This is a genomic window from Erythrobacter sp. SD-21 (genome assembly GCF_000181515.1).
Taxonomy (GTDB): Bacteria; Pseudomonadota; Alphaproteobacteria; order Sphingomonadales; family Sphingomonadaceae; genus Qipengyuania.
In genome coordinates, this window is record NZ_ABCG01000003.1 from 277,625 (window position 1) to 364,893 (window position 87,269).

Consider the following 87,269-nt stretch of genomic DNA (forward strand, 5'->3'; position numbering starts at 1 on the left):
GCACCTTCATGCCGCGTCCTCCGCCGCTTGTTGCAGGACTGCGTGCAGCGTGCGACGCGCCAGCGGAATCTTGAAATCGTTCTCGCCGTAGCCGCGCGCGTCTTCGAGGAGGATGTCGGCGGCCGTGTCGAACAGTTCGCGCGAGGGCGCCTGGCCGACCAGCGCGTCCGCGAGGTGCGGATCGTGCCAGGGCTTATGCGCCAGCCCGCCGAACGCGAGATCCGCGCGGGTGAACTTCCCGTCGGCGATTTCGACAATCGCCGCGATGGAGACCAGCGCGAAGGCATAAGACGAACGCTCGCGGACCTTGCGGTAAAGCTGGGTACCGCCGACCGGCGGGGGGAGGGTGATCCCGGTAATGATCTCGCCCCGCTCGAGGACATTCTCGACCCACGGCGTATCCCCTGGCAGCACATGGAATTCCCGCAAGGGCACGCTGCGGTCCGTACCCGGTCCTGAAACGAGCACGGTTGCATCGAGCGCGCTCAGCGCCACCGCCATGTCGCCCGGATAGGTCGCGATGCACTGGTCGCTGGTGCCGAGGATGGCATGGAGCTTCGCAATCCCGTCGATCGCGCCGCAGCCGCTGCCCGGTTCGCGCTTGTTGCAGGGCTGATCGATATTCGTGAAGTAGAAGCACCGCGTGCGCTGGCACAGATTGCCGCCGTTGGTCGCCTTGTTGCGCAATTGCTGGGTCGCCCCGGCAAGGATCGCGCGGGCGAGCACGGGATAGTCTCTGCGCACCCGGGGATGGACGGCCGTCTCCGTATTGGTGGCAAGCGCGCCCAGCAGCAGGCCGCCATCATCGGTGTCCTCGATTTGCGCGAAGCCGAGCCGGTTGAGGTCGGCCAGCCGGCTCGGCGTTTCCACCTGCAGCTTCATCAGGTCGAGCAAATTGGTGCCGCCGGCGATGGCCATGGAATCGCTTGCTGCGGTGAGGCTGCCCGCTTCTTTAAGGGAAGGCGCGCGGGTGAACTCGAAGGGCCTCATGCCGTCTCTCCTGCGGCAATCTCCTCGATCGCGGCGACGATATTGGCATAGGCGCCACAGCGGCACAGATTGCCGCTCATCCGCTCGCGTATTTCCTCGCTCGTGATCGCAATGGATCCTTCCAGCTTTTCGCTGGCATCGCTCGGCCAATTCTCGGCCAGTTCCTGCAGCAGGGCCGTCGCCGAACAGATCTGGCCGGGCGTGCAATAGCCGCACTGGAACCCGTCGTGTTCGAGAAAGGCGCGTTGCAGCGGGGAGGGCTCGTCGGGCGTCCCGAGGCCTTCGATGGTGGTGACGCTGTCGCCTTCGTGCATCGCGGCAAGGGTGAGGCAGCTGTTGATGCGGATACCGTTCACGATGACGGTGCAGGCGCCGCATTGCCCGTGGTCGCAGCCCTTCTTGGTCCCGGTCAGCCCGAGGTCGTGTCTCAGGAAATCGAGGAGGGTGACGCGCGGGTCGTCGGGAATGGGTTGCGGGGTTCCGTTTACAGTGATGGGTTCGGCCAAGGACGCCTCCTTCACCCTTTCAAACCATCGGGCGGCAAAAGGTGTCCGCAAATTGCCAAAAGCTAGAGGTCCGGCAGGGACTGTTCGGCGAACCCCCAGCCATCGAGCGATTTCGACTGTGCGCGGCGGATCAGGGTCGCGGCGTCGTCGATGGAGAAGGGCCGGGCGTCTTCCATGGTCTTCAGCTTGTTCCACGCGACCGGCACGGCCACCGGTGCGCCGCTGCGGGCGCGGGCGGAATAGGGCAGGACGGCGGTCGACCCGCGCTGGTTGCGCAGCCAGTCGATGAAGATGCGGCCCTTGCGCTTGGCCTTGCTCATGGTCGCGGTGAAGCGGTCGGGTTCGGCCAGGCTCAGCGCTTCGGCGAAGCGGCGGGCGAAGTCCTTGTGCGCGTCCCATTCATGTCCGGGCGCGAGCGGCACCACGACATGCACCCCCTTGCCGCCCGACAGCATGGCAAAACTGACGAGGCCGAGGTCCGCCAGCCGATCGTGGATATCGCGAGCCGCCTGTTTCACCGCATCGAAGCCGAGGCCTTCGTCGGGATCGAGGTCGAAAATCATGCGGTCCGGCGCTTCGACACGGTCCGAACGGGCGCACCAGCCATGGAATTCGATCGTCCCCATCTGGACGCATTGCAGCAGCCCCCGCGGATCGTCGACGAAGAGGTAATCCTCGTGCCCGCCGTCCTTCTCACGGATGGGAACATGATGCACCGCATCCCCGAAACCCCCGCTGTCGTGCTTCTGGAAAAAGCACTTGCGCGCCCGGCCCTGCGGGCAGCGTACGAGGCTGATCGGGCGCCGGGCGGCATGGGGCAGCATAAGCGGGGCCACGGCTTCGTAATAGTCGGCAAGTTTGCCCTTGGTCTGACCGCTGTCGGGAAAGATGACGCGATCCCGGCTGGAAATCGTTACCCGCTCCTCGCCATCGGCTGGGACGGGGGCGGGCGTTTCGGGCTTCACCTCGGCGGACTTCTTGTCGCCCCTCAGGCCAAGGAAGCTGGCGTGGCGCACATTCCCGTCGGCGGTGAATTCGGCAAAGGCGATTTCGGCAACCAGCTTCGGCGTCACCCAGGTGACACCGCGAGAGGAAGATTTGTCGACCTCGGCAGGGGGCGTCTTGCGTTCGAGGCGCTTCATCTTCGCGGCCAGCCCGTCGAGATCGTCTGCCGTAAAACCGGTCCCGACATTGCCCTTGTAGACCAGCTCGCCCTTTTCGTGCTGCGCCAGCAGGAGCGAAGCGAAGGGCCGCGCCTTGGCGCTCGACCGCTTCCAGCCGATGACGACGAACTCCTGACGCCGCGTGCATTTGACTTTCATCCAGGCCTTGCTCGGGCGCGAAGCGTAACGGCCATCCACTGTCTTGGAGATGATGCCCTCCTGCCCGGCCTCGCACATGGTGCGGTAGAGCGTCTCGCCCGCACCCAGCACGTGCTGGGCGACATGGATGGGGGCCTCGGCCACGTCGAGCAGCGCTTCGAGCCGTTCCTTGCGCTCGATATTGGGAAGGTCGGTGAGGTCTTCTCCGGAAAGCTCGAGGAGGTCGAAGGCGTAGAGCGCCAGCGGATCGGACGGCCCTTGCGATCCCTTTCCGCGCTTGAGGACCTTCTGAAGCGTCGAGAAATCGGGATTACCCGACGCATCATGGGCGACGATTTCGCCGTCGATGAGGCAGGAGGGCAGGCCGAGCGCGGCCAGCGCCTCGACGAGGGGCGCGAATTTCTCGGTCCAGTCCTTTCCGTTGCGCGTATAGATGCGAACATCCCTGCCCTTTGCGGCGACCAGCGCGCGATAGCCGTCGAACTTTATTTCGTGCATCCACCGATTGCCCTGGGGTACCACGTCCACCAGCGTAGCGAGCTGCGGCTTGCGGTATGCAGGGAGCGGCGCGTCGCGGACCTCGCGCTTTTTTGCCACACGCGCGTTGCGGCGCGAAGCTTTCTCCATCTGCGCGAGGAAGGCGTCGTCCTTCTTGTCCGCCAGCGGATACTCGCCCTCCCGGTCTGCGGCGATCTGAGCCATCGACCGCCCGGTCAGCACGCTCGTAAGTTCGCGCTGGACGAGCGCGTCGCCCGCCTCCGCATGCTCGTCCTCCAGCTTGCGCAGCAACCAGTTCTCGCGCTTCTCTCCCGGTTTCGGCTTGAGGCGAATGAGCAGCCATTCGCCCTTCATGCGTTCGCCCGAGAGGGTGAAATGAAGATGGCCCTTGTCGAGGTCCTTCGCGCTCTTGCCTTCCACCGGTTCCCAGCTTCCCCGGTCCCAGAGCATCACCGTTCCGCCGCCATATTCACCCTCGGGAATGACACCTTCGAACCCGGCATAGGACATCGGGTGGTCCTCGGTGCGGACCGCCAGCCGCTTGATGTCGGGATCGGGGGAGGGGCCCTTGGTGACCGCCCAACTCTTGAGCACCCCATCCACCTCGAGCCGCAAATCCCAATGCAGCCGGGTCGCGTCGTGTTTCTGCACGATGAAGAGCTTGCCGGTCTCGCTGCTCGCCCGCTTGCCCTCGGGTTCGGGTGTGAGCGCGAAATCGCGCTTGGTGTTGTATTCGGCGAGGGGATCGGTGCGCGTCGCCACGGATCAGGCAGACTTCTTGCGCCCGGTCGTCTTCTTCGGCTTGTCCTTTTCGACCGATTGCTTGAGCGCCGCCATCAGGTCGATGACGTTGGAACCGCTTGCCGCGGCCGGCTCCTCGACATCGCCGATGACCTTCTTGCCACCCTTCGACTTGGCCTTCTTGTCGATCAGCTTGCGCAGGGCGTCCGAATAGCGGTCCTTGAATTCACTGGCGTCGAAGGAAGCGCTTTTCTGTTCGATCAGCGTGTTGGCAAGGTCGAGCAGTTCCTTCTTCGGCTTGGCATCGTCGATCTCCCCGAAGAAGGATTGGCCCGCGCGCACCTCGTCCGCATAGCGCAGCGTTTCGAGCAAAAGCCCCTTTCCGCAAGGCTTGATGGCGACCAGCTTCTCGCTCCCCCGCACCGAGAGCTGCCCGAGCGCGACCTTCTTCGCCTTGCGCAGCGCCTCGCGCAGCACGACGAAGGCTTCCTCGGCTAATTCGTCTTGCGGAGCAACATAATAGGGCTTCTCGAAATAGAGCGGATCGATCTCGCAGGCGTCGACGAACTGGACCAGTTCGAGCGTTCGCTTGCTCTCGATCTTGACCGCCTCGATTTCCTCGTCCTCCAGCAGCACGTAATTGCCCTTGGAAATTTCGTAGCCGCGAATGATCTCGTTGCGATCGACAGGGCCGACCCCGGGCACGACCTTCTCGTAGGAAACGCGCTTCCCGCTCGGTTCGTGGATCTGGTTGAAGCGCAGTTTTGCGCCCGACTTCGTTGCCGAGTAGATTTCGACCGGGATCGAAACGAGGGCAAGCCTGATCTGCCCCTGCCAATATGCGCGTGCCGCCATGATTTTCTCCGTTCAGCCAAGAACGTGCGAAGCGGGCACAATGTTTCGGCGCGGCACGATTGCCCGAAAAAATCGCCAGATGCTTGGAGGTCGTTAACCTTCGCCGCTTACCAGCAGGGGCACGGAGTTACTCCGCGCGGCCCGACAGCGTTCGGACCGCCGCGGGGCGAGCACTCCCGGGGCGGACGACCTAGCCCTGAATTCGTCACGGGAGGGAGCCGGATCGCCAGGGGGCAGTCCGGCTCCATTCCGTTGAACTGTGAAGAAGCCTCAGTGCGTGAGGCGGTTGCGCATCCGGTAGCGCCCGTTTTCGAACTGTTCGAAATACTGGTGCACATCGGGATGCGAGACGGGCCCGGCCAATGAATCGCGCACCAGGTTCTGCTGGCTCACATAGGCGACGTAATCGCTCTCGTCGCTTTCGGCGAGCAGGTGGTAGAACGGCTGGTTGCGATCGGGGCGGATGTCCTCGGGGATCGACTGGTACCAGTCCTCGCTATTGGCGAAGACCGGATCGACGTCGAAGATCACGCCGCGAAAGTCGAACGCCTTGTGTCGGACCACGTCGCCGATGGCAAAGCGCGTGAGGATGCGGCGCGGCGCCTCGAGAGTGCGGCCGGCCTGTGCGGAGAAAAACGATGCCCTGTCCATGAATAGGCAGGATATGGTGCGCCGCGGCAAATCGACAAGGGGGTGCGGCAATCCATCCCCCGTTTGTGCGCGCGAAAGGGGTTGGCAAGGGCGCAAGAGGTGGCTATTGGCCGCGCTCGCTTCGACCGGGGCCCATGGCCCCCCAAGCGCACCCGACATGCGGAGAGGTGGCAGAGTGGTCGAATGCGCTGCACTCGAAATGCAGTATACGGGCAACCGTATCGAGGGTTCGAATCCCTCCCTCTCCGCCACCCATAAGTCATTGACAGAGAACGATTTTCATCCTCGCGGAATGTCCCGCAGTTCTGCGCCATTCGGCGCCGGAAGTGGTCAGCCAGAGACCGCCTCGGACGCCGTACAGCGGCGAAACCCGCCATCATTCTCTGCGCCCTCATTCCGAGGTACCAGTTTCGAACTACTACGGGACTGATGCCCCAACGAAGACGAGCGGCAGTCGCCCGCCACTCGTCAATCGCTCTTCTCGCGAATCTACGCCCCGAGCAGAAGCTCTTCCTGTTCCTTCCACGCCAGCGGCAGGTCGCTAAGACCCAACAACTTTTTAGCATCGAGATCGACGGGCTGTTTTCCGGTAACGATCGCCTCCACAATCTTAGGCGCAAGAAAATGCAGCCGCACAACGCGAGAGGCGTAGGAACTGGTTACCTGCTGCTCGCGCGCGAGCGCCGAGACCGTCAGCTTGCGGTCCAGCATCATCTGCCACCACGTGCGAGCGCGATGGAGCAGCTTCAGTAGATGCTCCTGCGGCTCACCCTCGATCGACTTCGACAAGCCGCCCTGGATCAATCGAACAGCGCGACCGCTGCGCCGAAGGCTCGCCGCGACGGTGAGGGCTGGGTTGGTGGTGACTTGAGAAGTTGGGGCGATCGAGAGTAAGCTGCAAAGGCCCGTCGCAGATAGCTCTATCACCAATTGCGAGGGCCCGATGGTGATTTTCTCGATGCAAATTCGCGCTGCGGCTCGCTCACGCTTTTGCAGCCCGGTCGCCAAGCTCGCTGCGCGACCACCGAGAACTGCAACAGTGTCAGGTGCAAGCTCGACGCCAGCCTTCGCCAACAAGCCGAGCGGCTGTTCGACCTCCGTTGCTACGGCCTCGCACACGACCTTCTCCAGCTCGAGCGCCGGCACACGGAGCGTTCGCTGACCTTCCGCAGCTTTGCCATCGCTGCCCTTCCCGATGTAATAGCGGTTGCGGGTTTTTGCTTTAGTCGCATGGCTAGCGACAAGCGGATTGCCATCGCTGTCGAACGCCTTCCCAGCCAGCAGACTGGGCGAGCTTGCCGTACGCGCCTGCTGCTCGCCTTGGGTATTGGCTTCGAGTTGCGCCTGCACTCGATCCCACGTTTCGCGATCGACTATGGCGTCATGTTGGCCATCGTAGATATCGTCCTTGTGGCAGATTTTGCCCATGTAGATCGGGTTGGAGAGGATCTTGTAGATCTGACCTCGCGTAAACGGCATGCCGCCCAGCTTGCGGCCGGTGCCGGTCACGCGCTTGGGGACATGGATACCGTTGTCCGCCAATTGCGCTGTCAGCAGCCGGACGTTGCGGACCTTTAGATAGCGCTCGAAGATGCTGCGGATCAGCAGAGCGTGCTTCTCATCGGCCGCCAGCGTTCTGCCGTTGGCCTCATAGCCGAGCGGCACCACGCCGCCCATCCACATGCCCTTGGCCTTGGAGGCAGCGATCTTGTCGCGAATGCGCTCGGCGGTTACCTCGCGCTCGAACTGCGCAAAGGAGAGCAGCATGTTGAGGGTAAGTCGTCCCATGCTGGTGGTAGTGTTGAACGACTGCGTGACCGAAACAAAGCTGACCTCTGCCTTGTCCATCGCTTCAACCAGCTTTGCAAAGTCCAGCAGCGATCGCGTCAGCCGGTCGACTTTGTATACCACCACGATGTCAATCATGCCTGCGTCGATATCTCCCAGCAGCCGCTGCAGCGCTGGCCGCTCCAGCGTTCCGCCCGAGATGCCGCCATCATCGTAGATTTCGGGAAGCTGCGACCAGCTTTCCGAGGCCTGGCTGAGGATATAGGCAGCGCAGGCTTCGCGCTGGGCATCGAGCGAGTTGAAGTTCTGCTCAAGCCCCTCCTCGCTCGACTTGCGGGTATAGATCGCGCAGCGGACCTTGTTCATGTAGCCCTCGCCTTCGTCTTCAAGCCGAAGAAGGCCGGACCCGACCAGCGCGTGCCGGTGATCGCGCGGGCCACTTCGCTCAAAGAGCGCCAATGCCGCTCGTTCCAGAAGATCTCGCCAGCCTCGCCGATCGCGATCACGTGGAGCTTGCCGCCGTACTCGCGCGCAAGTCGCATGCCTGGACGGAGGTCCTGCGTAATCGTCTTCCCGCTCGCAGCCTGATCGAGCCGCTGCCGGATCTTGCGCGGCAGGCCGCGGCCGGACTTGGATTGTAGCTCATAGGCCACTGCCAGCCGCAGCATCTGCGCGCTGGCCTTCGGGAAGGACCGACCGGTGAGCTTCGCCCACCGGTTGCCGAGTGCGGGCTTGTCCATCGCTGCCAGAGCAGCCAGGTCGTCTGAAAACTCTGTCACGTTCACGCGCTCTTCGTGATGTGATAGCAGGAGACCTCGCCGCGCGTGTCTCGCTCGATCGTGTGCCCCTTCTTCTTCAGCCCGGTCATCGCTGCGCGGGCCGTATGCGGCAGCCAGCCGGTGGCCTTCACCATGTCGTCGAGCGTCGCGCCCTGCTTGCGTTTGAGCAGCGCGACGACCTTGTTGATCTTGGTCTCGCGCTTGGGGGCGGCGGCTGTGTCGGTCTGCTTCGTCATGGGTGGTTCTCCTGATCTCAAGCGGCACTTTGCCGCCTGCCACCACCCAAGGCCCCGGCTCGCATGCTGCACCGGGGCGGCAGCCCGCCTTCAGGGGCTGCGATTCACTGACAGCACCAATGCTTGCTTTGCTCGCGAAGTCGAATGGAAAGTGGGGGGCTGTCCGCTGTCGGCTTTGCGCCCCCATGTCGGTCGTAGCCATCCGAAATCTTAGTTCCCGAAAACAGACATTCTCCAAGGCCATTCCGGCCAAGGAGAATGACAATGACTTACTCACAATTTGACCCGGCTTCGCAAAACCGAGTTCCTTGGAACTTCGGTGCCAAGATCGGACCCAAGCGTCCATTCAATCAGAAACAGATCTGGGCGATCCGATTCTTCCTTGATCGGGAAAAGCGCGTCCGCGACCGAGCGCTTTTCGATATCGCAATAGATAGCAAGCTGCGAGGCTGTGACCTCGTTGAGCTTAAGATCGGTGACTTGGTCAGCGGCCCAGAAATCAGAACTCGAGCAACGATCACGCAGCGAAAGACTGGTCGGCCCGTTCAATTCGAGATCGCGAAAAAGACTCAAGAGATAGCCTGTTTGCCTGGCTAGAACGTAGAGGTGGAGCCGTTGAGGACTATGTCTTCCCAAGCCGGATTGATGCCGCGCGCCATCTGAGCACCCGCCAATACGCCCGACTCGTTGATGAATGGGTCGCGGCGATTGGGCTGCGGCCTGAGGAGTATGGCACACATTCGCTCAGGAGAACCAAGGCCTCGATGATTTACAAAGCTACGGGCAATATCCGGGCGATCCAGATTCTGTTAGGACACTCGAAAATCGAGAACACCGTTCGATACCTTGGCGTCGATATTGAAGATGCTCTCACTCTCGCAGAGAAGACAGAAATTTGATCGATCGGGGCGCCAGTCTCAGTAAGGCTGGCGTCCATCTGGCGTAGTAATTGGATCTCGTCATATTTCTATCGATCTGGCGGCTTCCAGCCCCATGCCTCCGCCTGTCGAAAGGCTTCGGCGTTTTGGCTGGCGAGCATCTGGAAACGCGGCCGCAAGCTGGGCGGTATTGTCTGCGGGTTCGGAAACCGCTCGATGAACTCGGTGCGGAGCAACTCGCCATGTGCAGAGCCACGTGTCAGCATCGCGTGAACATCGGTCGGGTAATATTCGAGTAGCACTTCTGCGACGGCTATGGCTTCATCATAGCGGCCTTGGCTCATCAACCATTCGGTGACGGTGCTGGCTATGACCGCAATGCTCTCGCGCTTGGTCAACACGCCCAGATAGATGCCACTATCTACCTGCGCCTGTGTGACGCCCATCTGCTCGAAATATTCACTTTCGCGGGCGGGATGGCCTCCGCTCGTCGACTCGATGGCAATGCTGCGGCCATTGGTCGGATTGGTGTAGCGCATGAACACATGAAGCGGCGCGGTCGAGAGCGAAACATTCAGCCCCAGCCTCTCGGCCACGATAAGCTGCAAAATGGGCATCGAGACGCAGTTGCCTCGGCGGGTGTCGAGATAGGTGGTTAGAAGCTTGTTGCGCAGGTCACGGCCATAAGGGTCGTCGTGGTCATAGACGAACGGCCTATTATCATTCCATGCGCCTGCTTCGTAAATGACCTGTCGTGCCGCCTTGAGCTTGTCCACGTCGCTGCCGTTCGCCGCAATGCGTGTCGCAACACTCGCGAGCTGGTCAATCTCGGCGGTCACGGCTGCCTCGTCCAGTTCTGGTGCGATGATGTGGTCAAAGGTCAGTTTTGCCCGCTCGTAGCTCAACTCGCTATCGGGAGCGGCTAGAACGGCGCGGACGGTATCACCGGGGGACTGGGCAAAGCTTTGCGTGTTGCAAAAAGTGAATATTAAAAGCGCAATAAATGCTCTAGTCAAAAAGATTTTATTCATGACCCATCGTTTTTTTTCAAAAATAAGTCTGTCGTTTTTGAAAAAATGAAGCACAATATTAAGTTTATTGACACTACGGTTATTATGGCTGCCAATATTTCTCCAATTGCCTCCAAGCCTATCGCAGAATGCACTAATCCAATCAGTTCTGACAGAATTGAAAGGCAGAAATGATTGGTCAAAAGGCATTGATATTGCGCATGTAATTCGTACGCAATAAATGCGTTCAAGGCTAATACAAAGCCTGCGTTAAGCATGAGCTTCATGGTTGTCACCGAGCTAATATTTAGGCCCAGTCAGGGGAGGGGGCCGTAGCCTTTCGTCTAGCCCCGGACCTACTGTACCATCTGGGTTTCGATTAAGCCCCCGGAGCTGATGATTTAATTGTGATGGCGTGAAAATTGGCCCCCTGATTGAAACTCCTCCAGCTCTTAGAACTGATGCAGCAGCACACGAGCAATTCGTCTCTCGCTCTGTATTGTCTTGAGGTAGAGTATCCCATCGCTCTTTTGACCTTTGGGCAGCAGACTCCCTATCAAGGCCATCATCATTAGGCGCTCTGACAGTTATAACTCTATCGGGTTCCCGCCCCATTGCGGTTACTGCTTCTTCATAAGTAGCAGTAACATTGGGTTGTGAGGGACTTGTGAGTTTGAGGTCAGAGCCTTCTCCCCCAGGCCACTGGTTAACGAGTATTTGCTCAGGTTGACCGTTTTCACTTATTAGCACGTGGCCTACTTCATTCTTATATTCGCCTGTAGGTAGCCAAATGTGAACATCTACATCTCTCTCGCCAGTTGGGTCGACGTTATTAATGGGGTCGTTCCCGACATAGGCATAGAGGTTGATGTCATCCTCATATCCGATGGGGTCGGTCTGTAGGTAACGCGCCTGTGCTGGCGAGGCGGTGACGGCCGCTAGAGCGATAGCAGCTGCTGCGGTTGTGAAAATCGGCTTTTGCAAGACACGCCTCCCCTGATATTGCGAAGAGGTCTAACACATTGGCAAGTAAAAGCCATTGCGAATATTGTTGGGCGTGCCGCCGCCTCCCCTCGCCGTGGATATCTGCCGAACGATTTGCGCATAGACGAAATCTACGGATTTAGTTCCTTGTCGGAATGGCGGCTCCGCTTTGGCGGAAGTTCAAAAGCGGACTGACCGCAATCGGCCCATTTCCGGACGCAGTTGGGCTCTTGGTGACAACGGCTGTTTTAAGGTTCGCACCGAAGCGGCCGGAACGGCGGCAATTGGGTGTATTGTGTTGAAAAAGTCGCCGCTGGCTGCGTTGGTTTAGCGTTCTGGATCGAGGGCGAGCGAGGCCGTTGCCTCTCTCAGGCGGCGGCGAGGCCTGGCATGGGCCGCATCTTGGCCAGTTTCCGGAGGTTCTGGGCGGCGGCGGCGAGGTGGAACTCGTCTTTTGCTCCGTTGGGACCGCGCAGACGCAGGCGGTCCAGCTTCAGGATCCGCTTGAGGTGCGCAAAGAGCATCTCGACCTTCTTTCGCTGGCGGCGTGAGACGAGATAGGCGTCGCTTTTGGAGATATCGCGTGCCAGGTCGCGTGCGCCTTCGTGAACCGAGCGCATGATTTTGCGGGTCGCCGTGCGGGGTGCGCAATGCTGCTTGAGATTGCATGCCTGACAGTCCTTTTGGCTCGCACGGTAGCGGATGAAGCCATCGGCATTGGCCAGCGGCCGCGGTGTCTTGAAGTTGCGGTTGGATGGTCTCAGCCGCTTGCCGCCAGGGCAGCGGTAGCTGTCGTCCTGGGGGTCATAGGCAAAGTCTGACCGCGCGAAGGTGTCGTCGCTACGGGCAGACTTATCGAACACGGGGATGTGGGGCTCGATGCCCTTGTCCTCGACCAGCCATGCAAGGTTCGGCGCCGAGCCATAAGCTGTGTCGGCTACAAGCCGCTCGGGCCGCAGGCCGAAGCGTTCCTGCGTTCGCTCGATCATCCGGCGCTGCGCAGTGACCTCGGCCTGCCGGACCGATGTCGTCGCCTCTACATCGACGATCACCGCGTGATCGAGGTCGATCAGATAGTTGGTGGAGTAGGAGTAGAAAGCCGCCTCGCGCGTTGCCGCAGTCCAGCGCGCAGCTGGATCGGTGAGGTTGATCCGCTTCGGCTCGACAGGCGTGGCTCCGCCGAAGGCAGCATCATCGAGGACCTCAAGATACTCAGCGACCGCACGACCGGCAGCTTCGGTCGGGAGCCCTTCATCTCCCGGTACCGAACGCTGGCGGTGGACATCGGCGCGGATCAGACTCGCATCGACCGCGAAGCCTTCTGCCCCCACCAGTCCTTCTCTCATGCAGCGCTCGACGGTCATCTCGAACAGCTTGCGCAGCAGATCGCTGTCACGGAACCGGCCGTGTCGGTTCTTCGAGAAGGTCGAGTGATCGGGCACCGCGCCGTCGAGATCGAGCCGGCAGAACCAGCGATAGGCGAGATTGAGGTGCACCTCCTCGCACAAGCGGCGCTCCGAGCGTATGCCCATGCAATAGCCAATGATGAGCATCCGGATCATCAGTTCGGGATCAACCGAAGGCCGCCCGGTCGAGCTGTAGAACGGCTTCAGGTGCTCTCGGATATCCGTAAGATCGACGAACCGGTCAACCGAGCGCAGCAGGTGATCCTGCGGCACATGATCCTCAATGCGGAAGCTGTAGAACAGCGGCTCCTGCATCACCGTCCGCTCACCCATCATCAGTCCGTCTCCGCGTGGTTGCAGAAACACTGAATCAATAGTTTAGTCCCGAAGCAAGGGGGAGTTTTTCAACAGAATAGGGTGGATAGCGGACGCCTATCTAATTTGAGCTTTTGGTCATCAAATTCTTACCGCGTCGTTCGATTGCGCGGCGAGCAAAGCCCCACCAGATCGCATTATAGGCTGCGCCTGAATAAAGGGCCACATCATCAGTCAGGAATGGAATGGCCGGTAGCGTTAGAAGTTTGGCGTAGACCGCACAGCCGACCGCAAACCAGATAGCGCCGACTATGGAAACAAGCCGACGATGCCGATCAATAAGACGGATGAATTGATCGATCACTGGATGTCTTCTCGAAGCTTACTTAGTTTGAATAACTTGGCATCATTCCGTTGGGTCGGCAATCGGGTCATTAGCTGCTGGTCCGCTCCTGGCACATCGCTAGCTCGCTAATTCAGACGTAGAAGGGGTGGATTGCGGACGCTTGATCAAGCTTGATAGTGAACTGGGTTTGGACCCCACCAGACCTCACTAGCGGGACCAAGTCTTTTCGTGGAACCGAGGCGGCTCCTGATCGCCATCTATTCGCTTCTTTCGAAAAATGTGATCACTGGCGATTATCTTTTCTCAAACGCGTTGCGATGCGCCTGTTCTATTCGCTCGACGTCGTGCGGAAAATCAAGATTCATTCTAGCACGCTCCAGAGCCAACTCAGCTTGCTTCCTGGCAGCGCCTGATAAGCTCGCTGAAGTGCTTTCTGTGAGTATTGCAAGGGACTTCTGCAACCACACTCCAAACTCGACAGAACTGACTCCGTCCTTGCTGATCGCACCGAAAGCATCTTCCACCAAATCCGCCGGATCCAGCCCACTGACCAGAATTCGCTCGAAGCTTTCTACGGGCTCTGTCTTGGCTTGTTGCGTGTCCCATTCCCGAATAATCCGCGCCATCCTCACCGCTATGTCTATGGCGGTGCCAGGATCGTTGATCCCAGGAGAGAGGGCGCGTGAGCCAATCTCTGACAAAGTGATCAATCCGAATCGGGGATCGGTCGAAAAGGACCTGCAGTCGGCTATCAAGAATGCTTCCCGTGCCTCCACTACATCAGGCATTTTACCTTCTTGCCTTAAATGTATTCTGGCCAGAGGGCGGTTGGGTCCAACAAAGGTTCCGGGATAACTGCAAACTTCTATGAAGGCGTTGTTTTCCTTAGCCCATTCCTCCAGACTCTCCATTTCAATGTGCTGAATGAAACCGACCTCATCAGAAAAGATCGCAAGTGGTTCTTGAAGTGTAGCGGTGATCGGTTTTGCGCCGAGCGGTGCACGGGCTGGCCACTCCCCGAACGCTTCACGCGTGGCCTGTTCGACTTTCGCGACCGTGTTTCCCAAGCGACCGAGCCGGGCGATATTGTCGACCCAGCGAACGAAAGTCAGGACCACCCATGCAAATATAACCAGCGTCGCGAGAAAAAGTGTGAACCGTCCTGCAGTCCCAAAAAATCCGACCTTGAGCGGGATTAGTCCGACTATGCTAAAAATAAACGCGCCTATGAAGCTGGAAAGCGCGGTCTGCGATTGGCCGTCCGCGATCAGCAGTGAGAATGCGCGTGGAGTAGCGTTCGATCCAGCCGATGCATAAGCGGAAACCATAGATGCTACCGCAAACGTCGCCACACCGAGCATACTTGCAGAGAGTACTGTTAGCAGTTTTTCGATTGTATCCGACTGGATGTCTGGCGCTAGGCTGTCGATACCGAGGCCATCCGCGAAATGGGCTATGTAGACAACCGCAAGAGCAATAAGAGCATAGCCCAGAGGCTTGATCCATAACCTCTCTCGTAGGTTTTGGATCATAAATTTCAGGCGGCTTCCGATCATGTACACGGCTCCAAATCCCGCCGAAATCAGCGAAATCCTGCCTTCAGCCGTAATCGAACATCGATCAAGCCCTTCATTCCCAATTTCTGGCCGTAAGGGCTGCACGCAATACGTGTCGCGTATATCGGATTAGCGCGCCCCTCAATCAAAAATGTTGATGCGGGCTATACCCCGGACAGGTCAGGTCGAGAGAGCATCCTCCGGCCCTAAGCTCCTGCGCAGCGTCACAACGGGCTTACTGTCACGATCGGCATAGGCGTGAGCTCGTTTGGGTGATTGTCTGACCAGTTACTTCTCATGGTACAAGAGGCGGCTCTTCGTCCGCAATCGGGTCGTTTGCAACCCGACCGCTCCTGGGTGAAACCGCGCTCGGCAGCTAGGTCATCAATTATGAGTTCAGCAGATGCCTCAGTTATACTGTGGTGCTATTTTCAGCTCCATTCCTTCACCTGAAGCTGTCCACTGGGCATTGGCATTTAGCGAGTTCGCGAGTGAATGGATCACCCTCGTGCCCAATCCGGATTTCGACATGGCCCGCTCGGCATCTATTTCAGTCGCTGTCCCGTTGTCGCGGCAAACAATGGACCACGAACCAGCGTCGCCCTCTATAAGCACCGTGATGGCGCCTTTCGCACCCTTCAAGCCGTGCTTGACGCTGTTGGAGACGAATTCATTCACAACCAGCAGCAGGGCATTCGCCAGCTGAGGTGTCGCTTCGATAGCTTCAACCTCAATCGACAATGTTGCAGCATCCGGGATGAGATATCGCAAGTCGGTCTGTACCCGCTCAAAAAGGGACTTCAGGTCGATACGGCCACCTGCTTCCAACTCGTGCAATTCGGCGTGAAGGGACGACAGCGATCGAATGCGCGTGCTCGCGTCATCCAATTCTAGCCTCAATGCCTCGTTTGATGTTTTGCGGGCTTTCATCGAAAGCAGTGCCCCGATCGAGGCCAATGAGTTCTTTACACGATGATCCACCTCTCTTCGAAGGATCCGCTCTTCTTGCAAGGCGAGCCGAAGATTGAGTTCGCTCATTACGTGTTTCGATAGTACCCTAAGGATGTTACGCTGGCGATCCGTGAGAGTTCGCGGCTTGTGATCAAGAACACACAGGGTACCGAGGGGGAGACCGTTCGTCCCCTTGAGAACCGCTCCGGCGTAAAAACGAAATCCTGGCTCTGACGTGCACAGCGGGTTGTCCGCCATCCGTTCATCTTGAAGCGTATCGGGGATCTCTACGAAGTCCCCCTGAAGTATGACGTGGCCGCACAAGCTTGTCTCTATCGGAGTGGATCGCACGCCGAGGCCGACTTCGGCCTTGAACCACTGACGTCCCGAGTCAACGAAGTTCACGACCGAAACCGGCACCTCGCATATATCCGAGGCGATTTCGACCAGCTCATCAAAATCCCTCTCACGCTCGGTATCTAGAATGCTGTAGCGGCGAAGCTCCCTAAGGCGCTCCTCTTCCTCGGGGTGCAGGCGTGGTTTCATTCGACGGTTTTAGCAGGAACACGAATATTGTGAACTGCGCTAGTTGTCTGCTTTCGGGTCGTTAGCTGCCTGTCCGCTCCTGGCCCATTCCTAGCTCGGCAAAACAGTCGCGAACTGGGGTGGTTAGCGGACGTTCGGTTCATTGCGCCGCCCATGTTCCGACCCACTACTCGATAGCTTACCGAAAACCCAGCTCTCTCAGAGTTAGGCCAACAAGGCCTTCAAATCATCATCGGAAAATGGTTTCGCCAACACCGAGAATTGCTGCGAGCGCAGTTCATCAGGGATCGCGCCGCCTGTAGCCAGGATCAAACGCATATCCGGATGTGTGGTCTTCACGTCTAAGAGAAATTCTGCAGCATTTCCATCCGGGAGACTCAAATCGGAAACAATCGTGTCCAGTTGGCTTGTCTCAAGCAGCTCTCTGGCTTCCTTCAAGCTGCCTGCCTCAATCACGTCGTGCCCTAGCGATTCCAAGCCTTCTGCCGTATTCGTACGTATCAAGGGTTCATCTTCGACAAGAAGTATCTTGCGCTTCTTACCAGAATGCATTTGTTCAGTTGAAAGAACGACGGGAGAATTGGACTCTACCGCTGCAAAGGTCGGAGAATTAGTATGCTTTGCTTTCTCCAGAACTTTCCGAACCTTCTGACTCAGCCTTTCAGCTGAGTAGGGCTTGCTGATCAGGTCAATTCCGTCGTCCAGTTTACCCGCATGGACAATCGCATTTTGCGTGTATCCTGACGTGAACAGCACACCGATATTCGGCAGGTGTTCTTTGGCAATCTGTGCCAACTCCGTCGAACGCAGTTTGCCCGGCATCACGACATCGGTAAAAAGAAGGTCAATAGCAATGCCACACTGCACGATAGCAAGCGCGCTGTCGGCATTCGCAGCCTCGATAACCTTGTAGCCCAGGTTCGAAAGGACTTCGACGGTGGTGGAGCGAACGTCGGGATCGTCTTCGACAACAAGAATGACCTCGTTATTGCCCTGTTCAAGAACGGCGCCGCCTTCAGGGCGCTGAGTGAGCTCAGCCTTGCGGGTTCGGGGCAGATAGAGCCTGACAGTAGTTCCCTCGTCTTCCTCGCTGTATATCGTGATATGCCCAGCGGATTGCTTCACAAAGCCGAAAACCATCGAGAGCCCAAGCCCGGTCCCCTTTCCCGGCGCTTTGGTTGTGAAGAAGGGTTCAAAAACTTTCGAAAGGTTCTCTTCTGGGATTCCGCATCCGGTATCGGTGACGGCGATCATGACATACTGACCAGGGTTGGCGCCCGGATGAAGGTTCGAATAATCTTCGTCCAGTGAAGCGTTTCCGACTTCAAGGGTAAGCTTGCCCTCTCCTTTCATCGCGTCACGTGCATTGATCGCGAGATTGAGAAGCACATTCTCGAGTTGCCTTGGATCAACGAGGCAGTTCCACAGTCCAGCAGCGACAATCGTTTCAATCTCGACCGTCTCGCCGAGCGTTCGCCGAAACATATCATCCATGTCACGCATCACCCGCCCGGCATTGATCGGCTTCGGCTTGAGCGGCTGTTGACGCCCAAAAGCGAGTAGCTGCGCAGCGAGCTTGGCGCCGCGCGCCACCCCGGCAAGCGCATTGTCAAGGCGGGCTATGTTCTGCCCTTCGAGGATAGGGTCTTTCTTTAGAAGCTGCAGATTACTGCCGATGACCTGAAGCAGATTATTGAAATCGTGGGCTACGCCCCCCGTAAGCTGCCCAATTGCTTCCATCTTCTGCGCCTGTACCAGTTGCGCTTCCAGTGCCTTTCGCTCGGCAATAGCCTCGTCAACGCGTTCGCGAAGAGCAGTATTGAAGGAATTGAGCGCCTCCCTGGCCTTTAGCTCATCGTCAATGTTGCGCGCTTCGATCACTGTACCGATCGTCAGCCCGTCTGCATTCTTCATGGGCGAAGCTGTGAACCCGACATTGTAGAATGATCCGTCCTTGTGGACGAACACTTCCTCTCCTTGCGTTTGGCTATTCTTGGGGAACGCCCGGTCAATGGCGCATTCGCTGATCGGAAAAGGGCGACCATCGGGATAGCTGTGGTGAATTACGTCGTGGAGCGGTTTGCCCTGAGTTTCCGCGAAGGTGAAGCCAGTGAGTTCCTCGGCCGCCATGTTCATGAAAGAGCAGTGCTGACGGTCATCCATCATGAACACCGCCATAGTAGTGTTGTTCAGAATGGCATCCAGCCGGCCCGAAACCTGTTCGAGCTCCTGACGGATCTTTCTTGGCTCGGTAATGTCTTGGATGGCAGCATAGAAAACCGGTAGATCGCCGGTCGTAATCAGTTGCAAGCGCACGCTTACATCGTAGGTCGAACCGTCTTTCCTCTCGTGGACGGTCTCGAATTTAAGCTCCTCGAGTTGGCCATTGATGAGAGGGGTCACGTATTCCTTGAATTCAGCCTCACTGTATTCTGGCTTTATGTCCCAGGGATGCAGGCTGGAAAGCTCTTCTTTCGAATAGCCCAGATTGTCGCGCGCGCCCTGGTTGACCAACAGAAAACGGAAATTGTCTTTCCCGAACAGGAAAACTTCCGCAGCGGCTTTTTCGACGATTTCGCCAAGACGCTCGCTCGTCACTTGCTCTGACAATGGCATTAGAGGTGATCCCCAGACCCTTGCGGATTTGCCTTACAACCCGCGCAATGCGCGAACGCATCCGGGCGATACTAGGTTCCTGAAATGAAAAGGTCATTGAACAACGAGTTTGGCGACGGCCCGCACTAGATCGATTATCGGAAAAGCTGCATGAGTTGGGGCATTAGCTGATGGCGCAGTTTCGGGGCGAACTACGGGAACCTGCCTTCCCAAGTTCAAAGCCGAAGGTCCGCTATCGGGTCGTTAGCGGAATGGCTGCTTTTGCGCGAGAATGTACCAAAGCGGACACTCGAATTTCCCGCAGCCGCGCGCGCCCGCGCGTGTTGGTCCACAAACTCCTGTCGATTGCCCTTCCGCATAGATACGCGGCCGCGCGTTTAGCTGGGTCTCTCGAAGACAAGCCGCGATTGGACTGGCAGCACCCGAGGAAGGGGTAGCTGAGTTAGCGGAGACCAACTGCGATTGTGCTCACAGCATAGGCTTGGGCGTTACATTCGTCCGAAACCTGGGCTTATTGGAATCCGCGCTCCTTACGATAACTGTCTGCGCAAATTCCTTTTGCTTTTAGCTTTTGATAACCGACGCATTTCTTTACAAGTGCGTGTATGGATTTCCTCAATCGATCGGTAGGATTGTTTGGCGCGGTCATTCTTGCTGCGTGCTCGTCCGAAAGCAGCGAGGTGAGGGAAGAGGCTGTCCCTGTGGTTGCCGAAGAGGTGCGATTTCTGCCTGACAGGGAGGAGGTGGAAGCGATTGGCACAGCCCGAGCCGTGACTTCAGCCGAGATTTATCCCGAAGGAGCAGGCCGCGTCACCAGCGTCATGTTCTCGGCTGGGGATTTTGTCCGCTCCGGCCAGCCATTGCTCCAGCTGGAGGCGCGGCAGGAGCAACTAGCGGTCGAAGCTGCACGCGTGCAGGTGCTAGAAGCGCAGCAATTGCTTGGTCGCTATCGCCGTATCGAGGATACCGGCGCGATTTCCGAAAGCCAGATAGAAGCGGGGGAAACCGCCCTCGCTTCGGCGCAGGTGATGTTGCGACAGGCGCAGGCCGAACTCGCCGACCGGGTCGTCAGGGCTCCCTTTTCGGGCCATATCGGCCTGACCGAGATCGATCCGGGCGACCGGGTCAGCGATGCTACCCCGATCGCGCAGATTGACCAACGCAGCCGGTTATACATCGATTTCCCGGCGCCTGAGGAGGTGTTCGCAACCTTGCGCAAGGGGGAGGTTGTGCAAGTCTCCGCCTTCTCCGGTCAAAACGATCCAATCAAGGCACGGATCGTGTCGACGGATTCCCGTATTACTAGCGACACCCGCAACTTCACAGTAAGGGCAGCGATCGCCAATTCGGGCGACCGTTTCCGTCCGGGTATGAGCTTCCGCGTAATGTTCGCTCGCAACGACGCTACCCGCGCTGCGGTTGCCGAAGAGGCGATCGTATGGGGCGGTAAAGGCTCGCATTTGTTTGTGGTTCGCGAAGGAAATGCTGCGCGGATACCGGTGACAATCACTTCGCGCCGCAATGGACTTGCTTTGGTCGACGGGGCGCTCAAGGCGGGCGACCGTGTAATTGTCGAAGGCGTGCAAAAAATCCGTGACGGACAGGAAATCCGCTTGGTACGCCCGGTTATCGCGCCCGAAGCCGATGTTGAATTGCGCGAGCCTTCCAAAACCGATGTCGAAAACGATGGCGGATAAGGCTGACCTGCCGATGCTTGCGGTCAAGCGACCGCTTCTGGTTGGAGTAATCAACCTTCTTATCGTTATTGCAGGTCTCGCGGCATTCGCAGGGATCGAAGTGCGCGAACTCCCCAATGTCGATCGACCCATTGTCTCGATCACGGCCTCGCTACCGGGCGCGGCGCCCGAAACGATGGACAGCGAGGTCACACGCGTTCTCGAGGATGCTGTCGCACGCGTTACCGGTGTACGCCAGATCAACTCATCGAGCGAAGAGAATAACACACGCATCCGTGCCGAGTTCAATGCCGGGGTCGATCTAGATACGGCGGCTTCGGATGTGCGCGAGGCCGTCAGCCGCGTGACGCGCGACCTCCCCGATCGGGTCGAACAGGTTAATATCGTGAAGGCCGATGCCGACGCCCAGCCGATAATGGTGCTCGCCGTGTCGAGCGACCGCTATGGCGAGGCCGAACTAACACGCGTGGTTGAGAACGACGTGATCCCCGAACTGCTGACCGCCGAGGGGGTGGCCAGCATCGACCAGTTCGGCACGCGTGCCTTGCAGATGCGCGTGTCGGTCGATCCGGCCCGGCTGAACCGTTTTGGGCTAACCATGAGCGATGTCGCCTCCGCTCTCGAACGCGCGCCATACGATGTGCCCGTCGGATCCTTCCGGTCGGAATCGCAGGAACTGGTTGTGCGTGCCAATGCCAGCGCGACCGAACCCCACCTTATCCGCGAGGTCATAATTGCTGGAACAACTCGGGTCGGCGATGTCGCCGAAGTGACACTCGCCCCGGCGGATGCAACCAACTTCGTGCGGCTCGATGGTCGCCCGATCGTCGGTCTCGGGGTCGTTCGTCAGGCAAGCTCGAACACTATCGAGATTTCGAATGCCATCCGTGCCTCCGTCGATCGGGTAGCGGCGCGATACCAGGACCTCGATGTCAATGTCATTTCGGACGATGCCGACTTCATTGAGATTTCGGTCCGCGAGGTCCTTATCACGCTCGCCTTCACTATCCTCGTGGTGATCGGAACGATGCTTTTGTTCTTCCGCGCTTGGCGCGCGACTCTCATACCCAGCACTACGATCCCGGTCGCACTCATCGGCGTTCTTGCCGGAATCTGGCTGATGGGGTTCTCAATCAATCTGCTGACCTTGCTAGCGCTGGTTCTCGCGACAGGCCTCATCGTCGACGACGCGATCGTCGTTCTCGAGAACACGCAGCGGCTACGGAATAGGGGCCTCGGAAGACGCGCCGCGGCGGTAGTCGGTACGCGGCAGGTGTTCTTCGCCGTGATCGCAACGACGGCGGTACTCGTTTCGGTTTTTCTGCCAATCAGTTTTCTGCCGTCGCAGGCAGGCCGGCTTTTTCGAGAGTTCGGCTTCGTTCTCTCGGTCGCGGTGCTCATTTCATCCTTCGTTGCGCTGTCTCTAGTTCCGGCGCTGGCGGCCAAGTTCGACCTCAGGAGCGGCGATGACGGGGCGGACCGGGTAACGCGCTTCGGCGCGAAACTGCGCAAGCAATACACTGTCTTGCTTGGACGATGCCTGGATCACGGCCGGATCGTGGTCGTCACCGCGATCGCGATGGCGGCCGTCACGGGCTTGCTTTATCTCCAGCTCGACTCCGAATTGGTCCCCGATGAGGATCGTGGGGTGATCGAGATCGATGCAACAGGCCCGGACGGCGTAGGGCTCGACTTCATGGACCGCGAGCTTGATGAGATTGAGGTCATGCTCCAGCCTTATCTCGACAGCGGAGAAATTCAGAGCACCTTCTCCATCGTCGGTCGCTACGATCCGAACCGGGTTCGTGTTACCGCGCAACTTGCCGATTGGAGTGAACGTGAGCGCAGCCAGACCGCTATCGTCGAAGAATTGAACGACCCTCTTCGCGAAATTCCGGGCTCGCGAACCAACGCCCGCGGGCGTGGCACGCTCAGCTTCGGTGGCGGAGGCGGCGGCAATATCGAAGTTGCGCTGACTGGGGGCGAATACGAAAACATCTACCGCTCGGCACTAGCGCTGAGCGAAGCAATCGATACCAGTTCGGAGGTTCTCTCCAATCCCGATATTTCGTACCAGCCTACGCAGCCACAGCTCTCGGTGCAAATCGATCGACGGCGCGCCTCCGATCTCGGGGTCGATCTGGACGATGTCGCCCAGACCCTGCGCGCGATGATTGGTGGCGACGACCTTGTCGATCTCAATGTTTCAGACCAGGCGGTGCCGATCTTTCTCACATCCGAAGCGGTCGCGGTGACCAATCCCTCTGATCTGCGCAACCTATACGTCCGAACCAAAAATGGCGGACTTGTGCCGATGTCGAGCATCACACGGATCGTGGAACAGGGGGTGGCTGCCGAACTGGACCGCACAGAACAGCGCCGCGCGATCGAGCTTGAGGCGAACATTGCTGAAGGTGTGCCGCTGCAGGACGCGGTTGACGAAATCGAACGACTAGCCGCGGAATCCGTTGCTGAAGACATCGATATGCTCCTGCAAGGCGAAGCCGAAAGCCTGGAGGAAACATCGAATGACGTCCTGATGACCTACCTGTTTGCGCTGGTGATCGTCTTCCTTGTGCTGGTTGCGCAGTTCGAAAGTCTGACCAGTGCGCTCGTCGTACTGTGCACCGTACCATTTGCTCTCGCTGCCGCGCTTTTCGCGCTTTTCCTTTCCGGTGTTTCGCTCAACATCTATTCGCAGATTGGCCTGGTCATGCTGATTGGACTGATGGCCAAGAACGGTATCCTGATCGTCGAGTTCGCAGACCAGCTACGCCACCAGGGGCGGAGCGTGCGCGAGGCTGCCGAAGAAGCGGCGGCGATCCGACTGCGACCGATCGGGATGACTTTGATTTCGACCGTGATCGGCGCTGTCCCGCTGATCCTTGCCTCGGGCGCCGGGGCGGAAGCGCGCCAGTCAATCGGATGGGTCATTTTCGGCGGACTCGGCATCGCGGGCTTCTTCACGCTTTTCCTGACCCCGGTGATCTATCTCGGTATTGCTCGCTTCGGGCAACCGCGAAGCGTCGATTTGGCAAAGCTTCAGGCAGAAATCGAGGATGTCGATGAAGACATGACGATGGCGCCGGCATGATACTTGGGAGAATTACGCTCCCCGCCTGCGCACTATGGCTCGCTGGCTGTGCGAGTACCGATTTCGCGGTTCCCGACACCACCGTGGCCGCACCGACGGAATATTTCGCCGACCTGCCGGTCGCGGGACTTAATGAGTTTTGGTGGCGACCCTTTTCCGATCCGGTCCTCGACGGACTGATCGCGCGCGGGTTCGCGGCCAATCTCGATATCGCCGCCGCTGGCGACCGGTTGCGCGCGGCCGAGGCGCTGCTGCGTGCCGATCGAGCCGACCGCTTTCCTACCCTTGACGGTTCGGCGAATATAGGCGTCGAAACCGGTGACGATGGAACGCGGGTCACAGGGAGTGGAGGTATCTTCGGCAGTTTCGATCTCGACCTTTCGGGACGGCTGGGGGCGGAGATTCGTCTTGCCACCGCGCGCTATGCCGAAGCGGGCTACCTGCAAGCAGAACGGCGTCGGCTGGTAGCAGCAGCGATTGCGGCGCAGTATGTCGAATATCGTCGGACCGGCGCCCAGCTCGCCTTGCTCGAAGAATCGACCGAGCTGCAACGGCAGACGCTACGGATCGTCACCTTGCGATTTGAGGCCGGCCTATCGGCTAATCTCGATGTGCGCCGCGCGGCAGCCGACCTCGCGCAAACACAGGCTCGGCTCGGCCTGATCGAGGTCTCCCGTGCGGAGGCGAGACATGCGCTCGCCGTGCTACTTGGTGAAACGCCGGGGACGCTAGACATTCCGGCGTCGACAGGCGAGGATGACGTCATTCCCGACTATAGTGCCGGGCCACCAATCGGAGGGCCTGTCAATCTATTGCGGCGCCGCGGCGATGTGCTCGCCGCCGAGGCCCGGCTTGCTGCCGCCGCCGCGCAGGTCGGCATCGAGCAATCTGATCTGCGCCCCTCGCTCGTCGTGCCCGGCTCGATCTTGATCGGCGACGGTTCGCTCGACGGTCTTTTCGCCGGTTTCCTCGCCACTCTCGGCGCTGCGCTGGATCTGCCACTGTTCGATGGTGGGCGACGGCGCGCCGAGGTCGAGGCCGCTAGCGCCGAGCTTGATGCCAGTCTTGCCGAGTATCGCCAGACTTTCCTGCTTGCGCTGGGCGAAGCAGAGAATGCGCTAGTTGCGATCGGTGCCTACCGCCAGCGTGCGAACGCGCTCGCTGAGGCCATCGAGCAGAGCGAAACGGCACTAGGCCAATCTAACGCGCTCTACCGCGAAGGGCTCGCCTCATTGTTCGATGTGCTCGATGCGCAACGCCAGCTCATCGCCAGTCGTCAATCCTTGCTCGATAATCAGGCCGATTTGGCAGTTGCCTTTATAGAGCTTCATTCCGCCGCCGCGAGCGAGGACGGCAGGGAGATACCTGAACGTCTCACGATGTGAGCGTAAGGTTAGCTTCCGCAATTGTTGCGGTGGACGGCTCTCCGTCCGGTTTCGGAACCGGTGTTGCCGCGAATGACGTCCGCACCGTCCTTGCCGAAAATGCTGCTCACACCGCGGGTCGAGCGGATGACGATACGGTCGTTGCCATCACCGCCGCTGATCGTACCGGTGTAATAGCTTTGTTCCACGAAGAGAGTGTCGTCGCCTTCTTCGCCGTAGATGGCGTCATGGCCGTAAAGCGTATCGTTACCAGCACCGCCGAACATGTCGGCCGTTGGAGTGATCGTAGATCACATCGTCGCCTGCTCCGCCGAACAGATCGTATCCGTAAATACTAGCGGTCGCGTCGATCACATCATTGCCATCGCCGCCATACATGCTGCCGGTATAATAGCCGCCGATCAGCGTGTCGTTGCCATCCATTCCGTAGGTTTGCGCAAACCCGCGGGAGTAGCGACCCATGTGGATCGTGTCGTCGAAGTTGGAGCCTTCGGCCCAGTTAACGGATTCAATTCCGCTGATCGTGCCGCTACCGTTAACAATCATATCCTGGCTTAGGTCGACGGTTATGCCCCCGGTCGCGCCTCGGAAGCTGATGTACAGAGTATCGCCATAATGCCCTTGCGTCCCGCCATAAACGGTATCGTTGTAACGGGCGAAGATCGCATCGTCGCCCGCCCCGCCGTACAGTGTGCCGGCAACTGAATCCCGATCGGCTGGAAACCAGATTTCGCCGCGTTCCCGGCGTAAATGTAATCGTCGCCGTCGCCTAGTGACAATAGCGCAACAGAATTACATTGTTGGAGCAATGCGATTACTTCATGGATCAAGCGGTCAGGGCAGTGCGATGCCGTGAAGAACGAACGAGCCAAAACCGTTCCTTAATCAGAAACCAAAGTCATTCTTTGGCCGTCAGGGTATGAGGGGTCTGCAAGCTTGCTTGCGTAATGCCGCGCCGAACATTGGCGTCGTCCATATCCTACTGCCCTATTTGAGTTATTTCGGAACGGCGCGGATCGACGCGAATGCTTTCATGTAGACTCAGACTCTAGCCAATTCATGTTCGCGTCCGCGCAGCGCAGTCAGGCGGCGTCTTGCGCTAGTTTTGCGCGGTAGGACTTCCAGTCTTCGAACCGCCACAGATCTTCGGGCTGGCGCACGGCGAGCGCTTCGTCGATCTCGACCTCGTCGAATCCCGATTGCAGCGCGTGACGGAACTGGTCGGAGATGACATAGCCCGAAGCTCGTAGCGTTCCCGCAAAGCCCATTTCGCGCAATTCGCGCGCGATGCTGAAACCGCGCCCGTCGCCATAGGTGGGGAAGGGGATGCGGATCAGCGCGATATCGCCGAGGCGCTGAGCCAGCACGACCGGATCGGCGTCGTTCGGTAGGTCGACGGCGAGATCCGTGCCGGCGGGCAAGTCGTCATGGGGCGCATAGCTGCGATTGTCGTCGGGGCGGAAGCCTGCGGGTGTAACGATGGTCATGCTCAGATTCCTGCTCCGGCGATAAATTGGCCTTCGACATAATGGATGCCGCATTCGGTTTTCTCGGTGCCGCGCCAGCGCCCGGCTCGGGCGTCTTCGCCGGCCAGCACGCGGCTGGTGCAGGGGGCGCAGCCGATGCTGGGATAGCCCTGGCTCACCAGCGGGTGGCGCGGCAGGTTGTAGCGATCGAAATAGTCGCGAATATCGGACGGGGTCCAATCGGCGAGGGGGTTCAGTTTGACGCGGCCCGCGCCGTCCTGTTCGACCGGCTGCATCTCGGCGCGCTTGTCGTTCTGGAACTTCTTGCGCCCGGTGATCCAGGCATCGAAGGGCGCGAGCGCGCGGCGCAAGGGTTCGCTCTTGCGCAAACTGCAGCAGGCGTCGCTGTCGTTGCGGTGGAGGAGGCCGTTGGGGTCTTCTTCGGCCAACCGCTGGCGGGTCGGGCGGACGAGCTGGACGTTGGTCAGGCCCAGCAGGGCCGACACCTCGCGCTGGTACTCCAGCGTTTCAGCGAACAGCATGCCGGTTTCATTCAGGAGGATCGGCGTGTTCGGATTGATGCGCGCCACCATGTCGAGCAGCACGATGGATTCCGCGCCGAAGCTGGACACCATCGCGACGCAGCCCGGGTAATCGCGCAGGATCGACTCGGCCAGGAAGGCGAGGGTCTTGCCCTCGCGCTCCGGGGTCAGACGCGCATCGCCGTAGAGATCGCCCTCAAGCAGCACGGGCGCTTTCCTTGGGCGGGTAGAGCGCGTCCTTGAACGGCTGGATGCCCACGCGCTTCACGGCCTTAAGGAAGGTTTCGTCCTTGTCCTGCCTGAGGCCGAGATAGATCTCGACCAGCCGCTCGATCGCGGGGACGACATCCTTGGCATCGAAGCCCGGACCAAGGCGCTGGCCCAGCTGCAGGTCCTGCGTATGATCGCCGCCGAGCGTGATCTGATAGTTCTCCTTGCCGCCCTTATCGAGCCCGAGGATCCCGATGTGGCCGACGTGGTGATGGCCGCAGCTGTTGATGCAACCGGAGATCTTGATCTTCATTTCGCCGATGGTGCGGGCATAGGCGCTGTCGGCGAAATGCTGGGCGATATCCTTGGCAATCGGGATCGAGCGCGCCGTAGCCAGCGCGCAATAGTCGAGGCCGGGGCAAGCGATGATGTCGCCGATCAAATTGATATTGGCGGTGGCGAGGCCTGCGTCCTTCAGCGCGTCGTAGATTGCGGGCAAGTTGCGCTTGGCGACATGCGGCAGGATGAGGTTCTGTTCGTGGCTGACGCGCACCTCGTCGTGCGAATAGAGTTCGGCGAGATTGGCCACGACCTGCATCTGCGCGGTGCTGGCATCGCCCGGCGCCTCGCCCACGGGCTTGAGGCTGATCGAAACGATCGTGTGGCCCGGCTCGCGGTGCTCGGTCAGGTTGACTTCGCACCATTCGGCGAAGGCAGGATCGCTGGCGAGCCGCGCGTCGAGCGCCTCGTCCGAATCGGGCAGAGTCTCGAAGGCGGGAGGCGCGAAGGCCTGTTCGATCCGTTCGACGACGGCGGGATCGGGGATCAGCGAAGGGCCGTGATGGCGTTCGAGGAGGCTGGCGAATTCGTCCTCCACTTGCGCGCGGAAGCTGTCGAGGCCCTCTTCCATGACGAGGATCTTGATCCGCGCCTTGTACTTGTTGTCGCGCCGTCCGTGGAGGTTGTAGACGCGCAGGATCGCCTCGCAATAGGCGAGCAGATGCTCCTTGGGCAGGAAGTCGCGAATGGTCACGCCGACCACCGGCGTACGGCCGAGGCCGCCACCGACGATCACCTTGTAGCCGACCTCGCCCGCCTCGTTCCTGACGATCTGAATGCCGATATCGTGCGCGCGGGTGACGGCGCGGTCTTCCTCGGCCCCCGTCACGGCAATCTTGAACTTGCGCGGCAGGAAGGCAAATTCGGGATGGTCGGTCGACCACTGGCGCAGGAGCTCGGCGGCCGGGCGCGGGTCCTCGATCTCGTCCCTGGCGGCGCCGGCGAAGTGATCGGCGGTGACGTTGCGGATGCAATTGCCCGAGGTCTGGATGGCGTGCATCTCGACATCGGCCAGCGCGTCGAGAATGTCGGGCAGGTCGACCAATTTCGGCCAGTTGTACTGGATGTTCTGGCGCGTGGTGAAGTGGCCGTAGCCCTTGTCCCAGCGCTCGGCGATCATGGCCAGCTGGCGCATCTGGGCGGAGTTGAGCGTGCCATAGGGAATGGCAACGCGCAGCATATAGGCGTGCAGCTGGAGGTAGATACCGTTCTGCAGGCGCAGCGGCTTGAACTCGTCCTCGGTCAGCGCGCCAGAAATGCGCCGCGCGACCTGGTCGCGGAAAGTGGCGACACGGTCCTTCACATAGGTGCGGTCGAATTCGTCATAGCTATACATGGGCGGTGCCTTCGGCTTCGCTGCCGGTCTGAGGGAGAGTGGGATCGGCCTGCCGCCCTAGGTCCGGACGGTTGGTGGGGCCGCGGTCGCGAATGACTTCGCGCAAGGCCACGGGGCGCGGGGCCCCGCCGTCTTCGAGCGTCACCTCGACATGGGCGACATCGACGACCTGGCGCGCCTCGGAGGCCTTGGCGGCCAGCGCGTCGAGCTCGTCCTTGTCGGTCGAAACCGCAGCCTGCTGGCGGCTGGTGGTCCAGACGCCATCGCGTCCGAGATAAAGGACATGGCCTTCGAGCAAGTCGTTCGCGCTGACCAGCTGGGGCTTGGGTGCCTTAGGCATGGGTGGCGGTCCTTTCGTCGATCAGGCCGGAGGCTTGCGCGGTTCGCGGGGCGATGCCGAGATAGAGGATGGCGGGGCCCTTGATGCCGCCCTTGGCCATGGCTTCGGGCAGGTCGGCGAGTTTCGCGGCGACCTGCTTGCGATCAAGCCGCGAGACGTTCTCGATCACGGTCACAGGCGTGGAGGTATGTGCGCCGTGCATTATCAGGCGGCCCTGGATGAAGCGGGCGGCCCGCACGCCCATGTAGATCGCAGCCGTAGCGCCGGGAGCGGCGAGCGAGTTCCAGTCATGCTCGGCAAAGCCATCGATATCGTGGCCGGTGAGGAATCTCAGGCTGGAATTGCGGCCGCGGCGGGTGAGCGACTGGCCGAGTTCGGCGGCGCCCGCGATGGCCGCGGTAATGCCAGGCACGACCTCGAAGGATACGCCGGCGCGTTCGAGTGCGGTCACCTCCTCGTCGAGCCGGCCGTAGATGCCGGGATCGCCTGATTTGAGGCGCACGACCTTCTGGCCCTTCTGCGCCTCGGCCACGATCAGCGCGTCGATGTCTTCCTGCTTCCAGCTTGTGCCGTAAGGCGACTTGCCGACTTCAATGATCTGCGCCTCGCGCCGGGCCAGTTCCATCACCTGCGGCGAAACGAGCCGGTCGTGGATGACCACGTCGGCATCGCCCAGCAGGCGGTGCGCCTTGCGGGTGAGGAGTTCGGGATCGCCGGGGCCTGCGCCGACGAGAGCGACATGGCCTTCGGTTCCGCGTGTTCCGGCTTCGTGCAGCAGGGTTTCGAAGACGTCTTCGGCTGCGGGTGCGCCGCCTTCTTCGAAGGCGCGGCGGCCTTCCTCGCCGAAGAAGCGTGCCCAGAGGCCGCGCCGCTTCGAGCCTGCCGCAACGGCGTCCGCTTCGTGGCGCAGCGTGGCGGCGAGCTTGGCCAGTTCGCCGGTCGACTGGCTGACCAGTCCCTCGATCCGCGCCTTGAGCTGCCGCGCCAGCATCGGAGCGGTGCCTTCGGTGCCGATGGCGATGACGACAGGGTCGCGATCCACGATGGCAGGCGTGATGAAATCGCACAGCGCAGGCGTGTCGACCGCGGAGACTAGCAGGCCTGCGGCGCGGCCCATGGCGACATCGCGCGCCATCGCGTCCTCGCTGTCCTCGCGCGCGATGTAGAGAATGTCTGCACCGGCAAGATCTGCGGGCGAGGGGAAGCGTTCGACATGTTCGACGCGGCCCTCTGCGGCCCAGCGGGTGACCTGATCGGTTGGCGTAGAGCCGAAAACCGTTATCCGGGCTTGCGATTTGACCAGCAGGCGCAGCTTCGCCGTAGCCGCCTCGCCCGCGCCGGAAACGATGATCCGGGAGGCGGAGGTGTCGAGAAAGATGGGAAGATAGCGCATGCAGAATCCATGAGTTCGATTGTGCGTTGCGATATAGGATATTTTCCCGCTACTAACGAGGCTCGGCGCCGCTTTAGGGAATATCTTCCCTTCACAATGCGTAATTCGAAAACATCGTCCACCAATGCGAGGGATTTGGAATGGCTATCAAGATCGACGCGTTGGACCGGAAAATTCTTCGCCTGCTGCAGGAAGATGCCACGCCCGGGCTCGATGAAATTGCGGCGCGCGTCGGTTCGTCCAAAACCCCGGTGTGGAACCGCATCCGCAAGCTGCGCGAAGCCGGCGTGATCGAGCGGCAGGTGGCCATCCTCGATGCCGAAGCGGTGGGCGTGGGCAGCTGCTTCTTCGTCCTCGTGCGCACCTCGCGCCACGATGCTGAATGGCTCGCCGATTTCATGGCCGCCCTCAAGGCGCGGCCCGAGATCATAGAGGCGCACCGGCTGGCAGGCGAGATCGACTATCTGCTCAAGGTGCGCGTCGCCGATGCGGCGGGATACGACCGGTTCTATCGGACGCTGATAGAGGATGTCAGCATTTTCAGCGTGACCGCGCTGCTTTCGATGGAAGAGATGATCGCAAAGACCGCGCTGCCCCTGCCTGCCGAATAGCACGCCGGGCAGCAGCTTCGCGGAAGGCGTTTGCCAAACGCGGGCAAGAGACTACGTTTCTCTCCGAAACCGATTCTGCGCGTTTTGAGGAGAGAGCCATGACCAAGACCTATGCGAACCTGATCAACGGCGAGATGGTGACAACCGCCGCGACGCTTGACGTCGTCAATCCGGCGAACGAAGAGGTCGTCGGCCTGGTCCCTTCCTGTGGCAAGGACGAACTCGACCGCGCCGTGGCCGCCGCGCGCAACGCCTTCAAGAGTTGGCGCAAGACCTCGGCGGAAGAACGCCAGAAGGTCGTCATGGGTATTTCGGCCGCGATCAAGGAAAACGCCGACGAGCTGTTCCGCCTGCTGACTACCGAACAGGGCAAGCCGCATGCGCAGGCGCAGATGGAAATCTTCGGGGCTGCCGGCCTCGCCGCCGCGCAATCGGGCCTGACGCTCGACGATGTCATCAACCAGGACGACGACACCCGTCTCAGCCGCACGCGCCGCGTGCCGGTGGGTGTGGTCGGCGGTATCGTGCCGTGGAACTTCCCCGTCATGATGGCGGTCCAGAAGATCGTCCCCGCGCTGATCTCGGGCTGCACCATCGTGCTCAAACCCTCGCCTTTCACCCCGCTCACCACGCTGCGGATTGCCGAGCTGATCAAGGATGTGGTCCCCGCCGGCACGGTCAACATCATCACCGGTCCGGACGAACTTGGCCCGCTGATCACCGAGCATCCCGATATCGACAAGATCACCTTCACCGGCTCCACCGCGACGGGGAAGAAGATCATGGAAGGCGCGGCAGGAGACCTCAAGCGCATCACGCTGGAATTGGGCGGCAACGACGCTTCGATCGTGCTGCCCGATGCCGATGTCGGAAAGGTCGCGGAACAGCTGTTCTGGTCGAGCTTTTCCAACGCAGGGCAGATCTGCGTCGCCGCCAAGCGCATCTACATCCACGAAGACATTTACGACGACCTCTCCAAGGCCATCGCCGAATACGCGAAAACCGTGGTCGTGGGCGACGGCTCGCAGCAGGGCACGGGCGTCGGCCCAATCCAGAACAAGAAGCAGTTCGACCGCGTGTGCGAGCTGATCCAGGACGCCAAGGACAATGGCTACCAGTTCCTGACCGGCGGCGATGTCGACCCGTCGGGCACGGGCTATTACGTGCCGATCACCATCCTCGACAATCCGCCCGAAGATGCGCGTATCGTGGCGGAAGAGCAGTTCGGCCCGGTCATGCCGCTGATGAAATTCGGCAGCGTGGATGAAGTGATCGAACGCGCCAACAACTCGGAATACGGCCTTGCCGGCGCTGTCTGGACGAAGGACACCGACAAGGGTGTCGAGATCGCCGAACAGCTCGAAACCGGCACTGTCTGGATCAACGAATTCCTGCACATCTCGCCGCTCGCGCCCTTTGGCGGGCACAAGCAGTCGGGCATTGGGGCGGAATACGGGATCGATGGTCTGAAGGAGTTCACCTATCCGCAGGTGATCACCGTCAAGCGCAACGCCGAGGTCTGACCTTGCATGAGCATCGCGCGCGCCTAGGGTGCGCGCGATGACCGACCAAAAGCCCGCATGGCGCTTCGCGATCGATCGCGGAGGCACTTTCACCGATGTCGTTGCCACCACCCCCGAAGGGCGGCTGGTGACCGACAAGCTGCTTTCCGAAAATCCCGAACAATATCGCGATGCCGCCAGCGAGGCCGTGCGGCGACTGATGGCCGAACATGGTGAAGGGCCGATTGCCGAACTGCGCATCGGCACCACCGTTGCCACCAACGCCCTGCTCGAACGCAAGGGCGAGCGGCTGGCCCTGGCGATAACGCGCGGCTTCGGCGATGCCTTGCGCATCGGCACGCAGGCGCGGCCCGAGATTTTCGCCCGCCACATCGTCCTGCCCGAACAATTGCCCGACCGCGTGGTCGAGGTGGCCGAACGTGTCGGCGTGGATGGCGATGTGCTGGTCCCGCTGGATGAAGAGGCGGCAAGGCGCGACTTCGAGGCGATGCGGTCTGACGGCTTCGACGCTATTGCAATCGTCTTGATGCATGGGTGGAAATATCGTGCCCACGAGGAGAAACTGGCGCAGATCGCGCGCGAAATCGGCTTTGCCCAAGTCAGCGTCAGCCACGAGGTCGCCCCGCTGATCAAGCTGGTGCCGCGCGGCGACACGACGGTGGTGGACGCCTATCTCTCGCCAGTGCTCAAGCGGTACACCGACAATTTGCGCGCTGCCTTGCCCGATGCCGACCGGCTGCGCTTCATGCAGTCGAACGGCGGCTTGGCCGAAGTTGGCGCGTTTCGCGGCAAGGATGCGATCCTCTCGGGTCCGGCAGGAGGCGTGGTCGGGATGGTCGCCGCATCCGAGCCGCTTGGCCATTCGAAGCTCATCGGTTTCGACATGGGCGGGACCAGCACCGATGTCGCGCACTACGCGGGCGAATACGAGTTGACCGGCGACAGTGTGGTGGCTGGCGTGCGCGTCGCCGCGCCGATGATGCAGATCCATACGGTGGCGGCGGGCGGCGGTTCGATCTGCAGCTTCGACGGCGCCCGGTTCCGCGTCGGGCCCGAAAGCGCCGGAGCCGATCCCGGACCGGCCTGTTATCGCAAGGGCGGCCCCCTGACCGTGACCGACTGCAACGTCTTCCTTGGCCGTGTCGATCCGGCGTTCTTTCCCGCCGTGTTCGGACCGGAGTGGAACGAACCTCTTGATCCGGATGCTGCACGCGTGCGCCTGGAAGAGGTGGCCGCCGCGCTTCCCGACCCGAAGCCGCTGGAAGATATCGCCGAGGGTTTCCTGGCGATCGCGGTCGACAACATGGCGAATGCCATTCGCAAGATCAGCGTGGCGCGCGGGCATGATGTCACCACCTATGCGCTGGCCTGCTTCGGCGGCGCTGGCGGGCAGCATGCCTGCAAGGTGGCGGACGAACTGGGCATCGAGACGGTGCTGGTGCATCCGCTTGCAGGGATCCTGTCGGCCTATGGGATCGGCCTCGCGCCGGTGAAGGCGATCCGCGAGGTCAGCCTCGTGAAGCCTTTGGCCGGCGATTTCGCAGGCCCGCTCACCGAGTTGGAGGCAGAGGCGCGCAAAGCCCTTGTGCAGCAGGGTGTCGATACCGGCGCAATCCGTGTCGAGAGCCGCGCCCGACTGCGCTTCAAGGGCAGCGACAGCATGCTCACGATCGATATCGGCGAGCGCGCAGGGATGGACGAGGCTTTCCGCCTGCTCCACCGTCAGCGCTTCGGATATTCCGATGGTGAGGCGCCGATCATCGTCGAGGCGCTGAGCGTGGAGGCCAGCGGTATCTCCGGCGGCCTCGCCGCCGCCGAAGCCGATCCCGTTGCCACTTCCGGCAAAGCAAGCGGCGAATGGCACACGCTGGCCCGCGCCGATCTGGGTGAGGGGGAAGAGGTCTCCGGCCCGGCGCTTATCGTCGATCCGGGATCGACCACTGTCGTCGAACAGGGCTGGCAGGCGAAGCTTGCCGGGGATGGCACCGTGGTCCTCACCCGTGTCGAGGCGCTGGAGCGCAGCCGCGCCGTGGGGACCGAAGTCGATCCCGTCCGGCTCGAGATCTACAACAACCTCTTCATGGCGATTGCCGAGGAAATGGGCGTGGTGCTGCAATCCACCGCGACCTCGGTGAACATCAAGGAACGGCTCGATTTCTCCTGCGCGCTGTTCGACGCGCACGGCAATTTGATCGCCAACGCGCCGCATATCCCTGTGCACCTCGGCAGCATGGGCGACAGCATAGCCCGCGTGATCGAGGCGCGCGGAGCGCGGGCCGATGGTCGCGGATTCCGGCGCGGCGATGCCTATGTGCTCAACGATCCCTATCGCGGCGGCACGCATCTTCCCGATATCACCGTGATCGTGCCGGTGCTCTATGGAGAAGAGGGCGACGACGGGGTGGGCGGGGAACCTGACGCCTTCGTTGCCGCGCGTGGTCATCATGCCGACATCGGCGGCATCGCGCCCGGGTCGATGCCGCCCGAAAGCCGCACGATCGAGGAGGAGGGCGTCATGATCGACAACCTCCTGATGGTCGACGAAGGGCATTTCCGCGAAGATGCGGTGCGCGAGGCGCTGGCCTCGGCCCGCTATCCGGCGCGCAATCCGTCACGCAACCTTTCCGACCTGCGCGCCCAGCTGGCCGCCTGCACACGCGGCGCGGAATTGCTTCAGAGCGCTGCGCGTGACCAGGGCCCCGAAATCGTCGCGGCGTATATGGCTCATGTCATCGCCAACGCAGAAGAAAGCGTGCGCGGTCTGCTCGACCGGTTGGAGGATGGCCACTTCGCCTACGAGATGGACAATGGCGCGGTAGTCAGGGTCGCCATCCGGATCGATCGCGAAAAACGCTCTGCCGTTTTCGACTTCGCCGGGACGACCGATCAGTTACCCGACAATTTCAATGCTCCACGCTCGATCACCCGGGCTGCGGCGCTTTATGTCCTGCGCACACTGATCGACGATCAAATTCCGATGAACGACGGTTGCCTGAAGCCGGTTGAACTAATTGTACCCGAAGGAAGCATGCTCAATCCGCATCCGGGTGCGGCTGTAGTGGCCGGTAACGTGGAGACAAGCCAGGTCGTCACCGATGCGCTTTTCGCCGCGACCGGACGCCTCGCGCCGAGCCAGGGGACGATGAACAATTTCACCTTCGGGAACGAGACTCACCAGTACTACGAGACGATCTGCGGCGGCTCCGGCGCCGGGCCGGATCATGATGGGACCAGCGCGGTGCAAACCCACATGACGAACAGCCGCCTGACCGATCCAGAGATCCTCGAAACACGCCTGCCGGTGCGGCTCGAAAGCTTCGCAATCCGCCGCGCTTCGGGAGGCCGCGGCGCGCATTGCGGCGGCGACGGCGTCGAGCGGCGCGTGACCTTCCTCGAAGACATGCGCGCCAACATGCTCGCCAACCGGCGCGCGGTCCCCCCGCGCGGTATCAGGGGCGGCGGCGATGCCCAGCCGGGCCGCAACTGGGTGGAGCGAAGTTCGGGCGGCATCGAGGCAATCGGGGCGACCGGCCATGCGGACATGCAGCCGGGCGATACTTTCGTCATCCTGACGCCCGGAGGGGGCGGCTTCGGGGAGGAGCAGGAATGAATTACTGGCCGCTGCTGGGCATCGCCATCGTCGTGATCGGCTTTGCCCTGCGCTTCAATCCGCTGCTGGTGGTGGTCGGCGCGGCGCTGGCGACGGGCGTCTTGGCAGGGCTCGACCTTGTTGCGGTGGTCGAGGCGCTAGGCAAGGCGTTCAACGACAACCGCTATATCTCGGTCACTTGGATTATCCTTCCGGTGATCGGCTTGCTCGAGCGTTACGGCTTGCAGCAGCGCGCCCGCGCGGTAATCGCCAATCTTAGAGGGGCAACCATGGGCAGGCTCCTCACGGTCTACCTCCTGTTCCGCCAGATCACCGCCGCCATCGGCATGAAGGACGTTGGCGGGCACCCGCAGGCCGTGCGGCCCCTAGTCGCGCCCATGGCCGAGGCCGCGGCGGAAATGTCGCACGGTACGCTTGCCGAAGAGGACCGCGAAAAGGTGCTCGCCATGTCGGCGGCGACGGACAATGTCGGCCTGTTCTTCGGCGAGCATATCTTTTTCGCCATCGCTTCGATCCTGCTGATCCAGGGCGTGTTCGAAAGCTACGGCTATCCGCTCACTCCCTTGCAACTTTCGGTCTGGGCCATCCCGACGGCGATCTGCGCCTTTCTGATCCACGGCTGGCGCATCCGCGCGCTAGACCGTCGTCTCGGGAGGGCCGCACGATGATCGACTACGAATGGCTCTACATCCTGACCGGCGGTTTCTTCGTCATCTGGGCGTTGCTTTCGGCGCGAGACGGGAAATGGGGCAACGCCGGGTTCTGGGGCCTGCTGGCCGCAAGCTTCCTCTTAGGCACGCACCTGTCCGATTTCGCGAACGGCGTTCTGATCCTCGCCATGGTCGCCATTGCGGGCTTCGGCCTGCTCAAGCGAAGCGACCCACCGACGACCTCGCCTGAGGAGCGCGAGGCCTTGTCCGAGAAACTCGGCAACCGGCTCTTCCTCCCCGCCCTGATCGTGCCGATAACCGCCGTCGCGGGCACGCTGCTCTACAATTACACGCCATTTGGCGAGACCGGCTTGTTCGCCGAGCGCCGCGAGACGCTGATCCTGTTCGGCATCGGCGTGCTGGTGGCCATCGCCGTGGCCATGATGTGGCTGAAGCCCCCGGTCCTCGCCCCGGCGGAGGAAGGGCGCCGTCTGCTTGATTCCATCGGCTGGGCCGGCATCCTACCGCAAATGCTTGCTGCGCTCGGCGCGGTCTTCGCGCTTGCGGGCGTGGGCGACATTATCGGCGGCATCGCGGGCGAGGTGATCCCGCGCGGCAGTGTGTTCCTGACCGTGGTTGTCTTCGCGCTCGGCATGGCGCTGTTCACGATGATCATGGGCAACGCCTTTGCCGCCTTCCCGGTGATGGCGGCGGCTATCGGCATACCGCTGCTGGTGGAGGACTACGGCGGCAATCCCGCGGTGATCGGCGCGGTGGGGATGCTGGCAGGCTTTTGCGGCACGCTGATGACTCCGATGGCGGCGAACTTCAACATCGTGCCCGCTGCGCTGCTCGAGCTCAAAGACCAGAACGGCGTCATCCGGCAGCAGATCGGCACCGCCATCCCGCTGTGGCTGTGCAACGTCGCCATCATCTATCTTGGAGCCTTCCTGCCGTGGAACTGACCGAGGACATCGCCGCCCGCTTCGCGCGCATTGCGCTGGGCCATGTGACACGCGAATATCCGCATAAGCTCGACCATGTGATGGCGGGCGATGCGGACGTGCGGCCGCCCCGCGAGCTGCACTCGGTGTTTTTCGGCAGTTTCGATTGGCACAGCTGCGTGCACGGCTGGTGGACGCTGCTCACCCTGCGGCGTCTGTTCCCCGACACTCCCGAAGCATCGAACATCGCCGCGCTGGCCGACAGGACTTTCACGCCGGAAAAGCTCGCGGTCGAGCTGGCCTATCTCGACCGGCCCGAAGCGCGCGGTTTCGAGCGACCCTATGGCTGGGCATGGCTCCTATACCTCCATCATGAGGCGGAGCGGCACTCCGACAGCTATTGGGGCGAACGGCTCGAACCGCTCGCACGCGCCTTCGCCGAGCGTTTGGGCGATTACCTGCGGGTGCTGACCTATCCCATCACCGTCGGTACCCATTTCAACACCGCCTTCGCGCTTGTCCTTGCGCGCGAATGGGCGACCACGCGCGATACCAAGCTGCTGACGATGATCGACGAATGGGCGCTCACCGCGTTTGCCAAACGGCGCGATTACGCCGGCTGGGAGCCGGGCGGGGACGATTTCCTCTCGCCGGTCCTAACCACCGCGCTGCTGATGAGCCGCGTCATGCCGCATTCGCAATTCGCCAGATGGTTCGAGGAGCTCGTGCTCGCCAACGGCTGGCTGGAGCGCGAATGCCGCCCGGTGACGGTATCGGACCGCAGCGACGGGAAAATCGCCCACCTCGACGGCCTCAACCTCAGCCGGGGCTGGTGCCTGCGTGCGATTGGCCGGGCGCTCGGCGAAGATTACCCCGCTTCCGGCCTCGTCTCGCATCGGGCAAGGCAGCATCTGGAGGCAGGTCTCGATCACGTGGCGGGCGATTATGCGGGCGAGCACTGGCTCGCGAGCTTCGCACTGCTCGCCTTGCTGGAGGGCAGCGCTCCCGCCTAGGCGCTGCGACTGGCCAGCGGCAGGATCGGGACCGTTCCGAACCTGCGTTCCGAACTGGCGATAGACCGCGCCAGATCGGGTGTCAGCTGCAGCGACGCGCGCATCGCGCGCGCGCTGCTCAGCCCCATCGAGAGCACGAGGTCGCCGGGTTCGACATGGAAGCTGCCATCGATCCGATAGCGGCCGAGTTCCTGCCGGCCGAGTTCGAAGGTCAGCGTTTCCGCGCCGCCGGGGCGCAATCGCACGCGCTGGAAATCGACGAGCCGCATGGGTTGCCCCGTCGAGCCCGTCGCCTCGTCATCCGTGCGTTCGAGGAACAGCTGGACGGTCTCGGTGCCGTCGACCTCGCCGGCGTTGCGTAGCAGGGCGGAAGCGTAGATCCGCTCCCGGCCCAGTTCGATGGCGAGGTCGGTGAGTGCGAAATCGGCGTAGGTCAGTCCGTGCCCGAAGGGCAGGCCCGCTGTGCCGTCCGTCGCTGGCAGTGCAAGAGGCAGCTTGCCCGATGGGGCAGTCTCGCCTGTCAGGATTTCGGCGATTGCATGGCCTGCCATCGTCCCGAGCTTGCCGGCGTGAAGGACCGTCGGCAGCGGCTTGCCGCACACCTTCGGGTCGAGCGGGACCGCGCCAATGTTCACGACGACCAGCCGTTCGTTGGCCGACGCAAGCGCTCCCAGAAGCGCCTCGTCGGCTTCGCCCAGCTGCCCGTTCTCCGGCGCGGCAAGGACCAGGACGACCGTGCCCGCGCGCTTGGCCGCTTCGCAGGCCATGCCGATCGCCATACGGTCCGCCGCGATCATATTTGACACGGCTTTATCGCTTCCGCGCAGCGCGAGGCCGGGCACGTAGCGATGCGGAATACCCAGTTGCTCGAGGCCATCGAGCACGCTCGCAGCAATGCCGGCACATCCGTCGAGCGGACCGGCGCGGTCGCTTGCGGCGAACCCCACCACGAGGATGTCGCCCGAATCGATACCCAACGGCAGCAGGGCCGGCGAGTTTCGCAAGAGGACTGCGCTGCGAGAGGCGAGCTTGAGCGCGATTTCCCGATTGTGGACGGGGGTGGGCAAGGCGTGGCCATGGCCTTGGCCATCCTTCGAAAAGGCCGATCGCAGCAAGCCGAGGCGAAACTTGGCGCGCAGCACGCGAGCCACCAGATCGTCCACTCGGTGGGCAATATCGTCCGAGGTTTCCAAGGCGGCTACCAGCGCGTCGAATGGCACGCCCGCGCGCCGGCCCGCGGTTTCCGCTCCTGTCAGTTCGAGTGCCAGGGCATCCCATTCCGACAGCAGGATGCCGTCGAAGCCGCCGGGACCTTTAAGGACGCGGAAGGCCTGTTCCACCTTGCGCCGGGTCTCACCCGACATGCCGTCAAACGCGATTGCCCCGACCGACCCACCCGCAATGGCCGCCTGCGCCAGCTCGAGCGCACAGATTGCCTTGACTTCGCGGCATGCGCTGCCGCCAGTCGCTGTCGCATCCCCCATTCCGGAAAGCTCGAGACAGGACAGGACCGAGGGCGAGCGGCGGGCGCCCCCGCCCTGAAGTCCGCGAATCCGGGCAGCCGCGATCTGGGCAGCGAGATGGATGTGCATGCCGCAGCAAGGCTCGCCTGCCACCGCGCCGGAGCCGGTGAGGGCGATTTCGGGCGAGAAGGCCCAGTTGGCGCCCAGGGAGGAGACTTCCTGCGCCACCACACCTTCGGCGGATTCGATTAGGTCCATGTCCCAGCAGGCAGCCATAGCGAGCGGGGACGGGAAGATTGTATCTATCCCCGTGCCGGTTTCGGCGGGAATGAGCAGCGGGATACCGAGCCGCGTATCTTCGCGGGCGAGCGCCTGCAGGTGGTCCGCCTGCTCGCGGGACGGAACACCGGTGACCGTTCCGACGTGACCTGCGCACAGATCGCTCATAAACCGCTCGACTTCGTCACGACCGTCCGCGTCGGGGTGGGCGCGCATCGCCAGTTGTCCGGCTTTCTCGCGCGGGGTCATCAGAGCGAGGAGATCGGCAACGACGCGCTCGCACTCGGTGCTGGTCGCGGGCGCGCTCATGACAAACCACCCGTGCGACGTCGCACCGCCAAGCTGCATAGCTGTCCGAATTTGCCGACCATCAGCGCGCCCGTCCAAACATGACCCACCGGATGGCGAGCCGAGAATCGCGGCCCCCTCTCTGCATGGGAAAGCGGGCCGGACCGCCAGTGGTGGGCCATAATGGTGAATATACCGTAATCGCGCGCCTTCAGTCGTGCTTTCCGGTGGCAAAGGCGAAGCTTCGTAGTTCCGCATTTACGGACATAAAAATATCTTTATATGTGCCTTCGATGCGAACCGAGACACTTTTCCGCGCGCTGGCCGATCCCACGCGCCTCAGGATCATGCGGCTGCTGGGCTCGATGGAGCTGGCGGTCGGGGAGATTGCGCAGGTTCTCGGCCAGAGCCAGCCCCGCGTGTCGCGCCACATCGGTATCCTCGTGGATGCCGGTCTCGTGGAGCGTCGCCGCGAGGGGAGCTGGATATTCCTGCGCGCGTCGGGCGATGAAGCCGATGCGCCGCCCGTTCGTTCCGATATCGCACGCCTTCTGACCCGCGCGGAAAGCCTCGACCCCGGCTTCGGCGAATCCTGCGAGAGCGATCGCCAGAGACTGGCCGAGATCCGTGCCGCACGTGAGGCGCAGGCGCAGAAGTACTTCGCCGACCACGCCCATGACTGGGACGAATTGCGGCGGCTCCATTCGTCCGACGAGACGGTCGAGGAGGCGCTAGCCAAGGCGCTCGGAGAAGAAAGCCTCGGGCGCCTGCTCGATATCGGTACGGGCACCGGGCGCATGGCGGAACTGTTCGCCGAGAAGGCGGAGCATATCGTGGCGCTGGACAAGAGCCTCGCCATGCTCCGCGTGGCGCGGGCGAAACTGCAGCACCTTTCGGCCGAGCAGGTCGAGGTCGTGCAGGGCGATTTTACCAGCCTGCCGTTCCCGCCGGCCTGTTTCGACACCGTGCTGTTCCATCAGGTGTTGCATTTCGCGCACAGTCCTGCTGCGGCGCTCTACGAAGCGGCGCGTGTTACGGCTGCGGGCGGGCGGATCGCCATCGTCGATTTCGATGCCCACCAGCACGAGGAACTGCGCGAAAAGCATGCTCATGCGCGGCTGGGCTTCGCCAAGACGCAGATGCGCAATCTGCTCGAAGATGCAGGATTCGAACCGCAAGCCCCGATCTCGCTCGACGACGGGGAAATCGGGATCAATATCTGGGTCGCGCAACGGCGCCGGCCCGCAGAAAGGAAAACCGCATGAGCCCGACGCTCGACCAAATGCGCGAAGCCCAGCGCGCGCTGGAAGCCCCCCTGTTCTCCGGCCTGCCGGGGGATATTGACGTGAGTTTCGAATTCTTCCCGCCCAAGACGGAGAAGATGGCCGAGACCCTTTGGTCGAGTGTGAAGACGCTCGAACCGCTCGACCCGCGTTTCGTGTCGGTGACCTATGGCGCGGGGGGATCGACCCGCGAGCGTACGCATGACGCGGTGCGCCGCATCGTGGCGGAAACCGGCATTCCCGCCGCCGCCCATCTCACCTGCGTCCAGGCGACGCGCGAGGAAGTGGACGAGGTTGCGCGCCAGTATTGGGAAGAGGGCGTGCGCCACATAGTCGCCCTGCGCGGCGACGCGCCGGATGCGCAGGCCGGCTATGCTCCCCATCCGGGCGGCTACGAGAACGCGGCCGACCTCATCGCGGGCCTCACGAAGATCGCCGACTTCGAGATTTCGGTGGCCGCCTATCCCGAGGTGCACCCGGATTCGCCGGACCGTCAGTCCGATCTGGACAATCTCAAACGCAAGTTCGACGCAGGCGCGACCCGGGCGATCACCCAGTTCTTCTTCGAACCGGAATGCTTCTTCGACTTCCGCGACAAGGCGGCGGCTGCAGGCATCGATGGCGAAATCGTACCAGGCATCATGCCGGTGATGAGCTTTGCTGCCGTGCAAAAGATGAGTGGCCTGTGCGGAACCGCCATTCCCGACTGGATGGAGGGCCTGTTCGACGGGCTCGACGAGCGCCCCGCGGCGCGCCAGCTGGTCAGCGCCACCATCGCCGCCGAAATGTGCCGCCGCCTCTATGCTGGCGGCGTGCGCCAGTTTCACTTCTACACCCTCAACCGCGCCGAACTGAGCTATGCGATATGCCACATGCTCGGTCTGCGCCCGAAAGCGTGACCTCCATGTCCAAACGCCAAGAATTCGAAGCCGCCGCGGCAACGCGTATCCTGATCAAGGACGGCCCCTACGGTACGGAAATCCAGCGCGCCAAGCTGGCGGCGGGGGACTATGCCGGGGATACCGGCCTGAAGGATGACCAGAAGGGCAATAACGACCTCGTCAACCTGACCCAGCCGCAGGTCATCCGAAAAATCTGCGACAGCTATATCGACGCTGGCGCGCATATCCTCGCCACCAACACCTTCAACGCCAACCGGATCAGCCAGGCCGATTACGGGGCCGAGCATCTGGTCCACGAAATCAATGTCTCGGCGGCGAAGATCATCCGCGAGGCCATCGACGAGGCGACAGCGAAGGATGGCGTGCCGCGGTTCGTGGCCGGCGCCATGGGGCCGACCAACAAGACCCTGTCCCTGTCCCCCAATGTCGAGGACCCGGGCTTTCGCGAAGTCAGTTTCGACGAGATCGTGGAGGTCTATGTCGAACAGGCCCGCGGCCTCATCGAGGGCGGGGCGGACTTCATCCTGATCGAGACGGTTTTCGACACGCTCAATTGCAAGGCCGCGGTAATGGCGGTCAAGCAGCTGGAGCGCGAGCTCGGGCAGGACATCCCGCTGATGATCTCGCTCACGCTGACCGACCTGTCGGGCCGCAATTTGTCGGGCCACACGGTCGAGGCGTTCTGGCACACGGTGCGTCATGCAAAACCGCTGACGATGGGGCTGAATTGCAGCTTCGGCGCGGAGCAGCTGCGCCCCCATGTCCAGATCCTCTCGGACATCGCCGATTGCTATCTCATGGCCTATCCCAACGCGGGCCTGCCCAACGATCTGGGCGAATATGACGAACTGCCCGAAACCACCGCCGCGCTGACACGGGTCTGGGCCGACAACGGCCGGATCAACGCGCTCGGTGGTTGCTGCGGCTCCACCCCGGCGCATATCGCCGCCATGGCGAAGAAGGTCGAAGGCGTCGCCCCGCGCGCGCTGCCCACTGTCGACCAGCACATGCGCCTCGCTGGTCTTGAACCCTTTACGATTGCTGCCTGAACCTATGTCCGACCTAACGACTGCCCGCTTCGTCAATATCGGCGAACGCACCAATGTGACCGGCTCGGCCCGGTTCAAGAAGCTGATCCTTGCCGACGATTACGAAACCGCCGTGGAGGTCGCGCGCGACCAGGTGGAGAACGGCGCGCAGGTGATCGACGTCAATATGGACGAAGGCCTGCTCGACGCGACCAAGGCCATGACTACCTTCCTCAAGCTGATCGCCGCCGAACCCGATATCGCGCGGGTGCCGGTGATGATCGACAGTTCCAAGTGGGACGTGATCGAGGCGGGTCTCAAATGTGTATCCGGCAAGCCGATCGTCAATTCGATCAGCATGAAGGAAGGCGAGGATGCGTTTCTCGACCACGCCCGCAAATGCATGGACTATGGCGCCGCCGTGGTCGTGATGGCCTTCGACGAGGAGGGGCAAGCGGACACGAAAAACCGCAAGGTCGAAATCTGCGGCCGCGCCTATGATTTGCTGATCGGCATCGGCTTCCCGCCCGAAGACATTATCTTCGACCCCAACGTCTTTGCCGTTGCGACCGGCATCGAGGAGCACGACCGCTACGGGCTCGATTTCATCGAGGCGGTGCGCGAGATCAAGCAGCGCTGTCCGCTGGTCAAGACGAGTGGCGGCCTCTCCAACCTCTCCTTCAGCTTTCGCGGCAACGAGACCGTGCGCCGCGCGATGCATTCGGTGTTCCTGTTCCACGCGATTCCGGCAGGGCTCGACATGGCGATCGTCAACGCGGGCCAGCTCGACGTCTACGACCAGATCGACCCGGAACTGCGCGAAGCCTGCGAGGACGTGATCCTCATGCGGCGTCCGGAAGCGACGGAGCGTCTGATCGCGCTCGCCGAAAGCTATCGCGGCAAGAGCGCAGCGGACGAAAAGGCCGCGGAGGAATGGCGCGGCTGGGACGTGAAGAGGCGGCTCGAGCACGCGCTGGTCAAGGGGATCGACGCCCATGTCGTCGACGACACCGAAGAGGCGCGCGAGCTGATCGCAGCTGGCGGCGGCCGCCCGATCGAAGTCATCGAAGGCCCCTTGATGGACGGCATGAACGTCGTCGGCGACCTCTTCGGCAGCGGCAAGATGTTCCTGCCGCAGGTGGTCAAATCCGCGCGCGTCATGAAGAAGGCTGTCGCCCACCTTATCCCCTTCATCGAGGCGGAGAAGGACGCGCTGCCCGAGGAAGAGCGCAAGGCCAAGGGCAAGATCGTGATGGCGACCGTGAAGGGCGACGTGCACGATATCGGCAAGAACATCGTCGGCGTGGTCCTACAGTGCAACGGCTACGAAGTGATCGACCTTGGCGTCATGGTGCCTTGGGCCAAGATCCTCGAAACCGCGCGCGAGGAAAAGGCGGATATGATCGGCCTGTCCGGCCTCATCACGCCCTCGCTCGACGAGATGGTGACCGTGGCCGAGGAGATGCAGGCGGCGGGAATGGACATGCCACTGCTGATCGGCGGCGCGACCACCAGCAAGGTCCACACCGCGCTGCGTATCGACAAGGCCTATGAAGGCCCTGTGATCCACGTTCTCGACGCCAGCCGCGCGGTGGGCGTCGCCAGCCGTCTCCTGTCCGACACCCAGCGCGACGAGTTCGTGGAGACGACGGCGGCCGATTACGTGAAGGTGCGCGAGGCGCGCGAGGGAAAGGCGCAGAGCGTCCTCCTCGGTCTCGAGGAAGCGCGCGCCAACGCCTACGATCCCTTCTATTCCGATCGCGCGGCCCCGCCGCTGCGCCCGGGCATCCATAGCTTCGACAACTGGTCGCTGGAGGATTTGCGCGAGTGCATCGACTGGACACCCTTCTTCCGTGCCTGGGAACTGCACGGGACCTATCCCAAGATTCTCGATGACGAGGTGGTGGGCGAAACCGCGCAGCAATTGAAGGCCGATGCCGATGCCATGCTCGACCGCATCATTGCCGGCCAGTGGCTGACGGCAAAGGGTGTGGCGGGCTTCTGGCCCTGTGCGCGCGATGGCGACGATGTAACGCTCCACCTGGCCGACCGCGAGGAGCGGGTGGTGCTTCCTTTCCTGCGCCAGCAAATCAAGAAAAGCCGCGAGCGCGCCAATATGTGCCTTGCCGACTTCATCGATCCGGCGGGCGACTGGATCGGCGGCTTTGCCGTCGGCATCCACGGGATCGAAGAGCATTCCAAGCGCTTTCAGGAGGACAAGGACGATTACTCCGATATTCTCCTCAAAGCGCTGGCCGACCGCTTCGCCGAGGCTTTTGCCGAACGTCTCCACCAGCACGTGCGCACCGATTTGTGGGGCTACGCGCCGCAGGAACAGCTCACAAACGAGGCGCTGATCAAGGAAGAGTATCGCGGCATCCGCCCGGCTCCCGGCTATCCGGCCTGTCCCGATCACAGCCTCAAGCCGATCTTGTTCGACCTGCTCGACGTGGAGGCCAACGCCGGCCTCACCCTGACCGAGAATTTCGCCATGCTGCCGACGGCTGCGGTGAGCGGCCTCTATTTCGGCCATCCCGAAGCGCAATATTTCGGCGTGGCGCGCATCGGGCGCGACCAGCTGGAAGACTACTCCGCGCGGCGCGGTGTGGATATCGCCACGGCGGAACGCTGGCTCAGGCCCAATCTGGATTGACCCCGCGCGCATAGTCGCGCAGGGCGTTTCGCGTCGGCCAAGGAAGCGATTCTGCGGCGGGCGCGCACGGGAGAGCCTGTGCGGGGGACACCCGCACAGCGCCGAAGGAGCAACCGCCCCGGAAACTCTCAGGCCAACGGACCGTGCGCTGCCATCGACACTCTGGAAAGCGTCGCAGCTTCGTGCCGTGGCCACCGAAGGGGTAAGCGCGCTCATCTGCGCGCCAGTCTCTCAGGTTTCCCGACAGAGGGGGCATGGGTTGGTTTTCGCGTGCCGCACGGCGCGCCCCCATGCTTTTGAAGGACGGGACTTGAGCGAAGAACACGACAACACCGATGGTGAAATCCAGACGCTGCCGCTGGACGCATGGCATCGCCGCAAGGGCGCGCGCATGGTGCCCTTTGCCGGTTACGAGATGCCGATCCAGTACGAAGGCATCGTCGCCGAACACAACTGGACGCGCGAGCAAGCGGGCCTGTTCGATGTGAGCCACATGGGCCAGCTGATGGTTACGGGCGACAAGGCCGCCGAGGAACTCGAAAAGCTCCTGCCCGGCGCCATCTCATCGCTGAAGCCCGGCCGCACGCGCTATTCGCTGCTGATGGCCGAAAATGGCGGCATTCTCGACGATCTCATGGTCACCAACGCCACGTCTTGGATCGAAGGTGAAGAGGAGGAAGGCACGGAAGGCCACTGGGGTGATCCCGCCTATTACCTCGTCGTCAACGGCGCGATGAAGTGGAACGATATCGCCCACCTTCGCGAGCATCTCGACGACGATGTTACGCTCGCCCACATGGATGACCACGCGCTGGTCGCCTTGCAGGGGCCGAACGCCGCGACGGCGCTCAATCGCGTGATGCGCAACGTCATCGACGACATGGTCTTCATGGACTCGGTCTGCCACGATTTCGGCGAATGGCCGCTGCGCATCACCCGCTCGGGCTATACCGGCGAAGACGGCTTCGAGATTTCGCTTCCGGCCGAGCACGCAGAGACCTTCTGCAACCGCCTGTGCGCCGAAATCGAAGTGCGCCCCATCGGCCTCGGCGCGCGCGACAGCCTGCGCCTGGAAGCGGGCCTTCCGCTCTACGGCCACGACATCACCACCGAGACCGATCCCGTTTCCGCCGACCTCCTCTTCGCGCTGACCAAGAAGCGCCGCGAGGAAGGCGGCTGGATGGGCCATGAAGCGGTCGCCAAGGTGCTTGCCGATGGGCCGGCGCAAAAGCGCGTCGGCCTCGACATCGAAGGCCGCCTGCCGGCCCGCGAAGGCGCGCTGGTCTATTCGGGCGACAAACAGGTCGGCCGCGTCACCAGCGGCGGCTTCTCGCCAACGCTCCAGCGCCCGATCGCCATGGCCTATATAGACACCGCGCTCGCTTCCGAAGGAACCGAAGTCGAGGTCGAGGTTCGTAACAAGAAACTGTCTGCGAAGGTTGCATCGATGCCCTTCGTCCCCCACCGCTATCACAGAGGGAAGTGACCTGATGGCCCGTTATTTCACCGATGAACACGAATGGATCGACTTGGAAGGCGACACCGCCACGGTCGGCATCACCGATTTCGCGCAAGGCCAGCTGGGCGACATCGTCTTCGTCGAACTGCCTGAAGTCGGCACCATGGTCGAAAAGGGCAAGGACGCCGCCGTGGTCGAAAGCGTCAAGGCGGCGAGCGACGTTTACGCGCCTCTGTCGGGCGAGGTCGTCGAGGTGAACGACGGGCTGGAAGACGATCCCGCGCTCGTCAATTCCTCGCCCGAGGAAGACGGCTGGTTCTTCAAGATGGCGATCTCCGACAAGTCCGAGCTCGAAGGGCTGATGGACGACAAGGCCTACAAGAGCTTCTGCGACGGGCTTTGATGCGGGCGACAACCGTCCCGATCCTGGTCGTCAGCTTGACGGGCTGTGCGGAAGCAAGTCCCACGGCCGATGGTGAGAACGAGTTGGTGGGGATTGTCACTCCCGCTCAAGTGGGAGCGAATATTCACGATTGGGATGGTCAGATCGTCACAGTCGAAGGTTGGCTAGGTCGCTGTGAGGAGCTTGATTGCATGCTGTATTCCGACCCAGCCGATCGTAAGATTCTTGAGCAAGGAGGAGAATGGTCGACCGCTCAGGAGCACGCTTTGCGGCGTACCCTAAGTGTGGGTGCTGACGATACCTTCGACGCTTCCGCCCTTCCTCTGCAAAACAGTCGGGTTCGAATACGAGGTCGTGTTAACGATATGTGTTGGCCGGCAAATTGTTCTGATCGCGCGCCCGACATAGAGCCACTTTCAATTCAACCTGCCGAGACAAATTAAATGCGCTACCTACCCCTGACTGACGCCGACCGTTCGGCAATGCTTGAGAAAATCGGTGCGCCCGATGTGGACGCGTTGTTTGTCGATGTGCCCGAAGAAGCGCGGCTCGACGGGCCGATCCACGGGCTGCCGATGCACGCCAGCGAAATGGCGGTCGAAAAGCATATGCGCCGCCTGTCGAAGAAGAACCTGGCCGCTTCCGATGCAGCCTTCTTCCTCGGTGCAGGGGCGTACAAGCACCATGTCCCGGCATCCGTCGACCACATCATCCAGCGCGGCGAGTTCCTGACCGCCTACACGCCCTACCAGCCGGAAATCGCACAGGGCACGCTGCAGATGCTGTTCGAATTCCAGAGCCAGGTCGCGCATCTCTATGGCTGCGCGGTGGCCAACGCCTCGATGTACGATGGCTCGACCGCCTGCTGGGAAGCGGTCGCGATGGCGAGCCGCGTCGCCCGCGGCAAGAAGCGCAAGGTCGTGCTCTCGGGCGCGCTGCACCCGCATTACGCCGAGGTCGTGAAGACCATGGCGAAGTTCACCGACGACGAGATCGCCCACGCCAAACCCGCGATGCAGGCGGAGCCGGACAACGCCGGGCTGATGGCGCGGATCGACGACGACACCAGCTGCGTCGTGGTGCAATATCCCGACATCCTCGGCCGCGTGACCGACCTCCAGCCGATCGCCGATGCCGCGCATGAAAAGGGCGCGCTGCTGATCGTCGTCAACACCGAGCCGGTAGCTCTGGGTGCGATCAAGTCGCCCGGCGAAATGGGAGCGGATATCGTGGTGGGCGAAGGCCAGTCGATCGGCGTCGGCCTCCAGTTCGGTGGACCCTACCTCGGCCTCTTCGCCGTGCGCGATCCCAAGCATGTCCGCATGATGCCCGGCCGCCTCTGCGGCGAAACGCAGGACGCGGAAGGCAAGCGCGGCTATGTGCTGACGCTGAGCACACGCGAGCAGCATATCCGCCGCGAGAAGGCGACGTCGAATATCTGCACCAACTCCGGCCTCTGCGCGCTGGCGTTCAGCGTCCACATGACGCTGCTGGGCGAGAAGGGCCTGCGTCAGCTTGCCGCCGAGAACCATCGTCTCGCCCGCATCGCAGCCGACAAACTGGCCCAAGTGCCGGGCGTTTCGGTCCTCAACGACAGTTTCTTCAACGAATTCACCATCCGTCTCGGCCAGGACGCCCGCACAGTGGTGCGCCGCCTCGCCAAGGATAACGTACTTGCGGGCGTGTCGCTCGGCCGCCTGTTCCCGAGCCATGAGGATCTGTCCGACGGCCTCATCGTTGCGGTCACTGAGGCCACTACGGAGGAGGATATCGATACCCTCGTTTCCGCACTGAAGGAGGCGCTGGCATGAGCACTCCCAACCAGTCCGGCTGGAAGCCCGGCAGCCCCGTCCAGGATCACAACGCCATGACCGGTCCCGACACCGTCACCGGCAACCGCGCGCTGATGCTCGAGGAACCGCTGATCTTCGAAATCGGCACCACCGAGACGACGGGCGTCGACCTGCCCGAAGCCACCAGTGGTTCGAACCGCCTAGGCGGACTCGAGCGTAGCGATGCCATCGGCCTTCCGGGTCTTTCCGAGCCGGAAACTGTGCGCCACTACACGCGCCTCAGCCGCCAGAATTACGCCATCGACCTCGGGCTCTTCCCGCTCGGCAGCTGCACGATGAAGCACAACCCGCGCCTCAACGAAAAGGTCGCGCGGATGCCCGGTTTTGCCGATGTCCACCCGCTGCAGCCGGTCGATACGGTGCGCGGCGCGCTCGAGGTCATCAACGAACTCGCGTTCTGGCTGATCGACCTCACCGGCATGCACGGCGTCGCGATGAGCCCCAAGGCGGGCGCGCATGGCGAATTGTGCGGCATCCTCTGCATCCGCGCTGCGCTGGAAGCGCGGGGCGATGCCCGCAAGGTCATTCTCGTGCCCGAAAGCGCGCATGGCACCAACCCCGCCACCGCCGCCTTCGCCGGCTACGAGATCGAGGACATTCCGGCCAACAGCGACGGCCGCGTCGATCTCGATGCCTTGAAGAGCCGCCTTGGCCCCGATGTCGCGGGCGTGATGATCACCAACCCCTCGACGCTCGGCCTGTTCGAGCGCGACCTCAAGGCCATTTCCGATGCGGTCCACGAGGCGGGCGGCTTCGTTTATTGCGACGGCGCGAATTTCAACGCCATCGTCGGCAAGGTCCGACCCGGCGATCTTGGCGTCGATGCGATGCACATCAACCTGCACAAGACATTCTCCACCCCGCATGGCGGCGGCGGCCCGGGTTCGGGCCCGGTGGTGCTGTCCGAAGCACTCAGCCCCTTCGCTCCGCTGCCTTATACCGCGCGCACGAAGGACGGGGTCGTCCACCTTGTCGAGGAAGAGGATGCCGACGCTTTTTCCGAAGAGCATTTCGGTGGTCGGATGGAGCACTTCGGCCGCATGACCGCCTTCCACGGCCAGATGGGCATGTTCACCCGCGCGCTGGCTTATATCCTCAGCCACGGTGCGGACGGGCTGCGGCAGGTGGCGGAAGATGCGGTGCTCAACGCCAACTACATCCTGCGCAGCCTCGAGGACTTGCTCGACGCGCCTTTCGGCCACAGCGGCCCCTGCATGCACGAAGCTCTGTTCAGCGATAAGGGTTTCGCCGAGGACATCTCGACGCTCGATCTTGCCAAGGCGCTGATCGACGAGGGCTACCACCCGATGACCATGTATTTCCCACTGGTGGTGCATGGCGCAATGCTGGTGGAGCCGACCGAGACCGAGAGCAAGGCAGCGCTCGACCAGTTCATCACGGCGCTGCGCAGCGTGGCGAAACGGGCGCGCGCGGGCGACGAAAGCCTCAAGACCGCGCCGCATTACGCGCCGCGCCGTCGCCTCGACGAGACGCTGGCCGCGCGCAAACCCGTGCTGGCGTGGGAAGAACCGAGCCCTCCCGGTGGCACGCCGACGATGAGCGAGCAGGGCGGGCGGTAAGCGTCTCCTCATGCGGACATGAAGATCGTCTTCAGCCGCAAGGGCTTCGACAGCGCAGCGGGCGGCGGTGCCTCGCCGATCGTAGACGGTGTGCCGTTAAGCCTGCCGATCCCGGCGGGCACGGCCTCGCGCACGACCTATGGCGATCTCGGGCTGGGCGAGCACGCTGCAAGGGCCAGCCGCGGAAAGTTGGGCGCGGAGGACCTATGCCATCACGACCCGATGTTCCGCAGCGACGGTACCTGCCTCTTCGGCCAGGTCGGCGCGGCGCAGACGCATCTGGCGAACCAGGGCGTGGGGGTGGGCGATGTCTTTCTCTTCTTCGGCCTGTTTCGTGAGGAGGAAACCGGAGAGCCGCATCACCGTATCTTCGGCTGGATGCAGATCGAGCGCATGGTCGATCTTGCGAGTTGCCGCGAAGAGGAGCGTGAGGAACTGGCAGTCCTTGGCCATCCCCACGCGATTGCCCTGCATGGCAACAACGACTGCATCTATGTGGGACCGGGCGGCACTGCGGCCCGCGTAAGCGAAGCTTTGCGGCTGACGGTCCCGGGCGGCCCGCCGAGCCTGTGGCAGCGCCCCGAGTGGCTTCGCAAGGGCGGCCTCACCTATCACGACCGCGCGGATCGCTGGCTACGTGGAAAGCGCCTGAAGAGCGTTGCGCGGGGGCAGGAATTCGTTGCCGACATCGGTCGCCGTGAGGCACCACGGCGCTGGCTTGAGACGATCCTGGCCGAATTCCTGTGAAGAATTCAGAATTAATCCAGATTCCAGAGGGAGACTTCGCCGGAAAGTCGACGTAACAGGAAGGCGGTATCGCGGTGCTGCCCCGAGCCTTTCGGACAGTCGCCCAACTGGCGGCGTCGCGATACCAATCCCCCTTTTATCGTCAGAGCGTCTTGATCACCGCCGAGAAGTCGAGCCCGCCATTTTCTTCGGCAAAGGCCTCGTATATCTCGGTTGCGTGGCGGCCCAGCGCCGTGGTGGCATCGACGCTACCCGCTGCTTCCATCGCGAGGCGCAAATCCTTCAGCATCAGAGCGGTGGCGAAGCCGCCCTGGTAGTCCTTGTCCGCCGGGCTCTCGACGCCCACGCCCGGCATCGGCGTATAGGCGTTGAGCGGCCAGCAATAGCCCGAGCTTTGCGAGCTGATCTCGTAGAACTTCTGCGGATCGAGGCCGAGCTTCTTGGCCATCGTCATGGCTTCGGTTGTTCCGATCATGGTGATGGCGAGAAGCATGTTGTTGCAGATTTTCGCTGTCTGGCCCGCGCCCGCGTCCCCTGCGTGGATCACAGCCTTGCCCATCGCGTTCAGCACCTCATCGGCCCGCTTGAAAGCCTTCTCGGTACCGCCAACCATGAAGGTGAGCGTGCCGCCATTGGCCGCCGCGATCCCGCCCGAGACGGGGGCATCGACCATGTCGTAACCGGCCGCCTCGGCCTTGGCGATGACGTCCTTGGCGGTAGCGACGTCGACGGTCGAACAGTCGAGCAGCACCGCGCCTGCCGGAGCCTTGCCGATGACGCTGGTTTCATAGACCGATTTCACGATCCCGCCGTTGGGAAGCATCGTCACCACCCCATCGACACCCTGAACCGCTTTGGCTGCGTCGGTGAAGGTCGCGCAGCCAGAATCTTTGGCCGTCGCAAGCGCGTCTTCCGACAAGTCGAAAGCATTGACCGCGTGCCCCGCCTTCACGAGGTTCGCGGCCATCCCGCCGCCCATGTTGCCGAGGCCGATGAAGGCGATTTTCATGTCACTCTCCCAAAAGAGAAAGGACCGCTACGCCGCCGAGGATCATGAGCGGTCCGAATATTAGCAAGAGCACCGGCTGGACGTAGGCCGTCATCCGGTCCCATCGATTGAATGGCAGGGGCTCATTTTCCTTACCTGCCTTGAGGATAGCCGCTTCGATCAGACTAATCCGCTCTTCGCGCCGGTGTCGCCATCCGTAGATGCCGAACCAAACGAACAGAGCGCCGAACGCCAGCAGGCCGAAACCCTTTAGGATTACCTCCCAGTCCACTTGCCCTCGCGCTTTTCGACGAAGGCGGCCATCCCTTCCTTCTTGTCCTCGCTCGTGGTGAGGATTTGGAAGATGCGGCGTTCGATGATCAGGCCCTGGTCGAGACTGGTTTCGAAGGCGGCGTTGACCATCTCCTTGTTCGCGATGGCGGCCATCGGTGGCATCGAAGCAATCTGGGCCGCGGTCTTCAGGGCGTCTTCGAGCAAATCGTCATGCGGCACCACGCGCGCGACGAGGTTACTGCGTTCGGCTTCCTCGGCGCCCATCATGCGGCCCGTCAGGCACATTTCCATGGCTTTCGATTTGCCGATGGCCTTGGTGAGGCGCTGCGATCCGCCCATGCCCGGCGCAACGCCTAGCTTGATTTCGGGCTGACCGAACTTGGCGTTTTCCGAAGCGATGATGAAGTCCGACATCATCGCAAGTTCGCACCCGCCGCCGAGCGCGAAGCCGTTGACCGCAGCGATCCATGGCTTGCGGGTCTTTTTCACGATCTCGCTGGTCCAGGGCGCAAAGAAATCGTCGAGATAGAAGTCGGCCGCGTCCTTCTCGCTCATTTCCTTGATGTCGGCGCCGGCGGCAAAGGCCTTGTCGCCCGAGCCGGTAAGCACTGCGCACAGCTGGCTGCTGTCGGCCTGGTAGGCGGCCAAAGCCTCGATCAATTCCTCGAGCACTTTCGAATTGAGTGCGTTGAGCGCCTTGGGGCGGTTCAAGGTGATCAGCGTAACCGCGTCACGCTGTTCGACGGTGATGGTTTCGTAGCTTGCGGGTTCTGGGCTCATAGGGGTTTCCATTCCTCATCGGCGGGAAGCGGGGCGAAGATGCTGTCGAGCAGTTCCTCGCTCACGCCCTCGGGCGTGGCCGGATCCCATTTGGGGTCGTTCGTCTTGTCCACGATCACTGCGCGCACGCCTTCGGCAAAGTCGGGCCGGGTAAGTACGCGGCTGGCGATGCGGTATTCCATGACCATGTTGTTGGCGAAGCTGTCGAGCTTCTCGCTTGTCGCTAGCTGACGCAGCGCGACCTTGCAGGTCTGCGGGCTCTTGGTGCGCAGGGTGGCGAGTTCTTTGGCCGCCCAGTCGCTGTCCTCGGCCTCGAGGCTGGCGAGGATGTCCTCGTAGCGGTCGGAGGCGAAGTGGCGGGCGATCTTTTCCGCATTGCCTTCGATGCGCGCTTCGGGCGGCGTCTCGGACAGTTCGGAAAGGATACCGGCGATCCGGTCGGGATGCTCGACGATGCGCGCCTTGGCTTCCTCCAGCCTTTCGGACGCAAGGTAATGCGTGGCGATGCCGGCCCAGACGCATTCCGCGCCGTCGAGCCGCGCGCCGGTCAGCGCGAGGAACTGGCCGAGCCTCCCGCCGAAGCGCGCAAGATGCCAGCCGCCGCCCACATCGGGGAAGAGGCCGATGCCGGTTTCGGGCATGGCGAAGCGCGTGTGCTCGGTCGCGACGCGGTATTTGCAGGGCAGGGCAATGCCCACGCCGCCGCCCATGGTGATCCCGTCCATGAAGGCCACGATGGGCTTTGGATAGGTCATAATCTGGTTGTTGAGCTGGTACTCGTCATGGAAGAAAGCGCGGCCCGAGGCCCCGCCATCGTTCAGCGCCGAATTGCGCAGAAGGTTGATGTCGCCGCCTGCGCAAAAGCCGCGCCCCTCGGCGTGATCGAGGATCACCGCCTCGACCGCATCGTCCGCTGCCCACTCGGTCAGCGCAGCGCTCATCGCGTGACACATGTCGAGCGTCAGCGCGTGAAGCGCCTTGGGCCGATTGAGCGAGATATGGCCGATGCGGCCGTGTGTGTGAATGTTTACCTGGTCGGTCATCGCGCTTTCCTTACTGGCGCAGCAGGTCGCGGCCCACGATCATGCGCATGACCTGGTTCGTGCCTTCGAGGATCGAGTGCACGCGCAGGTCGCGCCAGAAGCGCTCGATCGGGTATTCGCGCAAATAGCCATAGCCGCCGAAGAGCTGGAGCGCGTCGTTGACGATCTTGCTGCCGCTGTCGGTGGCGAGGCGCTTGGCCATGGCGGAGAAGCGCGATTTGTCGGGCGCGTTGTCCGTCACCTTGGCTGCGGCTAGGTAAAGCAGCGCACGCGCCGCCTCCAGATCGGTCGCCATGTCGGCGAGCATGAACTGGGTGTTCTGGAAGTCAGAAATGGGCGTGTCGAACTGCTTGCGGTCCTTGGTGTAGGCCACCGCTTCATCAAGGCAGCGCTGCGCCCCGCCGAGCGAGCAAGCGCCAATGTTGAGGCGGCCGCCGTCGAGACCCATCATCGCAAAACGAAAGCCTTCGCCTTCATCGCCAACGCGGTTGGCGACCGGCACGCGCGCGTCCTCGAAGATCACCTGCGCCGTGGGCGACGCATTCCAGCCCAGTTTTTTTTCCGGTTTGCCGAAGGAAATGCCGGGCGTGTCCTTGTCGATCACGAGACAGGTGATGCCCTTGGTCTTGTGATCGGACGTGCGGACCATGGTGACGTAAACGTCGTTGAAGCCGCCGCCCGAAATGAACTGCTTGGTGCCATTGAGGACGTAATGATCGCCGTCGAGCCTGGCGGTGGTCTTGAGTCCTGCTGCGTCCGAGCCGCTGCCCGGTTCGGTCAGCGCATAGCTGGCGATCTTGTCCATAGTGACGAGGTCGGGGAGGTATTTCTCCTTCACTTCCGCCCCGCCGAACTGGTCGATCATCCAGGCGGCCATGTTGTGGATCGAGATATAGGCGCTGGTTGCCGGGCAGCCATAGGCCATGGCTTCCATGATCAGCGCGGCTTCCAGCCGGCCGAGGCCGATGCCGCCGCTTGTCTCCGACACATAGATCGCGCCGAAGCCGAGTTCCGCGCTCTGCTTGATAACGTCGCGCGGGAAATGCGACTTTTCGTCCCATTCCGCAGCGTGCGGCGTGATGTTGTCGGCGGTGAAGCGCTGCGCCATTTCCTGGATCTGCAGCTGTTCTTCGGTGAGCTGGAATTGTCCTGCATTTGTAGTCATGCCGCGCGCTCTAGCCCCCTCCTTGCCGCAAGGGAAGGGGCGCTTCGCAACCTCACGAAACGATTGCTTCGGCCTCGATTTCGACTTTCCATTCCTTGCGGCATAGCCAGCTTGCGCCGACCATCGTTGCGGCGGGGCGCGCTTCGCGGAAGAAGCGAGCGTGAACTTCTCCCACCGCAGCCTGGTCGTCGAAGTTGGTGAGGAACATGCGGGTGCGCACGATATCGGCTGCCGAGCCGCCCAGTTCCTCGATCGCGCGCAGGATCAGGACGCAGCAGCGCTCCGCCTGCGTGGCCGCATCGCCAGCGGTCGAAGAACCGTTGTCCTCCACCGGCCCGGTGCCCGCGACGGTGATGCGATTGCCTTCGCGAACCGCCCGGGCGAAGCCGAAGCGTTTCTCGAAAGGCGATCCGGTGTAGGCGTGCTGTCGTGTGCTCACCCGCAATAGATCCGCGTGATCACGTCTTGCGCGTCATAGATCACGTTTACCCGGTCCTGCCGGTAATCCATCGTGAAAACGCTGTCAGGCGGCCCCCAGCGCAGCACGCGCGCATCGCTCATGGCGAGCACGCTCTTGCCGATGGAGGAGGTGGCCGTGCGCCCAATGAATTGCTGCGCTTCGGTAGCGTTGCAGGACGCAGGCGGCGCGTCGGGCGCGTCGAGACTTCCGGTAGGGCGATCCATGGGTATGCAGGCTCCGGCCAGCAGGGCGAGGGGGAGGGCGGCAGTGCGGATCATGTCTGGCACTTCGTATAGGTAAGCGGTTCGGCCATGGCGTCTTCTCCATATTCGGTGCGCGTGAGTTCGGTGCCGTCTTCGCTGATGGCAAGCCGGATGTCGCGCGTCCATTCCTCGCCTTCACCGGTAAAGGCGTAGGTGGCGCGAAGGTCTCCCTCGCCGCTTTCCGAAACCGCGCCCAGCGTCGCCACGAATTCGTAGAAGCGGAGTTGGTCCTCCGAAATCGTGATCGCGCCCTTGGCGTCGCCATTCTCATCGGTGCAGTCACCGGGATTGATGCCCCAGCGCCCGTGAAAGGCTGCGGGGATGGTTGTCACGTCGGTTTCCGGCAAGGGTTCGGCTCCGTCGCCAATGCCGCCATCGGGTTCGACCGGGATCATCGTCTCCTCACCTTCGGGCCGCTCCTCGATGGGGTCGGAGCAGGCGGCCAGCGCGAGCGGGGCGAAGGTGATAAGGGCAAGGATCGAACGCATAGGGTTACTCCGGGCAGCGAATGTATCGGGTGACGTCCATCCCGCCGTTGCCCTTGTCGGCGTTGACGACGAGAGTGCCGCCCGGCTGGAGCGCGAAATCGCGGCGCTCGCTGGTGGGCGTGTCGGCATAGGTGGTGTCGAAAGTGGCGTCGATCATGCGGTCGGTGCGCGCGTGTACCTCCATGATCCGGCCGCCGGTCTCGAAATAGCTGTAGCCCTCGTCGCGCACGGTTATTAGGCGGTCCCAGTCGATGTTCCCGCGCAGGCGCGGGTCGCAATCCTGAGGCGTGGGCGTGCGGCCGAGATCGTCCTTGTGCCAGTCGCCGTGCATGGCGGAAGGCATGGTCTTGGCGAGCGGCGCATTGCGGGTCTCGCTCAACGGGGGAGTCGGCGCGGGTGTGGATTCTTCGAGCGGGGCCTGGTCGGGCAAGCGCTCGGCCGCTTCGTCGCCTGCCCTGTCGCAAGCTGCCAGCAGGAAGGGCAGGGAGAGGGCGGCAAGGCGGGGGAGCGCACCGAATGTCATGTGCCCCCAACGCCTCTCCGTTCCAAATTATCCCGCCGGGATCATCCCATCGTCGGGATGACGAAGGCGTTCGACCCGTCGCCGCCGCCGTCGGGCCAGCGCTGGGTGACTTTCTTGGCCTTGGTCCAGAACTTGAGGCCTTCCATGCCGTACTGGTCGATGTCGCCGAAGCCCGAACGCTTCCAGCCGCCGAAGCTGTGGTAGCTCACGGGGACGGGGATCGGCACGTTGATGCCGACCATGCCGACGTTGACGCGGGATGCGAATTCGCGCGCCGCGTGGCCGTTGCGGGTGAAGATGGCGACGCCGTTGCCGTACTGGTGTTCGCTCGGCAGCCTGACCGCTTCCTCGAAATCCTTCGCGCGCACGATCTGGAGCACGGGCCCGAAAATTTCTTCCTTGTAGCTTTCCATGTCGGCGGTGACGCGGTCGAGCAGCGTCGGGCCGACGAAGAAACCGTCCTCATGGCCCTGCAGCGTGAAGCCGCGACCGTCGATGACGACTTCGGCGCCCTCATTCTCGGCCGTGTCGATCCAGCCTTCGACCCGCGCCTTGTGTTCGGGCGTGACGACGGGGCCGTAATGCGCATCGGGATCGTTCGAGACGCCGACGCGCAGCGCGTTGATCGCGGGGATCAGCTTGTCGCGCAGGCGGTTGGCGGTGTCCTCGCCCACGGGGACGACCACGGGCAGCGCCATGCAGCGTTCGCCCGCCGAACCGAAGGCGGCCCCGGCAAGGTCGTTGACCACCTGGTCGAGATCGGCGTCGGGCATGACGATGCCGTGGTTCTTCGCCCCGCCGAAGGCCTGCACGCGCTTCGCGTTCGCCGTGCCGCGCGAGTAGATGTACTGGGCGATGTCGGAGGAGCCGACGAAGCTTATGGCCGGAATGTCGGGATGGTCGAGGATGGCGTCGACCATTTCCTTGTCGCCATGAACGACCTGCAGCAATCCTTCGGGCGCGCCGGCTTCGAGGAACAGTTCGGCGAGACGTACCGGAACGCTCGGGTCGCGCTCCGACGGCTTGAGAATGAAGGCGTTACCCGCCGCAATCGACATGCCGAACATCCACATCGGGATCATGGCCGGGAAGTTGAACGGGGTGATGCCTGCTCCGATGCCGAGCGGCTGGCGCATCGAATAGACATCGATGCCGGGGCCTGCGCCTTGCGTGTACTCGCCCTTCAGAGCCTGCGGGATGCCGCAGGCAAATTCGATCACTTCGAGGCCGCGCTGTACGTCGCCATGCGCGTCCTCGACAACCTTGCCGTGCTCGCTCGAGAGGAGCTCAGCCAATTCCTGCTTGTGCGCCTCGACCAGTTCCTTGAACTTGAACATGACACGGGCGCGGCGCTGCGGATTGGTCGCCGCCCATTCGGGCTGGACCTTCTTGGCCGCATCGACCGCCTGCTGGAGCAGTTCCGCGCCGCCGAGCGCGACTTCGGCCTGTACCTCGCCCGTGGACGGGTTCCAGATCTTGTGCTTGCGGGTGGGGGCCGGGCTATTGCCGACAATGAAATGGTCAACCTGACGCATGGGGGAATCCTCTCTTTTCTTGCCAACGGCCTTGGCAAGGGGAGGGTCCGAAATCAACCGGTTTCAGATGAAACCTTTGGTCGATGGGCTATCCGACCGCTGCCATCAACTGCGCGCACAGGATCGCGCCATAGGTCCCAAGCGCATAACCGAGGACTGCCAGCAGCACGCCGACGGGGGCCAGGGCCGGGTGGAAGGCCGCCGCCACGACCGGAGCCGAGGCCGCTCCGCCGACATTCGCCTTGCTGCCCACGGCGACGAAGAAGAACGGCGCCTTGATAAGCTTGGCAACCACCAGCAGCAGCACGACGTGGATGATCATCCAGATCAGGCCGACGGCGAAGAAACCCGGCGCATCGCCCAGCTGCGTCACGTCCATCTTGGTGCCGATGATTGCGACCAGCAGGAAAATGAAGAGCGTGCCAAACTTGCTTGCGCCGACGCCTTCGAGATTGCGCGCACGGGTGAAGCTGGCGCCAAGGCCCAGCGTGGTCGCCACGACGACGACCCAGAAGAAGCTGCTCGCCAGCGTTGCGTCTTCGCCCTGCCAATCGGCGAAGACGCCGCCGAGGAAGCTGCCGGCGAGGTGGCACAGGCCGACCACGGCCAGCGTGGCGCCGAACAGGAGGACGTAATCATTGGCCTTGGCGACGCGTTCAACCGAGCTGGTGTAGTCCGCCATCTTGTCGCGCAGGGCGTCGATCGCGCTGCTGTCCGCGCCGAGCCAGCGGTCGACCCGCTCGCTCGCGCCGGCGCCATAGAGGAGGAAGATCATCCAGATATTGGCGACAATGATGTCGACCGCAATGAGCGCCGAATAGCGTTCGATGTTGTAGCCGTAGACCTCGAGCATGGCGGTCTGGTTCGCGCCGCCGCCGATCCAGCTTCCGGCCAGCGTTGCGAGACCGCGCCAGGCTGCGTTGTCACCCGTGCCGATGATGGAAGGATCGAACTGCGCCACGGCCCACAGCGCGATCGGACCGCCGATCACGATGCCCAGCGTTGCGGTGAGGAACATGATGATGGCCTTGCTGCCGAGCCCGAGAATCCCCTTCAGATCTATGCTGAGTGTCATTAGGAACAGCGCGGCGGGCAGGAAGAAGTCCTTCGCCACAGTCCAAAGATTGCTCTCGCTCACGTCGATCAGGCCGAAGGTGACCATCAGCGATGGCACGAGATAACAGACGAGGATGATCGGCACGAAGGTGTAGAACTTCGTCCAGCCGGGCCGGTCGCGCGTTGCGAAGACGAAAGCGAGCACAAGGCCGAGAAGGCCGAGAATTATCCGGTCGTCAGTGATCATTGTGTGGCGAAACCCGTCCCAAATCGTTTTCCTGTCGGCCTGCCTAGCGAGGGCGGAGGCGAAAAACCATGTTGACCGGCACGCTGGCCACAGGCAAATCGCCGCTCCGGGCTGCGGGTATGATGTAATGGTAGCCTGCCAGCTTCCCATGCTGGACGCGCGGGTTCGATTCCCGCTACCCGCTCCACTCGCCTGACCTTCTCTATTTCGGCGGCATCCGGATAGCACCGTCCAACCGGAACTGGTGCCCGTTGATATAGCTGTTGCCGGAAATTTCGCAGATGAGCGAGGCAAATTCCTCCGGTTCGCCGAGCCGCTTGGGGAAGGGCACGCTGCCGTTCAGCTGGTCCCACATTTGTGGGTTGCGATCCTTCATGCCCAACATCAGCGGGGTGGCGAAAATGCCCGGCATGACCGAGTTCACACGGATGCCTAGGTCCATCAAATCGCGCGCCATGGGCAGGACAAGGCCGTTCACGCCCGCCTTGCAACTGCCGTAGATAACTTGCCCGATCTGGCCGTCCTGAGCCGCCACGCTGGCGGTGAGCGTGATGCACCCGCGCTCGCCGTCTGCGTTCAGCGGCTCGCTGTTGCCCATGCCTAACGCTGAATGGCTAGCGATGCGGTAGGATGAGACGAGGATGCCTTCTGCCCCATAGGCGTAGTCCTCGGTCGAGAGGCGCTTGTAGCCGCCCGCTTGCTTGTCCCATCCCAGCGTCTTGCCGCGGCGGCTGGTCATGGCGCAATGGACGGTGACGCGTTCCTGCCCGTGGGCGCTGCGTGCCTTTTCAAAACCGTCGACGACCGATTGCTCGTCGGTGATGTCGACGCGCGCAAACGTGCCGCCGATCGCCTTGGCGTGCGCCTTGCCTGCCTCTTCGTTCACGTCGAAGATCGTCACCTTGAGCCCGAGGTCGGCCAGCGCCTTCGCGCTCGCCTTGCCCAGACCGCTGGCCCCGCCCGTGACCACTGCCGCCATGCCTTCGGTCAGTTTCATCTTCGCTCTCCCTGCTGTCATTTGCCTGGCGCACTGCTATCGCATGGCAAAGGCCATACCGCCAACGGAGAGTCGCATGCCTGCAAACCTTCATCGCCGCCAGTTCCTGTCCGCCACCGCGAGTGCCTTTGCCGCGCTCTCGCTGAGCGGCTGCATGACCCGCGGCGCGTCGCGCTGGGCGAACTTCACCGGCTATGGCGACCTGGTCCCCCGATCCGGCCGGTCTGCTCGACCTGCCCGAAGGCTTTTCCTACCGCCTGCTCTCCAGCCTTGGCGATGCGATGAGCGATGGCGGGACGGTGCCCGACAAGGCCGACGGGATGGGCTGCCTGCCGCTCGATGGCGGCAAGATGGCGCTGGTACGCAATCACGAGCTTGTCCCGAGCGACGGGGCAGGGGCCACGCTCACGCAAGGCTACGACAAGGCGGCAGGGCGCATGGTGCTCCCTGGCGGGACGACTACTCTCGTGCTCGACGGCACCACCCTGGAGAAAACGCGCGAGTTCCGGTCCTTTGCCGGATCGATCCGCAATTGTTCGGGCGGTGTCACGCCGTGGGGAAGCTGGCTGACCTGCGAGGAATTCGTTTCGGAGCCGCAGCACATTGCGCCCGACAAGCTGGGTACAGACCACGGATGGATCTTCGAAATTCCGGCCGATGCCAACGCGCAGGTCAATCCGGCTCCGCTGAAGGCAATGGGTCGGTTCAACCACGAAGCGGCCTGCGTCGATCCGGAAACCGGCCTCGTCTACCTGACCGAGGACCGCGACGATTCGGCGCTTTATCGCTTTGCCCCCAAGGTGCCGGGCGATCTTGCGAAGGGCGGTCAACTCCAGGCCATGCGCATCGTCGGCCTACCCGACACACGCAATTGGGATACGGCAGAGATGCAGGTGGGCAAGCGTTACGCGGTGGAATGGTTGCCTCTCGCGGACGTGGAAGCGCCGCTCGACGATCTGCGCCAGCGCGCAGCAGCGCAGGGCGCATCGCGTATCGCACGGGGCGAAGGCATCCATATGGGGCTGGACGAACTCTTCGTCTGCTCGACCAGCGGGGGCGCGAAGAAGCTTGGGCAAGTGTTCAAACTCATCCCAGGCCGCGGCGTCAGGGGCGACGAGATCGAACTCTTCTTCGAGAGCACCGATCCGGCACAATTCAACTATGGCGACAATCTCACCGTCGCCCCCAACGGCCATCTGATCGTGTGCGAGGACCAGTATACCGAGGTGGTCGACAATCGCCTCATCGGCATCACGCCGCTGGGCGCGCCCTATGTGTTCGGGCGGCTCAATTTGCAGACTGAGCTTGCTGGCGGCTGCTTCTCGCCCGACGGCAAGTGGTTCTTTGTAAACGCCTACTCGCCGACCCGGACGGTTGCGATCACAGGGCCTTGGGCGGTCTAACCAGCTAACCGATTAGCTGCTCGCGCCATGATCGAAAAATCCGATCATGGCAGCCGGTCTTTGTCCCGAAACTACACCCCCCGTTCGCTCGTTGGTGGGGCAAACGGGAAATCGAAGGACACACACAATGGCCACTCTCGGCAACAACGCAAAATCGGGCCTCGTTACCGCATTGAACGGCGCACTGGCGGATACGATGGCGCTCTATTTCAAGACGAAGAACTTCCATTGGCACGTCGCAGGCCCGCGCTTTCGCGACCTGCACTTGCTCTTCGACGAGCAGGCGGCGCAGTTGATCGGCACGGTCGACGATATCGGCGAGCGCGTGCGGAAGAACGACGAATACACGCTCACTTCTATCGGCACGGTCGCGTCCGAGACGCAGATCAAGGACCAGGACGACGTCACCATTGCCGCCGACGCCATGGTGGCAGAATTGCGCGACGATAACCGCAAGCTGCATGATCGGCTCAGCAAGGTGAAGGAAGAGGCGGAAAGCGTGGGCGACAACGCCACCAGCGGCATCGTCGACGACTGGATCGACCAGTGCGAAGAGCGCATCTGGTTCCTCAACCAGACCACCAAGTAAGCGCTATGCGCGCATAGCAATTCACCCGCTCGCGGCTTGGCCGGGGGCGGGTTTGCTGTATCGGAAGTACCCATGCCCGACATCACGATCATCGAAAACGCATCCGACGAACGCATCGCCGAATGGTTGGAGGAGCAGCTCGCAGAGGCGCTCGCGGCGACAGAAGGTCCGTTGACCATCACCGTACCCGGCGGATCGACGCCTTTTCCGATCATCGCCAAGCTGCTCGAAGCCGATCTCGACTGGTCGCGGCTGGTCGTGTGGCCGGGCGATGATCGGATCGTGCCGGAAGATCACCACGCCTCCAATGCCGGCAAGCTGCGCGCCCTGTTCGAACCGGCGGGCGCGGAAGTGGTGACGCTCACCATCATGGAGCAGGTCCCGCATTTCGACCTTGCATGGCTCGGCATGGGTGCGGACGGGCACATCGCCTCGCTCTTCCCCAACACCGATCCCAAGCTGGACGAACCGCGGAGCATCATCCGCCTCACGCCCGATCCTCTGCCGCCCGAGGCGCCTTTCGACCGCATCAGCCTCACGCTCCCCGCGATCCTCGACAGCGATGCAATCGCCTTCGTGATCCGCGGCAAGGACAAGCGCGCTGTGTTCGACGAAGCGGCTGGCGGAAAAAGCGATTTGCCGGTTGCCCGGCTGCTGGCAGGCGCTACACAGCCTGTCATATGCTTCACCTGATACCTGCGCCGCTGCATCGGCTCGCCCTCAAGATTGCCTACAAGCTGCGCAACCGGGCGCGCCGTGTATCCGGCAGCACGCGCGACGGAGTGAGCGTGGTCGGCCGCGATCTGGGCGGGCAGATCCTGCTGGTGCGCCACAGCTACGGCCCGAACGAATGGTTCTTCCCCGGCGGCGGCATTGCCGAGGGTGAGGAGCCGGAAGCGGCGGTCAGGCGCGAATTGCTTGAGGAAACAGGCTGCGAGATCGAAGGCATGAAGCTCGTCGGCCTGATCGAGGAAACGTTGTCCGGCGCTGCACACAAGGCGCATCTGTTCGAAGGCGTCGTCAACGACATGCCCGAGGCCGATGGCCGCGAGGTCGTGGAAGCGCGCTTCTTCCCCACCCACTCGCTCCCCGAACCGCTCAGCTCCCGCACGCGCGAGAGGCTGAAGATGTGGCAGGCGCGCAAGAGCTAGAGCAGCGAGAGCTGCGCATCGGGGCGCCTGGGTTCCTCTTTGCCGCCTTCCAGTTTCGACAAGGTCAGGCCCATCAGCCGGATCGGCATGGGTAGGGGGAGCACCTCTTCCAGCAGTTGCCTTGAGAGCGCCTCGAACTGGGCGCGGTCAGTGATCGGCTGGTCGACCGTCTTGGCGCGGCTGAAAATCTGGAAGTCGATGTATTTCATCTTCAGTGTGACCGTGCGCCCCTTGGCCTCGGCGCGCTCGATATAGCCCCACACAATGTCGATGATGTCCTCCAGCGTCTCGCGCAGCTCGCTGCCGGAGGAGAGGTCGCGGCTGAAGGTTCGCTCCCCTCCCACTGACTTGCGGATGCGGCTGGAGCGGACGGGGCGCAGGTCGATGCCCCGCGCGGCGCGATAGAGGTAATCGGCAAAGCTGCCGAAGTGCGCGCGCAGCCACTCGATGTCCTTGGCGGCGAGTTCGGCGCCGGTCTGGATGCCGAGCCGGTCCATCTTCTCCGCGCCCTTGGGGCCAACCCCGTGGAACCGCCGTACAGGAAGCGATTGCACGAAGTCCGCGCCCTCGCCGGGGCGGATGACGCACATCCCGTCGGGTTTGTTCTGGTCGCTCGCGAGCTTGGCGAGGAACTTGTTGTAGGAGACGCCCGCGCTGGCGGTCAGCCTTGTCTTGGCGCGGATTTCCTGCCGGATCAGCTCGGCAATGCGCGTGGCGCTGCCGATGCCGAGCTTGTCCTCGGTGACGTCGAGATAAGCCTCGTCGAGGCTCAGCGGTTCGACAAGGTCAGTGTGATGGCGGAAGATCGCGCGGATTTGCTGGCTGACCTCGCGATAGGCATCGAAGCGGCTCTTTACAAAGATCAGGTCGGGGCACAGCCGCTTTGCGGTGACGCTAGGCATCGCGCTTTTCACACCGAATTTGCGCGCCTCGTAGCTCGCCGCTGCCACCACGCCGCGCCCGCTCGATCCGCCCACGGCAACAGGTTTGCCCCGTAGGTCCGGATTGTCGCGTTGTTCGACGCTGGCGAAAAAGGCGTCCATGTCGACATGGATGATCTTGCGTAGGCCGTCTGCCCCGTCGTCATCCTTATCTTCGACACTAATCATGCGGCTGTAGATAGCGATGCGGGTTGCAAATCGGAACCTTGTGCTTCACCCGCCATTTTGTGCAGATGCGAAACGAACAGCTTTCCGGCGGCGAGCGCCCGCTTCCCGAACGCGCGAAGCGTGCGGCGATCGGCGAGCGCGAGCTGATCTGGATGATGGCCTTGCTGATGGCCTGCAACGCCTTCGGTATCGACGCCATACTTCCCGCGCTCGACGCGCTGGCGGGCGATCTCGGCGCTCCGGGAAACGACCGGCAGTTCGTGGTCGGGGCTTATCTGCTGGCTGCCGGTTTCGGCACACTCGTGCCGGGCGCCTTTGCCGACCGTTACGGACGGCGGCCCGTCCTTTTCGTGGCGCTGGCCTGCTACATCGTGCTCTCGCTCGTCTGCGCCATGGCGACCACATTCGATATGCTGGTGGGCCTTCGCGCGGCACAGGGTTTCTTTGCCGCGGGCATCATCGCCCTTCCGCCAGCCATCATTCGCGACCGGGTGGGAGGGGACAAGATGGCGCGCATGATGAGCCTCATCTTCGTGATTTTCCTCCTCGTGCCTGCCGTCGCGCCCAGCATCGGGCAGGCGGTGCTTTTCGCCTTCGGCGACTGGCGCTGGATTTTCGGCGCGATGGCGGTTCTGGGCTGCGTGATGAGCGCCTGGGTCTATTTCCGCCTGCCCGAAACGCTGCACGAGGAGGACAAGCAGGACATTCACCTGCCGACCATCACGCGCAACATGAAAAGCGCCGTCACCTTGCGCGAGACCATCGGCTATACTCTCGGCAGCGCGCTGGTATTCGGCGGCTTGTTCGGCTTCATCAATTCTTCGCAGCAGCTGATCGGCGAGGCCTTCGGAGCGGGCGACAAATTCCCGCTGATTTTCGCCATCTGTGCCGGTTGCATGGCGCTCGCCAACTGGTCGAACAGCCGCATCGTCGAGCGGTTCGGCGCCCGCAGGGTCAGCCATGTGGCGCTTTTCGCCTTCATCTTCGTGGCCGCCCTGCAGCTGTGGTTCGCCAACGACCCGGACGAGACCTTGTGGACCTTCGTCCCGCTGATGGCGGCGAATATGAGCCTATTGGGCTTCATCGGGGCCAATTTCGGCAGCATCGCCTTGCAGCCCTTCCGCCATATCGCAGGGGCAGCGTCCTCTGCGCAGGGCTTCCTGCGTATGACCAGCGGCGCAGCGCTGGGCGCTTTCATCGGCTATATGTACGATGGCACGGCGCGCCCGCTGGCAGCCGCCTTGCTCATCACGGCGGTGCTGAGCCTCGTCTTCGTCCTCTTCTCCGAACGCGGCGAGCTGTTCGGCGAGAAGATGGAGGATTACGACTAGGCTTCGATCTCCAGCCTGCGCCAGGCCAGCTGCGCGAATTCGCATAGCAGGGGCCGCGTGTCGCGCGGGTCGATAATGTCCTCGACATTAAAGCGTTCGGCGCTGCGGAAGGGCGAGGTGACACGGTCGAGCCGCTCGCGAATGGCGGCAAGTTCCGCAGCCGGATCGTCGGCCGCTTCCAGTTCGGACTTGTAGGCCACTTCCAGCCCGCCCGCGATGGGTAGCGAGCCCCAATCGCCCGAAGGCCAGCAATAGCGGTACTGGTAGGTCTCGGCGTTGCTCATCGCGCTCCCAGCAATGCCATAGGCGCGGCGCAGGACGATGGAGGCGAGCGGGACGCTGGCGCGGTAGATCGCGTTCATCGCCTGCACTCCGTAGCGGATCGTGCCCGCCATCTCCGCCTCGCGCCCGATCATGAAGCCGGGGTTGTCGACGAGGTGGACGATGGGCAGGCGGAACTGGTCCGCCAGCTTCACGAAGCGCTCGACCTTCTCGCTGGTCTTCGCTTCCCATGAGCCGCCGAGATAGGACGGGTCGCTGGCGAGCACCATGACCGGCCATCCGTCGAGGCGGGCGAGGGCCGTGATGCAGGCGCGGCCCCACATACGGCCGATCTCGAAAACGGTGCCTTTATCGAACACCATCTCCATCGCGCGGCGCATCGAATAGACCTGCTTGTCCTCGCGGGGGACGAGACTGAGGAGGCCTTCTTCGCGGCGGTCAACCGGATCGGAGCAGTCCGCGCGTCGTGCGATCTGGCCGACGTGTTCGGGCATGAAGGAGAGAAAATGCCGCGCGCGGGCGAAGGCTTCGGCCTCGCTCGAGACCTCGTCGTCGACCACGCCGTTGCGGGTGTGGATGCCGCTGCCGCCAAGGTCTTCCTTGGCTTGGCTGTGATCGTCGGAGCCCTTGTAGCTTTCGCCCAGGCCATCGACCACGGCGGGGCCGGCGGCAAAGATCTGGCTGAGGCCCTTCACCATGGTGGAATAATGGCTCGCCACCGTGCGCGCTGCGCCGAGTCCAGCCGTCGGACCGAGCGCCAGCGCGACGACCGGCACGGTGTCGAGGTTCTTCACCACATCGGACCAGCCGGGAACGGCGGGAATATAGGTCGCGCCGATCTGCTCGAGCGTCTTTACGCTGCCGCCGCCACCTGTGCCGTCGATCATGCGGATGATGGGTAGTTTAAGCTCATGCGCCATCTTCTCGGCCTGAACCATCTTGCGGCTGATCCCGGCGTCCGCCGCGCCGCCACGGATGGTGAAATCGTCGGCGGTCGCGACCACCGGGCGGCCGTTTATCTTCGCCTTGCCGAAGAGGAAGGGGGCAGGGGTTACGCCTGCAAGATTGCCGTTTTCGTCATAATGACCCTTGCCGGCGATCTTGCCGATCTCGCGAAAGGACCCTTCGTCGACCAGCGCCGCGAGCCGGGCGCGCGCATTCATCTTGCCGCGGGAGTGCTGGCGGGCGAGCTTTTCCGGCCCGCCCATCTGTTCCGCGAACTCTTCGCGCTTTTGCCGCTCCTCGAGTTCGCGTTCCCAGCTCACTCTTCGCTCGGCTCCACCACCGCCAGCACCGCCTCGACCTGCACCTGCCCGCCTGTCGAAGCGGAAAGCTCGGTCACGGTACCGTCGAAGGGCGCGGTGAGCGCGTGTTCCATCTTCATCGCCTCGAGCACCAACAGGCGCTGACCTGCGGTCACGGCATCGCCCTCAGCCACATCGACCGCGATGACCTTGCCCGGCATGGGTGCAAGGATCGCGCCGTCCGCGGCGGAGGCGTGGCCGCCAGCGTCATAGCGATAGGGTTGGAATACGCGCGTCTCACCTTTTAACCGAACAAGTATTCCCTGCGGGATTTCTTCGGTCCAACCCGTTTCATCCGGTTTGACGTCATATCGATCAGAACCGTCTGTCATCACCAATGAGAAGGGACGGCTCGATGAGTTTAGCCGTAGTCCGGATGGCTGTTGCCATATAGGCAGTCTAGCAAGAGCCTCCTCGTCATAGAGTTGAGGGTCTCGCTTCCCTCGCATAAACTCAAAATAGGCGGCATTTGCGGCGAGTTCTCTTGAGTCGTCTTCAGAAGCGAGCAGACCGTCGCCCTTTTCCCCAATCAATCCTGTATCAAGCTGGCCCGACCGAAAATCTGGGTCTGACAGCAATCGGTGCAAGAATGCCGCGTTTGTCTTCACCGGCCACGAAATGACACGCGCGCAGTCATTCGCAAGTTCCTGCAATGCCGTCGACCGGTCAGTCCGATGCACAATGATCTTGGCGATCATCGGATCATAGAATGGTGTGATCTCGCCGTCTTTCTCAACGCCTGTATCGATCCGGTTTGGGCTTCTCGGTGTCGATCGAGGTAAATGGAATTGTTCAAGCCGTCCCGTGCTCGGCAAGAACCCTTTCGCCGGGTCTTCCGCATAGAGCCGCGCTTCGATGGCCCAGCCGTTGATACTCAGTTCTTCCTGCTTCAGCGGGATCGGCTCCCCGCTCGCCACGCGCAGCTGCCATTCGACCAGATCGACCCCCGTAATTTCCTCGGTGACGGGATGCTCCACCTGAAGCCGCGTGTTCATCTCCATGAAGAAGATGCGGTCCGCCCGCAGGCCTTCGCTGGCGTCGGCGATGAATTCGATCGTGCCTGCGCCCTCGTAATCGACAGCCTTGGCGGCGCGCACGGCGGCGGCGCAGATTTCTTCGCGCGTGGCCTCGTCCATGCCGGGGGCGGGGGCTTCCTCGATCACCTTCTGGTGGCGGCGCTGGAGCGAGCAGTCGCGTTCGAACAGGTGGACGACATTGCCGTGGGCATCGCCGAAGACCTGCACCTCAATATGGCGGGGCGAGGTGATCCACTTTTCCAGCAGAACCTCGTCGTTGGAGAAGCTGGCTTTGGCCTCGCGCCGGCAGCTTTCGAGCGCGGCTTCGAAGTCTTCGGCCTTGTCGACCTTGCGCATCCCCTTGCCGCCGCCACCCGCGACCGCCTTGATAAGCACGGGGTAGCCGATGGCATCGGCTTCGGACTTGAGACGCTCGATCGACTGGTCCTCGCCCTCGTAGCCCGGCGTCACAGGCACGCCCGCCTCGCGCATCAGCTTTTTGGCGGCATCCTTGAGGCCCATTGCATCGATGCTGGAGGGTTTGGGGCCGACCCAGATCAGGCCCGCATCGATCACCGCCTGCGCGAAGCCTGCGTTTTCGGACAGGAATCCATAACCCGGGTGGATCGCCTCGGCGCCGGTCTCCTTCGCCGCGGCGATGATCTTCTCGCCCACGAGATAGCTCTCGGCAGCGGGCGAGGGGCCGATATGGACCGCCTCGTCGGCTTGCCGCACGTGCAATGCCTTGGCGTCGGCATCGGAATAGACTGCGACGGTGGCGATACCCATTTCGCGTGCGGTGCGAATGATACGGCAGGCAATTTCGCCGCGATTGGCGATGAGAAGTTTCGAAATCATGGGGACGCGCGCTAGCCGCTTTTCGGTTCGCTGGCGAGGGCTTGGTCGCCTTCTCATTCTATTTAGTGTACGCTGCAGTTCGCTGCCCTGATGGAGATAATGACGATAAAAGCCCTTCTCATCTCGCTGATCGCATTGCTGTTCGCCCTGCCGGCTCAGGCGGCGACCATCGTCGCAACGGGGACTTATGGTGAAGGCGAATCAGTTTTAATCGACGTCGTGCCCGAAACAATGTTCGGATCCGGGACCTACCGGTTCCGGTTCCAATCCTCCTCGCCGCTTACCAATCTAATCGGGAATGCGATCACACTGGAGACGGTGAGCGAATGTATCGATGGCGAGCCCTGTCTTACCTATACCTATGAGCGGCGTTATCGCGATATTGCGCAGGATTCTTCGTTTTCGTTCGTCGTCGATGTCCCCCCTTCAAGAATCGAAACGTTCGATCCCGATGCGCTGGGCAATCCGGGCGCGACCTTCACCTATACCGAAATATGTTGTGCTTTCTCACTGTTTCAAAGCAACGGCGCGACTGCGTCCACCTCCGGGACTTGGACGATATCCGCCGTCAGCGTTCCGGAACCCGGTGCTTGGGCGCTGATGATTTTCGGTTTCCTATTGGTCGGCGGGGTAATGAGACGGAAGACTGGGTTCGCGCAGGTCGCTTGATAAGCGACGGGCAATCGATGCCTACCACCCGGCGACAGGCCGGAAGTCGTGCCGTGACCAGATGATCGGCTCGACGGGACCGGTTGGGCGGTTCCAGAGTGCCTCAAAGAAAGCGGTGGTCATATGCCAAGCTTTTTCCGGTCCGCTCACACGGGTGCGCGTGTCCCAGGCAAGCTGACCGCGGTCGAGGACCTTGCGGCCGATGGCGCCGTAGATATTGGCGGCCGACAGCACCGCCCAGCGGTGGCGGAACCGCAGCTTCTTCGCGCCGAGGCGGGCGGCAGCCTCGTGCTTTTCCATCAGCGCGATCATGCGCGGCATGAGGCTGGCGAGGATGAAGCGGTTTTCCGGCCTGGCGTGCTCGCCCGGCGCAAGGCCGACCTCGGCCAGCCACTCGGCGGGTAGGTAGACGCGGTTTGCGGCGGCGTCTTCCACGATGTCGCGGCTGATGTTGGCGATCTGGAAGGCGAGGCCAAGGTCGTTCGCCCGGTCCAGCGTCTCGCCATCGTCGGGATGCACGCCCATGACATGCGCCATCATGATGCCGACCGCACCGGCCACATGATAGCAATAGCGCATCATGTCGCGTTCGTTCTTGGGCGCAAAGCCGGTGGCGTCGAGCGCGAACCCGCCGATCACGTCATTGGCCATCTCGTAGGTCAGGCCGCATTCGTCGGCGACAAGACCGAAGGCGTCGAAGGCGAAGTCTGCGGTCGGCTGTTCTTCGAGGGCGCGCCGGGTGAGCACGCGGATCGCCTGGATCCGGTCCTCGGCATCCTTCGGAGTGCCCTGTTCGCCCAGCGGCCCGCCCTTGTCCTGGTTGTCGGCAATATCGTCGCAGCGACGACACCAGGCGTAAAGCAGCCAACTGCGCTCGCGCGTGGTCTTGTCGAACAGCTTGGAGGCGGCGGCAAAACTGTGCGAGCCGACCTCGATCGATTCCAGCGCGCGGGCGACAAGCGAGGCACGCGCCCGCCCGCCACCGGCCCTCGCGATGGTGGGGCGCAGGTTCTGCGTGGTGAGAGGACGGGGCCTGTTCAGAGGTCGGAAGCCTTCATCTGGAAGATCGGTGTATGCGGCTGATAGCTTGCCATTTCGTCGAGCAACGCACTTAACGTGTCTTCGGCGATGATGATCCCCTGATGCGCCGGGCGCACGAAGCCGACCTCGGCCATGTGGCGGTTGAAGGCGATGAGGTGATCGTAAAAGCCGAAGGCGTTGAGCAGGCCCACGGGCTTCTGGTGGTAGCCGAGTTGCGCCCAGCTGACCGCTTCCCACAACTCGTCCATCGTGCCGACGCCGCCCGGGATGGTGACGAAACCTTCGGAAAGGTCGGTGAAGCGCTGCTTGCGCTCGTGCATGCCCGAAACGGTGTAGAGTTCGGTGCAATCGTGATTGGCGACTTCGCTCTTGGCGAGCGCATCGGGAATGATGCCGATCACCTCTCCGCCCACATCGAGTGCGCCGGAGGCCACTGCGCCCATAAGGCCGAGCCGGCCGCCGCCATAGACCACGCCGATCCCGCGCTGAGCGAGGCCTGCGCCCACCTCGCGGGCAAGTTCGAGATAGCGCGGGTCCTCGGGCGAGGCCGAACCGCAATAGACTGCAAGACGTTTCACGGCAACACTTCCTGTTCGCAGAGATAGCCGGAGAAGCTGCGCAGGTAATAGCTGCGGGCGGCGAAATCGCGCTCAGGGGTTATCAGAGCGCTTTCCGCCACGGTTTCGCCGTTCGCCGTCTGGAGCGAGAGGACTTCCTTGGTCGCATGCTGCGGTTCGCAGCGCGCGGTCCATTTTTCGCGGCGCAGGGCCCAGCGATTGTCGGTCGACTCGAAGATTTCGACGAACACGCCGGTTCGTGCCGGATTGCCATTCATCTGGCCTTCGCCGCGCGAGGCCGGGTCGAAGTAAACGCGCTCGCCTGCTGGCATCTCGACCGCAACGAAGCCAGTGGGAACCGGCGCCTCTTCGCGTGCCACCGTTTCACCGCATCCTGTAACAATTATCGCCGCCAGAGCGACAGCAACACCAAACTTCACGAAACCAGATCCTCTACCATTAAACCGGCGGTCGCCTTCGCGCTGCCGACGACGCCGGGGATACCGGCGCCGGGGTGGGTCCCTGCACCGACGAGGTAGAAATTGTCCAGCACGTCGTCGCGGTTGTGCCCGCGGAAAAAAGCGCTCTGGGTCAGCAGCGGTTCGAGGCTGAAGGCGCTGCCCTTGTGGGCGTTGAGATCATGCGCGAAATCGCTCGGTGCGTAGTGGAACTTGGTCTTTAAGCGGCCATGCAGGTCGGGTATCAGGCGGCGCTCGACCTCGTCGAGGATGCGCTTCTCCAGCACCGGGCCCATCTGGTCCCAGTCGACCGACAGCTTGCCCATGTGAGCGACCGGCACCAGCGCGTAGAAGGTGCTCATGCCCTCAGGCGCGACGCTGGGGTCGGTCACGCTGGGGTGGTGGAGGTAGATCGAGAAATCTTGCGGCAGGACGCCGTGATCGTAGATATCCTCAAGCAGTCCTTTGTAGCGCGGGCCGAACAGGATCATGTGGTGCGGGATGCCCGGCCAGGTGCCCTCGATCCCGAAATGGACCACGAACAGGCTGGGCGAGAAGCTCTTGCGCGCAAGCGATTTCGAATAGCTTTCGCCCCGCTTGGTGCCGGCCAGCAGGTCCTTGTAGCTGTGCATGATATCGGCGTTGCTGGCGACCGCGTCGAACCGCTGTTTGAAGCCGCAATGCGTTTCCACCTCGCTCGCCTTGCTGCCGAGAGTGTGGATGCGCGTGACCGGATCGCCGACGCGCATGGTGCCGCCGATCCGTTCGAAATGCGTGACCATGGCCGCGATCAGCCGGTTGGTGCCGCCCTTGGCCCACCAGACGCCTCCGTCCTTTTCGAGCTTGTGGATCAGCGCATAGATACTGCTCGTCTTCATCGGATTGCCGCCGACGAGCAGCGTGTGGAAGGAAAGCGCCTCGCGCAGCTTCTCGTTCTCGACGAAGCTCGACACCATCGAATAGACGCTGCGCCAGGCCTGCTTTTTCGCCAGCGCCGGGGCCGCCTTCATCATCGACTTGAAATCGAGGAAAGGGACATGGCCGAGCTTGACGTATCCTTCTTCGTACACGCCCTCGGCATAGTCGAGGAAACGCTGGTAGCCGGCCACATCGCGCGGGTTCAGTTCGGCGATCTCCCGGAACAGCTGTTCCTCGTCGTTCGAATAATCGAAGTTCGTCCCGTCGGGCCAGTTGAGACGGTAGAACGGCATGACCGGCATGATCTCGATATCCTCGGCCATTTCGTGGCCGGTCAGCGCCCAGAGCTCGCGCAGGCAATCGGGATCGGTGATGACGGTGGGACCGGCGTCGAAGGTGAAGCCGTCTTTCTCCCAGAAATAGGCGCGGCCGCCCGGCTTGTCGCGCGCTTCGATCACCGTGGTTGCTATGCCGGCGGATTGCAGGCGGATGGCGAGAGCCAGGCCGCCGAAACCCGATCCGACCACGCAGGCGGTCCGGCCGGAGGGTTCGGGAAGGAAGGGCGCCATATCGCCCGAGGCTATGGGCGGCGAGGAAAGTTCGGCGTTCATGGCTCTGTTCCTTGTATCAACGGCGCCCCCTTGCCAAGCAGGGCCTTGATGGCGCGTCCCACAGGTACGGGCGGCTTGCCCGTGAGGATGCGCAGCTTGTCGAGCGTTGTGGAGCGGGCGGCGTAGAACCGTTCGATAAGCGGTTCGGGAAGACGGTAGAAGCGTTGGAAGACCTTGAACCGCTTTTCTGGATCGGCGGCCTGGAACAGCATTCGGCCGAGCATCCGGTAATGTCCCGTGCGTTGCCAGTGATCCGTGGCGCGATTCTCGACGAATTTCGGAAGGGCGGCGAGGTCGCCCGTTGCCGCGCCGGCAATGGCGAGCGCGTTCTCCACCGCGATCGGCAGGGTGTAGCTGGTGAGGGGGTGGACGAAACCGCCGCGCGCGCCCGCCAGTGTGACGCCCGGCGTAGCCAGCGAGGCGCGATAGGTTTCGAAATCCCCGCCGGTGATGACGGGCAGCACGCCCCACTCCTCGTGGAGCACTTGCACGTCCCAACCGCGCTCGCGGGCATAGCGTTCGATCCGTTCGCGCAGGAGCGGCCGGTCGAGCACGGGTTCGTCTGCGTAATAGGTGTCCTCGAGGAAGATCTCGTCCTCGCCCAGCGGCAAGAGGTACATGAACCGATAGGCGCCCGGCTGGTCGACCGTTGCGTCCATGATCACGGGGCGGGTTATCCCATGCGGCGTGCCGGTCCGCAGGTGTTGGCCGAGAAAGACCTGCCAGCCACCCGAAAGATGTTCGCTGGGTGCGGCATCGCGGCAGTCGATGACGGCGCGAGCGGCAATGCGTCCGCCGGTCTCGAGCGTGATTCCAGCCGCGTCGAGCCCCTTGACTCGGCATCCGGTGCGGATCGCCTCCTGCGGCAGAGCATTGCGCAGGCCGGCGTCGAAATCCCGGCTGTCGAGCGAGCGGTAATCGCTGGCAAGGTGCCTTGTGTGCGCAGGAAAGCGCACCTCGTTGCCGCCGGGCCACTCGGTCCGCTTGAAATTCGCGACGAGCGAACTGCCGGCAGGTCCGAGGTCTCCCTTGAACCAGCTCCAGCGGTGATTGCCGCCGAACGCGTCATCCGCTTCGAACAGGCCGAGCGAAAGCGTGGGCGCGGCGCGGTTGATCGCCAGCGCGGTCAGTCCCCCGGCGAGGCCCCCGCCGACGATGGCGATGTCGAGCTTGGCAGCTTGCATTGGCACTCCGCTTAGGGGTGGGGCGCGAACGCCGCAATGATCTTTCACTATCGGGCAGGAACGCGGGGCGCGGCAATCCGTTGCTGGCAAAAGACAAAGTGAGGGAAATCTGCATGATCCGTTTCGCGTCCATCGCTGCCATCGGCCTTGCCGCCAGTCTTGCCGCACCCGTTTGCGCCCAAGATACCGAGGTCGACGAGCCGCTGCCGGCCGGGCCGCCGAAAACGGTGTTCGACGGCGATTTCCTCAGCCTCGGTGTGGGTGTGGGATACAACGCCAGCTATTCCGGCAGCGACGACTACAATGTAAACATCCTGCCGATCGTCCAGGCGTCGGTCGCCGGGATCAAGGTCAACCCGCGCCCGGCAGGGATCGCGCTCGACCTGGTCCCCGATCCCGACGAAGGCATCGCCTTTTCCGCCGGACCGATGGTGCGCCTGCGCAGCGACCGGGTGGATGCGGAGGATATCGATGACGAGGTCGTGGCTTCCTATGGCGAGCTCGACCGTGCGGTCGAGCTGGGCGCGAGCGTGGGTGTCAGCTTTCCGCAATTGCTCAACCCCTTCGACAGCCTGAGCGTGAACGTCGATGCCGCCTGGGATGTCGCCGGGGCGCATGGCGGAATGTACTGGAGCCCCGGGGTAACCTATTTCACCCCACTAAGCCGCGCCACCGCCGCTTCGCTCACGCTCAGCACGACTTTCATCGACGACGATTTCGCCGACTATTACTACTCGGTGCCGACCATCAACACGCTCCTTCCCGACGAAGACGTGCTGCCCGGTTTTGAGGCCGAAGGCGGCATGCAGAGCTACGGCGTGAACCTCCTCCTCGCCCACGATCTCAGCGGCGACGTCACCGATGGCGGACTGTCGCTGGTCGCAATCGGCGGGTGGTCGAAACTGGTCGGCGACGCAGCCGATACGCCGTTCACCAGCATCCGCGGCGATAACGACCAGTATTTCGTCGCGCTGGGGGTCGGCTATACTTTCTAGCGGATAAGACGGCGGGCGGACTTGGCAGCGGGACGACCCCGCCGCAGGTTCGCCGCCATGAAAAACCGGTCGCTCAAGCCGCATCGCGCGGCGCTTGTCGCTTCGCTCATCCTCGTCGTCTTCACCCTGGCGATCCTCTTCGCCATGGACCGGCCGCCGATCTGCGAATGCGGCTACGTCAAGTTCTGGCACGGGGACATCAATTCTTCGGGCAACAGCCAGCACCTTGCCGACTGGTACACGCCCAGCCACATCATCCACGGCATGCTGTTCTATGCCCTGGGCTGGCTGCTGTTCGCAAAGCTGGGGATCGGCGGCAAGAAGGGCGCGAAGTGGGGCTTCACGCTTGCCATCGCGCTCGAGGCGGCGTGGGAAATCATCGAGAACACGCCCATGGTGATCGACCGTTATCGCTCGGTCACGGTGAACTGGGGCTATTCGGGCGACAGCATCGTCAACTCGCTGGCCGACCTCGGCTGGATGAGCCTCGGCTTCTACCTTGCGCTCAAGCTGCCGGTGAAGGTCACGATTGCGCTTGCGATCATCATGGAGATCGTCGCCGCCATGGTCGTGCGCGACAACCTGACGCTCAACGTCATTATGCTGATCTGGCCGGTCGAGGCAATCGGCGAGTGGCAGGCGGCGGGCTGATACCTCATTCCTCGCGCCTACGCGCGGCCCATTCGGCCTTCTTGCGCTCGGCCCAGTCGACGCGCTCCTTGAGCTTGCCGCCATAGGGCGTTCCGACTGAAATCGGCAGCGCCTTGGTGGAGCCGATGTCGAGACCGTAGATCCGGTCGTCGTCGCCAAGATAGGCGCGGGCAGGCAAGCCGTCGCCGAGCCCGCTCTCGATCTTCCGGATGCTGCCGCGATCGACCGACATAAGCCACTCGGAATGGCTGTTGGCGAAGAGGACGAAGGCAAGCGAATCATCTTCGTCCAGCGGTTTCAGCAAGCGCGCGGTGCCCTGCCGCTCGCGCCCGCCGGAGTAGGCCCTGCGGCGCTGGATGCGCAGCCAGCCGTGGTAGAGCCCGGCATAGACCAATACCCCTCCGAACAGGACGAAGATCACCTTCATCACCATCGGCATGCTGTCGATATCGCGGATATAGCCGAAGCCAGCGGCAACGAGGCCGATCCCCACGACAATGGCAAGAATTGAACGCAAAAACCCGCCCTTTCGCATGGTAATGTAAGGGCGGGTTTAGCAGGTTGGGGCGCTTTGGCGCGGTGTCAGTCGTCCTTCTTTGCCGCGCCGGTCGTGCCCTCGGGCAGTTCGGGGCGGCTGTCGGGCAGCGCTGCGTCGCGGTCGCCGGTTTTCAGGTAGGTGTCGAACCAGCGCATCATGCGCAGATTGTAGTCATAGCGCGCCGCGGCCTTGCGGTTGCCGTGGCCTTCGCCCGGATAGAGCACGAGGCGGACCGGCACATCGGGCTTGCGCACTTTCATCGAGCGGTAAAGCTCGTAGCTCTGGCTCGGCGCAACGCGGGTGTCCTCCGCGCCGTGCAGGATGAGCAGCGGCGTGTCGGCTTTGTCGACATGGTAGATCGGCGAGACTTCGAGCATCGCCTGCCAGTCGTCCCACGGCCATTTGCCCGAGTGGACGTTGTACATTTCGTAAGGGATATCGGTCGTGCCGAACTTCGAGATCTGGTTCGAGATGCCAACGAACATCACGCCCGCGGCGAACTCGTCCGACAGCGCGGTGGAGGACCATGCGGTGGCATAGCCGCCATAGGAACCGCCGGTCACGCCGGTGCGATCGGGATCGGCAATCCCGGCTTCTACCAGCGCACGCTTGGCGTCGACCAGATCGGTGAATTCCGGATCGGTGTAATTGCCCGTGTGCTGCTTGGAGAAGGCGGTGCCATAGCCGGTCGACCCGCGATAGTTCGGCAGGAATACGGCATAGCCCTGGCCTGCCGCGACATGGCCAGGCTTCGAATAGGCGGTCTGCCAGCCATTGCTGTCATGCGCCTCGGGACCGCCGTGGACGTTGAGGATCAACGGAGCGCCGCCGCGCGGGGCTCCGCCGACCGGCTCGATCAGCACGCCTTCGACTTCCTGCCCGTCACGCGCGGTATAGCGGAAGGTGCGCTGCTTGCCGAAGTCGATGTCCGACAGCCACGGGTTGTGCTTCGTCCAGCGGGTGAACTTGCCCTTGTTCCAGACGAACAGCTCGGTCGGATGGGTGGGGCTGTTGGCTTCGACGGCCAGCGTCTTGCCGCCCGCCTCGACGCTGGTGAGGATGAGCGCGCCTCCATCGTGTTCCTCGGCAACGGTCCCGTTGGCGTTGTAGATGCGCAGCGCAGACTGGGCGCCCTTGTGGATGACGACGGCAAGGCGGCCGTCGGCGAGCCATTCGGCATCAACCGCCGCTTCGGGCGCGCCCGCGTTGAGCGCGCGATAGCTGCCGCTTGCGACATCGACCAGGTGCAGCGTGGTGTCTGCCGGATCGTTCATGTCGACGCCCGCGATCATGGACAGCTGCTTTCCATCGGGCGAAATCTCGATGTCGCCCAGCTTGCCCGGAGTTTCGACAACACGCTGGACATTCCCGCTCGTCAAATCGATCACATGCGCCCGCTTGGAGGTGTATGCGTCGTCGATCTGCGGCGTCGGGGCGCTCTCGACCACGGCGGTCTTGCCGCCCGGGGCGACCTTGAAGCCGCTGACATAGCCGGGAATGGTGACGGCCACCGGTTCCCCGTCCACTTCCGTGCCGGCGGCGGCGGAGAACAGGCGGTTGAGGCGCGCCTCTTCCTCATAGACGATGGCGTTGAAGCCGGCCTTGGATTCCTTTTCGCGGGCCTCGTCCTTCTCTGCCGAGGCGAGCATCCAGATGCGCGAGCCGTCGGGTGCCCAGGCGAAGGAGCGCACATCGGCATCCTCGACCGCGGCGAGCTTGCGCTGCGCGCCGCCATCCACGGGGATGCCCCATACGGCGCGGTCTTCGTCTTCATCGGCCCACACGAAGCTCACCATGCGGCCATCGGGCGAGAAGGTGATGCCCGAGACGCTCATGTCCTCGGGCAGGAAGTCGCGCGCGTTCATCGGCGCGTAGGCCATCTTGAGCTGCTGCTCGGTGCTGCCGTTCTCCTCGCCATCGGTGATGTCCGGCAGGCTGGCCGTGGTGTAGGCGATGCGGCTGCCGTCGGGCGACACGGCGATGGTGCCTACGCTTTCCAGCTGGGCCACGTCTTCGGGCGTCATCGGGCGCGCCTGCGCGGTGGCGGCGATCGAGGCACCGGCCAGCAGGGTTGCAGCGATGGCGATGGGGCGAACAGTCATTTGCGATCCTCTCTCATGTGAATGCTTTGGGCGCACACATAGCGATGCGCGCCCAAAGGGCAAACCGGGGCTTGGCAGCGACCGGCAGAAGCGGCATCACCGCGCCCGAAGAGGAGAGAACCCCATGCGCATCTTGCCCGCTGCCCTTGCCGCCTGCCTGCTGTCCACCGCCGCCCCCGTGCTGGCGGAGACGCTGGTCATCCATGCCGATGGCGTGATCGCCGATGCCGACAGCGCGCCGCTGGGCCGCTCGACTGTGACGGTGACCGATGGCCGGATCGTCAGCATCGTCGACGGCTGGGCCGAGGTTCCCGAAGGAGCGCAGATGGTGCACCTCGAGGGCAAGACGCTGGTGCCGGGCCTGATCGACCTCCATGTCCATCTCACCGGCGATCCGGGCGGCGATTTCTGGCGCGGGGCGACCGAACCCGCCGAATGGGGCGTGGTGGTCGGTGCCAAGAACGCCGAGAAGACGCTGAAGGCCGGCTTCACCACCGTCCGCGAGGCGGGCAGCGCGCAGCATACCGCTTTCGCGCTCCGGCGCGGGACCGCGGAAGGCGTAATCCAGGGGCCGCGCATCGTCGCCGCCGGCCCGCCGCTCGCCATCGTCGGCGGACACGGCGATGTCTCGGGCTTCCTTCCCGAAGTGAACGAGATCCTTTCCAGCGGCTACAGCTGCACTGGCGCGGTCGAATGCGCTGAGAAGGCACGCCGCGCGAGCCAGAACGGGGCGGACACGATCAAGATCACCGCGACCGGCGGCGTGCTGAGCCAGCAGGGCCGCGGTCTCGAAGCGCATTTCACCGATGCCGAGATGAAGAGCATTGCCGATACCGCGCATTCGCTCGGGCTCGACGTCATGGCGCATGCGCATGGCGCGCGCGGGATCGAGGCGGCGGCGCGCGCGGGCATCGATACCATCGAGCACGGCACCTATATCGACGAGGCCGCCGCAAAGGTCATGCGCGAGCGCGGCACCTATCTCATCCCCACGCTGATGGCGTTCAAGGGCGTCACCGAAGGGCTCGGCAAGGGCATTTATACGCCGGTTGTTGAGGAGAAAATCCGCGCCGTTGCCGATACCGCGCAGGTGTTCATGGGCAAGGCACATCGCTGGAAGGTGCCGATCGCTTTCGGTACCGATGCCGGGGTGTTCGACCATGGCCGCAACGCCGAGGAATTCGCGCTGATGGTGGGACAGGGCATGAGCGACCGAGAAGCCTTCGCCAGCGCCACGACCGTTGCTGCAAAGGTGCTGCGGATGGAAAACGAGATCGGTCGCCTTGCGCCGGGCTATTCGGCGGATATCATCGCGGTCGAGGGCAATCCGCTCGAGGATGTCACCGTGCTGGAAGATGTCGACTGGGTAATGGTCCGCGGGCGGGTCGCCGACTGAGGGAACGTGCCGCGCAAAGGTTTTCCGCCGGTCGTTCGTCGAAGCCGGTCTGTCGCCGACGAAGCGCGCCTTGCCTTATGGGGGCAGAGCGGTAAGCCCCTTTTTTCGGATGATATTCAACGGGAATTTTGACATGGTATTCGCTCGCTTCGCACTTCTCGGCGCCTCCGCGCTATCGCTGGCCGCCTGCGCCACCACGGGCGAGATGCGTGCCGAAGCGCCGGTGGACACCACCTCCGTAGCCACCGACGAGGCCGGTGATGCAGCTGCCGCCCACGAGCAACTCTTCGCGCTGTTCGCCGATGCCGACGAACGCGATCTCGCGCTCAACCCGCTCAATGCCCTGTTCCGCGGCGACATGCGCTACGCCGACCGGCTGGGCGATTTCCTTACCGACGAATACACCGAGGCCAGCCGCGCGGATGCGCAGCTCAATCTCGAGAAGCTCGAAGCCATCGATCGCAGCGCGCTCTCGCCGACCGACCAGCTCGCCTACGACGTGTTCAAATACGACCAGGAACGCGCGCTCAAGAGCCTTGCACCGGACCTTGTCGCAGTCACGCAGGTCCGCCCGGTGAATCATTTCGCCGGCTTCCATACCTTCTATCCGGGCTTCGCAAGCGGGCAGAGCGCCGCGCCCTTCAATACGGTTGAGGATTACCAGAACAACCTTTCGCGCCACGCCAATTACGTCGAGCTGACCGACCGCGCCATTGCCCGGTTCCGCGAAGGCATGGACAGCGGCGTCCTGGAAACGAAGCTGACCATCGGCAATGTCGTCAGCCAGCTCGACACGCAGCTGGCGATGGATATCGAGGAATCGCCCTTCTGGATGCCGGTGACCAATTTTCCGGAGGATTTCTCCGCAGCTGACAAGGCGCGCCTGACCCGGGAATACCGCGTAGCCATCGAGGAAATCTACGCGGTCCACGCCCGCCTGCGCGACTTCCTGCGGGACGAGTATTACGCCGTGGCGCGCGACAGCGTGGGCCTTGCGCAGATGAAGGGCGGACCGGCGCTCTACCAGCACCTGATCGAGGGCACGACCACCTTGCCCCTGAGCCCTGACTATCTCCATGATCTCGGCCTGTCCGAAGTGGCGCGGATCAAGCAGGGAATGGAGGATATCAAGGCCGAGGTCGGCTTCGAGGGCACGCTCAACGATTTTTTCGACTACGTCCGCACCGATCCGCAATTCAAGCCGAAAAGCCGCGAGGCGCTGACCCAGACCTACTACGACATCGGCAAGCAGGTCGACGAGAAGATCGACGACTATTTCTCTCTCGTTCCCAAGACCCCGCTGCTGATCAAACCCTATGAGGAGTACCGCGAGCAATTTTCGGCCGGCGGCTCCTACGAGAGCGGCGCGCCCGACGGTTCGCGGCCCGGCACGTTCTATTTCAACGCTTACGACCTGCCCAGCCGCCTGACGACGGGCAATGTCACGCTCTACCTCCACGAAGGGGCGCCGGGGCACCACTTCCAGATCAGCCTCGCGCGCGAGAACGAGGACCTGCCCAGCTTCATGCGCTTCGGCGGCAAGACCGCCTATGTGGAAGGGTGGGCGCTCTATGCCGAAACGCTCGGCTACGAGATGGGATTCTTCGAGGACCCGTGGAACCGCTACGGCACGCTGCAGGACGAACAGCTGCGCGCGATGCGGCTAGTGGTCGACACCGGCCTCCACGCCAAGGGCTGGAGCCGCGAGCAGGCGATCGCTTTCATGCTCCAGAACTCGGGCATGACCGAGACCGAGGTGGTTGCCGAGGTCGAGCGCTACATCGCCATTCCCAGCCAGGCGCTGGCCTACAAGGTGGGCGCGCTCAAGATCCAGGAACTGCGCAAGCGCGCCGAAGATACGCTGGGCGAGGATTTCGATATCCGCGCCTTCCACGCGCAGGTGCTCGACACGGGCGCGCTGCCGATGCCGGTGCTCGAAGCCAAGATCGACCGCTGGATCGCTGCCGGCGGCGGCTGAACACCGCTTGCCAAGAGAAATCACGCCCGTGCACGCGGGCGCAACGGGGAGAGAAACCGTGAAAAACATGTTTGCCCAAGCCGCCCTGTCCGCACTCTTGGCCGGAGGGCTGGCGGCCTGTGCCAGCGTGCCTCCGGCCGAGGTGGCCAGCGCGCCCGAAGGCGATGAAGCGGCCCGGCTCGACGCGCTGCTCGAGCGTAGCGAAGCGGCCTATCTGGACCGTAATCCTACTGCGGCTTTCTTCCGTTCGGACTTTTCCGATGCCGACCGGCTGGGCGATTTCTCCCCCGCCTATTACGTCAAGGAACGCGCCGCCGCCGAGGCCGACCTTGCCGCGCTTCGCAACATCGATCGCGACGCGCTGAGCGAGACCGACCGGATCGTCTACGACACGTTCGAATACACGATGGAGCGCCGCATCGCCGAAACCGATCCGGCGATCCTGCCCACCATCCTCGCCCAGCCGATCGATCATTTCCGCGGCTTCCATGTCTTCTACCCGAGGCTTTCGGCGCCGGGCGCGTTGATGCCCTTCGACACGGTCGAGGATTACGAAGACAATCTGTCGCGCCACCGGGAGGCGGCCAAGGGGATCGACGCGATGATCGCCCGCCTGCGCACCGGCGCGGCCCGAGGCATCACTCTGCCGCGCATGACGGTCGAGATCATGGTCGAGCAGTTCGACACGCAGCTGAACGCGCCCGACACCGCCAATCCCTATTACGCGCCTCTCGGTGCCTTTCCCGACAGCTTCCCGGCCGAGGAGAAGGCCCGTCTGACGGACGAGTATCGCGATGTCGTGTCGGGCACTCTGTTCCCGGCCATGAAGCGGATGCGCGAGTACCTCGCCACCAAATATATAGAGCAGGCGCGCGGCACGATTGCGGCCACGGCCAGTCCGGGCGGCGAGGCCTATTACCGCTACCGCATACAGGAAATGACCACCCTGCCGCTGACGGCGGAGGAAATTCATCAGACCGGGCTTTCCGAAGTCGCGCGGATCAATGCGGCCATCGCCCAGGCCGATGCCGAACGCGGGAACCGCACCGCGCCCACCTACACTTCGAAAGCCGATCTGCAGAAGGCGTGGTACGAGGTCGGAGCCGAGGTCGATCCGCTGATGGATCGCCTGTTCATCCATCAGCCGAAAACGCCGCTACGCATCGAGCCCTACGAGGAGTATCGCGAGAAGTTCAATCTCGCCGCCTCCTACTTCCCGGGCAAGGTCGACGGATCGCGACCGGGCACTTTCTATTTCAGCGGGTACAACGTCGCCGAACGCCAGCTCGGCACCTCGATCAACCTCTACATGCACGAAGGCAATCCGGGGCACCACTTCCAGACCATGCTCGCCTTCGAGAACGAGGAACTGCCCGATTTCATGCGCTATGGCGGCTTCACCTCCTTTAGCGAAGGATGGGGCCTCTATGCGGAGAGCATGGGCTACGAGCTCGGCCTTTACGACGATCCGATCGACCGCCTCCAAGCGCTTCAGGGCGGCGAATTGCTGCGCGCGGTGCGGCTGGTGGTCGACACCGGCATGCACGCCAAGGGCTGGAGCCGCGAGAAGGCGCTCGAATACATGGTCGCCAACGGCCAGCCGCGCGATTTCGCCGAGAGCGAAACGGCGCGCTATATCGTGATGCCGGGTCAGGCGCTGGCCTACAAGGTCGGCGAATTGAAGATCAAACAATTGCGCGCCAAGGCCGCAGCGGCGCTGGGCGAGGATTTCGATGTCCGCCGCTTCCACGACCAGGTCCTGAACACTGGCGATATCCCGCTGAGCGTGCTCGAGGCCAAAATCGACCGCTGGATCGCCCAGGGAGGAAAATAGAACAGACTGCGGTCTATCGTCCCGTCGAAAGAATAGGACCGAAGGTGACGCTACGGAAATAAGGGGCTGGGGACGCGGAGTGTTGCGTTTGCGTCACATCTACGGCCTCGATAAGAGTCCCTGCGGGAACCCGTGGCGGCGATAGGGTGTTCTATCGGGCGGACACAGGGGAAAGATTTCATGGAGGATTACCCATGTCGAGCTTGTCCTACCGCAGCAGCCGCCCCGACGGGTGGGTGAAGCCGAAAAGCTATAGCGATGCGAGCCTTCGTTATAAGCACCACGGGAAAATCCTCCCGATGGAAGAACCCGGCTTCCTCGCCCGCCTGTTTGGCGCCCGCTGATATAAAGGTTCAGTCATAAAGGACGTGACCCAAAAGGGTGGGGCCG

General features: G+C 62.6%; 76 protein-coding genes, 2 tRNA genes, 1 pseudogene and 1 riboswitch (1 of these 80 cut by a window edge). Of the genes and pseudogenes, 33 read left to right on the plus strand and 46 right to left on the minus strand.

What is annotated here, in order from left to right; translation table 11 throughout:
* From ED21_RS07435 to hspQ, 6 genes are all read right to left on the minus strand, one after another.
* Nucleotides 1–10 carry the start of a xanthine dehydrogenase family protein molybdopterin-binding subunit gene (locus ED21_RS07435; protein WP_006833253.1) on the minus strand. Its footprint begins 2,180 nt before the window's first position, so 10 of the gene's 2,190 nt are visible here — the first part of the coding sequence; the start codon lies at nucleotides 8–10; the stop codon falls past the left edge of the window.
* On the minus strand, nucleotides 7–990 hold the full coding sequence (locus tag ED21_RS07440) for a xanthine dehydrogenase family protein subunit M (protein ID WP_006833254.1): 984 nt from the start codon (nucleotides 988–990) through the stop codon (nucleotides 7–9). The genes ED21_RS07435 and ED21_RS07440 overlap by 4 nt, the downstream gene beginning before the upstream one ends.
* Nucleotides 987–1,496: a 2Fe-2S iron-sulfur cluster-binding protein gene (locus tag ED21_RS07445; RefSeq protein WP_156787385.1), complete on the minus strand. Its 510-nt coding sequence runs from the start codon at nucleotides 1,494–1,496 to the stop codon at nucleotides 987–989. Before ED21_RS07445 ends, ED21_RS07440 begins: the two co-directional genes overlap by 4 nt.
* 62 nt (nucleotides 1,497–1,558) lie before the next feature.
* Nucleotides 1,559–4,078: a DNA ligase D gene (gene ligD / locus ED21_RS07450; protein ID WP_006833256.1), complete on the minus strand. Its 2,520-nt coding sequence runs from the start codon at nucleotides 4,076–4,078 to the stop codon at nucleotides 1,559–1,561.
* Between the two features lie 3 nt (nucleotides 4,079–4,081).
* Nucleotides 4,082–4,912 carry a Ku protein gene (locus ED21_RS07455; protein WP_006833257.1) on the minus strand — a complete coding sequence of 277 codons (831 nt, stop codon included), beginning with the start codon at nucleotides 4,910–4,912 and terminating at the stop codon, nucleotides 4,082–4,084.
* 270 nt (nucleotides 4,913–5,182) lie between these two features.
* Nucleotides 5,183–5,563: a heat shock protein HspQ gene (hspQ, locus tag ED21_RS07460; RefSeq protein ID WP_006833258.1), complete on the minus strand. Its 381-nt coding sequence runs from the start codon at nucleotides 5,561–5,563 to the stop codon at nucleotides 5,183–5,185.
* A 161-nt stretch (nucleotides 5,564–5,724) separates the two neighbouring features.
* Between hspQ and ED21_RS07465 the strand changes: the two genes are divergently transcribed.
* Nucleotides 5,725–5,814 (plus strand) — tRNA-Ser (locus ED21_RS07465).
* Nucleotides 5,815–6,052: 238 nt separating this feature from the next.
* On the opposite strand, the gene ED21_RS07470 is transcribed toward ED21_RS07465, so the two are convergent.
* From ED21_RS07470 to ED21_RS07480, 3 genes are read right to left on the minus strand one after another with little or no spacing between them, the layout of a single operon-like run.
* Nucleotides 6,053–7,717, minus strand: a complete 1,665-nt coding sequence (locus ED21_RS07470) for a recombinase family protein (RefSeq protein WP_006833259.1) — start codon at nucleotides 7,715–7,717, stop codon at nucleotides 6,053–6,055.
* Nucleotides 7,714–8,130, minus strand: coding sequence for a DUF2924 domain-containing protein (locus tag ED21_RS07475; RefSeq protein WP_083800412.1), 417 nt, complete (start codon nucleotides 8,128–8,130; stop codon nucleotides 7,714–7,716). The genes ED21_RS07470 and ED21_RS07475 overlap by 4 nt, the downstream gene beginning before the upstream one ends.
* A gap of 2 nt (nucleotides 8,131–8,132) precedes the next feature.
* Nucleotides 8,133–8,366 carry a DUF3489 domain-containing protein gene (locus ED21_RS07480; RefSeq protein ID WP_006833261.1) on the minus strand — a complete coding sequence of 78 codons (234 nt, stop codon included), beginning with the start codon at nucleotides 8,364–8,366 and terminating at the stop codon, nucleotides 8,133–8,135.
* Between the two features lie 264 nt (nucleotides 8,367–8,630).
* On the opposite strand from ED21_RS07480, the pseudogene ED21_RS15085 reads away from it, so the two are divergent.
* Nucleotides 8,631–9,265: pseudogene (locus ED21_RS15085) on the plus strand (tyrosine-type recombinase/integrase).
* A 68-nt stretch (nucleotides 9,266–9,333) separates the two neighbouring features.
* Here ED21_RS15085 and ED21_RS07495 read toward each other — a convergent pair.
* The 7 genes from ED21_RS07495 to ED21_RS07515 form a co-directional block, all read right to left on the minus strand.
* Nucleotides 9,334–10,275 (minus strand): transglutaminase family protein, encoded by a 942-nt coding sequence (locus tag ED21_RS07495; RefSeq protein ID WP_198005830.1) that lies wholly within the window; start codon nucleotides 10,273–10,275, stop codon nucleotides 9,334–9,336.
* A 279-nt stretch (nucleotides 10,276–10,554) separates the two neighbouring features.
* A complete protein-coding gene (locus ED21_RS15990) occupies nucleotides 10,555–11,238 on the minus strand; it encodes an RHS repeat-associated core domain-containing protein (protein ID WP_083800406.1) in 684 nt (227 codons plus the stop codon).
* 368 nt (nucleotides 11,239–11,606) lie between these two features.
* Nucleotides 11,607–12,980, minus strand: coding sequence for an IS1182 family transposase (locus tag ED21_RS07500; RefSeq protein ID WP_006831738.1), 1,374 nt, complete (start codon nucleotides 12,978–12,980; stop codon nucleotides 11,607–11,609).
* A 100-nt stretch (nucleotides 12,981–13,080) separates the two neighbouring features.
* Nucleotides 13,081–13,323, minus strand: a complete 243-nt coding sequence (locus ED21_RS15375; protein WP_156787387.1) for a hypothetical protein — start codon at nucleotides 13,321–13,323, stop codon at nucleotides 13,081–13,083.
* Nucleotides 13,324–13,598: 275 nt separating this feature from the next.
* Nucleotides 13,599–14,861, minus strand: coding sequence for a DUF2254 domain-containing protein (locus ED21_RS07505; protein ID WP_006833267.1), 1,263 nt, complete (start codon nucleotides 14,859–14,861; stop codon nucleotides 13,599–13,601).
* 408 nt (nucleotides 14,862–15,269) lie between these two features.
* Nucleotides 15,270–16,358: a histidine kinase dimerization/phosphoacceptor domain -containing protein gene (locus ED21_RS07510; protein ID WP_006833268.1), complete on the minus strand. Its 1,089-nt coding sequence runs from the start codon at nucleotides 16,356–16,358 to the stop codon at nucleotides 15,270–15,272.
* Nucleotides 16,359–16,562: 204 nt separating this feature from the next.
* Nucleotides 16,563–18,974: a PAS domain S-box protein gene (locus ED21_RS07515; protein WP_034921763.1), complete on the minus strand. Its 2,412-nt coding sequence runs from the start codon at nucleotides 18,972–18,974 to the stop codon at nucleotides 16,563–16,565.
* Between the two features lie 605 nt (nucleotides 18,975–19,579).
* On the opposite strand from ED21_RS07515, the gene ED21_RS07520 reads away from it, so the two are divergent.
* From ED21_RS07520 to ED21_RS07530, 3 genes are read left to right on the plus strand one after another with little or no spacing between them, the layout of a single operon-like run.
* Nucleotides 19,580–20,671 (plus strand): efflux RND transporter periplasmic adaptor subunit, encoded by a 1,092-nt coding sequence (locus ED21_RS07520; protein ID WP_006833270.1) that lies wholly within the window; start codon nucleotides 19,580–19,582, stop codon nucleotides 20,669–20,671.
* Nucleotides 20,661–23,765, plus strand: coding sequence for an efflux RND transporter permease subunit (locus ED21_RS07525; RefSeq protein ID WP_006833271.1), 3,105 nt, complete (start codon nucleotides 20,661–20,663; stop codon nucleotides 23,763–23,765). The genes ED21_RS07520 and ED21_RS07525 overlap by 11 nt, the downstream gene beginning before the upstream one ends.
* The gene (locus tag ED21_RS07530) at nucleotides 23,762–25,150 is read left to right on the plus strand and encodes an efflux transporter outer membrane subunit (RefSeq protein WP_083800407.1); all 1,389 of its coding nucleotides are present in this window, start codon (nucleotides 23,762–23,764) and stop codon (nucleotides 25,148–25,150) included. The genes ED21_RS07525 and ED21_RS07530 overlap by 4 nt, the downstream gene beginning before the upstream one ends.
* Nucleotides 25,151–25,158: 8 nt before the next feature.
* Here ED21_RS07530 and ED21_RS07535 read toward each other — a convergent pair whose 3' ends face one another.
* The 7 genes from ED21_RS07535 to cysG all read right to left on the minus strand — a co-directional run bounded on the left by ED21_RS07535 (nucleotide 25,159) and on the right by cysG (nucleotide 30,776).
* Entirely contained in the window at nucleotides 25,159–25,416 is a 258-nt protein-coding gene (locus tag ED21_RS07535; protein WP_006833273.1) for a hemolysin-type calcium-binding region, read from the minus strand.
* Entirely contained in the window at nucleotides 25,397–25,696 is a 300-nt protein-coding gene (locus tag ED21_RS07540) for a hypothetical protein (protein ID WP_006833274.1), read from the minus strand. The genes ED21_RS07535 and ED21_RS07540 overlap by 20 nt, the downstream gene beginning before the upstream one ends.
* A gap of 536 nt (nucleotides 25,697–26,232) precedes the next feature.
* The gene (locus ED21_RS07545) at nucleotides 26,233–26,637 is read right to left on the minus strand and encodes a DUF934 domain-containing protein (protein WP_006833275.1); all 405 of its coding nucleotides are present in this window, start codon (nucleotides 26,635–26,637) and stop codon (nucleotides 26,233–26,235) included.
* Between the two features lie 2 nt (nucleotides 26,638–26,639).
* Nucleotides 26,640–27,365 carry a phosphoadenylyl-sulfate reductase gene (locus tag ED21_RS07550; RefSeq protein WP_006833276.1) on the minus strand — a complete coding sequence of 242 codons (726 nt, stop codon included), beginning with the start codon at nucleotides 27,363–27,365 and terminating at the stop codon, nucleotides 26,640–26,642.
* Nucleotides 27,355–29,043: a nitrite/sulfite reductase gene (locus tag ED21_RS07555; protein WP_006833277.1), complete on the minus strand. Its 1,689-nt coding sequence runs from the start codon at nucleotides 29,041–29,043 to the stop codon at nucleotides 27,355–27,357. Before ED21_RS07555 ends, ED21_RS07550 begins: the two co-directional genes overlap by 11 nt.
* A complete protein-coding gene (locus ED21_RS07560) occupies nucleotides 29,036–29,383 on the minus strand; it encodes a DUF2849 domain-containing protein (protein ID WP_006833278.1) in 348 nt (115 codons plus the stop codon). The genes ED21_RS07555 and ED21_RS07560 overlap by 8 nt, the downstream gene beginning before the upstream one ends.
* Nucleotides 29,376–30,776 carry a siroheme synthase CysG gene (cysG, locus tag ED21_RS07565; protein WP_006833279.1) on the minus strand — a complete coding sequence of 467 codons (1,401 nt, stop codon included), beginning with the start codon at nucleotides 30,774–30,776 and terminating at the stop codon, nucleotides 29,376–29,378. Before cysG ends, ED21_RS07560 begins: the two co-directional genes overlap by 8 nt.
* Nucleotides 30,777–30,916: 140 nt before the next feature.
* Here cysG and ED21_RS07570 point away from each other — a divergent pair, with 140 nt between their 5' ends.
* From ED21_RS07570 to ED21_RS07595, 6 genes are all read left to right on the plus strand, one after another.
* Nucleotides 30,917–31,387 (plus strand): Lrp/AsnC family transcriptional regulator, encoded by a 471-nt coding sequence (locus ED21_RS07570; RefSeq protein WP_006833280.1) that lies wholly within the window; start codon nucleotides 30,917–30,919, stop codon nucleotides 31,385–31,387.
* A gap of 98 nt (nucleotides 31,388–31,485) precedes the next feature.
* Entirely contained in the window at nucleotides 31,486–32,910 is a 1,425-nt protein-coding gene (locus tag ED21_RS07575) for an aldehyde dehydrogenase family protein (RefSeq protein ID WP_006833281.1), read from the plus strand.
* Nucleotides 32,911–32,947: 37 nt separating this feature from the next.
* On the plus strand, nucleotides 32,948–36,520 hold the full coding sequence (locus tag ED21_RS07580) for a hydantoinase B/oxoprolinase family protein (RefSeq protein ID WP_006833282.1): 3,573 nt from the start codon (nucleotides 32,948–32,950) through the stop codon (nucleotides 36,518–36,520).
* The gene (locus ED21_RS07585; protein WP_006833283.1) at nucleotides 36,517–37,188 is read left to right on the plus strand and encodes a DUF969 domain-containing protein; all 672 of its coding nucleotides are present in this window, start codon (nucleotides 36,517–36,519) and stop codon (nucleotides 37,186–37,188) included. The genes ED21_RS07580 and ED21_RS07585 overlap by 4 nt, the downstream gene beginning before the upstream one ends.
* A complete protein-coding gene (locus ED21_RS07590; RefSeq protein ID WP_006833284.1) occupies nucleotides 37,185–38,135 on the plus strand; it encodes a DUF979 domain-containing protein in 951 nt (316 codons plus the stop codon). Before ED21_RS07585 ends, ED21_RS07590 begins: the two co-directional genes overlap by 4 nt.
* Entirely contained in the window at nucleotides 38,126–39,127 is a 1,002-nt protein-coding gene (locus ED21_RS07595; RefSeq protein WP_006833285.1) for a DUF2891 domain-containing protein, read from the plus strand. Before ED21_RS07590 ends, ED21_RS07595 begins: the two co-directional genes overlap by 10 nt.
* Here ED21_RS07595 and ED21_RS07600 read toward each other — a convergent pair.
* Nucleotides 39,124–41,178, minus strand: coding sequence for a glycoside hydrolase family 3 C-terminal domain-containing protein (locus ED21_RS07600; protein ID WP_006833286.1), 2,055 nt, complete (start codon nucleotides 41,176–41,178; stop codon nucleotides 39,124–39,126). The genes ED21_RS07595 and ED21_RS07600 overlap by 4 nt on opposite strands.
* A gap of 272 nt (nucleotides 41,179–41,450) precedes the next feature.
* Here ED21_RS07600 and ED21_RS07605 point away from each other — a divergent pair, with 272 nt between their 5' ends.
* The 9 genes from ED21_RS07605 to ED21_RS07645 all read left to right on the plus strand — a co-directional run bounded on the left by ED21_RS07605 (nucleotide 41,451) and on the right by ED21_RS07645 (nucleotide 53,065).
* Nucleotides 41,451–42,422, plus strand: a complete 972-nt coding sequence (locus ED21_RS07605; protein WP_006833287.1) for a metalloregulator ArsR/SmtB family transcription factor — start codon at nucleotides 41,451–41,453, stop codon at nucleotides 42,420–42,422.
* Nucleotides 42,419–43,339 (plus strand): methylenetetrahydrofolate reductase, encoded by a 921-nt coding sequence (gene metF / locus ED21_RS07610; protein WP_006833288.1) that lies wholly within the window; start codon nucleotides 42,419–42,421, stop codon nucleotides 43,337–43,339. Before ED21_RS07605 ends, metF begins: the two co-directional genes overlap by 4 nt.
* Nucleotides 43,340–43,344: 5 nt before the next feature.
* Entirely contained in the window at nucleotides 43,345–44,391 is a 1,047-nt protein-coding gene (locus ED21_RS07615) for a homocysteine S-methyltransferase family protein (protein ID WP_006833289.1), read from the plus strand.
* Nucleotides 44,392–44,395: 4 nt separating this feature from the next.
* Complete coding sequence (gene metH / locus ED21_RS07620; protein WP_006833290.1) at nucleotides 44,396–47,023, plus strand: methionine synthase; 2,628 nt, start codon at nucleotides 44,396–44,398, stop codon at nucleotides 47,021–47,023.
* Nucleotides 47,024–47,080: 57 nt separating this feature from the next.
* A riboswitch (glycine riboswitch) is annotated at nucleotides 47,081–47,177 on the plus strand.
* A 156-nt stretch (nucleotides 47,178–47,333) separates the two neighbouring features.
* Complete coding sequence (gcvT, locus tag ED21_RS07625; RefSeq protein ID WP_006833291.1) at nucleotides 47,334–48,509, plus strand: glycine cleavage system aminomethyltransferase GcvT; 1,176 nt, start codon at nucleotides 47,334–47,336, stop codon at nucleotides 48,507–48,509.
* Between the two features lie 4 nt (nucleotides 48,510–48,513).
* The gene (gcvH, locus tag ED21_RS07630; protein WP_006833292.1) at nucleotides 48,514–48,885 is read left to right on the plus strand and encodes a glycine cleavage system protein GcvH; all 372 of its coding nucleotides are present in this window, start codon (nucleotides 48,514–48,516) and stop codon (nucleotides 48,883–48,885) included.
* A 443-nt stretch (nucleotides 48,886–49,328) separates the two neighbouring features.
* Complete coding sequence (gcvPA, locus tag ED21_RS07635) at nucleotides 49,329–50,696, plus strand: aminomethyl-transferring glycine dehydrogenase subunit GcvPA (protein WP_006833293.1); 1,368 nt, start codon at nucleotides 49,329–49,331, stop codon at nucleotides 50,694–50,696.
* Complete coding sequence (gene gcvPB, locus ED21_RS07640) at nucleotides 50,693–52,318, plus strand: aminomethyl-transferring glycine dehydrogenase subunit GcvPB (RefSeq protein WP_006833294.1); 1,626 nt, start codon at nucleotides 50,693–50,695, stop codon at nucleotides 52,316–52,318. The genes gcvPA and gcvPB overlap by 4 nt, the downstream gene beginning before the upstream one ends.
* A gap of 18 nt (nucleotides 52,319–52,336) precedes the next feature.
* Nucleotides 52,337–53,065, plus strand: a complete 729-nt coding sequence (locus tag ED21_RS07645; protein ID WP_006833295.1) for a hypothetical protein — start codon at nucleotides 52,337–52,339, stop codon at nucleotides 53,063–53,065.
* A gap of 142 nt (nucleotides 53,066–53,207) precedes the next feature.
* Here the strand turns inward: ED21_RS07645 and mmsB are convergent, their stop codons facing one another.
* The 11 genes from mmsB to ED21_RS07700 all read right to left on the minus strand — a co-directional run bounded on the left by mmsB (nucleotide 53,208) and on the right by ED21_RS07700 (nucleotide 61,907).
* On the minus strand, nucleotides 53,208–54,074 hold the full coding sequence (gene mmsB / locus ED21_RS07650) for a 3-hydroxyisobutyrate dehydrogenase (RefSeq protein ID WP_006833296.1): 867 nt from the start codon (nucleotides 54,072–54,074) through the stop codon (nucleotides 53,208–53,210).
* 1 nt (nucleotide 54,075) lies between these two features.
* Nucleotides 54,076–54,345 (minus strand): hypothetical protein, encoded by a 270-nt coding sequence (locus tag ED21_RS07655; protein ID WP_006833297.1) that lies wholly within the window; start codon nucleotides 54,343–54,345, stop codon nucleotides 54,076–54,078.
* Entirely contained in the window at nucleotides 54,330–55,127 is a 798-nt protein-coding gene (locus tag ED21_RS07660) for an enoyl-CoA hydratase-related protein (protein ID WP_006833298.1), read from the minus strand. Before ED21_RS07660 ends, ED21_RS07655 begins: the two co-directional genes overlap by 16 nt.
* Nucleotides 55,124–56,170, minus strand: a complete 1,047-nt coding sequence (locus ED21_RS07665; RefSeq protein ID WP_006833299.1) for an enoyl-CoA hydratase/isomerase family protein — start codon at nucleotides 56,168–56,170, stop codon at nucleotides 55,124–55,126. Before ED21_RS07665 ends, ED21_RS07660 begins: the two co-directional genes overlap by 4 nt.
* Nucleotides 56,171–56,180: 10 nt before the next feature.
* The gene (locus ED21_RS07670) at nucleotides 56,181–57,335 is read right to left on the minus strand and encodes an acyl-CoA dehydrogenase family protein (RefSeq protein WP_006833300.1); all 1,155 of its coding nucleotides are present in this window, start codon (nucleotides 57,333–57,335) and stop codon (nucleotides 56,181–56,183) included.
* Nucleotides 57,336–57,387: 52 nt separating this feature from the next.
* On the minus strand, nucleotides 57,388–57,774 hold the full coding sequence (locus ED21_RS07675) for a RidA family protein (protein WP_006833301.1): 387 nt from the start codon (nucleotides 57,772–57,774) through the stop codon (nucleotides 57,388–57,390).
* Complete coding sequence (locus ED21_RS07680) at nucleotides 57,771–58,073, minus strand: I78 family peptidase inhibitor (protein WP_034921771.1); 303 nt, start codon at nucleotides 58,071–58,073, stop codon at nucleotides 57,771–57,773. The genes ED21_RS07675 and ED21_RS07680 overlap by 4 nt, the downstream gene beginning before the upstream one ends.
* A complete protein-coding gene (locus ED21_RS07685; RefSeq protein ID WP_006833303.1) occupies nucleotides 58,070–58,546 on the minus strand; it encodes a hypothetical protein in 477 nt (158 codons plus the stop codon). The genes ED21_RS07680 and ED21_RS07685 overlap by 4 nt, the downstream gene beginning before the upstream one ends.
* Nucleotides 58,547–58,550: 4 nt before the next feature.
* Nucleotides 58,551–59,069: a hypothetical protein gene (locus ED21_RS14700; RefSeq protein WP_006833304.1), complete on the minus strand. Its 519-nt coding sequence runs from the start codon at nucleotides 59,067–59,069 to the stop codon at nucleotides 58,551–58,553.
* A gap of 41 nt (nucleotides 59,070–59,110) precedes the next feature.
* Nucleotides 59,111–60,604 (minus strand): CoA-acylating methylmalonate-semialdehyde dehydrogenase, encoded by a 1,494-nt coding sequence (locus ED21_RS07695; RefSeq protein WP_006833305.1) that lies wholly within the window; start codon nucleotides 60,602–60,604, stop codon nucleotides 59,111–59,113.
* 88 nt (nucleotides 60,605–60,692) lie between these two features.
* Complete coding sequence (locus ED21_RS07700) at nucleotides 60,693–61,907, minus strand: DUF819 domain-containing protein (protein WP_006833306.1); 1,215 nt, start codon at nucleotides 61,905–61,907, stop codon at nucleotides 60,693–60,695.
* 113 nt (nucleotides 61,908–62,020) lie between these two features.
* On the opposite strand from ED21_RS07700, the gene ED21_RS07705 reads away from it, so the two are divergent.
* A tRNA-Gly gene (locus ED21_RS07705) sits at nucleotides 62,021–62,094 on the plus strand.
* A gap of 15 nt (nucleotides 62,095–62,109) precedes the next feature.
* On the opposite strand, the gene ED21_RS07710 is transcribed toward ED21_RS07705, so the two are convergent.
* Nucleotides 62,110–62,904: an SDR family oxidoreductase gene (locus ED21_RS07710; protein ID WP_006833307.1), complete on the minus strand. Its 795-nt coding sequence runs from the start codon at nucleotides 62,902–62,904 to the stop codon at nucleotides 62,110–62,112.
* A 194-nt stretch (nucleotides 62,905–63,098) separates the two neighbouring features.
* Between ED21_RS07710 and ED21_RS07715 the strand changes: the two genes are divergently transcribed.
* From ED21_RS07715 to ED21_RS07730, 4 genes are all read left to right on the plus strand, one after another.
* On the plus strand, nucleotides 63,099–64,307 hold the full coding sequence (locus tag ED21_RS07715) for an alkaline phosphatase PhoX (protein ID WP_006833308.1): 1,209 nt from the start codon (nucleotides 63,099–63,101) through the stop codon (nucleotides 64,305–64,307).
* A gap of 127 nt (nucleotides 64,308–64,434) precedes the next feature.
* Nucleotides 64,435–64,896 (plus strand): Dps family protein, encoded by a 462-nt coding sequence (locus tag ED21_RS07720; RefSeq protein ID WP_006833309.1) that lies wholly within the window; start codon nucleotides 64,435–64,437, stop codon nucleotides 64,894–64,896.
* Between the two features lie 72 nt (nucleotides 64,897–64,968).
* The gene (locus tag ED21_RS07725; RefSeq protein WP_006833310.1) at nucleotides 64,969–65,589 is read left to right on the plus strand and encodes a 6-phosphogluconolactonase; all 621 of its coding nucleotides are present in this window, start codon (nucleotides 64,969–64,971) and stop codon (nucleotides 65,587–65,589) included.
* Complete coding sequence (locus tag ED21_RS07730) at nucleotides 65,577–66,047, plus strand: NUDIX domain-containing protein (RefSeq protein ID WP_006833311.1); 471 nt, start codon at nucleotides 65,577–65,579, stop codon at nucleotides 66,045–66,047. Before ED21_RS07725 ends, ED21_RS07730 begins: the two co-directional genes overlap by 13 nt.
* On the opposite strand, the gene dinB is transcribed toward ED21_RS07730, so the two are convergent.
* Nucleotides 66,044–67,156, minus strand: a complete 1,113-nt coding sequence (dinB, locus tag ED21_RS07735; RefSeq protein ID WP_006833312.1) for a DNA polymerase IV — start codon at nucleotides 67,154–67,156, stop codon at nucleotides 66,044–66,046. The two genes, ED21_RS07730 and dinB, sit on opposite strands and share 4 nt — an antisense overlap.
* Before the next feature lie 65 nt (nucleotides 67,157–67,221).
* On the opposite strand from dinB, the gene ED21_RS07740 reads away from it, so the two are divergent.
* Entirely contained in the window at nucleotides 67,222–68,487 is a 1,266-nt protein-coding gene (locus tag ED21_RS07740; protein WP_006833313.1) for a multidrug effflux MFS transporter, read from the plus strand.
* On the opposite strand, the gene ED21_RS07745 is transcribed toward ED21_RS07740, so the two are convergent.
* Complete coding sequence (locus ED21_RS07745; RefSeq protein WP_006833314.1) at nucleotides 68,484–70,034, minus strand: acyl-CoA carboxylase subunit beta; 1,551 nt, start codon at nucleotides 70,032–70,034, stop codon at nucleotides 68,484–68,486. The two genes, ED21_RS07740 and ED21_RS07745, sit on opposite strands and share 4 nt — an antisense overlap.
* A complete protein-coding gene (locus ED21_RS07750; RefSeq protein WP_006833315.1) occupies nucleotides 70,031–71,947 on the minus strand; it encodes an acetyl/propionyl/methylcrotonyl-CoA carboxylase subunit alpha in 1,917 nt (638 codons plus the stop codon). Before ED21_RS07750 ends, ED21_RS07745 begins: the two co-directional genes overlap by 4 nt.
* Before the next feature lie 99 nt (nucleotides 71,948–72,046).
* Between ED21_RS07750 and ED21_RS07755 the strand changes: the two genes are divergently transcribed.
* Nucleotides 72,047–72,616, plus strand: coding sequence for a PEPxxWA-CTERM sorting domain-containing protein (locus ED21_RS07755; RefSeq protein ID WP_198005831.1), 570 nt, complete (start codon nucleotides 72,047–72,049; stop codon nucleotides 72,614–72,616).
* Between the two features lie 21 nt (nucleotides 72,617–72,637).
* On the opposite strand, the gene ED21_RS07760 is transcribed toward ED21_RS07755, so the two are convergent.
* Genes ED21_RS07760 through crtY form a run of 5 tightly spaced genes read right to left on the minus strand, consistent with a single transcriptional unit; the run spans nucleotide 72,638 to nucleotide 77,385 of the window.
* Nucleotides 72,638–73,657, minus strand: coding sequence for a phytoene/squalene synthase family protein (locus ED21_RS07760; protein ID WP_034921948.1), 1,020 nt, complete (start codon nucleotides 73,655–73,657; stop codon nucleotides 72,638–72,640).
* Nucleotides 73,654–74,235 carry a TIGR00730 family Rossman fold protein gene (locus ED21_RS07765; RefSeq protein WP_006833318.1) on the minus strand — a complete coding sequence of 194 codons (582 nt, stop codon included), beginning with the start codon at nucleotides 74,233–74,235 and terminating at the stop codon, nucleotides 73,654–73,656. Before ED21_RS07765 ends, ED21_RS07760 begins: the two co-directional genes overlap by 4 nt.
* Entirely contained in the window at nucleotides 74,232–74,654 is a 423-nt protein-coding gene (locus ED21_RS07770; protein WP_156787389.1) for a hypothetical protein, read from the minus strand. Before ED21_RS07770 ends, ED21_RS07765 begins: the two co-directional genes overlap by 4 nt.
* Nucleotides 74,651–76,159 carry a phytoene desaturase gene (locus ED21_RS07775; RefSeq protein ID WP_050784742.1) on the minus strand — a complete coding sequence of 503 codons (1,509 nt, stop codon included), beginning with the start codon at nucleotides 76,157–76,159 and terminating at the stop codon, nucleotides 74,651–74,653. The genes ED21_RS07770 and ED21_RS07775 overlap by 4 nt, the downstream gene beginning before the upstream one ends.
* 38 nt (nucleotides 76,160–76,197) lie before the next feature.
* Nucleotides 76,198–77,385, minus strand: a complete 1,188-nt coding sequence (gene crtY / locus ED21_RS07780) for a lycopene beta-cyclase CrtY (RefSeq protein ID WP_006833321.1) — start codon at nucleotides 77,383–77,385, stop codon at nucleotides 76,198–76,200.
* Between the two features lie 113 nt (nucleotides 77,386–77,498).
* Between crtY and ED21_RS07785 the strand changes: the two genes are divergently transcribed.
* Complete coding sequence (locus tag ED21_RS07785; RefSeq protein WP_034921951.1) at nucleotides 77,499–78,380, plus strand: MipA/OmpV family protein; 882 nt, start codon at nucleotides 77,499–77,501, stop codon at nucleotides 78,378–78,380.
* 57 nt (nucleotides 78,381–78,437) lie between these two features.
* Complete coding sequence (locus ED21_RS07790) at nucleotides 78,438–79,031, plus strand: DUF2585 domain-containing protein (protein ID WP_006833323.1); 594 nt, start codon at nucleotides 78,438–78,440, stop codon at nucleotides 79,029–79,031.
* A gap of 4 nt (nucleotides 79,032–79,035) precedes the next feature.
* Here the strand turns inward: ED21_RS07790 and ED21_RS07795 are convergent, their stop codons facing one another.
* Together ED21_RS07795 and ED21_RS07800 are read right to left on the minus strand one after the other, a co-directional pair.
* Nucleotides 79,036–79,548, minus strand: a complete 513-nt coding sequence (locus tag ED21_RS07795; RefSeq protein ID WP_156787391.1) for a hypothetical protein — start codon at nucleotides 79,546–79,548, stop codon at nucleotides 79,036–79,038.
* A gap of 65 nt (nucleotides 79,549–79,613) precedes the next feature.
* Nucleotides 79,614–81,671, minus strand: a complete 2,058-nt coding sequence (locus ED21_RS07800; RefSeq protein ID WP_006833325.1) for a S9 family peptidase — start codon at nucleotides 81,669–81,671, stop codon at nucleotides 79,614–79,616.
* Between the two features lie 124 nt (nucleotides 81,672–81,795).
* Here ED21_RS07800 and ED21_RS07805 point away from each other — a divergent pair, with 124 nt between their 5' ends.
* From ED21_RS07805 to ED21_RS15610, 4 genes are all read left to right on the plus strand, one after another.
* Entirely contained in the window at nucleotides 81,796–83,067 is a 1,272-nt protein-coding gene (locus ED21_RS07805; RefSeq protein ID WP_006833326.1) for an amidohydrolase family protein, read from the plus strand.
* 133 nt (nucleotides 83,068–83,200) lie between these two features.
* A complete protein-coding gene (locus ED21_RS07810) occupies nucleotides 83,201–85,045 on the plus strand; it encodes a DUF885 family protein (protein WP_034921953.1) in 1,845 nt (614 codons plus the stop codon).
* Between the two features lie 67 nt (nucleotides 85,046–85,112).
* The gene (locus ED21_RS07815) at nucleotides 85,113–86,879 is read left to right on the plus strand and encodes a DUF885 family protein (protein ID WP_034921957.1); all 1,767 of its coding nucleotides are present in this window, start codon (nucleotides 85,113–85,115) and stop codon (nucleotides 86,877–86,879) included.
* A gap of 194 nt (nucleotides 86,880–87,073) precedes the next feature.
* The gene (locus tag ED21_RS15610) at nucleotides 87,074–87,223 is read left to right on the plus strand and encodes a hypothetical protein (protein WP_006833329.1); all 150 of its coding nucleotides are present in this window, start codon (nucleotides 87,074–87,076) and stop codon (nucleotides 87,221–87,223) included.
* The last annotated feature ends 46 nt before the right edge of the window (nucleotides 87,224–87,269 follow it).

Bases quoted from the DNA above. Each gene is read 5' to 3' on its own strand.
- ED21_RS07440 (WP_006833254.1), bottom strand. From the start codon at position 990: ATGAGGCCCTTCGAGTTCACCCGCGCGCCTTCCCTTAAAGAAGCGGGC.
- ED21_RS07455 (WP_006833257.1), bottom strand. From the start codon at position 4,912: ATGGCGGCACGCGCATATTGGCAGGGGCAGATCAGGCTTGCCCTCGTT.
- hspQ (WP_006833258.1), bottom strand. From the start codon at position 5,563: ATGGACAGGGCATCGTTTTTCTCCGCACAGGCCGGCCGCACTCTCGAG.
- ED21_RS07470 (WP_006833259.1), bottom strand. From the start codon at position 7,717: ATGAACAAGGTCCGCTGCGCGATCTATACCCGCAAGTCGAGCGAGGAG.
- ED21_RS07480 (WP_006833261.1), bottom strand. From the start codon at position 8,366: ATGACGAAGCAGACCGACACAGCCGCCGCCCCCAAGCGCGAGACCAAG.
- ED21_RS07495 (WP_198005830.1), bottom strand. From the start codon at position 10,275: ATGAATAAAATCTTTTTGACTAGAGCATTTATTGCGCTTTTAATATTC.
- ED21_RS07500 (WP_006831738.1), bottom strand. From the start codon at position 12,980: ATGATGGGTGAGCGGACGGTGATGCAGGAGCCGCTGTTCTACAGCTTC.
- ED21_RS07505 (WP_006833267.1), bottom strand. From the start codon at position 14,861: ATGATCGGAAGCCGCCTGAAATTTATGATCCAAAACCTACGAGAGAGG.
- ED21_RS07510 (WP_006833268.1), bottom strand. From the start codon at position 16,358: ATGAAACCACGCCTGCACCCCGAGGAAGAGGAGCGCCTTAGGGAGCTT.
- ED21_RS07515 (WP_034921763.1), bottom strand. From the start codon at position 18,974: ATGCCATTGTCAGAGCAAGTGACGAGCGAGCGTCTTGGCGAAATCGTC.
- ED21_RS07520 (WP_006833270.1), top strand. From the start codon at position 19,580: ATGGATTTCCTCAATCGATCGGTAGGATTGTTTGGCGCGGTCATTCTT.
- ED21_RS07525 (WP_006833271.1), top strand. From the start codon at position 20,661: ATGGCGGATAAGGCTGACCTGCCGATGCTTGCGGTCAAGCGACCGCTT.
- ED21_RS07530 (WP_083800407.1), top strand. From the start codon at position 23,762: ATGATACTTGGGAGAATTACGCTCCCCGCCTGCGCACTATGGCTCGCT.
- ED21_RS07535 (WP_006833273.1), bottom strand. From the start codon at position 25,416: ATGTTCGGCGGTGCTGGTAACGATACGCTTTACGGCCATGACGCCATC.
- ED21_RS07540 (WP_006833274.1), bottom strand. From the start codon at position 25,696: ATGATTGTTAACGGTAGCGGCACGATCAGCGGAATTGAATCCGTTAAC.
- ED21_RS07545 (WP_006833275.1), bottom strand. From the start codon at position 26,637: ATGACCATCGTTACACCCGCAGGCTTCCGCCCCGACGACAATCGCAGC.
- ED21_RS07555 (WP_006833277.1), bottom strand. From the start codon at position 29,043: ATGTATAGCTATGACGAATTCGACCGCACCTATGTGAAGGACCGTGTC.
- ED21_RS07560 (WP_006833278.1), bottom strand. From the start codon at position 29,383: ATGCCTAAGGCACCCAAGCCCCAGCTGGTCAGCGCGAACGACTTGCTC.
- cysG (WP_006833279.1), bottom strand. From the start codon at position 30,776: ATGCGCTATCTTCCCATCTTTCTCGACACCTCCGCCTCCCGGATCATC.
- ED21_RS07570 (WP_006833280.1), top strand. From the start codon at position 30,917: ATGGCTATCAAGATCGACGCGTTGGACCGGAAAATTCTTCGCCTGCTG.
- ED21_RS07575 (WP_006833281.1), top strand. From the start codon at position 31,486: ATGACCAAGACCTATGCGAACCTGATCAACGGCGAGATGGTGACAACC.
- ED21_RS07580 (WP_006833282.1), top strand. From the start codon at position 32,948: ATGACCGACCAAAAGCCCGCATGGCGCTTCGCGATCGATCGCGGAGGC.
- ED21_RS07585 (WP_006833283.1), top strand. From the start codon at position 36,517: ATGAATTACTGGCCGCTGCTGGGCATCGCCATCGTCGTGATCGGCTTT.
- ED21_RS07590 (WP_006833284.1), top strand. From the start codon at position 37,185: ATGATCGACTACGAATGGCTCTACATCCTGACCGGCGGTTTCTTCGTC.
- ED21_RS07600 (WP_006833286.1), bottom strand. From the start codon at position 41,178: ATGAGCGCGCCCGCGACCAGCACCGAGTGCGAGCGCGTCGTTGCCGAT.
- ED21_RS07605 (WP_006833287.1), top strand. From the start codon at position 41,451: ATGCGAACCGAGACACTTTTCCGCGCGCTGGCCGATCCCACGCGCCTC.
- metF (WP_006833288.1), top strand. From the start codon at position 42,419: ATGAGCCCGACGCTCGACCAAATGCGCGAAGCCCAGCGCGCGCTGGAA.
- ED21_RS07615 (WP_006833289.1), top strand. From the start codon at position 43,345: ATGTCCAAACGCCAAGAATTCGAAGCCGCCGCGGCAACGCGTATCCTG.
- metH (WP_006833290.1), top strand. From the start codon at position 44,396: ATGTCCGACCTAACGACTGCCCGCTTCGTCAATATCGGCGAACGCACC.
- gcvH (WP_006833292.1), top strand. From the start codon at position 48,514: ATGGCCCGTTATTTCACCGATGAACACGAATGGATCGACTTGGAAGGC.
- gcvPA (WP_006833293.1), top strand. From the start codon at position 49,329: ATGCGCTACCTACCCCTGACTGACGCCGACCGTTCGGCAATGCTTGAG.
- gcvPB (WP_006833294.1), top strand. From the start codon at position 50,693: ATGAGCACTCCCAACCAGTCCGGCTGGAAGCCCGGCAGCCCCGTCCAG.
- ED21_RS07645 (WP_006833295.1), top strand. From the start codon at position 52,337: ATGAAGATCGTCTTCAGCCGCAAGGGCTTCGACAGCGCAGCGGGCGGC.
- mmsB (WP_006833296.1), bottom strand. From the start codon at position 54,074: ATGAAAATCGCCTTCATCGGCCTCGGCAACATGGGCGGCGGGATGGCC.
- ED21_RS07660 (WP_006833298.1), bottom strand. From the start codon at position 55,127: ATGAGCCCAGAACCCGCAAGCTACGAAACCATCACCGTCGAACAGCGT.
- ED21_RS07665 (WP_006833299.1), bottom strand. From the start codon at position 56,170: ATGACCGACCAGGTAAACATTCACACACACGGCCGCATCGGCCATATC.
- ED21_RS07670 (WP_006833300.1), bottom strand. From the start codon at position 57,335: ATGACTACAAATGCAGGACAATTCCAGCTCACCGAAGAACAGCTGCAG.
- ED21_RS07680 (WP_034921771.1), bottom strand. From the start codon at position 58,073: ATGATCCGCACTGCCGCCCTCCCCCTCGCCCTGCTGGCCGGAGCCTGC.
- ED21_RS07685 (WP_006833303.1), bottom strand. From the start codon at position 58,546: ATGCGTTCGATCCTTGCCCTTATCACCTTCGCCCCGCTCGCGCTGGCC.
- ED21_RS14700 (WP_006833304.1), bottom strand. From the start codon at position 59,069: ATGACATTCGGTGCGCTCCCCCGCCTTGCCGCCCTCTCCCTGCCCTTC.
- ED21_RS07695 (WP_006833305.1), bottom strand. From the start codon at position 60,604: ATGCGTCAGGTTGACCATTTCATTGTCGGCAATAGCCCGGCCCCCACC.
- ED21_RS07700 (WP_006833306.1), bottom strand. From the start codon at position 61,907: ATGATCACTGACGACCGGATAATTCTCGGCCTTCTCGGCCTTGTGCTC.
- ED21_RS07710 (WP_006833307.1), bottom strand. From the start codon at position 62,904: ATGAAACTGACCGAAGGCATGGCGGCAGTGGTCACGGGCGGGGCCAGC.
- ED21_RS07715 (WP_006833308.1), top strand. From the start codon at position 63,099: ATGGCGACCTGGTCCCCCGATCCGGCCGGTCTGCTCGACCTGCCCGAA.
- ED21_RS07720 (WP_006833309.1), top strand. From the start codon at position 64,435: ATGGCCACTCTCGGCAACAACGCAAAATCGGGCCTCGTTACCGCATTG.
- ED21_RS07725 (WP_006833310.1), top strand. From the start codon at position 64,969: ATGCCCGACATCACGATCATCGAAAACGCATCCGACGAACGCATCGCC.
- ED21_RS07730 (WP_006833311.1), top strand. From the start codon at position 65,577: ATGCTTCACCTGATACCTGCGCCGCTGCATCGGCTCGCCCTCAAGATT.
- dinB (WP_006833312.1), bottom strand. From the start codon at position 67,156: ATGATTAGTGTCGAAGATAAGGATGACGACGGGGCAGACGGCCTACGC.
- ED21_RS07740 (WP_006833313.1), top strand. From the start codon at position 67,222: ATGCGAAACGAACAGCTTTCCGGCGGCGAGCGCCCGCTTCCCGAACGC.
- ED21_RS07750 (WP_006833315.1), bottom strand. From the start codon at position 71,947: ATGATTTCGAAACTTCTCATCGCCAATCGCGGCGAAATTGCCTGCCGT.
- ED21_RS07755 (WP_198005831.1), top strand. From the start codon at position 72,047: ATGACGATAAAAGCCCTTCTCATCTCGCTGATCGCATTGCTGTTCGCC.
- ED21_RS07775 (WP_050784742.1), bottom strand. From the start codon at position 76,159: ATGGCGCCCTTCCTTCCCGAACCCTCCGGCCGGACCGCCTGCGTGGTC.
- crtY (WP_006833321.1), bottom strand. From the start codon at position 77,385: ATGCAAGCTGCCAAGCTCGACATCGCCATCGTCGGCGGGGGCCTCGCC.
- ED21_RS07785 (WP_034921951.1), top strand. From the start codon at position 77,499: ATGATCCGTTTCGCGTCCATCGCTGCCATCGGCCTTGCCGCCAGTCTT.
- ED21_RS07790 (WP_006833323.1), top strand. From the start codon at position 78,438: ATGAAAAACCGGTCGCTCAAGCCGCATCGCGCGGCGCTTGTCGCTTCG.
- ED21_RS07800 (WP_006833325.1), bottom strand. From the start codon at position 81,671: ATGACTGTTCGCCCCATCGCCATCGCTGCAACCCTGCTGGCCGGTGCC.
- ED21_RS07805 (WP_006833326.1), top strand. From the start codon at position 81,796: ATGCGCATCTTGCCCGCTGCCCTTGCCGCCTGCCTGCTGTCCACCGCC.
- ED21_RS07810 (WP_034921953.1), top strand. From the start codon at position 83,201: ATGGTATTCGCTCGCTTCGCACTTCTCGGCGCCTCCGCGCTATCGCTG.
- ED21_RS07815 (WP_034921957.1), top strand. From the start codon at position 85,113: ATGTTTGCCCAAGCCGCCCTGTCCGCACTCTTGGCCGGAGGGCTGGCG.
- ED21_RS15610 (WP_006833329.1), top strand. From the start codon at position 87,074: ATGTCGAGCTTGTCCTACCGCAGCAGCCGCCCCGACGGGTGGGTGAAG.